The organism is Empedobacter falsenii (assembly GCF_019308355.1).
Lineage (GTDB): Bacteria > Bacteroidota > Bacteroidia > Flavobacteriales > Weeksellaceae > Empedobacter > Empedobacter falsenii_B.
Map to the genome: position 1 here is coordinate 1 of NZ_JAAGKM010000003.1, position 115,343 is coordinate 115,343.

Annotated in this window: 97 protein-coding genes, 1 tRNA gene and 1 pseudogene (1 of these 99 running past the window's edge); 43 read left to right on the forward strand and 56 right to left on the reverse strand. The window is 31.4% G+C overall.

The features are described from left to right. From G0Q09_RS02255 to folE, 7 genes are all read right to left on the reverse strand, one after another. On the reverse strand, positions 1-2,231 hold a 2,231-nt coding region (locus G0Q09_RS02255; RefSeq protein WP_219033823.1), incomplete at its 3' end, for a TonB-dependent receptor. Between the two features lie 6 nt (positions 2,232-2,237). Continuing rightward, on the reverse strand, positions 2,238-3,095 hold the full coding sequence (locus G0Q09_RS02260; RefSeq protein WP_185144215.1) for a GLPGLI family protein: 858 nt from the start codon (positions 3,093-3,095) through the stop codon (positions 2,238-2,240). A 51-nt stretch (positions 3,096-3,146) separates the two neighbouring features. Then, positions 3,147-3,356 carry a hypothetical protein gene (locus tag G0Q09_RS02265; protein ID WP_219033824.1) on the reverse strand — a complete coding sequence of 70 codons (210 nt, stop codon included), beginning with the start codon at positions 3,354-3,356 and terminating at the stop codon, positions 3,147-3,149. 79 nt (positions 3,357-3,435) lie between these two features. Then, positions 3,436-4,461 carry an alpha/beta hydrolase gene (locus G0Q09_RS02270; protein ID WP_219033825.1) on the reverse strand — a complete coding sequence of 342 codons (1,026 nt, stop codon included), beginning with the start codon at positions 4,459-4,461 and terminating at the stop codon, positions 3,436-3,438. Positions 4,462-4,572: 111 nt separating this feature from the next. Then, on the reverse strand, positions 4,573-6,501 hold the full coding sequence (locus G0Q09_RS02275; protein ID WP_219033826.1) for a putative porin: 1,929 nt from the start codon (positions 6,499-6,501) through the stop codon (positions 4,573-4,575). Between the two features lie 95 nt (positions 6,502-6,596). Continuing rightward, positions 6,597-8,069, reverse strand: coding sequence for a cysteine--tRNA ligase (gene cysS, locus G0Q09_RS02280; protein ID WP_219033827.1), 1,473 nt, complete (start codon positions 8,067-8,069; stop codon positions 6,597-6,599). 17 nt (positions 8,070-8,086) lie between these two features. Beyond that, positions 8,087-8,764, reverse strand: coding sequence for a GTP cyclohydrolase I FolE (gene folE / locus G0Q09_RS02285; RefSeq protein WP_219033828.1), 678 nt, complete (start codon positions 8,762-8,764; stop codon positions 8,087-8,089). Between the two features lie 138 nt (positions 8,765-8,902). Here folE and hutH point away from each other — a divergent pair, with 138 nt between their 5' ends. Both hutH and hutU read left to right on the forward strand, forming a co-directional pair. After that, complete coding sequence (hutH, locus tag G0Q09_RS02290) at positions 8,903-10,411, forward strand: histidine ammonia-lyase (RefSeq protein WP_219033829.1); 1,509 nt, start codon at positions 8,903-8,905, stop codon at positions 10,409-10,411. 318 nt (positions 10,412-10,729) lie between these two features. Continuing rightward, positions 10,730-12,709 (forward strand): urocanate hydratase, encoded by a 1,980-nt coding sequence (hutU, locus tag G0Q09_RS02295; protein ID WP_219033830.1) that lies wholly within the window; start codon positions 10,730-10,732, stop codon positions 12,707-12,709. A 50-nt stretch (positions 12,710-12,759) separates the two neighbouring features. Here hutU and G0Q09_RS02300 read toward each other — a convergent pair whose 3' ends face one another. Further along, positions 12,760-13,485, reverse strand: coding sequence for a hypothetical protein (locus tag G0Q09_RS02300; protein ID WP_219033831.1), 726 nt, complete (start codon positions 13,483-13,485; stop codon positions 12,760-12,762). Positions 13,486-13,727: 242 nt separating this feature from the next. Here G0Q09_RS02300 and G0Q09_RS02305 point away from each other — a divergent pair, with 242 nt between their 5' ends. Further along, positions 13,728-14,600, forward strand: a complete 873-nt coding sequence (locus tag G0Q09_RS02305) for a pirin family protein (RefSeq protein ID WP_219033832.1) — start codon at positions 13,728-13,730, stop codon at positions 14,598-14,600. A 24-nt stretch (positions 14,601-14,624) separates the two neighbouring features. Then, a complete protein-coding gene (locus tag G0Q09_RS02310; RefSeq protein WP_219033833.1) occupies positions 14,625-14,906 on the forward strand; it encodes a GNAT family N-acetyltransferase in 282 nt (93 codons plus the stop codon). Between the two features lie 53 nt (positions 14,907-14,959). Here G0Q09_RS02310 and ggt read toward each other — a convergent pair whose 3' ends face one another. The 6 genes from ggt to G0Q09_RS02340 form a co-directional block, all read right to left on the reverse strand. Further along, entirely contained in the window at positions 14,960-16,627 is a 1,668-nt protein-coding gene (gene ggt / locus G0Q09_RS02315; RefSeq protein ID WP_219033834.1) for a gamma-glutamyltransferase, read from the reverse strand. A gap of 76 nt (positions 16,628-16,703) precedes the next feature. Next, entirely contained in the window at positions 16,704-19,505 is a 2,802-nt protein-coding gene (locus G0Q09_RS02320) for a TonB-dependent receptor (RefSeq protein WP_125350495.1), read from the reverse strand. A gap of 239 nt (positions 19,506-19,744) precedes the next feature. Continuing rightward, positions 19,745-22,804: a translation initiation factor IF-2 gene (gene infB / locus G0Q09_RS02325; RefSeq protein WP_219033835.1), complete on the reverse strand. Its 3,060-nt coding sequence runs from the start codon at positions 22,802-22,804 to the stop codon at positions 19,745-19,747. Positions 22,805-22,867: 63 nt separating this feature from the next. Further along, positions 22,868-24,103: a transcription termination factor NusA gene (gene nusA / locus G0Q09_RS02330; RefSeq protein WP_219033836.1), complete on the reverse strand. Its 1,236-nt coding sequence runs from the start codon at positions 24,101-24,103 to the stop codon at positions 22,868-22,870. A gap of 15 nt (positions 24,104-24,118) precedes the next feature. Next, positions 24,119-24,580 (reverse strand): ribosome assembly cofactor RimP, encoded by a 462-nt coding sequence (gene rimP, locus G0Q09_RS02335; protein WP_219033837.1) that lies wholly within the window; start codon positions 24,578-24,580, stop codon positions 24,119-24,121. 110 nt (positions 24,581-24,690) lie between these two features. Then, a complete protein-coding gene (locus G0Q09_RS02340) occupies positions 24,691-25,176 on the reverse strand; it encodes a DUF456 domain-containing protein (protein WP_125350498.1) in 486 nt (161 codons plus the stop codon). Between the two features lie 65 nt (positions 25,177-25,241). Here G0Q09_RS02340 and G0Q09_RS02345 point away from each other — a divergent pair, with 65 nt between their 5' ends. Genes G0Q09_RS02345 through G0Q09_RS02355 form a run of 3 tightly spaced genes read left to right on the forward strand, consistent with a single transcriptional unit; the run spans position 25,242 to position 28,016 of the window. Beyond that, the gene (locus tag G0Q09_RS02345; RefSeq protein WP_219033838.1) at positions 25,242-26,501 is read left to right on the forward strand and encodes a mechanosensitive ion channel family protein; all 1,260 of its coding nucleotides are present in this window, start codon (positions 25,242-25,244) and stop codon (positions 26,499-26,501) included. A gap of 9 nt (positions 26,502-26,510) precedes the next feature. Next, on the forward strand, positions 26,511-27,236 hold the full coding sequence (locus G0Q09_RS02350) for a pyridoxine 5'-phosphate synthase (protein WP_219033839.1): 726 nt from the start codon (positions 26,511-26,513) through the stop codon (positions 27,234-27,236). Positions 27,237-27,239: 3 nt separating this feature from the next. Further along, positions 27,240-28,016 (forward strand): alpha/beta fold hydrolase, encoded by a 777-nt coding sequence (locus G0Q09_RS02355; RefSeq protein ID WP_219033840.1) that lies wholly within the window; start codon positions 27,240-27,242, stop codon positions 28,014-28,016. A gap of 82 nt (positions 28,017-28,098) precedes the next feature. On the opposite strand, the gene G0Q09_RS02360 is transcribed toward G0Q09_RS02355, so the two are convergent. Together G0Q09_RS02360 and G0Q09_RS02365 are read right to left on the reverse strand one after the other, a co-directional pair. Beyond that, the gene (locus G0Q09_RS02360; RefSeq protein WP_219033841.1) at positions 28,099-28,638 is read right to left on the reverse strand and encodes a GNAT family N-acetyltransferase; all 540 of its coding nucleotides are present in this window, start codon (positions 28,636-28,638) and stop codon (positions 28,099-28,101) included. Next, entirely contained in the window at positions 28,629-29,642 is a 1,014-nt protein-coding gene (locus G0Q09_RS02365) for an ABC transporter ATP-binding protein (protein ID WP_257468026.1), read from the reverse strand. The genes G0Q09_RS02360 and G0Q09_RS02365 overlap by 10 nt, the downstream gene beginning before the upstream one ends. 100 nt (positions 29,643-29,742) lie before the next feature. On the opposite strand from G0Q09_RS02365, the gene G0Q09_RS02370 reads away from it, so the two are divergent. The 4 genes from G0Q09_RS02370 (at position 29,743) to G0Q09_RS14935 (ending at position 31,707) form a co-directional block, all read left to right on the forward strand. Further along, positions 29,743-30,429 carry a YceI family protein gene (locus G0Q09_RS02370; RefSeq protein ID WP_038335041.1) on the forward strand — a complete coding sequence of 229 codons (687 nt, stop codon included), beginning with the start codon at positions 29,743-29,745 and terminating at the stop codon, positions 30,427-30,429. A gap of 161 nt (positions 30,430-30,590) precedes the next feature. After that, positions 30,591-31,091: a hypothetical protein gene (locus tag G0Q09_RS02375; protein WP_038335039.1), complete on the forward strand. Its 501-nt coding sequence runs from the start codon at positions 30,591-30,593 to the stop codon at positions 31,089-31,091. 56 nt (positions 31,092-31,147) lie between these two features. After that, the gene (locus G0Q09_RS14930) at positions 31,148-31,489 is read left to right on the forward strand and encodes a cytochrome b/b6 domain-containing protein (protein ID WP_257468027.1); all 342 of its coding nucleotides are present in this window, start codon (positions 31,148-31,150) and stop codon (positions 31,487-31,489) included. A 23-nt stretch (positions 31,490-31,512) separates the two neighbouring features. Beyond that, the gene (locus G0Q09_RS14935; RefSeq protein WP_257468028.1) at positions 31,513-31,707 is read left to right on the forward strand and encodes a cytochrome b/b6 domain-containing protein; all 195 of its coding nucleotides are present in this window, start codon (positions 31,513-31,515) and stop codon (positions 31,705-31,707) included. 36 nt (positions 31,708-31,743) lie between these two features. Here G0Q09_RS14935 and G0Q09_RS02385 read toward each other — a convergent pair whose 3' ends face one another. From G0Q09_RS02385 to gldB, 6 genes are all read right to left on the reverse strand, one after another. Further along, a complete protein-coding gene (locus G0Q09_RS02385) occupies positions 31,744-32,130 on the reverse strand; it encodes a DUF423 domain-containing protein (protein WP_219033842.1) in 387 nt (128 codons plus the stop codon). A gap of 17 nt (positions 32,131-32,147) precedes the next feature. Continuing rightward, positions 32,148-32,819: a tRNA (adenosine(37)-N6)-threonylcarbamoyltransferase complex dimerization subunit type 1 TsaB gene (gene tsaB / locus G0Q09_RS02390; RefSeq protein ID WP_125349897.1), complete on the reverse strand. Its 672-nt coding sequence runs from the start codon at positions 32,817-32,819 to the stop codon at positions 32,148-32,150. 69 nt (positions 32,820-32,888) lie between these two features. Further along, positions 32,889-33,458 (reverse strand): hypothetical protein, encoded by a 570-nt coding sequence (locus tag G0Q09_RS02395; RefSeq protein WP_219033843.1) that lies wholly within the window; start codon positions 33,456-33,458, stop codon positions 32,889-32,891. 16 nt (positions 33,459-33,474) lie between these two features. Beyond that, entirely contained in the window at positions 33,475-34,797 is a 1,323-nt protein-coding gene (locus G0Q09_RS02400) for a TolC family protein (RefSeq protein WP_219033844.1), read from the reverse strand. Positions 34,798-34,894: 97 nt separating this feature from the next. Further along, positions 34,895-35,221, reverse strand: a complete 327-nt coding sequence (gene gldC / locus G0Q09_RS02405; protein WP_038335027.1) for a gliding motility protein GldC — start codon at positions 35,219-35,221, stop codon at positions 34,895-34,897. Between the two features lie 17 nt (positions 35,222-35,238). Further along, positions 35,239-36,288 carry a gliding motility lipoprotein GldB gene (gene gldB / locus G0Q09_RS02410; RefSeq protein WP_219033845.1) on the reverse strand — a complete coding sequence of 350 codons (1,050 nt, stop codon included), beginning with the start codon at positions 36,286-36,288 and terminating at the stop codon, positions 35,239-35,241. Between the two features lie 100 nt (positions 36,289-36,388). On the opposite strand from gldB, the gene nadE reads away from it, so the two are divergent. Continuing rightward, entirely contained in the window at positions 36,389-37,183 is a 795-nt protein-coding gene (gene nadE, locus G0Q09_RS02415) for an NAD(+) synthase (RefSeq protein ID WP_219033846.1), read from the forward strand. 105 nt (positions 37,184-37,288) lie between these two features. Here nadE and G0Q09_RS02420 read toward each other — a convergent pair whose 3' ends face one another. The 12 genes from G0Q09_RS02420 to G0Q09_RS02480 form a co-directional block, all read right to left on the reverse strand. Then, positions 37,289-37,768, reverse strand: coding sequence for an immunity 26/phosphotriesterase HocA family protein (locus G0Q09_RS02420; RefSeq protein WP_219033847.1), 480 nt, complete (start codon positions 37,766-37,768; stop codon positions 37,289-37,291). 184 nt (positions 37,769-37,952) lie between these two features. Beyond that, positions 37,953-38,333, reverse strand: a complete 381-nt coding sequence (locus G0Q09_RS02425; RefSeq protein ID WP_219033848.1) for a VanZ family protein — start codon at positions 38,331-38,333, stop codon at positions 37,953-37,955. Next, positions 38,326-38,706: a glycine cleavage system protein GcvH gene (gene gcvH, locus G0Q09_RS02430; RefSeq protein WP_219033849.1), complete on the reverse strand. Its 381-nt coding sequence runs from the start codon at positions 38,704-38,706 to the stop codon at positions 38,326-38,328. The genes G0Q09_RS02425 and gcvH overlap by 8 nt, the downstream gene beginning before the upstream one ends. Before the next feature lie 20 nt (positions 38,707-38,726). Then, positions 38,727-45,920: a T9SS outer membrane translocon Sov/SprA gene (sov, locus tag G0Q09_RS02435; protein WP_219033850.1), complete on the reverse strand. Its 7,194-nt coding sequence runs from the start codon at positions 45,918-45,920 to the stop codon at positions 38,727-38,729. Beyond that, entirely contained in the window at positions 45,920-46,501 is a 582-nt protein-coding gene (ruvA, locus tag G0Q09_RS02440) for a Holliday junction branch migration protein RuvA (protein ID WP_219033851.1), read from the reverse strand. Before ruvA ends, sov begins: the two co-directional genes overlap by 1 nt. Before the next feature lie 532 nt (positions 46,502-47,033). Further along, positions 47,034-47,750, reverse strand: coding sequence for a sulfite exporter TauE/SafE family protein (locus tag G0Q09_RS02445; RefSeq protein WP_219033852.1), 717 nt, complete (start codon positions 47,748-47,750; stop codon positions 47,034-47,036). Then, positions 47,735-48,178 carry a FixH family protein gene (locus G0Q09_RS02450; protein ID WP_219033853.1) on the reverse strand — a complete coding sequence of 148 codons (444 nt, stop codon included), beginning with the start codon at positions 48,176-48,178 and terminating at the stop codon, positions 47,735-47,737. Before G0Q09_RS02450 ends, G0Q09_RS02445 begins: the two co-directional genes overlap by 16 nt. Before the next feature lie 4 nt (positions 48,179-48,182). Continuing rightward, complete coding sequence (gene ccoG / locus G0Q09_RS02455; RefSeq protein WP_219033854.1) at positions 48,183-49,664, reverse strand: cytochrome c oxidase accessory protein CcoG; 1,482 nt, start codon at positions 49,662-49,664, stop codon at positions 48,183-48,185. Positions 49,665-49,767: 103 nt separating this feature from the next. Further along, positions 49,768-50,715: a cbb3-type cytochrome c oxidase N-terminal domain-containing protein gene (locus tag G0Q09_RS02460; RefSeq protein WP_219033855.1), complete on the reverse strand. Its 948-nt coding sequence runs from the start codon at positions 50,713-50,715 to the stop codon at positions 49,768-49,770. 196 nt (positions 50,716-50,911) lie between these two features. After that, positions 50,912-53,179, reverse strand: coding sequence for a cytochrome-c oxidase, cbb3-type subunit II (ccoO, locus tag G0Q09_RS02470; RefSeq protein WP_219033856.1), 2,268 nt, complete (start codon positions 53,177-53,179; stop codon positions 50,912-50,914). After that, complete coding sequence (ccoS, locus tag G0Q09_RS02475; RefSeq protein WP_019974626.1) at positions 53,179-53,343, reverse strand: cbb3-type cytochrome oxidase assembly protein CcoS; 165 nt, start codon at positions 53,341-53,343, stop codon at positions 53,179-53,181. Before ccoS ends, ccoO begins: the two co-directional genes overlap by 1 nt. A gap of 79 nt (positions 53,344-53,422) precedes the next feature. Beyond that, a complete protein-coding gene (locus tag G0Q09_RS02480; RefSeq protein WP_219033857.1) occupies positions 53,423-55,819 on the reverse strand; it encodes a heavy metal translocating P-type ATPase in 2,397 nt (798 codons plus the stop codon). Positions 55,820-55,894: 75 nt separating this feature from the next. On the opposite strand from G0Q09_RS02480, the gene G0Q09_RS02485 reads away from it, so the two are divergent. Continuing rightward, the gene (locus G0Q09_RS02485) at positions 55,895-56,602 is read left to right on the forward strand and encodes a Crp/Fnr family transcriptional regulator (protein WP_219033858.1); all 708 of its coding nucleotides are present in this window, start codon (positions 55,895-55,897) and stop codon (positions 56,600-56,602) included. A 58-nt stretch (positions 56,603-56,660) separates the two neighbouring features. On the opposite strand, the gene G0Q09_RS02490 is transcribed toward G0Q09_RS02485, so the two are convergent. Beyond that, positions 56,661-57,368, reverse strand: coding sequence for a DNA alkylation repair protein (locus G0Q09_RS02490; RefSeq protein WP_219033859.1), 708 nt, complete (start codon positions 57,366-57,368; stop codon positions 56,661-56,663). A gap of 64 nt (positions 57,369-57,432) precedes the next feature. Then, positions 57,433-58,656: a GTPase HflX gene (gene hflX, locus G0Q09_RS02495; protein ID WP_219033860.1), complete on the reverse strand. Its 1,224-nt coding sequence runs from the start codon at positions 58,654-58,656 to the stop codon at positions 57,433-57,435. A 406-nt stretch (positions 58,657-59,062) separates the two neighbouring features. On the opposite strand from hflX, the gene hisG reads away from it, so the two are divergent. The 14 genes from hisG to G0Q09_RS02565 all read left to right on the forward strand — a co-directional run bounded on the left by hisG (position 59,063) and on the right by G0Q09_RS02565 (position 75,823). After that, on the forward strand, positions 59,063-59,920 hold the full coding sequence (gene hisG / locus G0Q09_RS02500) for an ATP phosphoribosyltransferase (RefSeq protein WP_125349882.1): 858 nt from the start codon (positions 59,063-59,065) through the stop codon (positions 59,918-59,920). A 71-nt stretch (positions 59,921-59,991) separates the two neighbouring features. Then, entirely contained in the window at positions 59,992-61,278 is a 1,287-nt protein-coding gene (gene hisD / locus G0Q09_RS02505) for a histidinol dehydrogenase (protein ID WP_219033861.1), read from the forward strand. A 14-nt stretch (positions 61,279-61,292) separates the two neighbouring features. Continuing rightward, positions 61,293-62,339: a histidinol-phosphate transaminase gene (hisC, locus tag G0Q09_RS02510; protein ID WP_219033862.1), complete on the forward strand. Its 1,047-nt coding sequence runs from the start codon at positions 61,293-61,295 to the stop codon at positions 62,337-62,339. Positions 62,340-62,423: 84 nt separating this feature from the next. Further along, positions 62,424-63,557, forward strand: a complete 1,134-nt coding sequence (hisB, locus tag G0Q09_RS02515; protein ID WP_038336499.1) for a bifunctional histidinol-phosphatase/imidazoleglycerol-phosphate dehydratase HisB — start codon at positions 62,424-62,426, stop codon at positions 63,555-63,557. A 61-nt stretch (positions 63,558-63,618) separates the two neighbouring features. Continuing rightward, a complete protein-coding gene (gene hisH / locus G0Q09_RS02520) occupies positions 63,619-64,197 on the forward strand; it encodes an imidazole glycerol phosphate synthase subunit HisH (RefSeq protein WP_125349878.1) in 579 nt (192 codons plus the stop codon). 19 nt (positions 64,198-64,216) lie between these two features. Further along, the gene (locus tag G0Q09_RS02525) at positions 64,217-67,336 is read left to right on the forward strand and encodes a S41 family peptidase (protein WP_219033863.1); all 3,120 of its coding nucleotides are present in this window, start codon (positions 64,217-64,219) and stop codon (positions 67,334-67,336) included. Positions 67,337-67,411: 75 nt separating this feature from the next. Beyond that, complete coding sequence (hisA, locus tag G0Q09_RS02530; RefSeq protein ID WP_219033864.1) at positions 67,412-68,125, forward strand: 1-(5-phosphoribosyl)-5-[(5-phosphoribosylamino)methylideneamino]imidazole-4-carboxamide isomerase; 714 nt, start codon at positions 67,412-67,414, stop codon at positions 68,123-68,125. 1 nt (position 68,126) lies between these two features. Then, a complete protein-coding gene (gene hisF / locus G0Q09_RS02535; RefSeq protein WP_219033865.1) occupies positions 68,127-68,879 on the forward strand; it encodes an imidazole glycerol phosphate synthase subunit HisF in 753 nt (250 codons plus the stop codon). Continuing rightward, the gene (gene hisIE, locus G0Q09_RS02540) at positions 68,876-69,487 is read left to right on the forward strand and encodes a bifunctional phosphoribosyl-AMP cyclohydrolase/phosphoribosyl-ATP diphosphatase HisIE (RefSeq protein WP_219033866.1); all 612 of its coding nucleotides are present in this window, start codon (positions 68,876-68,878) and stop codon (positions 69,485-69,487) included. Before hisF ends, hisIE begins: the two co-directional genes overlap by 4 nt. Positions 69,488-69,665: 178 nt before the next feature. Next, on the forward strand, positions 69,666-71,129 hold the full coding sequence (locus G0Q09_RS02545) for an ankyrin repeat domain-containing protein (RefSeq protein ID WP_125349872.1): 1,464 nt from the start codon (positions 69,666-69,668) through the stop codon (positions 71,127-71,129). A gap of 8 nt (positions 71,130-71,137) precedes the next feature. Then, on the forward strand, positions 71,138-71,629 hold the full coding sequence (locus tag G0Q09_RS02550; protein ID WP_125349871.1) for a DUF2271 domain-containing protein: 492 nt from the start codon (positions 71,138-71,140) through the stop codon (positions 71,627-71,629). A 1-nt stretch (position 71,630) separates the two neighbouring features. Further along, positions 71,631-73,820, forward strand: a complete 2,190-nt coding sequence (locus tag G0Q09_RS02555; protein ID WP_219033867.1) for a PepSY domain-containing protein — start codon at positions 71,631-71,633, stop codon at positions 73,818-73,820. A 128-nt stretch (positions 73,821-73,948) separates the two neighbouring features. After that, positions 73,949-74,953, forward strand: a complete 1,005-nt coding sequence (locus tag G0Q09_RS02560) for an FAD:protein FMN transferase (protein WP_219033868.1) — start codon at positions 73,949-73,951, stop codon at positions 74,951-74,953. Positions 74,954-75,313: 360 nt separating this feature from the next. Beyond that, positions 75,314-75,823 carry a class I SAM-dependent methyltransferase gene (locus G0Q09_RS02565; protein WP_312027047.1) on the forward strand — a complete coding sequence of 170 codons (510 nt, stop codon included), beginning with the start codon at positions 75,314-75,316 and terminating at the stop codon, positions 75,821-75,823. 125 nt (positions 75,824-75,948) lie between these two features. Here G0Q09_RS02565 and G0Q09_RS02570 read toward each other — a convergent pair whose 3' ends face one another. From G0Q09_RS02570 to G0Q09_RS02585, 4 genes are all read right to left on the reverse strand, one after another. After that, positions 75,949-77,523, reverse strand: coding sequence for a S41 family peptidase (locus tag G0Q09_RS02570; RefSeq protein ID WP_219033869.1), 1,575 nt, complete (start codon positions 77,521-77,523; stop codon positions 75,949-75,951). 33 nt (positions 77,524-77,556) lie between these two features. Then, positions 77,557-78,156: an HD domain-containing protein gene (locus G0Q09_RS02575; protein ID WP_219033870.1), complete on the reverse strand. Its 600-nt coding sequence runs from the start codon at positions 78,154-78,156 to the stop codon at positions 77,557-77,559. 85 nt (positions 78,157-78,241) lie between these two features. Next, a complete protein-coding gene (locus G0Q09_RS02580) occupies positions 78,242-80,341 on the reverse strand; it encodes a S8/S53 family peptidase (protein ID WP_219033871.1) in 2,100 nt (699 codons plus the stop codon). An 8-nt stretch (positions 80,342-80,349) separates the two neighbouring features. After that, complete coding sequence (locus G0Q09_RS02585) at positions 80,350-80,517, reverse strand: hypothetical protein (RefSeq protein ID WP_219033872.1); 168 nt, start codon at positions 80,515-80,517, stop codon at positions 80,350-80,352. A gap of 255 nt (positions 80,518-80,772) precedes the next feature. Between G0Q09_RS02585 and G0Q09_RS02590 the strand changes: the two genes are divergently transcribed. The 6 genes from G0Q09_RS02590 (at position 80,773) to G0Q09_RS02615 (ending at position 86,577) form a co-directional block, all read left to right on the forward strand. Beyond that, positions 80,773-81,285 carry a 30S ribosomal protein S16 gene (locus tag G0Q09_RS02590; RefSeq protein WP_219033873.1) on the forward strand — a complete coding sequence of 171 codons (513 nt, stop codon included), beginning with the start codon at positions 80,773-80,775 and terminating at the stop codon, positions 81,283-81,285. Positions 81,286-81,309: 24 nt separating this feature from the next. Beyond that, positions 81,310-81,834 (forward strand): ribosome maturation factor RimM, encoded by a 525-nt coding sequence (rimM, locus tag G0Q09_RS02595; protein WP_219033874.1) that lies wholly within the window; start codon positions 81,310-81,312, stop codon positions 81,832-81,834. 129 nt (positions 81,835-81,963) lie between these two features. Further along, a complete protein-coding gene (locus G0Q09_RS02600) occupies positions 81,964-83,646 on the forward strand; it encodes a glutamine--tRNA ligase/YqeY domain fusion protein (protein ID WP_038336464.1) in 1,683 nt (560 codons plus the stop codon). 91 nt (positions 83,647-83,737) lie between these two features. After that, positions 83,738-84,436, forward strand: a complete 699-nt coding sequence (gene radC / locus G0Q09_RS02605) for a RadC family protein (protein WP_219033875.1) — start codon at positions 83,738-83,740, stop codon at positions 84,434-84,436. A gap of 27 nt (positions 84,437-84,463) precedes the next feature. Continuing rightward, positions 84,464-85,693, forward strand: a complete 1,230-nt coding sequence (locus tag G0Q09_RS02610) for a polysaccharide deacetylase family protein (RefSeq protein WP_219033876.1) — start codon at positions 84,464-84,466, stop codon at positions 85,691-85,693. After that, a complete protein-coding gene (locus tag G0Q09_RS02615) occupies positions 85,690-86,577 on the forward strand; it encodes a hypothetical protein (protein ID WP_219033877.1) in 888 nt (295 codons plus the stop codon). Before G0Q09_RS02610 ends, G0Q09_RS02615 begins: the two co-directional genes overlap by 4 nt. On the opposite strand, the gene G0Q09_RS02620 is transcribed toward G0Q09_RS02615, so the two are convergent. Continuing rightward, positions 86,551-87,324 (reverse strand): class I SAM-dependent methyltransferase, encoded by a 774-nt coding sequence (locus G0Q09_RS02620; protein ID WP_125349540.1) that lies wholly within the window; start codon positions 87,322-87,324, stop codon positions 86,551-86,553. The genes G0Q09_RS02615 and G0Q09_RS02620 overlap by 27 nt on opposite strands. 28 nt (positions 87,325-87,352) lie before the next feature. Here G0Q09_RS02620 and G0Q09_RS02625 point away from each other — a divergent pair, with 28 nt between their 5' ends. After that, entirely contained in the window at positions 87,353-88,228 is an 876-nt protein-coding gene (locus G0Q09_RS02625) for a polysaccharide deacetylase family protein (RefSeq protein WP_219033878.1), read from the forward strand. A 10-nt stretch (positions 88,229-88,238) separates the two neighbouring features. After that, a complete protein-coding gene (locus G0Q09_RS02630) occupies positions 88,239-89,510 on the forward strand; it encodes a protein O-mannosyl-transferase family (RefSeq protein WP_219033879.1) in 1,272 nt (423 codons plus the stop codon). Between the two features lie 195 nt (positions 89,511-89,705). Here the strand turns inward: G0Q09_RS02630 and G0Q09_RS02635 are convergent, their stop codons facing one another. The 4 genes from G0Q09_RS02635 to G0Q09_RS02650 are packed head-to-tail and all read right to left on the reverse strand — an operon-like array spanning position 89,706 to position 94,975. Further along, positions 89,706-90,965 carry an oligosaccharide flippase family protein gene (locus G0Q09_RS02635; protein ID WP_219033880.1) on the reverse strand — a complete coding sequence of 420 codons (1,260 nt, stop codon included), beginning with the start codon at positions 90,963-90,965 and terminating at the stop codon, positions 89,706-89,708. Then, positions 90,965-92,590: an asparagine synthase-related protein gene (locus tag G0Q09_RS02640; RefSeq protein WP_219033881.1), complete on the reverse strand. Its 1,626-nt coding sequence runs from the start codon at positions 92,588-92,590 to the stop codon at positions 90,965-90,967. The genes G0Q09_RS02635 and G0Q09_RS02640 overlap by 1 nt, the downstream gene beginning before the upstream one ends. After that, a complete protein-coding gene (locus G0Q09_RS15165; protein ID WP_219033882.1) occupies positions 92,587-93,723 on the reverse strand; it encodes a glycosyltransferase family 4 protein in 1,137 nt (378 codons plus the stop codon). The genes G0Q09_RS02640 and G0Q09_RS15165 overlap by 4 nt, the downstream gene beginning before the upstream one ends. Then, the gene (locus tag G0Q09_RS02650; RefSeq protein ID WP_125350777.1) at positions 93,716-94,975 is read right to left on the reverse strand and encodes a lipopolysaccharide biosynthesis protein; all 1,260 of its coding nucleotides are present in this window, start codon (positions 94,973-94,975) and stop codon (positions 93,716-93,718) included. Before G0Q09_RS02650 ends, G0Q09_RS15165 begins: the two co-directional genes overlap by 8 nt. A gap of 51 nt (positions 94,976-95,026) precedes the next feature. On the opposite strand from G0Q09_RS02650, the gene G0Q09_RS02655 reads away from it, so the two are divergent. The 3 genes from G0Q09_RS02655 (at position 95,027) to G0Q09_RS02665 (ending at position 96,554) form a co-directional block, all read left to right on the forward strand. Further along, positions 95,027-95,722 carry a YjjG family noncanonical pyrimidine nucleotidase gene (locus G0Q09_RS02655; protein ID WP_125350778.1) on the forward strand — a complete coding sequence of 232 codons (696 nt, stop codon included), beginning with the start codon at positions 95,027-95,029 and terminating at the stop codon, positions 95,720-95,722. 76 nt (positions 95,723-95,798) lie between these two features. Beyond that, entirely contained in the window at positions 95,799-96,395 is a 597-nt protein-coding gene (locus tag G0Q09_RS02660; protein ID WP_219033883.1) for an LURP-one-related family protein, read from the forward strand. Positions 96,396-96,480: 85 nt separating this feature from the next. Further along, positions 96,481-96,554: transfer RNA gene (locus G0Q09_RS02665), tRNA-Arg, on the forward strand. 40 nt (positions 96,555-96,594) lie between these two features. On the opposite strand, the gene G0Q09_RS02670 is transcribed toward G0Q09_RS02665, so the two are convergent. The 4 genes from G0Q09_RS02670 to hisS form a co-directional block, all read right to left on the reverse strand. Further along, positions 96,595-97,038: a hypothetical protein gene (locus tag G0Q09_RS02670; RefSeq protein ID WP_257468033.1), complete on the reverse strand. Its 444-nt coding sequence runs from the start codon at positions 97,036-97,038 to the stop codon at positions 96,595-96,597. A gap of 1 nt (position 97,039) precedes the next feature. Further along, entirely contained in the window at positions 97,040-97,264 is a 225-nt protein-coding gene (locus G0Q09_RS02675) for a hypothetical protein (RefSeq protein ID WP_219033884.1), read from the reverse strand. A 78-nt stretch (positions 97,265-97,342) separates the two neighbouring features. Then, the gene (locus G0Q09_RS02680; RefSeq protein ID WP_219033885.1) at positions 97,343-98,263 is read right to left on the reverse strand and encodes a PfkB family carbohydrate kinase; all 921 of its coding nucleotides are present in this window, start codon (positions 98,261-98,263) and stop codon (positions 97,343-97,345) included. Positions 98,264-98,401: 138 nt separating this feature from the next. Continuing rightward, entirely contained in the window at positions 98,402-99,772 is a 1,371-nt protein-coding gene (gene hisS, locus G0Q09_RS02685; RefSeq protein ID WP_219033886.1) for a histidine--tRNA ligase, read from the reverse strand. Positions 99,773-100,077: 305 nt separating this feature from the next. Here hisS and recF point away from each other — a divergent pair, with 305 nt between their 5' ends. The 3 genes from recF to G0Q09_RS02700 are packed head-to-tail and all read left to right on the forward strand — an operon-like array spanning position 100,078 to position 102,410. Beyond that, on the forward strand, positions 100,078-101,157 hold the full coding sequence (gene recF, locus G0Q09_RS02690; protein ID WP_219033887.1) for a DNA replication/repair protein RecF: 1,080 nt from the start codon (positions 100,078-100,080) through the stop codon (positions 101,155-101,157). After that, positions 101,154-101,456 carry a DciA family protein gene (locus tag G0Q09_RS02695; RefSeq protein WP_125350784.1) on the forward strand — a complete coding sequence of 101 codons (303 nt, stop codon included), beginning with the start codon at positions 101,154-101,156 and terminating at the stop codon, positions 101,454-101,456. The genes recF and G0Q09_RS02695 overlap by 4 nt, the downstream gene beginning before the upstream one ends. Beyond that, positions 101,457-102,410 carry a YheT family hydrolase gene (locus G0Q09_RS02700; protein WP_219033888.1) on the forward strand — a complete coding sequence of 318 codons (954 nt, stop codon included), beginning with the start codon at positions 101,457-101,459 and terminating at the stop codon, positions 102,408-102,410. A gap of 33 nt (positions 102,411-102,443) precedes the next feature. Here G0Q09_RS02700 and G0Q09_RS02705 read toward each other — a convergent pair whose 3' ends face one another. From G0Q09_RS02705 to G0Q09_RS02730, 6 genes and pseudogenes are all read right to left on the reverse strand, one after another. After that, the gene (locus tag G0Q09_RS02705) at positions 102,444-103,115 is read right to left on the reverse strand and encodes a hypothetical protein (RefSeq protein ID WP_219033889.1); all 672 of its coding nucleotides are present in this window, start codon (positions 103,113-103,115) and stop codon (positions 102,444-102,446) included. Positions 103,116-103,203: 88 nt separating this feature from the next. Next, positions 103,204-104,700 (reverse strand): RagB/SusD family nutrient uptake outer membrane protein, encoded by a 1,497-nt coding sequence (locus tag G0Q09_RS02710; RefSeq protein ID WP_219033890.1) that lies wholly within the window; start codon positions 104,698-104,700, stop codon positions 103,204-103,206. 9 nt (positions 104,701-104,709) lie between these two features. Further along, the gene (locus G0Q09_RS02715) at positions 104,710-107,703 is read right to left on the reverse strand and encodes a SusC/RagA family TonB-linked outer membrane protein (protein ID WP_219033891.1); all 2,994 of its coding nucleotides are present in this window, start codon (positions 107,701-107,703) and stop codon (positions 104,710-104,712) included. 138 nt (positions 107,704-107,841) lie between these two features. Beyond that, positions 107,842-108,411 (reverse strand): annotated as a pseudogene (locus G0Q09_RS02720) (IS982 family transposase); the annotation flags it as partial. Positions 108,412-108,871: 460 nt separating this feature from the next. Then, on the reverse strand, positions 108,872-110,275 hold the full coding sequence (locus G0Q09_RS02725; RefSeq protein WP_219033892.1) for a DUF5689 domain-containing protein: 1,404 nt from the start codon (positions 110,273-110,275) through the stop codon (positions 108,872-108,874). Between the two features lie 26 nt (positions 110,276-110,301). Beyond that, positions 110,302-113,046, reverse strand: a complete 2,745-nt coding sequence (locus G0Q09_RS02730; protein WP_219033893.1) for a carboxypeptidase regulatory-like domain-containing protein — start codon at positions 113,044-113,046, stop codon at positions 110,302-110,304. A 91-nt stretch (positions 113,047-113,137) separates the two neighbouring features. On the opposite strand from G0Q09_RS02730, the gene G0Q09_RS02735 reads away from it, so the two are divergent. Then, positions 113,138-114,343, forward strand: coding sequence for an endonuclease/exonuclease/phosphatase family protein (locus tag G0Q09_RS02735; RefSeq protein ID WP_219033894.1), 1,206 nt, complete (start codon positions 113,138-113,140; stop codon positions 114,341-114,343). Positions 114,344-114,345: 2 nt separating this feature from the next. Then, positions 114,346-115,113: a tryptophan synthase subunit alpha gene (gene trpA, locus G0Q09_RS02740; RefSeq protein ID WP_219033895.1), complete on the forward strand. Its 768-nt coding sequence runs from the start codon at positions 114,346-114,348 to the stop codon at positions 115,111-115,113. A 74-nt stretch (positions 115,114-115,187) separates the two neighbouring features. Here the strand turns inward: trpA and tyrS are convergent, their stop codons facing one another. Further along, positions 115,188-115,343: the 3' portion of a tyrosine--tRNA ligase gene (tyrS, locus tag G0Q09_RS02745; protein WP_125350013.1), read on the reverse strand. Its footprint extends 1,140 nt past the window's final position; the window shows 156 of its 1,296 coding nt (coding positions 1,141-1,296); its start codon lies off the right edge, out of view; the stop codon is at positions 115,188-115,190.

The following is a 115,343-nucleotide window of genomic DNA, read 5'->3' on the forward strand; positions in this document are numbered from 1 at the left end:
GTAAATATATTTTGTCTATCAATTTTCTTATTATCATTAACAAACACTTGGAATGTGTTTTTATAATAAACTTGTAAATTTGACTTAAATCTTGATGTAAAATTAGTTTTTAGATTAAAATTAGTTGAATAAAGATTATTTAATTCATTATTAATTTTCTGAACATTTTCTGTATAATTAAGAATTCCATTCGCTTTAAAAGCTATGGGAATTTTATTAAAAATATAATCATAATTAATAAAAAGTAACAAATTATCTGTTTGTTCTGCCTTAAAAAACGCTTTGTAAATTAAATTATTTTGATAACGTATATCTTCAGCTATATCATTTTTATTTTGATCATAACTTACATTTACAAAAAATGTTCTTCCTTTACTTAGATTTAGTTTTAAATAATTTATCGACACACTGTTTGTTCTTTTTATAAATAGTTCGTCTATTGATGATTGGTCTAATATTGTTAAATAATCTACTCTTCTTTCGTAGGTATTTAGAAAATCTAAAGTTGGAATTCCGGCATCTAAATAGGAATACTTTAAGGTTAATTTTCCTCCTTTATTTAATGTATATGCAAGAGATACTACTGGAGAAATACTAAAATTTTGTTCTAATGATTTTTGATTAGAATTATAGTAATTAACAATTAAACTTGAAGATATTAAAAGATTTTTATTGTATAAATAACTAAACACACCTCCTATTACTGCATTAAACAATCTATTTTCTTCTTTATTTTTTTGATTTATTAAGGTTGATAAATTATAATTTTGTAATGATGTATTGGTATAATAATTATATGTAAATTTATTTTTTGAAGATTTTACTGAGTACCCGATTTTATAAAGATTAAATTTTGATTGGTTCGTATTAATTTCTTCTTGTTCTGTTATTAGATAATTTTTTGTTTGAGAATTAAAATCTAATGTCAATTCTCCCAATAAATTATCATTTAAAACATTAAACCAATTTAATTTCTGAATAAAATTTTGTTCTTTACTATTTTCAGAATATAAATTTTGATTAATATCAGAATCTATTGTGTTTTGAGTATAATCAAATTTTGAATCTAATACTACGTAATTATTTTTGTTAATTTTCCAATCCAAATTGAATACATTTTGAACAAAATAGGGTTTTTCATCAATTTGCTGAATTTCATTTAATTTGAAAATCCCATAATTTTTGTATGTATCTTGTCTTTTAATCGAAGTATTAAAATCAAATAAAGTATAATTTTTAATTAATAATTTGTCGTTAATTTTCTGATTATAATTTAGTGATGAAAAGAAGTTTTTACGATCATAAAAATTCCGTTGTTCTCTAAGAAAACTGGGAATATCCTTTTCATCTATTTTAGACACACCATTACCATTTCTTTTAATGGTTTGGTTCAACTCAAAATAATCTTCCATCGTCATAGCGACTTCTCCTATTGTATTGTAATGATTGATAAAAGCGATATTGCCTTTTTTATTGAAATTGAATAAGTTTATTCTATTATTTGTATTAAAATCATTACCTAACGCAAAAGAAGCGTTCCCAGATATTGTATTTTGATAATTTTCTTTTAGTTTAATATTTAATACTTTTTTTCCTCCAGAACTAAAGCTTTTTAATATATCATTAGGTTGGTAATTAGAAATCAAATCAATACCTTCTATCATTTCATCGGTAATATTCTTTGTTGCTAATTGATGTTTGTTTCCAAAAAATTCTGCACCATCAATCAAAATATTATCCATTTTTTTACCTTGATAATATACTACGCCATTTTCATCAATTTGCAATCCAGGCAACTTTTCTATTAAGTCGCCTAAAGTTCTTTCATTACCAGTTCTTATTGCTGCTAAATTATATTGTATAGTATCTTCTTTTACTTTACCAAAGCTTTTGTTGTTAATAATTACTTCTTCTAATTTAACAAGTTCTTCTGATAAAAATATTTCGATAGATTTACCTTCATTTAGTTCGATATTTTCTTGATATTGAGAATAATTAAGCACATTAACTTTTAGTGTATATACTCCTTTTTCTAAATTGATAAAATTAAAAAAACCTTGACTATTTGTTTTTTTAAAACCTTTAAACGTATCGTCTAAAAATAACTGAACCACTGCATTATGTAGTGGTTCGGAGTTATTATCTTTTACATAACCATTTATAGACAAATTTTGAGCAAATAGTAACGAACTGATGAAAAAAAAGAACTTAAAATAAACTATTTTTTTCATCTATTTTTATTCACTTTTAATAACGATTCTATTTGTTTTTACACCTGACGAATTTTCTATTTTTGATGAAATAGAAGACTGCTTCAGTTCTTCCATTTTCTTTGAATACTCTTGCGTCGTTAAGACATTAGAAAATGATGGAAGCTGTATTTCTTTTTCTGCTTTATTAATAGATTTTAAAGTAATGTATTTCTTATCTGTTTCTACTTCTACTATTAATCCTGGTAAACCATTAAAAATTTCAGGCCCATCTGTTATTGCTATCTCAGAAAGATACCATGCCGTAACTTGTCCTAATTTAGGGTCATCCAAAGTCGCTTTTTGGGCAGTATATCCTCCAACTGATTTTGTTTCATTGGTAATTTTCCATAAATTTTGCAAATCACTCTTTTGCATTACTGTAAGTTTTTCGCCTTTTATTTCAGTTGTTTTATAGATAGTTGATGTTTCCAAATTTTTATAAAATACATCACTTACAAATGAAATGGTCGTGTTTTTTACAATTCTTTTGTTTCCGTTCGTATTTTCTACTTGGTTATTGTTTTTATCATCTTCAGTTGCTAAAGTCTTATAAATAGATTCATTTCCATTTGTTTCCAAAACACTGTATCTTGGCTTAGACAGTCTATCTTTTATCATTTGCTGTGCATGCACTGGTAATTGTGCAACCTTGGCCTCATCTATTTTTACTGTTTCTACATATTCTATTGTATAAGAATTTTTGATAATCCCAATATTTTGTTTATCATTTTTCATTTTAATTTCATTAGTAGAAATACTATTTGAATTTAATTCATTTTCTGTTAAAGCTTTCTTATCTGAACATCCGTTCATTAACGTTAAAATAACTAATACTGTATACATTTTCATTGTTTTTTATTAAAGGCCCTTAAAACTATTAGTAGATTAAACTAATTAATCACAGTATATACCTGATTCAAAGTAGTATTCATATTCCCAACTACCATCAGAATAAAGAGTAAATGACTCTTCCTCATACTCATAGTAATAACAATCATCAATTAATGATGTAATTTCAGAATTATCATTTTTTAATTCTACCTCATTTGCCATTGCAAAAGTTCCAAAAAGTGCAAAAGCACTTGCTAATAAGATTTTTCTCATGCTTAAATTTTAAAATGTTAATAAATTAGTATTGATCAATATTCTAAAACTATAAATAAATAACCAAAAAAACAAATTATTATAGATTTAAGAATTTTTCTAACTCTTCTTTTGCTTGTAAACTTTCAGGAAAATTTTTCACATTTTGTTCAAAAAACTGTTTTGCTAAATCATTTTTCTTTTGTTTTACCAGATAATTTGCAACATTATTGATATACGTTTCTGTTGGTTGAAAAGAATAATTCAATTTTCTAGAAATCGTTTCAAAAGAATCCTTCACCAAATTTGGTTGATTCGGAATCTCTTTAATATTCACACGATAACCATCAAACTGCCAACGCAAATAATCAATCGAGCCAATCATCGGAACCGAACCATGTTCTTCGTCAATATATTGTTTGTAATGATAATTCAATGATTTATTCTTTGATGATTTCAAACGTTCGTCCACCTTTTTTATACTTTGATAATGGTCGCGTAAATGATCTGCATTTTGACTTTCACCAACTTGTGTTATCATCAAGAATCGATTCTCGAAAGAATGATTTTCTAAATTCTGATAAAGATTCAATAATTCTTTGTCATTAAACCAAATACTTGGATCATGCGCAACATATCCATTGAAAGTTTTGGGATGATTGTACAAGGTTTTCAACGCAAAATATCCGCCCAAAGAATGTCCAATTAACAAACGAAAATCATTCACACGATAATTTTTCTGCATAAAAGGGAACAATTCAGTTTGAATAAAATTGAGGAAATTAACATCGTTTACATGTGTAAAATCTTTTGTCCGATCACCATTTTTATTTGTAATTCCGACAATGATCGATTCGGGCATTTCTGGATAAAAACCAGATTGAAATTTAGAAACTACGCCTGTTAAAAACGTAAAATTAGATTCGGCATCTAACACATAAATCACAGGATAATTTACTTTTTCAAGTTTAGAATTATTATATGATTCGGGAAGATTCACCCAAATTTCTCGTTCAGTATTTAAGATTTTAGAATTTATTTTTTGGATTTCAGCAATTGATAATTTTTCTTGCGAAAAACCGATTTGAGAGAAAATCAAACAAAATAAAAGTAGGAATTTTTTCATGTATAAAATTTTTCTAAAAATAGTTATTTAGAATTATTCTACACAAATGATTTTAGACAGAAAAAACGACCTCATCATGAAATCGTTTTTCTATATAATATGTATTTTTTTTTAACTAAAAATATTCCATTTCAAGCCAAGTTGAAACTTGAAATCTCGGTACGGAACATTTGGCGCTGCAAAATAATCAGGTTGTTTTGTAAACGATGCATTGATATGCTCACCACGAATGTAAAAACGCATATTACGAACCTTGAAATTGATAAAAACATCCAAAATAGGATAACCTCCAATCTCTTGTATACTTGCTGGATCTTGCAATGCAAATTCGTTCAGAATCGGGATGTAACGCAGACCATTATATTTTGTAAAATATGTTGCATTAATACCAGCTTGCAGTTGAGCATTCTTGTTGAATAATTCTCCTTGCCAATACAATGTTTCACGAATCAAGAAATCTGGCAAAGGCATATACTCTTCGTTTTTCGTTACTTTTTGATATTGCGCTGTCGAAACTAAATTAATCTTTCCGAAACGTAAATGATTTTCACCTTTTATCTTGAAATAATTGATATTATCCGCCAATTGTTTATAAACCAACAATTCGTTTAAATATACTTTATTGTCAATATTATAAATTGAGGCTTCTAAGGTTGTATTAACTTTATCTAACTTTAACTTTGCAAAAATATTTTGAACATTTTCTGTTTCAAATTTATTAACGTAATTAAAATTATTAAAGAAACTTTGATTGTAAACTGCATTCAACGAAGGAAGTTTTGACTGAATAACCGCTCCAGCACTCAATGTATAACCTTCTATCGGCGTCACATCTAAAACCGCATCTACATTGTAAACACTTTTGTAATTATCAGATTGCAGATATTCAACATTTCCGTAAAGTTTCAATTTTTCATTCCAATCAAAATCCACTTTTCCAACAACTCCAAAAAGATTTTCCTCTATTTGCTTTGGAACTGCAACAATCGTCATGGCTTGATCAGCAAAAACGCGCAAATTCTGGAATTTAACACCAGCCTCTATCTTCACACGATCTGTCCACTGAAAACCAGCAGTTGTCGTATTGGATAAATCTGTAAAACTCTTTTTACTTCTATAATCCATTCCTGTAATAATCGGTGTAGAATATAAAGTTCCGTTTGGTGACGTATCCTCGTAGCGATATTTTTGTTTTTCATACGAAAATTTATTCTTCAATTCAATTGGATTATAAAAAGTCGAATCTTTTTCATTCATTTTTTTTAAGATTCCGTACGAAGCATTCAATTCAATTCGACGTGCATCAAATTCAGATTTTGCTGTCTGCGAATTCACGGGAATATTACGAACATTTGTCATTCTGCGATCATCTTGCAAAATAAAATCGTTGATATCTTCTATTCCACCGTTCTCATTATTTTTCAGATTTTGTGCTGCATAGTTCCACCACAATTTGAAACGTTCCGATTTTGTTTTATAATTTGATGAAAAAACAAAGGTATTATTCTGCGCTTTTTCATGACGATAACGACCTTCAGAAATTAATCCACGATAATGAAACGTATAATTGAATTGCTTGTTGAAATTATGCGAAAATGTTGAAGACAAAAAGTTACCTTCTTTAACACCATTCTCGTAAATAAACTCGGTATATGGCGTTTTGACATCATAATATTTGATATCATTTGCATAATAATAATTGTATTTTTTACCAGTTGGTAACATCGACGGATTGAATGGCGTATTTTGATACTCCAAATCCACCACTACACCACCAACATTCGGAAAAAATAATTTTCCGAACGCATCATTGCGAATAAAATTTTGATTATAATAGTTTTTGATACTTAATGTCGTATCCAAAACCTCTGGTTTTCTGCCATTTGTCCAAAACTTATAATCGTCTATTTTGGTTTTATAATATGTAACCGAATCATTTGTTGATGATCCTTTTAATGGTTTTAAAACTTTTATTGAATCCTCCTGAGCTTGCGCTACAACAGCTCCTAATAAAAATAAACCAATGATTGTTTTTTTCATCCTGTTGAATAAATCCTTACAAAAGTAATCTAAAATTGAGAGATACAAAAAAACCCACTTATTTCTAAGTGGGTTAAATATTTTATAAATCTTTCTTAAAAAGTGAAAGTTGTTCCGTCAGCGCCGTCTTTTAGTTGGATACCTAATGCACTTAATTCATCACGAATTTGATCTGATAATGCCCAATTTTTATCTACACGTGCCTGATTACGCATTTCGATTAGCATTTTTACAACACCATCTAATTTATCTGAACTTTCGTTTGCAGCTTCTGTATCCAAACCTAAAACATCATGAACAAAACCATTCATAATTGCTTTTAAACGTTCTAAATCTTCTGCTGTAATATTCTCGAAACTATCTTTGATTGAATTAATCATTTTCACTGCATCAAATAAATGTGCGATCAATATCGGCGTATTGAAATCATCATCCATTGCGGTATATAATTTCGTTTCTAATTCATCAATATTAACGGTAGATGTTTTCTTTGGCGTAATTGTTTCTAATGTTTTTAATGCTTCAACCAAACGATTATATCCCTTTTCGGAAGCTAACATTGCATCATTCGAAATATCTAAAACACTGCGATAATGCGCTTGTAAGAAACAAAAACGTACAACAGCTGGATGAAATGGTTTTTCGAAGAAATCATTTTCACCATTCACTAATTGCATAGGTAAAATGTAATTTCCAGTCGATTTACTCATACGCTGACCATTCATCGTCAACATATTCGCATGCATCCAATATTTTACTGGTTCGTGACCATTAGAACCTTTTGCTTGCGCAATTTCACATTCGTGGTGAGGGAATTTAAGATCCATTCCTCCTCCGTGAATATCAAAATAATCTCCAAGATATTTTGTGCTCATCACTGTACATTCTAAGTGCCAACCAGGGAAACCATCTCCCCAAGGAGAAGCCCAACGCATAATGTGAGCAGGCGAAGCGTTTTTCCAAAGTGCAAAATCCACTGGATTCTTTTTCTCTCCTTGCCCGTCTAAATCTCTTGTATTATTGATTAATTCTTCGATGTTACGGTTACTCAATTCACCATAATCAAGTCCTTTTTTGTTGTAAGCTTCCACATCAAAATAAACTGATCCGTTTACTTCATAAGCAAATCCTAAATCAATTAATTTTTCTGCTAAAGCAATTTGTTCTAAAATATGACCTGTCGCTGTAGGCTCGATTGTTGGAGGTAGTAAATTAAATTTTTCTAAAACTTTATGAAAATCAACTGTATACTTCTGTACGATTTCCATTGGTTCTAATTTCTCTAATTTAGATTGTTTTACAAAACGATCATTTTCTACATTTCCATCATCCGTTAAATGTCCAGCATCAGTAATATTACGAACGTAACGAACTTTGTAACCCAAAAATTTTAGGTAACGATAAATCATATCAAACGACATAAACGTACGTACATTTCCAAGATGCACATTACTGTAAACGGTAGGTCCACAAACATACATTCCAACATTATCTTGATTAATTGGTTCGAACGTTTCTTTCTGTCCCGTTAAGGAATTATGTAATTTTAATTGATTTTCTTTTACCATTTTATAGGATTTATAATTTAAACATTGAAAGGAGTTTTCATTCCGATGTACGAAATAAACTCTTTTCTTAATTGCTCACTTTCTTTAAAAGCTCCACCAAATTCAGCTGTTACAGTACTTGATTCGATATCTTTAATTCCGCGCGAATTTACACACAAATGTTTCGCATCAATAATACATGCAACATCATCAGTTCCCAAAGCTTCTTGCATTGCTTTCACAATTTGCATTGTCAAACGCTCTTGTACCTGCGGACGTTTTGCATAATATTCTACAATACGATTCATTTTAGACAAACCGATTACTTTCCCTTTCGAGATGTAACCAACATGTGCACGTCCAACGATTGGTAAAAAGTGATGCTCGCAAGTCGAATAAACCACGATATCCTTTTCAACCAACATTTGATTGTAGTTATATTTATTTTCGAAAGTTGACATTCCAGGCTTACGCTCTGGCAATAAACCACCAAAAATCTCTTTTACGAACATTTTCGCAACACGTTTTGGCGTTCCTTTCAAACTATCATCTGTTAAATCTAAGCCTAAAGTTTCCATGATGTTACGGAAATCCGCTTCTATCTTTTCCACTTTTTCTTCAGCAGACAACTCAAATGCATCAGCTCTCAAAGGCGTTTCTAAGTTTGCTGACATATGGTCGTCCCCCATTTCGTCATGAAGATGTTTATCACACATTACATAAAAATTTTAGCAAATTTATAAAAGATAGTGTTATAAAACCTTATCAAAACTCAATTATTCCAACTGAAATGATTTCTATTATTTATTGAACCGATGAAAAGATTATCTTTGAAGTATCACAAATTCGAAAAAATGATCAAGAAAACTTACGGCATCGATTTTCTTTCGTTCGAGGACTACAAAGGAATCAAAGAAGGAAACATCGAAATTGAACTTAATGAAGCAAGTAAACAACAAATCTTAAAATCTCAACAAAATGTTGCTAAAATAGTCGCTTCTGGGCAAACAGTGTATGGAATAAATACTGGTTTTGGTCCACTTTGCGATACTAAAATTTCGGAAGAAGAAACACGTCAACTTCAACACAATTTATTAATCAGTCATGCGGTTGGTGTTGGAAATCCAATCAAGAAAGAAATTTCTAAAACCATGTTAATTGCAAAAGCACATGCTTTATCAAAAGGATATTCTGGTGTGACTTTAGAAGTTGTGGAACGAATTTTATTAATGGTCGAAAAAGATATTATTCCTGTTGTTCCAGAAAAAGGATCTGTTGGAGCATCTGGAGATTTAGCGCCTTTATCACATTTATTTTTACCATTAATTGGTGAAGGAAAAGTTTGGGATGGCGATACAATTATTTCGACAAAAGAAGCATTAGCTAAACACAACTTACAACCTTTACATCTTTCTGCGAAAGAAGGTTTAGGATTAATCAACGGAACACAATTCATTTTATCTCATGCTTTAAATGGTTTAGAAAAATTTGAATATTTATTGAATTTAGCTGACGTTGCAGGCGCTTTATCATTAGAAGCTTACGAAGGTTCTCCTCGTCCATTCGAAGAAGAATTGCACCAAGTTCGTCCATTCAAAGGAACATTATTGGTTGCAGAACGCATGCGAAATTTATTGAAAGGCTCTGAAATTGCTTTCTCTCATGCAGAATGTGGTCGTGTACAAGATCCATATTCATTGCGTTGTATGCCTCAAGTTCATGGTGCATCACGAAATGCATTTTTTCATTTACAAGAATTAGCTGAAATCGAATTAAATTCTGTTACCGATAATCCAATCGTTGTTTCGGACGAAGAAGCCATTTCTGGCGGAAACTTCCACGGACAACCATTAGCTATGGTATTAGATTACGCTACAATTGCTGCATCTGAATTAGGAAATATTTCGGATCGTCGTCAATATTTATTAATCGAAGGAAAATATGGTTTACCAAAATTATTAACAGAAAGTTCTGGTTTAAATTCTGGTTTCATGATTCCTCAATATACATCTGCTGCGCTTTGTACAGAAAACAAAACATTGTGTTTCCCTGCATCGGCAGATAGTATTCCGACTTCTTTGGGACAAGAAGATCATGTTTCGATGGGAAGTATTTCTGGACGAAAATTCAACCAAGTTTTAGACAATGTAGAACGTATTTTAGCAATCGAATTAATGTACGCTTGTCAAGGTTTAGAATTTAGAAGACCACGTAAAACAAGTGCATTCTTAGAAGAAGTTTTCGCAAAAGTTCGTTCGGTATGTCCTAAATTAGAAGACGATCGTTTGATTGGAGATGACATCAACAATATTATTGATTTGTTGCAAACAGATGATTTCAAAAAATTAATATTAAGTTTTTAAATTATCCTTTTCATCCAGAATTTGTCGAAGGATAAACTATTAATAATATAGAAAACTACTATATATAGAAGACTCTTCGACAGGCTCAGAATGACAATTACAACAACGACAATCAAGTAAATATCATTCCAAATAAATGGAGGAATTTAAAAAAATATAATGTGTTCCTGAAACAAGTTCAGGATGACTCACAAAATTATCAAGCTGAATTCATTACAGCTTCACATAACTTTTAGAGATTCCTCGACAAGTTCAGAATAACAACAAAAAATCGTAAAACTTATAACGTTTCACGCAAAACATAAAAACACAAAAAAAATGACTTTTCAAGAACAAATAAAACAAGGTATTCCTTCTATTTTACCTCAAAAAAAAGAGAGAGATCCTAATATAAGTCACGCACCAAAGCGTAAAGAAATATTATCGGAAGACGAAAAAAAATTAGCACTAAAAAATGCATTGCGTTATTTCGAACCAAAAGATCATGCTGAATTAATTCCAGAATTTAAACAAGAATTAGAAGATTTCGGACGAATCTATATGTATCGTTTGATGCCTGATTATAAAATTTTCGCTCGACCAATTACAGATTACCCAGGAAATTCGGAACAAGCAAAAGCAATTCAGTTAATGATTCAAAATAACTTGGATCACGCAGTTGCACAACATCCAGAAGAATTGATTACCTATGGTGGAAATGGTGCAGTTTTCCAGAACTGGGCACAATATTTATTAACAATGAAATATTTGTCTGAAATGACAGACGAACAAACATTGGTGATGTATTCTGGTCATCCGATGGGATTATTTCCTTCGCACAAAAATGCTCCTCGCGTTGTGGTAACGAATGGAATGGTTATTCCGAATTATTCGAAACCAGATGATTGGGAAAAAATGAATGCGTTAGGTGTTTCTCAATATGGACAAATGACAGCAGGAAGTTACATGTATATTGGTCCGCAAGGGATTGTACATGGAACAACGATTACTGTTTTGAATGGTTGTCGCAAAATCGATAATAAAGGAACTGCTGGGAAATTATTTGTAACAGCTGGTTTAGGCGGAATGTCAGGTGCGCAACCAAAAGCGGGAAATATAGCAGGTGTTGTTTCTGTTACTGCCGAAGTGAATCCTGCTGCGACATACAAACGTCATGAACAAGGTTGGGTAGACGAAGTAATTACAGATTTAGATAAATTGGTTGCTCGTGTTCGCGAAGCCAAAGAAAATAAAGAAGTTGTTTCCATTGCTTATGATGGAAATGTAGTGGATGTTTGGGAAAAATTTGACCAAGAAAATCTGTATATCGACTTAGGTTCAGATCAAACCTCTTTGCATAATCCATGGGCTGGCGGTTATTATCCTGTTGGATTATCATTTGATGAAGCCAACGATATGATGGCAAACAATCCTGAATTATTCAAAGAAAAAGTTCAAGAATCGCTGCGTCGTCATGCAGATTCTGTAAATAAACACACAGCAAAAGGAACGTATTTCTTCGATTATGGAAATGCCTTTTTATTAGAAGCTTCTCGAGCTGGTGCAGATGTAATGGCAGAAAACGAAATTGATTTCAAATATCCATCTTATGTACAAGATATTATGGGACCAATGTGTTTCGATTTTGGATTTGGACCTTTCCGTTGGGTTTGTACTTCAGGAAAACCAGAAGATTTACAAACAACAGATGAAATTGCTTGTCAAGTTTTAGAAGAAATCATGCAACATTCTCCAAAGGAAATTCAGCAACAAATGCAAGATAATATCACATGGATAAAAGGTGCACAAGAAAACAAATTAGTTGTAGGTTCGCAAGCTCGTATTTTATATGCAGATGCAGAAGGACGAATTAAAATTGCGAAAGCGTTTAACGATGCAATTGCGAAAGGTGAAATCGGACCAGTTGTTTTAGGTCGTGATCATCATGATGTTTCTGGAACAGATTCTCCATTCCGCGAAACTTCTAATATTTACGATGGTTCAAAATTCACAGCAGATATGGCGATTCACAATGTTATTGGAGATAGTTTCCGTGGCGCAACTTGGGTTTCTATTCACAACGGTGGCGGCGTTGGTTGGGGAGAAGTTATTAACGGTGGATTCGGAATGTTATTAGATGGATCTTCCGATGCTGAAAATCGTTTAAAATCAATGTTACATTGGGATGTGAACAACGGAATTGCTCGTAGATCTTGGGCAAGAAACGAAGAAGCTATTTTTGCTATAAAACGTGCAATGGAAGATGAACCTTTGTTAAAGGTTACATTACCAAATATAGTGGATGAAGAATTATTGTAAATAATATATCAAATTAAAAAAGCATCTCAATTGAGATGCTTTTTTAATTATTATTTCTCTACTTCATTATTTTGACTCATCTGATTAATTTTATCAATTTTCTCTTGAAGTTCTTTTGGAGTAAGTACTTTTTTAGGAATTAATTTAATAAAATCTGTAGACTTTTTCTCTTGACTAATCTCTTTCAAAAAATATCTTTTTTCCATCTTTCCACCACCCTCTTCAACTTTTTTAAACTTCTTAAATAATTCTACTACAACAAAGTTTTTGAACTGAAAATAATAAGGGCTTACCGTAATTCCATTCATTTTTGCTAACCAGATTTCGTAGTAAAACTCATCATTTTCGAAGATAAATTTCTTAGCTTGTAAACCTAAAATTTCTTTCATTTCCTTTGTAGGTTTCAAACCTTCTATCTTAATAGAATCCACCACATACGTATCACCATATTCAGCAAACTCATATGATTTATTATGTTCAAAATCGTTTAGTAACCAATTTGGTTCTGGATAAATTCGAACCGCATCATTCTGAGAGTTCTTTACTTTCTCTATTAATTTGACAAAAGAATAATTTTTAGAAGCTAACACTTCAAACTCATAAGATTCATTAAACGCGTTTACTATTTCTGGCAAAAAGTCTTTTGGTGTATTTTTCTTCATTTCATCATTGAAAATTGTTTCTTGGTGGATATCATACAAAAAACGATACGTATTTTCTTGTCCAAATAAATAAAAACTAATTCCAAAAAGAATGATGAATAAATGTTTTCTCATATTACTATTAATTTCCAAACAATTATATAAATAATAAGTATTTAACTCTTATAACAAAATCACAACTATGTATTAAAGTTTTAAATATAAATTTAACATTCAATCAATAATAAAAATTTACAAAAACATTATTAATCTATGTTAATTAATACGTTACCAACTTCTTAACCTACATCAATATAATCAACTATTTAGCTTCGTAAATTTGTATAACAAAAATAAAAACATATAAAAAAATCATTATGAATACAAAAAAAATAGAAGCAGTAATTGCGCCAAGAGAGCCACATTTTGTAGGAGACGGTTTTAGAGTTCATAACTTCATTCCAAGTGGATATCATTTAGATATGAGAAGAATGGATCCATTTATTATGTTAGATTACAATTCTAAATTCAATTTTCCAGCAACAGACAAACCAAAAGGTGTTGGCGTGCATCCACACCGTGGTTTCGAAACGGTTACTATTGCTTATCAAGGTAGCGTTTCTCATCATGACAGTGCTGGTGGAGGTGGAACAATTCACCAAGGAGATGTACAATGGATGACCGCAGCTTCTGGTGTTTTACACAAAGAATATCATGCAGAAGAATTTTACAAACAAGGTGGAATTTTTCAAATGGTTCAATTATGGGTAAACCTTCCTGCAAAGGATAAAATGAGCACTCCAAAATATCAGGCGATAACACACAAAGAGATTCCAACTGTTGAAGTAGAAAATGGATTTGTAGAAGTTATTGCTGGTGAATATAAACAAACAAAAGGTGCTGCATCTACCTTTTCACCTGTTAATATGTTGAATGCAAAATTGAATGAAGGTGGAAAAGCGAATTTTAGTTTTCCTGCAAATTACAATACCGTTTTATTGGTTATTGAAGGTGAGGTGAAAGTGAATGAACAAGAAACTGTTCCAACAGATCATTTATTATTGTTTACTAACGAAGGAGAAGATTTTACAATCGAAGCAACTGAAAATAGCATTGTACTAATTTTGAGTGGAGAACCTCTAAATGAACCAATCGCATCATACGGACCGTTTGTAATGAATACACAAGATCAAATTCGTGAGGCATTTGACGATTACAATAACGGAAAATTTGGTACATTAGAAAATTAAATATTCAACTTAAAAATATATTCGATGGAAATTAAACAAATTGATGATAAGAAAAATGGTGCTTTTGTCGTTTTAGATGGCGATAAAAAAGCTGGAGAAATGGCTTACGTTTGGGCTGGTAATGATAAAATCATTATCGATCATACAGAAGTTGACGAAACTTATGGCGGACAAGGTTTAGGAAAAAAAGCTTTATTAGCATTGGTTGAATGGACAAGAAATAATAATATAAAAGTAATTCCTTTATGTCCTTTCGCAAAAGCGCAGTTTGATAAAAATCCAGAAATTAAAGACGTTTTATCATAAAGTTTTCTCTTAAAAATACAAAAGGAACTCGAATCGAGTTCCTTTTGTATTTCTTAATATCCCACTGCTTTGTCATCTCCTCTTGGATCTGCACCAGCTTGATATGTTCCGTTAGTGTTGACCAAAATTCCTTCCACACGCCCGTAAGGTTTACGTTCTTTCAATGTATAACCTTTTTGTTTTAACGATTCACGAACGTTTTCTGAAATTGCATTTGGCTCATAATCGATTTGGTCTGGCAACCATTGATGATGAAATCTTGGTGCTGCAACAGCTTCTTGCATCGTCATTCCGAAATCAACAACATTCAAGATGGCTTGAAAAACTGACGTTATAATTGTAGAGCCACCTGGCGTTCCCACAACCATAAACAATTTACCATCTTTCTCTAAAATAGAAGGCGTCATCGAACTTAACATTCTTTTCGAAGGTTCAATCGCATTAGCTTTTCCTCCAACTAAACCATATAAATTTGGTGTACCTGGTTTTACAGAAAAATCATCCATTTCATCATTCAACAAAAATCCTGCACCTTCTACTACAACCAAAGATCCATAGGAATTATTCAAAGTAGTCGTTACAGAAGCCGCATTTCCATCTTTGTCAACAATTACATAATGCGTTGTTTCCATTGACTCTTTACCAATTATTTCTCCCGCTTTAATTGCTGAACTTGGTGTTGCTTTATCAAACGAAAAATCTTTCATTCGATTTACATTATAACTTTTATCCAACAATTGTTTTTGCGGAACTTTTATAAAATCTGGATCACCTAAATGCTCTGCGCGATCAGCATAAACGCGACGCTCTGCTTCTACCATCACTTGAATTGTAGAATCTGCTTGAAATCCCCATTTGTTGATTGGATAATCTTCGATTGATTGAAATAACGAAACCAATGCAATTCCTCCACTTGAAGGCGGCGGCATCGAAATCACTTTAAGACCTTTATAATTTCCAGAAACTGGCGTTCTCCAAACCGATTGATATTCTTTTAAATCTTCGTGCGAAATAATTCCGTTTCCGCGTTTCATTTCTTTCACTATTAAATCAGCCGTTTTTCCTTCATAAAAACCAGCACGACCTTTTTGTTGAATTAATTTTAATGTATTTGCTAAATCTTTTTGAACCAACAAATCTCCTTCTTTCCAAGATGATTTAGACGTTAAAGCATTCGTTTTTGAATTATATTTTACAAAATCATTATGCTTATTTGTCAGTTCGCTCGCTTGTTGTTTTGTTATTTTAAATCCTTTTTGAGCTAAATTAATAGCTGGCTGAACTAATTCTTTCCAATTTAATTTCCCATATTTTTCATGCGCTTTCACCATTCCATCGACTGTTCCGGGTACTCCTGCAGCAAATTGTCCATACAAACTAAGATCAGTAATTGCATTTCCATTTTTGTCCCAATACATATCTTCACTCGCTTTCAAAGGTGCTTTTTCACGATAATCTAACGCATCGGTCTTTCCTTTTGAATCACGATAAACCAAAAATCCACCGCCACCAATATTTCCTGCATTTGGATAAACAACCGCCAACGCAAACTGAACTGCAATAGAAGCGTCAATCGCATTTCCACCTTTTTTTAGAATTTCAACTCCAACTTTTGAAGCTTCGGGATGAGCTGTTACAACAGCTCCATTTTTGTAAGATTCTTGCGCATTCAACTGAATAATCGCGAAGAATGAAACTATAATAAATGATATTTTTTTCATAAAATCGATTTAAACAAAAATACCAAACCTTCATCAATTACGACAAAGATTTGGTAAAACATATAAACTATTTAAATTATAAACTTAATGATAAACGAGCGAAAGCAAAGCGTCCTCCAGTTCCGAATTGTTGTCCAGTACGTGAATACACAAAATATCCTGCTCCTCTATTTCCTCCAATTTTCGTTTCATCAGGATAGATATCAAACAAATTATTTGCTCCTATTGTTAACGAAATATTTTTGTTGAAAGCATAACCAAAACTCAAATCTGTTACAACTTTTCCGCTAAATGTTTGCGAATCGGCCACCGTATTTGTCGCTGCATCAACTTCTCCAAAATACACGTTTCTTAAGTAAACATTCCATTTATCCAATGAATAATTCATGGATAAATTAATTTTTGTACGAGGTATAGCCGATTCTAAATAAATACGACTTGAACGATCAAAATAAGTAGACTCTTTTCCTTTCAATAAATCGGAAGCATGTACATCACCCACAACATTTGTCTTGCTAAAAGTCGCCGATAAATCTCCACGTAATTTTCCTGCTCCCAAACGATCTTGATACGTCAAAACAACATCTATTCCTTTCGTTTCGGTATCAATTGCATTTGCGAAGAAACGAGCTGAAGTTGCATTTGCTTGTTGCAATAATTCGTAAATCTCTTTATCTTGTGCTGATGCATTTGCTGCATTACTTCCTGTGAAAGATCCTGTGTAAATGATTCGGTCATCAATTCTAATGAAATATCCGTCAACACTCAATTTGAATTTTCCCCAATTTGCCGTAGCTCCAGCCGAAACTGATTTCGATTTTTCTTCGTTCAATTGTGGAATTCCTAATAATTTTGCAGCACGACTATCATTTGTAAAAGTTCCTGAATTAGAAATTGCTCCATCTAAGAATAAACTTGATGTTGCACTAAAATATAATTGATGTAAAGATGGCGCTCTAAATCCTGTACTTGCTGCGGCTCTCAACACATAGTTTCCTAATTTGTATCGAGTCGAAATTTTTCCATTTAATGTTGAACCAAAATCTGAATAATCTTCATAACGTAACGCAGCAGCCACTAAGAAATCTTTCGTAAAATTAAATTCAGTATCTAAATACGCCGCAACAGAATGACGATTTGCATTGACTTCATTCGCTGGTAAAAATCCTGGAAAAGCTTGCGCTCCACCTGCTAAAGCAGTACCATTTACAGCGAATAATGTATTGATATTTCCATTAAAATCTTGTACATAAATTGGCTTTCCATTTCCGTCTACACCAATTTGACGAACTTTACCATAATTCGCATAAGATGACTCTTCACCTCCTACAATTTGATAATTTTCATAACGAAATTCTGCACCAAAAGCGACATTAATTCCAGCTAAAACATCATCAAAAAAACGCGTAAAATCCAGGTTGGTTGTATTCTGCGTAAAACGATATCCACCAGCTTCAAAAGATGTTGGTGAAGATTCTTTCATCGATGCGTTAACTGTATTTTTTACTCCAAAATCGATGGTATTATTTCCGTATGTGTTCGAAAAATCAACTTTCCAACCGTTAATTTCACTACGAATTCCCGCTGCTAAAGAGCGATCGTAATTATTGGTTTGAATCAATGGTAAAAATCCATTTGGATAAATTGACGCAACAGTTTGATGCAACTGAGCAGGCTGACGACGAAAGGCTGCTGATTCTCCTAAACGATAATTTAATCCTCCAAATGCATAAATTTCGGTTTTATCTGAAACTGGGAAAAGTGAATTAATAAAAATCGCACCTCCTTCATTTTTTGATTGTCCAATACGCGAAACATAATCAGCACGCGTTTCTCCACGGCGGGCTAATTCCTCCTCTGTAATATCTTTTCCAGTTGGATTTGGATATAAATCTGGTCGATTATAATCTGAAAAAATTGTTCCTGTAAATTCTTTTTGACGATTGAATGGTTGACGCTTGTCGTAAGAACCTGCAACATTTACAAATCCTCCTTTTTCTCCAACTTTTACACCATAATTCACATTCGCTTGAAAAGTTTCGCCATCAAAATTATCTTCTGCATTTTTCGAAAGATTTCCTCCATACGAAATTGACGCGCGTAGTTTATCTGTCGAATCTTCCAAGACAATATTAATCACACCTGCAATCGCATCAGAACCATATTGAGCCGCGGCTCCATCTCGAAGAATTTCAATTCGTTTAATTGCAGAAGTTGGTATTGCATTCAAATCTGTACCGACAGAACCTTTACCAAACGAACCATTAATATTAACCAATGATGTTGTATGACGACGTTTTCCGTTAATCAAAACTAATACTTGATCTGGTCCTAAACCGCGCAAAGAAGCAGGATCTATATGATCTGTTCCATCAGAAATAACTTGCGTATTCGAACTAAAAGATGGTGCAACATAATTTAAGATTTGATTCAACGAAACTTGTCCTACATCTTTTGTAACCTCTTTAATATCTATCACATCAACTGGCGTTGAAGAATCTAATTGTGTACGTCCCACTGCGCGCGAACCAATTAAAACAACTTCGCTAAGATCAGTCTCCGAATTGATTGATTGTAAAAAGAAATCTAAAGAAACTTCATTTTCATCAAGCACATTAATTGTTTGCGTCGTTGTTGGCTCACCTATTTTTGAAACAATAATTTCATACTTCCCTGGTTCTAACGTTAGTTGATATAAACCATCTGCATCTGTTGTTGTCGTGATATTCGTTCCTTTTACATTAACCGTTGCTTGATCGATTGGTCCATTTACATCTTCAACCGTACCTGTAACTTTGGTTTGAGCAAATAAAAATGTTCCACCAAAAAGAGCAGTGAGAAAAAATATTTTTTTGAGTGAGTATAATTTCTTGTTCATATTTACAATTTTAAAGTCTAGCAAATTTATAGACTTTATAGAATATAAAACAAGTCGTTTTTAAATAAAATAAAAGAAAACTTTAAATTAATGTTAAACAAAAATTCTATTCTAAAAATAAAACTAATAATAGAATATAATTCTATATAATAAGTAGAGTATTGATTTTTATTAAATAAAATTTCATAAAAAAAGGAGCTCAAATTGAGCTCCTTTCTAAAATATTTGTTGAGAATTGATTATTTCAATTTCTTTTTAACCTCTACAGTTTCGTAAGCTTCGATAATGTCACCTACTTGAATGTCGTTGAAGTTTTTGATGTTAAGACCACATTCGTAACCTTTACTAACTTCTTTCACATCATCTTTGAAACGTTTCAATGAAGCTAATTCACCATCGTGAATCACAACTCCATCACGAATGATACGAATACTAGAGTTTCTATAAACTTTACCGTCTAAGACCATACATCCGGCAATAGTACCAACTTTCGTTACTTTGAATGTTTCACGAACCTCAATATTACCTGTTACTTGCTCTTTCAACTCTGGAGATAACATTCCTTCCATCGCTTCTTTGATCTCTTCGATCGCAGCATAGATAATTGAGTATGTTCTAATTTCAACTTCTTCTTTTTCTGCAATATCACGAGCAGATCCACCAGGACGAACATTAAATCCAATAATAATCGCATCTGAAGCAGAAGCTAATAATACGTCAGATTCTGTAATTTGTCCAACTCCTTTGTGTAAGATGTTAACAATAATTTCTTCTGTCGAAAGTTTTTGTAAAGAGTCTGTCAATGCTTCTACAGAACCATCCACGTCCCCTTTCAAGATAATATTCAACTCTTTGAAGTCTCCTAAAGCAATACGACGTCCAATCTCATCAAGTGTAATATGTTTTTGTGTACGAATAGTTTGCTCACGTTGTAATTGATCTCTACGAGTTGCAATTTGTTTCGCTTCGCGTTCATCTTCGTAAACTTTGAACTTATCACCTGCTGTTGGCGCACCCGCTAATCCTAATATCGTAACTGGTGTTGATGGTCCAGCAACTTTGATATTGTTACCACGCTCATCTAACATTGCACGAACTTTACCATGGTGAGATCCTGCTAATACATAATCTCCGATGTGTAATGTACCTGTTTGTACAATAATTGTCGAAACATATCCACGTCCTTTATCTAATGCAGCTTCTACAACTGTACCAGATGCTTTACGTTTTGGATTCGCTTTAAGGTCTAATACCTCAGCTTCTAATAATACTTTTTCTAATAAATCTTCTACTCCTAAACCAGATTTAGCCGAGATTTCTTGAGATTGGTAAGTACCACCCCAGTCTTCAACTAATAAGTTCATTTGAGCTAATTGCTCTTTTACTTTTTCTGGGTTAGCTGCTGGTTTATCAACCTTATTGATAGCGAATACCATTGGTACTCCAGCTGCTTGAGCGTGAGAAATTGCTTCACGTGTTTGTGGCATGATTTGGTCATCGGCCGCAATTACAATAATTGCAATATCCGTTACTTGAGCACCACGAGCACGCATCGCTGTAAAGGCCTCGTGACCTGGTGTATCTAAGAACGCTACACGCTTACCACTTGGCAATGTTACGTTATACGCACCAATGTGTTGTGTAATACCTCCAGACTCACCAGCAATTACGTTTGCTTTACGAATATAATCTAATAAAGATGTTTTACCATGGTCAACGTGTCCCATTACAGTTACAATTGGCGCACGAGTTACTAAATCTTCTTCGTTATCGATTTCTTCTTCTTCAGTTGAGATTTCTTCTTCAGCATTAGCAAATACTGCTTCGAATCCGAAATCATCTGCAACTAATTGAATTGTATCCGCTTCAAGACGTTGGTTCATGGTAACCATGATTCCCAATGACATACATGCAGAGATAACTTCTGTAACAGAAACATCCATTAACGAAGCTAATTCGTTAACCGTTACAAATTCTGTTACATGTAAAGTTTTGTCCATGTCTATTGCTTCTTGCTCTTGCTCAGCAAACTCACGACGTTCTTTACGTTTGTCTCTTCTGTGTTTAGCCCCTTTAGATCCTTTTCCTTTGTTAGTAAGTTTATCTAAAGTGTCTTTAATTTGTTTTTTAACATCTTCGTCAGAAAGTTCTACTTGAGGAACTCTTGGTCCACGGTTGTTTCCACCTCTAAAGTTTCCACCACCTTGACGATTTCCACCTTGACCTCCTGGGCGATTTCCTCCTTGTCCTTGACCTCCTTGACGGTTGTTATTATTTCCTCCTCCATGGTTGTTATTACCACCTTGGCGGTTATTATTATTTCCTCCGTGGTTGTTGTTACCACCTTGACGATTATTATTGTTTCCTCCGTTTTCTCCAGCTTTTGCTACATCTTCTGGTTTAACGTTTTTCTGGATACGTTTGCGCTTTTTCTTGTCAGCAGCGTTATTAGCACCTTTTTGATTCCCTTTTTTATCGTCAGTTTTTTTCTTATCAAATTTAGATAAGTCAATCTTTGCACCTGTAAAATTAGGTCCATCTAATTTTGTGTAGACAGTTTCAATTTTTTGAGGTTCAACTGCTGCTACTTCTTCAATTTCTTCTTTCTTCACTTCAGGCTTCGCTTCCGTTTTTATTTCAGGCTTTTTAACCTCTTCCACCTTTTTAGGTTCTTCTTTCTTCACCTCTTTTTTAACTTCCGCCTTCGGTGCTTCCGCCTTTTTAGGTTCTGCTTGCTCTTTTTTAGGAGCTGGAGAATCTTGCTTTTTAGGTTTACCTGTATTATTTATTTTATCAAGATCAATAACTTTTATCACTTTCGGTCCTTTCGGTTCCTCTTTTGATTCAGTTTTAGGTTCAGCTTTTGGTGCCTCCTCTTTCTTGATTTCTTCTTTCTTCACCTCTTCTTTTGCCGCAGGTTTTTCTACTTTGGCTTTAGGTTTCAAAGCATCTAAGTCTATTTTTCCAACAGTCTTTGGTCCTTCCAATTCAACTTTCGTCGTTTCAATGATTTCAGGTTTCTTTTCTACTGGTTTTTCAGTTGCAGCTTTTGCCTCTGCTTCTTTTTTCTCAGCGGCTTTGATATCTGAAATTTTGTTAATGACTACTTCACCGGAAGCTTGCTTTTGTTTAGCATCAGATCGGAACTCATTAACTAAAATATCGTAAGTTGGCACGTCGATTTTAGAGTTCGGATTTTTTTCTACTGTTGTACCCTTCCCTTCTAAAAAATCAACAGCTCTATCTATTGATATATTTAATTCTTTTAATACTTTACTTAATCTTATTGTTTCCGACATATGAAGCTAATCTCTTATTTTAATGTTTGCAAATGTATGAATTGTTTATGACTTGAGTATGAATTAATCTTCAAACTCTTCTTTTAACACACGGATTACGTCTAAGATCGTCTCTTCTTCTAGATCCGTACGTTTAATTAAATCATCAACATCTTGTTCTAAAATACTTTTGGCAGTATCTAACCCGATAGCACTAAATGCATCGATTACCCACGCATCGATTTCGTCTGAGAATTCTGATAATTCTACGTCTTCGTCTTGGGCTCCTTCTCTGAAAATATCAATTTCCATTCCAACTAATTTAGAAGCTAAACGAACATTGTAACCTCCTTTACCAATTGCTTTCGAAACTTCGTCTGCATTTACGTAAACTAAGGCTTTGTTTTCTTCTTCATTAATTTCGATATTCGAAATTTTAGCTGGGCTTAAAGCACGTTGAATAAACAAACTCATGTTATTTGTGTAGTTAATTACGTCGATATTCTCGTTACGTAATTCGCGTACAATTGAATGGATTCGAGATCCTTTCATTCCGACACAAGCTCCTACTGGATCGATACGATCATCATAAGATTCTACTGCAACTTTTGCTTTGTCTCCAGGGATACGAACTACATTTTTGATTGTAATTAATCCGTCTAAAATTTCTGGAATTTCTTGTTCAAATAATTTCTCTAAGAATTTTGGTGATGTTCTAGATAAAATAATTTGAGGTTTTGCTCCTCTCAATTTTACGTCATCTACAACAGCACGTAATGTATCTCCTTTTCTGAAAAAATCTGATGGTATTTGATTTTCTTTTGGTAAAATCATTTCGTTTTGTTCGTCATCCATTATAATCACTTGTTTGTGACGTACATAATGGATTTCTCCCGTAACTACTTCTCCGATTAAACCTTTAAATTTTTCGTATAAATTAGAATTATCATGCTCCATTACTTTAGACACCAATGTTTGGCGTAAAGTTAAAATTGCACGACGACCTAATGCTTCGATCGGAATTTTTTCCGATACTTCTTCACCTACTTCAAAATCTGGCTCAATTTTACGTGCTTCAGATAATTCGATATCTGTTGCGTCGTCTTCTGAGAAACCGTCTTCTACAACGATACGGTTGTGCCAAATCTCTAAGTCTCCTTTATCAGGATTTACAATAATATCAAAGTTATCATCTGTACCATATTTCTTTTTCAAAACACTTTTCAGGGTTTCTTCTAAGATTGCCATCAGCGTAATACGGTCGATGTTCTTATCGTCTTTAAAATCTCCAAAAGATTCAATTAATGCAAGATTGTCCATTAAACTTTAATTTTTTTAAAAGGTGACTTTTATAATCGCTTTCTTAATGTCAGCGTAATTTATTTTTTCTTCGTGTTCTACTGTAATTTTTCCTTTTCCTACAGGTTTTGGTTCGCGTGCTTCCCAAAAAATTGTAACACCTTCTTCATCGGCTTCTACAATTTCGCCTTCCATCACTTTGTCGCTTAATGTAGCTTCTAAAGTTCTTCCTACATTTTTGGCAAATTGACGTGGCATGGTTAGGTTACTTCCTACACCAGGAGAGGAAACCTCTAATGCAAAGTCACATTCTTCTCTATCAAGATTATGCTCTACATGTCGGCTTATTCTTACAATTTCTTCGACTGAAAGACCTTCGTCTCCATCTGCTAAAATTACAATTTTATCATCTGGAGTGATTTTCCAATCGATAAGAAACAATGACGGATTTTCCGCAATTGCTTCGTCTATCAGCTGTTTTACTTTACTTGAATCCATATACAACGAAAAAGAGAGCTATAACCAGCCCTCCTCCATTTATTCCTTTAAATTCTTTGCAAATATAGGTCATTTTTTTTTATTGACCTAATTTCAACCATTTAATCTGATTAATTCATCAATTGATATACAAATATTCCGATAAATATTAACGTTAAAATAATGTCGTAACCTGTTGTTAAAATAAATCCTACAAAAGATCCGAAAGCAGATTTTAATGCAACTTTTGGCGAAGCCGCAGTAAAAATTAATTCGCCTAATAATGCTCCCAGAAAAGGACCTACAATAAAACCAATTGGTGGAAAAAATAATCCGATGATTAATCCGATAATAGATCCCCAAATTCCGTATTTGGTTCCACCTAATTTTTTGGTCATGTAAGCTGGTAATAAATAATCTAAAAGCGCACCTAATAACACAAAAAGTCCTGCAATAATTATCGTTCCCCAATTGTAACTACAATCACCACTGAATTTGAAAACCAATAATCCGACCAATGCCAAAGGTGCTCCTGGTAAAACTGGCAAAACAGTTCCGACCAAACCAACAACCAATAAAATTCCACTAATAAGATTTAGTATACTATCGTTATCCATTATTTTAGTATTTTTAAAACTGTAACTTTGCACAAACAAATCTATTTAAACTCAATTAACAGCTTATGCAAGATAAATCTTTTTATGAAGAATTTTCTGATGGTGTAAAATTTTTTTTCAATCAATATTTCAAAATTGATTTGTCTGAAAATCTTTTTAATTTCTTAGAAATTGTCTCTTGGATAGCTATTCTTTTTGTGTTAGATTTTGTGCTAAGAGCTATTATTCTTCCGCTTCTAAAAAAACTGAAAAATTTCACCGAAAACGATTGGTTGAAGTTTTTGTACAAAAACAAAGTCTTTGTTTCAGCTATTCATCTCATTCCAATCAGTTTTGCATTAAGCATGAATGTTATTTTGTTCAAGAATGAAGGAAATATTTTTCATGTTGTTCAACGCATTACACAACTTATTTCATTAATCGTTTTTACGCAACTTATTTTCCGAGTTATCAATACAATTATTGATGTGTACAACGAAGAAAATAGTTATACAACAGTTGGAGTGCGAACTTTTGGGCAAATGTTGAAGTTTATTATCACATTTTTTGCGATTATTTCTGGAATAATGATTTTGTTTACGGTTGATAAAAACACAATTATTACCGTTCTCGGAGCTTTAACCGCAGCTGTTTTATTGATTTTTCGTGATGCAATTTTCGGATTTGTTTCTGGTTTGCAAATCTCCTATTCTAAAATTGTAAAAGTTGGCGATTGGATTACCGTTTCCAAAGGCGATATTGAAGGAATAGTAAAAGAAATTAACATCAATTTGGTGAAAATTGAGAAGTTTGATAAATCTATTGCAACGGTTCCTACTGTAGATTTGGTTTCATCTCAGGTAACCAATCATATGGCGATGTTGGCGACTGGAACACGTCAAATAAAACGTTCAGTTTCGTTTAATGTAAATTCGTTTCAGTTTTGTAACGAAGAAATGTTAAATCGTTTCGAAAATATTACTTTAATTCATCATTATATTCAACAAAAACGTCACGAAATCTCTATCTATAATCAAAACATTGAAAATTCTGATTTAGATATTAATGGTAAAAACTTAACCAATATTGGTGTTTTTAGAATTTATGTTGAACATTATTTAAAAAGTTTGAAAACAGTTTCGCAAAATGATCCAATTATCGTAAAACAATTACCTGTTTCTCCGCTTGGAATGCCCTTAGAAATTGGATGTTTTACAACTTCGGCAAGCAATTTGGAGTTTGAAAGAATTCAGTCTGATATTTTCGATCATTTGCTAACAGCTTGTCGTAAATTTGACTTAGAAATTATGCAAAGCATTTCGCTTTCTGATATAAAAAAATTATAATATAAAATCATGACTAAATTAAGTGTTAATATAAATAAAATTGCTACAATTCGTAATGCGCGTGGTGGAAATACGCCAAATCTTGTAGAAGCGGCAATCAAAATTCAGGAATTCGGAGGACAAGGAATTACGATTCATCCGCGTCCAGACGAACGTCATATTCGTTACCAAGATGTCTACGATTTGAAACCTGTTGTAACAACTGAATTTAATATTGAAGGAAAACCGATTGATAGTTTTATGGAATTGGTTTTAAACTCAAAACCAGAACAAGTTACCTTAGTTCCTGATGCAGAAGATGCGATTACATCAAATGCTGGTTGGGATACAATCAAACATTTTGATTATTTAACAGATGTGATTAAAACGTTTAAAAATGCTGGAATCAGAACTTCTATTTTCTTAGATCCAAATCCTACTTTAATTGAAAGTGCTGCGAAAACTGGTGCTGATCGAATCGAGTTGTACACAGAAGAATTTGCGACGCAATACGGTTTAGGAAATCTTGAAGCGATTAATCCTTATAAAGAAACAGCAAAATTAGCAATCGAAAATGGATTGGCTGTAAATGCTGGACACGATTTAAGTTTGGATAATATTGAATATTTTATTCGCGAAATTCCAACAATTGCAGAAGTTTCTATTGGACACGCGTTAATTTCTGAAGCTTTATATTTAGGTTTAGAAAATACGATACAAGCGTATTTACGTAAAATTGAATTAGCTAATTTGTAAAAAATGATAAAAATCTTACATAGCAAAATTGTCGGTTCTGGTGAAAAACATTTGTTGGTTTTTCATGGATTATTCGGGCAATTGGATAATTGGAGCACATTAGGAAAACATTTTGGCGAATATTTTACAACGCATTTGATTGATTTACGTAATCATGGACGTAGTTTTCATAGCGAAGATTCTTCTTTAGCAGCAATGACGCAAGATATTGTGAATTATATGGATGCAAATTCTATCGAAAAAGCACATTTGTTGGGACATTCGCTTGGCGGAAGAATTGTGATTGATTTTGCGATGATTCATCAAAATAGATTAGATCATTTGATTGTTGTGGATATGGCACCAAAAGCGTATCAACCTCATCATAATGCGATTTTCAAAGCGTTGAAATCTGTCAATTTTGATCAAGTTGAAACTCGAAAAGATGTAGAAACGACTTTAGAACAATATATTCCTGAAATTGGTGTGCGACAATTTTTATTGAAAAACGTTTACCACGCCGAGAATGGTAAATATGCTTTTCGATTCAATTTAGATATTTTGGATAAATTTTATCAAGAAATGATTGGTTCTGAATTGTTGAAAGGAGAATTTGATGGTCCAACTTTATTTTTGGGTGGTGCAAATTCAAATTACATTATGCCAGAAGATGGAATGATTATCAAAGAGCGTTTTCCAAATGCGAAAATCAAGAAAATTGCAAATGCAGGACATTGGTTACATGCTGAAAATCCGAAAGATTTTACAGCAGAGGTTTTGAACTTTTTGTTGAATAAATAATTAAAAAAAGCGAGGCTCAAAATTTGAACCTCGCTTTTTTTTATATCTGATTGTCATTCCGGTCTTGTCGAAGAATCTATTTTTAACTCAATTTATTTTCTCTCAACAACGACCAATAAATCATAGTTGAATCTCGACTCAATTCAGAGAAATTTAGTTTTGTCAAAAGTTTCGTTGAACCAATATTTTCTATCAAACAACAAGCGGTTACTTCTTCTAAAGTTTCTTTTGTAAATGCCCAATTTATCAATTCCGCAGCTGCTTCAACGGCAAAACCTTGTTTTCTTTCTGCTTCGATAATTCCATAACCAATATCACAACTTCTTCCAACAAAATTATAACCTTTAAAACCAATGTCACCAATTATTTCTCGTGTTGATTTCTTGATAATCATCCACGATTCGAAACCTGTTGGTGCGTCAACTTTAGACAAGTTTACAATAATTCGAGGCAATGTTTCTATTACATCTGCATCTGGCCAACCTTTTCCTCTAACTAAATTTAATTGTTCTAATTCGGTATAATTATTCTGTAATATATTTTCGCAAATGGAAATCGTGAACGGCATCAAAATTAATCGTTCGCTACACAATTCCGTTACTTGTAAACTTTCTAAATGCATAATTGATGAAATTTTATAACTTCAAAATGTATCAACTCATCTTTCATTAATTTTTGAGAAGAATAAATCAACAATTCAATGTTTTTGAATGTAAATCTTACCAAATAATCTCTTCCCTGAAATTTTGATGAAATTACTTTTCCTTCAAATTTTCCATTTTCAAAAATTGTAATTTCTTCTGGATAAATCACAATTTTAGACGAATCAATTCCTAAAGCTTGCGAATCATCCAACACATTTACATAACCAAAAAGTTTGGCCACATAAGCTGTCGCAGGAGAATTTCGCACATTCTCGACCTCATCAAACTGAATCATTTTTCCGTTTTGCAAAACTAAAATTTTATCCGAAGTATAAAAAGCATCATTCAAATCATGCGTTGTAAAAATCACTGTAATTTGATGCACCTTGCACCAATCCATAATTTTTTCTCGAATGGTTAATTTTAATGTTTGATCTAAATTAGAAAAAGGTTCATCCAACAACAAAATTTCGGGTTGTTGTGCCAAAGCTCGCGCAATAGACACACGCTGTCGTTGACCTCCACTCAGTTTATTTGGAAAAATATGTTTAAAGTCTAACATTTCAACCACCATTAACGCTTCGTCAATTTGTTGTTGCTTAAGTTCTAAATCAAAATTGCTTAAGAATTTTCCGACATTTTCACCAACAGTCACAAAATCTAACAAATCATAATCTTGCGCTACGTATTTCATCATTTTATGACCTGGAATCAAATTATAAGCAGGACCACGTAATTTCTTAGTATGATAGTAAATTTCTCCTTCTTTAAAATCTAGCAAACCATAAATCAATTTCAGTAAAGTTGATTTTCCACTTCCACTTTCTCCGATAATACTTATCACTTCGCCTTTGTTAACTGCAAAATTGATGTTATCGAGTACTTTTTCTTCGAAATCAGGATAATTATAACTGAGTTGTTTTACGTTTAGCACGATTGAATAATTTTTCTTATGTTTGGCTAAGGTATTAGATTTATTCAATATGAAATAATTGTTTAATTATTTCATTTATTGATATAAATCAATATCAACTATTAATTTATATTATAGTTTTGTAAAAGAAAAAATTAAAAAAAGCAATATGAAAAAATTATTCTTAGGATTGGCTGTTGTTTCTGCTGTTGCATTAACTTCTTGTGGAGGAAAAACTGAAACTAAAGCTGCAACTGAAGCTCAAGAAGGAGCAACATCAACTGAAGGAGCGGCAGAATATGCTGTTGATACAACTGCATCTGTTGTAAATTGGAAAGGTGGAAAAACTTTTGACGATATCAACAAACCAGAAGAAGGTCACTACGGAGTTGTAAAATTAAAAGAAGGTTCTGTAAAAGTACACGATGGAGTTTTAGAATCAGGGAAATTTGTTGCTGATTTTGCTTCTTTCGAATCTAAAGATTTAGATGCTGATGCAGAAAGCAAAGGAAAATTAGACGGACACTTAAAATCTGCTGATTTCTTAGACGTTGAAAAATTCCCAACTGCAACTTTCGAAATTACAGGAGTTAAAGCTTTAGAAGGTGGAGATTACAATTCAGAAATTTCTGGAAACTTAGATTTCCGCGGAGTTCCTAAAAATGTAACTTTCAAAGCTAATGTAACTGTTGATGCGAATGGTGTAACAATCAAATCTGAAGAATTCGGAATTAACCGTAAAGATTTCGGAATTGTTTTCACAGGTGGTGGAGGATCTATTGTAAAAGACGAAGTTTTATTACAAGTAGATTTATCAGCTAAACCAGCTGCTGCAACTGAAGAAGCTGCAAAATAATCGAATTGAATATTCATAAAATAATAGAAGCCATTTATCTTAGATAGATGGCTTTTTTGTTTTAGAGGTGAAAAAATATAATTTCTCTCATTTTTTTTGTGATAATTAATTGAACTTAATTATATTCGTACTCATAATTAATAACATACATTAACAAAACAATGAAAACAATTAAGTTCTTCCATCCGGATGAAACATTTAATTATAATATTGAAAAATCGTTATGCAAAGTCGTTTTTCAAGGAAATAAAAAATGTTTGTTGGTCGAAATACATTCGACTGATGACTTAGAACACGTAGAAGGCGATTCGTTACAAAACGATTTTCCTCAACTTTCTTTATTTATTGATGATTTTCCTTTGGATGTAGAATCTGTGGAGGAATTAAACGGTAAAAAAGTTTCTATTCCTTACGGTTTTGCCGAGGAAGAAGACGAAGAAGGTGAAACTGTGGAAGTATATTACACAACGTTGAATGTTTCGGAAGAAGATTACGAAACGGTAAACAACGAATTAACTTTTAGTGTGAATGACAAAGGAATTTTGACCTTGAATTGGAAAGGTGAAGTGCAAGATTTTGTAGAAGAATCTGAAAAAGATATTCCTTTCGAAATAGAATGTACATTTGAAGAATTCGAATTCACGGAAGACGATTTTGAATAAAAAAAATACAACAAAAACCTCTCAATTTAGAGAGGTTTTTTTAATCACTATAAATTATGAAAAAGTTTACTTTAACTCATCGATTATTACATTGGACAATCGGAATATCGATGATAATGCTTTTCTTAACTGGTTTTTTGAGAATGGAATGGATGAGCAAGAAAAATCTTTCTGCTTTAATTACCAATGAAGTTTCAAAAGAAGGTTTAAACATTTCTGACGCTACTTTAAAAACAATTGGAAGAAGTTCTTTAGAACCAATGTGGCAATGGCACGAAATATTTGCTTATATCGCTTTAGGTCTTTTTGCTGTCCGAATTGTTTATATGCTGGTAAAGGGAATCCGATTTCCTAATCCTTTGAAAGTCATTCAACATCCGAAAAGTTTCAGGGAATAATTTATATGATTTTCTATTTGTTAATGCTAATTAATATTGTGACAGGATTTTATTTAATGTGGGGAAATGGAACTTACAAAGACCCAATGGAAGAACTGCATAAAACTGCAATTTATTGGTTTCCTATCTTTTTTCTTATTCATCTCATTGGAGTTATTATCGATGAAGTCAATAAAAATTCTGGAATTGTTTCTAAAATGATAAATGGTAAAGATTAAAAATAGAAAAAGACACTTTATAAAGTGTCTTTTTTATTATATTTTTCCTTTCATAAAAATCCAAGCCAATAAACCCCAACCGATAATCATGAATAATCCTCCAAGTGGCGTAATTGGTCCTAAAAATTTAAGGTTTGCATTCCAATGTTCTGCGAATGACAATAAATAGATACTTACAGAAAAAACAAATGTTCCGGCAATTAAACACCAAGCAGCTGAGCGTTCTAATCCGTTATTAAATTGAAAATACATTCCAACAGCTAACAAAACAATTGCGTGATACATTTGGTAACGTACCCCTACTTCAAAACTTGCTAATTTTTCGGAAGGTAAAATTTTCTTGAACGCATGAGCTCCGAAAGCGCCTAATATAACCGCGGTCATTCCGTATAATGAAGCGATTGTTAACACAAGATTTTTCATAAATTATATCTTTTATTTTATTCAGATTTCTTTTTTCCAGTCACAAAATCCTTCAAATAATATGGCTCGAAATACGCAACATCTTCAAATGATTTTTGATTAAATTTTTCTTCCGCAACACGAATCATATCCTTTGCCGATGGAAAAGTTTGTATAAACGTAGCATCCAAATGTGCTAAAACTTCTTGACATTTTTCAGCTCCATCACCCACAAAAATAATTTTCTTTCCTTTCAATTCTTCAAAAGAAGTTTCGTCGATTACTTTCGCTTCAGTTTCTGTCAACTGATTTCCTTGCTTATCAAACAAAGCTGTATAGACTTCCATTCGTCTTGCATCAATCATTGGAATAATATAATCTATCTCTTGATTTAATTGTGATTCCGCCAAAATTTGCAACGAATTAATTGCCATAAGTGGAATATCAGATCCATATGCAAAACCTTTGGCAGACGAAACGCCAATACGCAAACCTGTGTAAGAACCTGGACCTTTTGATACACAAACCGCCTCGATATCTTTCCAATTTATTTGCGCTCCTTCCACACACCAATCCACAAACTGATTCAGTTTTTCGCCATGTGCATAATTTTCATCACTTTCTTCAACCAAACATAGTTGAACGCCATCTTTAGCAATCGAAACCGAACAATTTTTTGTTGAAGTTTCTAAATTTAAGATTGTTGCCATGCTGCAAAGATACATCACGAAAGTTAGATGATTTATGTTTGATAAGATGATTTTCTATCGGAAATGGAGTTAATCCTGATAATTTTCTACGAAATGATAAAAAGTATTATTTGATTTATCATATATAAGGATATTATAATGAGGATATTTCGCAATTTGATAATATTCTAATTCTCCTATATTATTAAATTCTGTAAAAAAATCAAGTTTATTATATATTTCAGGAAATTTACTCTTGATAAAATTTATTTTCTCTAAAATTGTAACTTCATTTGTTTTCATTAATTCATTATCCGAAATGTCAGCTTTATCTGTTTTCAAATCATTTAAAAATTTGAATAAATCATTTTTATCTGATTGATATTTAAAAAAGCATTGATAAAAACCTCCTAAAAAATCTATTTTAACCCCTTTTTGATTTTTAATTTCAAATATTAAACCTTTATCATAAACATCTCCTAATTTAATGGAATTAATAGCTGTAGTATTTTGAAATAGTTTGTCAATACCTTTTTTCCACACAACTTCAGTCGTAGTTGATGCTTTATTTTTTACTTTCTGAATAGTATTATCTTTAACCTCATCTATTTTTGAACACGATAAAAAACTGAATAAGAACAATAAAAATATATTTTTCATAAGCTTTATTTAACTTTTATTTCCCTTCCAACGTAATAGGAACGCCAGCATAGAAATCTAATACTTTTTGTTTGAAAATGTAGTTGTATTTCGCTTGCAACATTTGCGATTCTGCAACCATCATGTCATTACGCGAACGGTTAAAATCATATTGATTAATAACTCCAGCATTGTAAGATTTTTGCGCAAAATCGTATGAAATTTTCGCATATTTTACCGCTTCTTTCGATGATTCATATGACGCAAACGAACTATTTAATTCGAAATAAGCCGACTGAACGTTTTTCAACACATCTTGTTTCGATTGTAAAAGATCAACTTTTGCTAAATCCTCGTTGATTAATGCTTTCTGAATATTAATTTTATAGGAATATTGATTCCAAATTGGAATACTCACACCAACTCCAAAAACGCCTGTTACATTATGTCCTAATTGCTCTAATAATGCATCTTGACGTAATCTTTTATTGAAATATTGTAGATAATTCGTTCCGAAATTGAAACTTCCTGTCACTTTTGGAAATAATGAAGTTCGCGCGATTTGAGTTTCTTTCGCAGCAACATCAATTTGCAATTCGGCATGTTTTACAGAAGGCTGATTTTGATAAGCCGTTTCTACCACATCATCCAAATTATACAATTGAGACGTTACATTATCTGGAATTTTGACATCAGTTACAGCAAAATTTCGGTAATCATTTAATTGCAACAACATCGCTAAATTGAACAATGCACGCTCTATTTCGATTTGTGCATTTACCACTTCACGTGTATTTGTCGCGACTTCAGATTCAGATTGAGCAACAACAGATTGAGCTACTGAACCAGCTTTGAATTTCTTTTGATTTTGATCCAATAATTGTTTCGAAATAGTTAGATTTCCTACTGCAACTTGTTTCAATTCTTTGTTCAATAAAACCGCCAAATAATAATTTGCAACTTGTAACGAAATATCATTTATCGTCATCGCAGTTTGTACTTTCGACGCTTCTAATTCCAAAGCAGCTTTGTCTTTATTCAATTGAACAACTCCACCATTGTAAATATTGATGCTAGATTGTACGCCAAATGAATGCGCAAATTGATAATATCCCTTTTCTATTGTTGGATTATAAGTTCCGATTGTAAAGTTAGTATCTACATAACCCGAAACCGTTGGCAACCAAGCGTTATAGGTTAATTCTAAATTTTTATTAAAAATTTCTTGGTTGATGGTATTCTGTTGAACAGTCAAATTATTTTTCGAAGCATATTCAATACATTTTTCAATTGTCCATCCTTCTTGGGCAAACGAAGGAAGAGAAGTAATAAATAGTAAAGTAAAAAATAATTGTTTCATAGACTATTCTTGTCAGAAAATTAAAGATATAAAATAAGTCGAATTTCTAACCAAAATGTTACGAAATTCGACTTAAAGTTTTTATTTGGTTAAAATCTTAACCTTTAATTTTTGAAGCAATTGCGAATTCTTCTGCAAAAGCAGCGATTCTTTCTGCAACTTCTTTTTCCTCTGTTGCTCTTTCGTAAGAACTAGACATTGAAATTAAAATTTGGTGAAAGAAACGTTTCATATCATCTTGTGTCATTTCTTTTGTCCACAAATCGATACGCAAAGCCTCTTTTGCTTTATCATCCCAAACAGAAAGTAACATTGCTTTTGTTTCTTCGTGACTAATTCCACCGTCTGGTGCATTCCAAGTCATTTTTTCTGGTACGTGATTTTCGTCCAATTCAATCTCTACCGTAATATTTGTTGTTCTCATAACTTCTAATTATTAGTTTATTTCACAAAATGGTAAACTTTACCATCAATTGTTTTTGTTGTATAATTTGTTGAATTATTACTTTCTAAAGCTGGCTTATATTTAGAATCTTTGAAGATTTTTTGACCATCCATATCATCTAACAAAGCTTTCAATTCTACCTTCGGATTCTCTTTCATGTATTGGCGAATAATTTGCAAACCAATCCAAGCCGCAATTCTTCCTGGAGAATCTTGTTCTATTTCATTATTAAATTTTGAAAATGGACTAACTGCTAAAAAGCGTTTATCCAAAGAAGCATCTGAACTGAATACATAATTTTGCTCCACAAAAAAGTTCCAAATTTGACCTTCGTTCTCAATACACCACTGAATTTGTTCTGGCGTGTAACCAACTTTATATTCGTCTGGTGTATCTGTTAACAATGCATCTTGCAAAATCAATTTCTTCCCTTCATAAATCATTTTATCAATAAATAATTGATTTCTTGGGCTAAATGTTACCACATCATTCGCAATTGCATCAACAGCTTGAGAAGGCAAACGATTAAAATCTAAATTTGTGCGTAAATAACGTTCTACGCCAATGCTATCATATAATTTATTCTTTGACCCCAAATACGCATCCATCGCAATAAACATCAAGCCAGATTGCTGACTAAACATCACAGGATAATCTATATTTTGTAAACCTGATGAATAGGTATAAACCGTCGGAATTTTATATTCTGGAAAATAAAATTGGTAACGTTGAAACATCGGAGTTAACGATTCATTTAAGTTTTTAAAATCTCCAAAAACCTTTCGAGATTGTCCATAAATACTCAATTCTTCTTTATTACGACGTTGACTTTCCCATACATCATCCGCAGTTTTTGCATCAAAAAAGAAAGGATAATCTTTTCGTAAAGTCGCTAAAGGAATCGAATCGTTAAAAAAATCTTGGCTGATATCATGAATATTCAACTGAACATTTTGTTCTTTGACATCCACTTCCCACGATTTTTCTTTTTTGCACGCAGTAAATAAAATTAAACTCGCAAAAGCTAAGCCATATACAAATTTCATTGCTTGGTTATTTAGCTAACAAAAATAGTAAAATAATCTGTAGTATTTTCAACCCTAATTTTTTTCATAATCTGCTATCTTTGAAATAAATTATTAAACTATGCAAACTGAAAAAGTTGTAGAATATATTGTTTCTTGGTTGAAAGATTATTTGGAAACAGCGCACCAAAAAGGCTTTGTGATTGGAATTTCGGGCGGAATTGATTCGGCTGTAACCTCAACACTTTGTGCGATGACAGGCTCCCCTTTACTTAATTTGGAAATGCCAATTCATCAAGAAAAAAATCAAGCGGATAGAGCAAAACGTCATATTGAATGGTTAAAAAATAAGTTTTCGTCGCCAATCGACTCGATAGAAGTTGATTTAACCTCAACTTTTGACGCAATGGTTTCGGCTTTACCAGAAACAAAAACGACGGATAAAGTGAATTTAGCGTTGGCCAATACACGCTCTCGTTTGCGTATGACGACACTTTATTATTTTGCTGGTTTACATAATTATTTGGTTGCAGGAACAGGAAATAAAGTCGAAGATTTTGGCGTTGGTTTTTATACGAAATATGGTGATGGCGGTGTAGATCTTAGTCCAATTGCAGATTTAATGAAATCGGAAGTGTATGAAATTGCTGAGTTTTTAGGCATTAATACCGATATTCAAAAAGCAAAACCGACTGATGGTTTGTTTGGCGATGACCGTTCGGATGAAGATCAATTGGGTGCAAATTACGATGAATTGGAATGGGCGATGAAAGCGAAAGAAGCAGGAAAAACTGCAGATAAATTTGAAGGAAGAGAAAAGGAAGTTTTCGAAATTTACTCGAGATTAAATCGTATTAACCAACATAAAATGGTTCCGATTCCGATTTGTGATATTCCAGAAGAATTGATGAAGTAAGTAGCGGTAAGCAAAAATTATTTTTTATAGTTTAAAAGCAAGCGAAAGTTTGCTTTTTTTTTCAACTTTTTCTATAAAAAATGAACCTTTCATACATTTACAATCTTAAGGAAAAACTCTATTAAACAGTTCTCTATCATTCTCTAACCATACACAAGGAACATTATTATAGAAATCTCTTACTCTATCTTCAACATGGTTTTTATCCCAAACAGCTGCTCTTTCTAATCCTATGATTTCATTTTTTGTTATTGGAACTATCTCTCCTGTATTTGGATTATATAATTCAAAATTAGTTGGATTTAAAGCATCTTGAATAAAGTTCATTGGTAAAACCTCCAATTCTTTTCTTATATCTAATTTCCCTACTTTTGGCCATTCTCCTTTCGTAATAATTTGGTCAAAAACGGAAATTATAAATAATATTTTTTTATCTTTTAATAAGTTTAAATCTACTATTTTATCTACCGATTTATAATCAAAAAATACGTAACTCGATTTTCCTAAAATTTGAGCATATATATAGTACCTATTATCAATAGATATCTCTAGAATACTTCCTTTTGTTATTCTTTGGCTTTTCATATTAAATATTAATTACATAAAATTAATAAAAAATCTCAAAAAAAATAAATTTTGGTTCTGTCATTCTGAATGTAGCGCTAGCGGAATGAAGAATCTAAGATTCCTCCTGACGTCGGAATGACATTTTCTTAGTTTACATTTGAGAAATCAAAAAAATATACTAAAAACAAAAAACTCAGTAATACTACTGAGTTTTTTTATGTTGTAAATAATATGTTATTGCAATATATGCGAGGGCGATTCCGGATAAGTTTGCCATTAAATCAACAAAATCAAAACTACGATGAAGCGATGTTAAAATTCCTTGTAAAATTTCGATGAGGAAACTTACCAAAAACGGAATTATCATCAAGCGTAGGTTTGTTAATTTGTATGCGACAAATAACAAAATCGTCATCATCCCAAACATTCCACAATGTACTATTTTATCAAAATTATCAATCTTAAAAAAGATTCCTAATTCTTCGATTGTACTTAATTTAGAGAAATTTTCTTGTGGAAGTAGCGTCAGATAAAACACCAACGCTACATATGCAAAAAATATTATTTTCTTTGTCTTATGCACCGATTAATTCTCCGTAAGCAGCTGCATCTAATAAAGTATCTAATTGAGAAGCATCTTCAATTTTAACTTTGATAATCCACCCTTTTCCGTAAGGATCAGTATTGATTAATTCTGGCTCACCTTCTAATTCAGTGTTAAATTCTACAACTTCACCGCTAATTGGCATAAATAAATCAGAAACTGTTTTTACTGCTTCTACTGTTCCAAATACTTCTTCTTGACCTAAAGTTTCTCCTTCTGTTTCTACGTCAACATAAACAATATCTCCTAACTCTCCTTGTGCGAAAGCTGTAATACCGATTGTTGCAAAGTCTCCTTCTACAGAAATCCACTCGTGATCTTTACTGTACTTTAAATTGTTTGGAATGCTCATAATGTTTGTTTTATTGTTTTTTAATTTCCGAATGTAAAGGTAGCACTAAATCCGGCACGAATTTGAGAAATTGGAAAAGCTGTTGAAATTTTATATTTACTCATCATCTGATCCCAATAGAATCTCAAGTTCAAATTCTTACTTACGTTATAATCTGCCGTTAACTTAAACGTCATAATTCGCTGTCCACCTGTAATTTGCGAATCTCCATAAATACTTGTTGGTATGTTTGGATTTTGTGCGTCATCAAAATTATAAATTACTTTTCGAATTGTTGTTTGATTATCTCTTAATGAGAAATCTCCACGAATATTTAAATCACCTTTGATTGTTTTCTGATTTCCTTGGTAACGAATCTTCATTTTGAAATCTTTGAAAATATACCCAAATCCAATAATATATTCAGATCCATAATCTTCTGTATACGTATAATTTGTTGTACTTAATGATAATAAACGATCTCTGTTATATTGTGCACGTAATTGCATACTGTTACGGAATGTTAAATCCACTCCCAATAATGGTGAAAATGATTCGATCATCGTAACCGCTCCATATAAATTCTGTGTATAGAAGTTTCCGTTTTCATCTTTACCAGTCACTTGTCCACCACCCATAATTCCTGTATCTAACATAAAGTTTGGATTGGACTGAATACCAGTTGTTGTATATGTCGAATTATATGAACTCGAAACCTCAACATTATCAAAATATTTATTAATAATTGGAACAGATTTCAATCCTGTGTACGTTACGCGCCAATTCGGAACTGGAATAGAACGATTGTACCCTAACTTAGACGAACCTGCATCTTTTCCTTGGACTGCCGCTAAAAAGGCTGGTAAAAGTACATCAGAACTTCTTGCATTAAATCCTTCGTAATAACCAAGTCCATCTACATTTCCGCTACCTCTTTTTTGTGCTAAACGTCCAGAAATAGTTTTAGTATTTGTTAGAAATTGCTCAAAAATTGCATCTCCATCTTTGAAAGCTGTTTTGATATTTACGGTCGAAATATTAAGATTTGCTAATTCATCGATGTAAGGATTTTCGACTGCTAAATTGAATCCTGAATGATAAATACGACGATCTTTTGTACGTTTTGCATTCAAATCAATTCGTAAATCTGGAATTGGCTCAATCAAAGCAGTTCCATTAAAATCAGAACCTTTTGTTATTTGATACGCATCCGTCATCAATTCATCTCCTACAATCAATCCTCTTTCAACTAATTGTCGTTTGATATCGAATTGCGTTCCATAAACAAAACCTAAAGTTGGTCCATTTTTACCATCAACACCAAAGAAACCTGGCTCATACAATAATCCTGGAATTACAGCTCCATTTGTCTGATTATACGTAAAATTAGCACGCTTTAGTGATGATAAAACCATCCAACCATAATCTTTTGCTGTAAATTTATGTTTGAATTTATAAGCTGATTTCTTATTTGTACGACGTTTTTTAGCAAATAAATTTGTATAAACTGTATTCAACGAATCTATTTCTGCTCGACGTCCTTTTAAGATCGAATCGTAACGTTTGTATCCTTTAAATTCCGGATAAAATTTTGCAAAATCTAAATCTCCCATCAAGTTGATCGAATTCGAGTTTTGAGCTGTACCTCTACCTAAATTCGCAATTCGTGTTGATGTAGAACCATCAGGATTTGTAACTTCTGTCTCAAAATTTCTGTAAGCAGTAGAAGTTGCAATCCAGTTATAATTCGAAGTAAATCTAGCTTCAACATTCATCCAATTTAGATATGGGAAGAATTTTAAAGGTAATTTATAATTCACCTGAAATTGTTGATCATACTGAACTGGACGTCCAATTGTAAACATATTTTGCCAAATCATATCTTGATCTGCACGCTGGAAAGTTGTTCCATCATTCAACGTCATTGTCGAAGATGTTAAATCTAAACGCAACGATTTTGTCAAATCAAAACCTAAATTATATTGCCAATTGAACAAGAAATTGTTACTATATGTCGGACGCATTAAGCTCGAAGAACTTCCTCCTCCTAAATATTGACTGATATCTCGATATTGTCTTTCGCTATATGTACGCGCAATCTCTGTACGGAAAGAGAAACGTGTTGGCAAAGGATTCACATTAAATTCACGAATAAATTGTAAATATTTTCCTGATTCCTCTTTTGGTTGAACCGCACGCCATTTTTTGAAAGGCTCGTACGATTTTCCTCTAAATCCGTAATTATAATTAATCGACGCTCTTAATTGTTGGTTGATGTTATATTGCGTGTAAATATCACGGTAATAATTATCCGAATACATCATCGAAACTGAAAAGTTAGATGGATCATAGAAACGAACAGGGTTGTTGTTATTTGTTGATCTAACTTTTCGAATATTATTAAAAGCAAAACTTTTGAACTGCGTATAAGTACGAACAACTTTTTCTAATTCAGCTTTATTAGGCGCTTCATCAAAAATAATATCATTGTCTAATGGATTATATTTTGGATCGACAAAACTTTCCTGAATTGTAAAATTAAATGGAATTTCCATTCCCCATTTTTTAGGTAAAAACTTGTCTAGTTTTACTTCTGTATTTAAAGCATATTGTATTGTTTGATCTTGATTTCTAGATGAAGGTCCTTGATCTATCGCTCCAAAACCAACAGAACTTGTATTTCCTGAAACTTGAACATTTGCAAAATCACCTAAATTAAATTGAATATTTGCTGATCCTGCATAACCACCTTTATTATCAATTTCTCCTAAACGTAATTCATTAATCCATAACAATACTTCTTTATCTGATGCTCCTGATGTGTTACGAACTCCAATCATAATTGAAGAGACATTACCCAATGTTGGTCGACCTTTTACATAAACAGTCTTATTTGGATTATCTGTATCAAATGGATAATTGTAACGTTGTAATGTACTAAAATTATCTAAATCTCTTTTTTTCTTGGCATCTGTAAATAAATCTGTTGTTAAATTTATAAAGTTATCATCTGGCCAAACTGCACTTTCTGTAGTAGAACTTTGAGGTGTATATTTTAGAGGCATCTCATATTCGTAGTAGTTATCTGTATAATCGCTACCTAAACGAATAAATAATTTTGTCCCATTATCAATCGCATTTGACGCTCTATCTAATAAGTTTTGAGCAGATACAAACATTTGTAATTTTTTATATCTTCTTAAATCTAGATTTGTATTCTTAAAAATAGCTTTTGATGTACTACCAGGCTTAAATTTAGCTTTCATTGTCATAGAAGCTTCATTTTGTAATTGAAAACCTGTTGTTCCTTGTATTTGTTGACGATTAACTCCTGGAGGAATCATATACGCTGGTCTATCTGTAGAGTTACGTTCTACACTAACTTCTCCTATTTCTAAATCTCCAACATTTACATCATTTTCATAACCTTCTTGATTACTTATAATGTAAGGATAAATATTTTTTGGATAACGTCTCCATTCAGAACGAACTAAGTCAAATGTACCAAAACGTAAAGTTGTTTGTTCTTGAAATCCTCTCATTACAACACGCATAAAACGAACAGAATTAAGAACACTTTCTGCTTGAGAAATAGAAGTTGGATTATTTAATTCCTCAACACCATCTCCATCAATATCTAAATCATAGCTATCAACTGGTATTCTTATTTGATACCATTTTACTTTTTTAGTTGTCTTATCAGGAAATTCAGCATCAACTTCTTTTCTAGCAACAATAAAATTATTTTCTGTATCAGCTAAACTTTGTCTAGTTATCTTGAATGTATATTGATTATAATTTTCTGTTTGATCTAAATTAAAATCTCCATTTATATCTTCTGTATCAGGCACTAAAGAAGATGCATGTAAAGGATTGTCTGTTGAATTATTCCCTTGGGGGTTACGGAAGAATCTGTAACGACCTTGAACAGTATTTCCTATAGGAGCAGAATTATATCTATCATCTAAGTAAAATAAATAATTATCATTTGCAGGATCTAATTCTCCTGTAACAATGTTATTACTTGATATTCCATATTTTTGTGCTTCTTGCTGATCAGTTAATCCATTAAAACCTAAATCTTGTTCTTTTCTAGCTTGTCCATCGGTATCAAATGCATACAATATAGGATTTAATTGTGGTGTAACCCCCCAATTTGTTTCTACAGTACTTGCACCATTATTTGAGTGAGGTAAACCATTTTCGTACATCATTTCTCCATCTTTCAGAATATCTTCTGAAACATTTCCTAAATGAAGCAATAATTCTCCATCTCCTCCATCTCCATCAGCATAAGGATCCATCATCCAAAATTCAACGTATTCAACATTTGAATCTTTAAAATTAGATACAGTAATTGGACGCATCATTGCTCCCCAATTCTTTGTATCTGTAGCATTTGGATTTACATTATATGGACCTCTTTCGTCTGGATAAAATGTCATGTCTAATGTATTGATGTATGAATTTGTTCCAGCCATAACATCCATTTGATTAAAAATCTCTTTCAATTTTACTCGACGAGATTTATTTGTTGACATTTGTTGATCAGTTAACGGCTTACTTCCACTTAATCCATAAAAACGTGGATCAATATTATACCAAGAAAGCATCTTTCTACCATTATTAAATGATAAATCATCATTTTTATTTCCATTAGGGAAAAATGGGTGAAAGTTATTTAAAGAATAACCTGCAGGTTTTCCTGGCGTTGATCCAAATTTCCATGAAGTTACATCTAATAGACTAATACGTGATTGAGCTTCTTCAAAATCATCAATATAAGAATATCCATCTGTAACCTTATTTACACCAGGCATTAAATAAGCTGCTTCTGCCTGAACTGTAATATTTGACATTTGATCTGTCTTGATTCCTGGAATTTTATTTGTTAATCTAGTTAGCCATTCAGCCTCAGAATTATATTGAGTATTTAAACCAAAAATTGTATTATTCACAGGTTCTGATCCAAATTGAGTTTTTTGTGTAACTGGACGTTCTTGGTAATTAATTAATGTACCTCCTAACATAAATTTATCACTAAATTTATGTTCTACATTCAAACCTATAAAACGTTTTTTCTGCAAATTAAATGTAGATTGATTTTCTAAGCTTACATTGATAGCAGCACCAGAATTTTTTAATTGTTCATTTATAATTTTTACACGACCTAATTGATAATCTACTGTATAATCTACTCCTTCTGTTAATGTAGCTCCTCCTGAAGTCACTTTTACAGAACCTTGTGGAACATTGAAAGCTCCTAATGGAATTCCATCAGAAACTGTCCCTTTATATCTACCTTCTAATGTATATCTGTTTGCAAGTTTTTCTCCTGATAATGTATTTGGTAATTGCTTATAAATTTGTTCAAAAACATATTCTTGATTTTGACCTTTTAACTTATTATCTAAATATTTACCAAAAGGCTCTACAGATGTAAAAACAATATTTCCTCTTTCAGTATCTATTGTTAATCCTGATTGAAAATCAAATAATCCATCACCATAACTACCGTCAGGGTTTTGTTGTAATTGACCGTTTGAATTCAATCTATCCATATTTAAAACTTGTAATAAAGATTGTTCAGAAACTGCTGAATTTGGTAAATAATTTAATTTACCAGAAGATTGTTCTCCATTATCTTTAAAATTAATATTTAATAAAAAATCTTCACTAGAAAGACCATAAGCATTTAATGAATAAATATTTTTCATCATTAAATCCCATGAAGGAGAATTTACGTTAACAACAGAATTAGGTTTTACTAATTTTGTAATAAGAGGTAATGCTGTTTCATCAGACATTTGACCTACAGAATATAATTTTATAGGATCAGAACTTAGAGAATATTGAAAAGAAACAGCTAATAAATCATCTCCATCAACCAACGGAGTATTTAAAGATATATATCCTAATTTTGGATAAAATGTATATTCAGAAGCATCTAATTTTCTTACATTTTCATTTACGACAAAGTTTTCTCCATCTTGAAATTGCTCTCCATTATAAGAATATGAATTTAAGAAATTTCTTGCATCACTGATTGAATTAAAGTTTTGAGACTTTATAGAATTATAAAGAGGGTTGTTTACATTATTTGGAACACCATTACTTTCTGCAATATCTCTTAAAGCTATAATAGAACGCCTACTTTGCTGGTTACCACCTGTTTTGTCTATTTTCCATACTTCTATACGTTGTATATTTATATTACTATTTATAGCTGGATAATTAGATAGAGCTCTATCATAATTATTTCTAAAATATTGTCCTAAAAAAAAGTGTCTATTATACTCATATTTTTCAGCAGCAATCTTAAAATCAGTCATTGCTCCTCCACCTTGAACAACAATATTTTTAGATTCTGATCTCTGTTCAGAGAATACAGCAGTAACATTTGTTTTTCCAAATTTAAGATCAGTTCTAACTCCAAAAAGCGATTGAGCACCAGTAATTAAAGAAGTACTAAGGGGCATAGAAATATTTCCAACTTCTACATTTTGAAGAATATCATCTTCTCCTCCAAATGGATCCAATTTATTCCCCAAAGCCTTTCTCCACTGAAGTTTCATTTGATTTTCGAAGCCAAAACCAGCTTGCGTATCATAATTCACTTTCATCTGAAGATTTTCTCCGACTTTACCCAAAATACTCAATTGCATACGTTGATTAAGATCCATTGTAAGCGTTTGACGGTTTTGTGGCAACAACATTGGGTTATCTATCTTTTGCAAGAAAACACCCAATTCTAAATTTGCATAACCTTGCGGAATCAATGAGATTTCTGATCCACCAAAAATAGTTTCGAAAGCTTTCGATTTCACCTTAAAACTTGGTAAAATACTTCCTTCTTTTTTTCCTTCCTTATCTCCAAAACGTTCTTCACGATAAAATTGATCGTTGGTTTGAGATTTTGTACGGAAATAATTTTTCATGTCTTGATTCTGAACCAAAGTCAGGTATTCTTGACGTGTCAAATAGATAGGTTCGGAAACTAAACTTGTTCCAATTTGAGGATATAAAATATACTGACGCTTTATCGCATCATATTGTACATCGTATTTTATTTGATTATCTAAAAACAATCCACCTTTTTGATCTCGGATAGGAAACTTAAGCGTATCACTTTCCTGAGCCATAACATCGCTCATAGTTCCCATTGCAAAAAGGAAACACAAAGCTGCTATAGTAGAGCCTTTACGAATAGTTTTTGGTTCGTTATGAATCTTCATTAAATTTTCTTCAAGGTTTCTTTTACTAAGAATTCCACGTCTGCATCTGGCTGATCTTGTAGGATTTTGTCCATAATTTTCTCTGCAGATTTTTTAGGAATTCCTAAAACTTCTAAAGCAGATAACGCTTCATTCTTAGATTTATTTTTAACCGAAGTAGAATTAACATCTAATATTAAATTTTGATCCAATTTATCTTTCAAGTCAATGATAATTCTTTGCGCTGTTTTAGCTCCAATTCCTTTTACACTTTGCAATAATCTGGCATCTTCTTGAGCGATTGCAGTTGCAATTTCTTTGGAAGAAAGTGTCGAAATAATCATCATTCCAGAAGCTGGACCAACACCGTTAACACTAATTAATTTCTGAAAAATTTCTCGTTCTAGTTTTGTTGCAAATCCATAAAGTATATGCGCATCTTCGCGAACGATCAAATGTGTAAAAATTGTAACCAATTCTTCGTGTTCTAAAGTAGAATATGTATTTAGTGAAATATTGACCCAATATCCGACCCCATTGCAATCTATTACAGCATTTGTTGGATAAATCTCGATTAATTTACCTCTTAATTGTGTTATCATTTTGACGTTTATTTAGTTACACTACATATAGTGATAACGTCAAAAATACGATTTATTTTGTAAGGATGAAAGTATTGATTTTAATGAAAGCCTTGTCAAGATTTAAATCTTAACAAGGCTTCAATTGATTTGAATTAAATATTTTGAGAAATCAATTTTTAGTTTTTCATATTGTTGTTGGTTTGAAATATAACCGTCAGTACTAAACGGAGGAAATGTAAATACAGTTTTAAAATAATCATTTGAATACCCTTTATCACTCACTAATAGGATTATTAAACGTTACTCTCGTTTTAAGACTAGAACATCTTAATTTATCATCATAATTTTTATCAAATGAATAAGGTAATGGTTCAAAATAACCCTCATAATTTTTTTCACAAGGATATAATCCGTCAGATTCTAATGGACTTTGTTCAAATACTTTTCCAAAATGTTGAACTATAAATAATATTATTATTGAAATTAATAAGGATAAAATAATAATTTTTGAATTTTTCAAATTCAAAAATTCAATTAATTACAAATAAATTTACATACAATGCTCATCCATTCCATTTAGCTGAAGTGCTTCTTTGGCTGGTGAAATGAAAGGAATGTTTAATTCTAATCCGCGAAGGATAAATAATACACCCAAAATAAGTGTGATAATTGGTAAGATTTTTAAGATCGTTTGACGCTGTTTCACTGATAAAAAATTACCAAATAAAACGGTTGCAAACATCAAAGGCAAAGTTCCAAATCCGAAGAAGAACATAAACATCGCACTTTTGTAAACTGATCCTAAACCAATGGCAGCTGTAAGTGAAGCATAAACCATTCCGCAAGGTAAAAGGCCATTTAATAGACCAACTATATAAAGTGAGGAAGAATCTTTCTTGATTAAGAATTTACCAAGAGAGAGTTTTACTTTTACCATCAAGGCGTTAACAGGGCGAAGTTGCGTAGCACCATTTTCGTAGAATTTTGGAATCATGACCATAATAATCATCAAAACTCCAATCAAAATACTTAAGTAATTTTGTAATCCAACAAATGAAAATGATTCACCAATCAATCCTAAAATTGCGCCTAAAATTGTATAAGTGGTTACACGTCCTAATTGATACGTCAAATTACGAAGTGTAAATTTTAGTTTGTTTTGAGATTCTAATCCCAAAGATAAAGCAATAGGCCCGCACATCCCCACGCAATGCAGGGACGATGTAAGACCTATGGATAATGCTATGATAACTATTGTGAAATCCATCGAATGGACTTTTTAATCAAATAAGTTTGATTATTTTCTTTCCAGCTTAAAGTTAATTCGTATTCTCCGTCAATTAACTTAACAGAAGGTACTAAGAAATTTTTTCTGTCTGATAATTTGATTGCTGTTTTAACGTCTTTCGTTTCGTTATCATTTCGCATCAAATAAATATCCCCTTTAAAATCGGCAGCTGTATTAGCTGGAAATTGAAATAAAAATCCATTTGCTTGTACAAGAACTTCAGGTTTTTCAGCTAAAGCATTTGCACGTTTTTCAGCATTTATTTCATCCTGAAAATGAATTTCTTTTTCGTAATAATCCTCGGTTACCATTCCGCCTGTATCTCCTGCAAAATATAACAATGATAGAATGAATATCATAAAACATCCCAAAGCAATTGCTACATAATGTCCCCAATTTAACTTCATATGATTAATATTTGAATGGAGCTGAGAAGCTCGTTTCGTATTTATCGATTACTTTTCCTTTTTGATTAACTAAGCCAATCACTACTTTTTCTTTGTACGATTTGACTTCATTCATTGGAATTTTCAAGAAGAATTTTCCTTGAATGATTTGACCTTTTTCCATGTTCAATTTATTCTCACCTTCGTACATTTCTACTTTTGAGTTTTTGTGTGATAGCAATTGAACAGTTACAATTTGATCTGCATTCGTTTTGTTGTACAATGTATACTCGAATTGATTAACGTAGTATTTTCCTTCTACTTTATAATCTGTTCCAGGAACTTTAAGGTATTTAGATTCTACATCAGAACGAGAGAACAAGAATGCTGTCATTGCTCCAATTAATAATAATAAGGCAAATGTATAAGCTGCTAAACGTTTCGTGAATTTGAATTTTTCTCCACGTTTAATATCATCTTCAGAAGCATAACGAATCAATCCTGTTGGTAAACCAACTTTTTCCATTACTTCGTCACATGCATCAATACAAGCTGTACAGTTAACACATTCTAATTGGATACCGTTACGAATATCAATTCCAGTTGGACAAACAACTACACATTGACCACAATCTATACAATCTCCTTTTCCTTCTGCTTTACGGTCTTCGTTCTTTTTGAATTTTGCTCGACCAGCTGTTCCTTCACCACGTTTGAAATCATATGTTACATTGATTGTATGTGCATCAATTAATACGCCTTGGAAACGTCCGTAAGGACAAACCAATGTACATGCTTGTTCACGAAACCATGCAAAGATGAAATAGAAAGTAGCTGAGAAGAAAACTAATCCAACCAATGTTCCTACATTTTCTGCAGGACCTTCTTTTATTACATCATACAATGCATCAGCTCCAATAATATAAGCTAGGAATACATTTGCGATAATAAATGAAATGATTGCGAAGATGGTCCATTTCAGTAATTTTTTACGAATTTTTTCTTCGTCCCAATCTTGCTTATCTAATCTTATTTGTTTTGCTCTATCTCCTTCTATGGCGTATTCTATTTTTCGAAAAACCATTTCCAAGAAAATAGTTTGTGGACATACCCATCCACAAAATAAACGACCATAAGCCATGGTGAATAATACGATGAAAATAATTGTCGTGATCATTCCTAAAGCTAAAAGGAAGAAGTCTGATGTAAAAAATGGAAAACCAAATAAAATGAATTGACTGTGCAATACATCAAATTTGAACAATGGATTTCCATTAGGTAATTTAAAGAAAGGCGTTAAGATTAATATTGCTAACAATACATAACTTACATACGTCCTATAATTTGTAAACTTACCTTTTGGTTTTTTAGGGTAAACCCATTTACGCTCTCCTGTTCGCTCCATAGTTCCAATGGAAGTACGTACATCTTCGTTCATTTGGCTGTTTTCATCCAAATAATCGTCTAAATTAAATTCATCTTTTGGGTCAGAATTTTGAACACTCATTATAGTGAATTTTAAATATATACAAATTTACGACTAAAAAAGAAAAGAGAGCTTATAAATAAGCTCTCTTTCAATATGATATTTGTTGTAATTATTCAATCAATTACTTTTGTTTCCATGCTTCCATTAAGTCACCTTGAGGAGCAGCTGCACCTTCTGCAACTGTTTTCGTAGGTTCTTTTTGGTTGATGTAATATACGTAAGAAGCTACTTTCTCAATTGCTAATCCAGATAACTCTTTACGTTGTCCAAATGCACGCATTTGAGGATTGTGTGGAGATCCATTGTAAACAATGTGATAAATATTTTTGAATAAACTATCTTCTACATGATTCACCCAGTAATCATCAGTTAAGTTTGGTCCAATACCTCCTTTACCACCTTCCATGTGACATTGAGTACAGTTTTGTTCGAAGATCTTTTTACCTTGTTCTACAATTGCAGGATCATTAGATTTGTTTACAGCTCCTGTGATATCAATATCATTTGCAACTGCCCAAATACTATCTTGTGCATCTTTGTAAACCATTTCTTTTTCGTATTCTTTGTCCATGTGAGCAAAGTCTGTAAAGCTATAAGCCATTACATAAACCACCATAAACACAACACCAAAGTAGAATAATGATAACCACCATTGTGGTAAAGCATTGTCTAACTCTTTGATTCCGTCAAAACCGTGATCTAAGATAATAGATTCTTCTTCTTCGTCTGATTGTTTTTTACCAGCACTACTGAACAATCTTTTGAAGTAACCTATTTTACCATCTTCTAAATATTTAGCTTGTTCTTCTTCAGATAATCTTTTAAATTTCTCTGCTTCAACAACTTTATTTAAAGCATTGATAATTAAAAGCATCACGATTGCAACTGCTAATACTGCCCAGAAAATTCCTTGCGCAAACACATGTTTCAAGTGCTCCAATAAATTGTGCATCATTCCTTGAAAACCTGGTTCTGGCACCACATCTACTGGCGTCACCATTGTAAACGCTAAGATTACTGCTAATAGCGTTAATGGGATAAATATATAAGCTGGGGTACGTTGTCTCATTTTGTATTATTTTTTTCGTTCTCTTCTGGTTCTAAATCTAAAGCTGCTGACTCGTTGTCTTTGTAATAACCTTTCGGTTTTTTCATTACTTTTACAAATATCGTTACAAAGACTGCTATGAATCCAATAAGGATCAATGTCTGCAAGAAAGATGCATACTCATACTGAGAAAGGAATTCTTTATAATATTTTAACATTAGTTACTTGCTGTCTCTACTTGTTCAGCTTTTATATCTGTTCCTAAACGTTGTAAATATGCGATTAATGCTGTAATCTCACGATCTCTTAACGGAACAAACTCTTTACCTTGTTGTTTAGCTTCTGCTTCTTTCTTAGCGTATAACTCTTTCAAGTCAGATGCATCTTTAAAGATAGTTTGCTCAATTGCTAAAGCTTGTTTGTTCATAGAAACTTGCATACTGTCAAAATCTTCTTGTTGATAAGGAACTCCTAATGCAACCATAGATTTCATTTTATCACGCGTTAACTCACGGTCTAATTTATTTTCAATTAACCATGGGTAACGTGGCATGATAGAACCATCTGATGTAGAACGTGGATTCCACATATGTTTGTAATGCCAAGCGTCTGGGTTTTTACCTCCTTCGCGGTGTAAGTCTGGACCAGTTCTTTTAGAACCCCATAAGAATGGGTGATCGTAAACAAATTCTCCTGCTTTTGAGTATTCACCATAACGTTTTACTTCATCACGGAATGGACGAACCATTTGCGTGTGACAAGCATTACATCCTTCTCTAATATATAAATCACGTCCTTCTAACTCTAATGGAGTGTAAGGTTTGATACTTGCAATTGTAGGTACGTTAGATTTTACTACGATTGTAGGAACAATCTCTACTAATCCACCTACTGCTAAAGTTAATACAGCTCCGATTGTTAACACGATTGGTGTTCTTTCGATCCAAGAGTGTACGCCTTCTCCTTGTGTACGCGCTGCTGTTTTTGGAGCCAATGCAGGAGCTTCTGCTTCTTCATTTGCAACAAAGTGTCCAGATTTTACAGTTTTCCAAACATTGATAATCATTAAGATTGCTCCTATTAAGTATAATGTTCCACCAAATGCACGCAATGGATATAACCATTGTTTAAGAATTGTAACTGTTTGTAAGAAGTTACCATATTCTAATGTTCCATCTGCTGCGAATTGTTTCCACATTAAACCTTGTGTCCATCCTGCAACATACATAGGAATTACCCAGAATAAGATACCGAAAGTACCTATCCAGAAGTGCGCATTAGCCATCTTAACAGAAGCTAATTTTGTATTGAATAATTTTGGTGCTAAATAATAGATCATACCAAAAGCGATAAATCCATTCCATCCTAAAGTACCTACGTGTACGTGAGCAGGAACCCAGTCTGTAAAGTGACCAATTTTATTTAATGTTTTTGTTGCTAACATTGGACCTTCAAAAGTAGCCATACCATAACAAGTTAAGGCAACTACGAAGAATTTCAAAATAGGATTTTCTCGTACTTTATCCCATGCACCACGTAATGTTAATAAACCATTTAACATACCTCCCCAAGATGGAGCGATTAACATGATAGAGAAACCTGTTCCTAAAGCTTGTGCCCAACCTGGTAATGCGGTATAAAGCAAGTGGTGAGGACCAGCCCAAATATAAATAAAGATTAATGACCAGAAGTGGATAATAGATAATTTGTATGAGAATACAGGTCTATTAGCTGCTTTTGGTACAAAGTAATACATTAATCCTAAGATAGGTGTCGTTAAGAAGAATGCTACCGCATTGTGTCCGTACCACCATTGTACTAACGCATCTTGAACTCCAGAATACAATGAATATGATTTCGGAGCCGTTAAGCTAAATGTTACAGGGATTTCTAAATTGTTAAACACGTGTAACATTGTAATTGCAGCCCAAGTTCCGATAAAGAACCAAATTGCTACATACAAATGACGAACACGACGTTTAGCAATCGTTAAGAACATTTGTGCTCCAAACAATACCCAAACTAAAGCGATTAAAATATCAATTGGCCATTCGTGCTCAGCATACTCTTTAGAAGTGTTGTATCCTAAGATAAATGTTACAAATGATAATACAATAAATAATTGCCATCCCCAGAAAACGATCCAGCTTAAAACATCGCTGTACATTCTGGTTTTCAACAACCTTTGCATTGAATAATAAGCTCCGGTAAAGAACGAGTTTCCAACAAACGCGAACACCGCAAATGTTGTGTGAATCATTCTTAATCTACCAAAACCAAGTGTCCCTTGTGAATTGATTAAGCCTTGGATGTTCCCTCCGATTGTACCATCATCCGATCCGAAGATGTATTCTGGTAACGTTGGAAAAAACAACAAAGTTGCAACCAATACTCCAAAGAAAAATGCCATAACTGCCCAAAACAATGTGGCATAAAGGAAATACTTTACGATCTTATTGTCGTAACTAAAAGTCTGCATTTGCATTATGAGTCGATTTTATCTTGTGTTTTTTTATCATCTTTTAACATTCTCACTGCTGGGGATTCATCCTCATCAAATTGTCCTTTCTTATACCCTAAAAAGAATAAAAGAAGGAAAATTGCCCCCAAAGAGACACTAACTAATATCATTAATAATAATATCCCCATAGCTCCACAAAATTACAAAGCCCTAAGTTCTTATCACAATGATTTTGGTCAGAGCAGTATGTATAACTCTAATTTAAAATCAATCTAAATTCCATTTTGTTAATTTATCTGCAATTCGGGTACTTGTCGTTGCAAAAATTAACACTGAAATAGAACTTATTGGCATCAATATAGCCGCTACAACTGGCTGTAAATAACCAGAAACAGCAAAACTAAGTCCAACAATATTATACAAGAAACTGATGAAAAAAGCAATTTTTACAAATTTCATCGTGGTCTTCGATAAGTTCAAGAAATTTGGAATTGCCGAAAAACTTTTTCCATCCAAAATTCCATCACACGAAGGCGAAAAACTGTTAATATCCTCAGAAATAGAAATCCCTACTGTACTTTGTTTCAAAGCTCCAGCGTCATTCAATCCATCTCCAAGCATCATCACCTTCTTCCCTTCTTGTTCCAATTGTTTGATATATTCTAACTTATCAGTTGGCGATTGATTAAAAATCAATTTTGCATTGGCTGGAAAAATAGTTTCTAAATATTCTTTTTCAGAATCATTATCCCCAGACAAAACGTGTAACTGATATGTATCCAATTCTTTCAATAAACGATCTAAACCTTTTCGATATCGATTGGTATACACAAATTTACCAAAAACTTCTCCATCAATCGCTATAAAAACTTGAGATTGATTTAATCTATTTTCATTAAAAATTGCATTCGTGAAACTTCTCGAACCAACTTTTACTTGATGTCCATCTACATCAGCTTGCTGACCTTTTCCTACAATTTCTTCGTAATTAGAAATTGGCAAATGATCATCAACCGTCAACTTCTTATATAATGTACGGCTTAAAGGGTGATTAGAGTTTCTAATCAATGCTTTCACCAATTGCTTTTGATACTCAGAAAGTTCTTTCCCCTCGTATTGCACTTGCGCTTCATCACTTTCCGTAATTGTACCCGTTTTATCAAAAACTACGTCTGTAATTTTCTCCATTCTTTCGACTGTTGATGTATTTTTTACATAAAATTTCTTATTCCCGAAAATACGCATCATGTGTCCCAAAATAAACGGAGACGATAAACCTAACGCACAAGGACAAGCGATAATTAAGATTGATGTAACAACTTCTAATATTTTTGAAGAATCGTGAAAATACCAATAAACAGCAGAAATTGCTGTAATAATAAGGATGATTAATGTGAAATAATGACTGATTTTATTCGTCAAAGCATTCAACTCAGATTCTTCTTTCTGGAAAGCATCATTGTTCCATAATTGGGTTAAATAACTTTGATTAACATCCGAAATAATTTCCAGCTCAATTGCATTACCAGATTGTTTTCCACCAGCAAATATTTTATCTCCAGCTTTTTTATGAATCAAGCGAGATTCTCCCGTTACAAACGAGTTATCAATCATCGCTTCACCTTTCATCAAAATGGCATCGGCTGGAATAATTTCTTCATTTCTAATTAAAATTCGATCACCTTTTTTCAAATCAGCCAACAAAATTGGTTGTTCATAACCATTTTCTAATTTCGCAACTGCAATTGGATAAAACGATTTGTAATCTCGATCAAATGCCAACGCTTGCATTGTTTGTTGCTGAAACCATTTCCCTGTCAACATCAAAAATAAAAGCATCGCTAATGTATCAAAGTAACCTGGCGAAATATCGAAAATGATATCATAAGTCGATTTAAACATAATCACGATAATTCCTAACGCAATTGGCACATCGATATTGATATATTTATTTTTCAGACCTTGCCAAGCCGAAACAAAATAATCGGTAGATGAATAAAAGAAAACAGGCAACGACAATGCAAACATCGTCCAACGAAAATATCCTTTGTTTTGATCTAACCATTGTTCTTTTACGTCTCCAAAAACTTCGACATATTCTGGAAATGATAAAAGCATAATATTCCCAAAACAGAATCCTGCAATAACCAATTTGCTCACTAAAGAACGATCGACTTTGCTTTTTTTCTTTTTGTCTAATGTTTTTAGATTAATCGAAGGTTTATAGCCTAAATTTGTAATAAATCTTGCCAAATCACCTAATTTCAAATCCGCATCACGATACGTAATCTGAACAGTTTTTTGCGTAAAATTGACATTAGAAGATATAATATTTGGATTAATCGTATCCAAACTTTCTAACAACCAAACACACGAAGTACAATGCATTACAGGCACGTAAAAGGAGACAACTGTAACGCCGTCATCTGAAAAATCTACAACTTTATCAAAGATTTCTTTTGTGTTTAAGAAATCAAATTGATGATTACTTTTTCCATCAGGACGCAAACCTGCATTACGATTAAGGTCGTAATAATCTTTTAAATTATTTACGTTTAAAATCTCGTAAACCGTTTTACAACCCTGACAACAAAAATCCTTTTCATCGAACTGAATAAACTCTTCTTCAATTCGTTGACCACAGTGAAAACAATTCTCTTCCATACTATTTTACAAAATTACTTTCCTTTTATCAGAATTAACGTTAACTTTGTATGAATTAAGTCATAACAACAAGATATGTCAGAGTTTAATGAGAATGTAGTATCGATTAAAGCGATGTTTGATAACCAAGAGTCTTTCGGGGTTTTTAGTAAGGAAGAATTATTGGAGTTTGAGCAAGAGAAGAAAATCATCAACCTAAAAAAAGGAGACGAAATTATCCAGGAAGGTCACACACCAAAAGGTATATATTGCGTCATGAAAGGAACTGCTAAGTTGTTCAAAATTGGTTTTAATGGAAAAGAGCAAATTCTACGTTTTATCAACGAAGGTGACATTATCGGTTATCGCTCAATTTTAAGTCAAGAAGTTTTTGGTGCATCTGCAACTGCAATGACCCCTGTTGAAATATATTATATTCCAGAAAAATTCTTCTTAAAATTATTAGAAGTTAATCCAAAATTAGCTTTCAATATTTTACAAAGAATTGCTAAAGATTTGGGAGAATATGCAAGAACAATCACTTATTTAGCACAAAAAACAGTTCGCGAACGTTTGGCTGAAGTTTTAATTTTATTAGAAGGAAAATTAGGAACAGACAAAGACGGATTTATCAACATTTCGTTGACACGCGAAGAAATGGCAAATTTGATTGGAACAGCGACAGAATCTGCAATTCGTTTGATTTCTGAATTCAAAACTGATGAATTAATCGAAGTTGAAGGAAGAAAAATAAAAGTTTTAGATCATCAAAAGTTGACGAAATTAGGTCATGTTATTTTGTAAGAATTTATTCTTTATATAAAATAAAAAGTCGCTCTGTGAGCGACTTTTTTTATGCAAACTATTTCAATTTCATATAATAATCTTTGAGAATTGGATCAATTTTTTCGAGCGCATATCTCAACGTCGTTCTTGGCATTTGTAATGTATATTCATCTAAAAACTCAATCAACTTTTCTTCGTCCATTTTTCCCATTTCACGCAACATCCAACCATTTGCTTTGTGCATTAAATCGTGTGAATGATTAAGATTTTTCAACACAATTTCTGGAACAATTGAAAATGATTTTTGTTTGATAAAATACATCGTTGATACAATTGCAATTCGTTTTTCCCACAAATCCTCAGAATTCGCTAATTCAAAAAGCAATTCCTCTCGCTTTTGATGAAAACAATAATGTCCCAAAATTTTATAACAACTTGTGTCAACCAAATCCCAATTGTTGATTTGAGAAGTTTGAGCAAGATAAAAATCGATGATATCTTTTCTTACAAGTTCATCTTTTGATTTTTCGTACTTCAAGACCAATATCAATAAAGCTGTTAATCTATATTCGTGAATATTGGAATTCAATAAATTTTTGATGTCATTTAATGAAACTTGTTGATAAAATTCTTTCGCAATCAAACGTTGATTCGGAACAGAAATCCCAAGAAAAATATCTCCTTCACCATATTCTCCTTTTCCAGTTTTGAAAAAACGCATCATAATCTTCGCTTTATCATCGTCCGCTAAATCTTGTAAAGTTGATTTTAATTGCTCTATCATATTTTATCAATTAAGATGTTGAAGTTAACAAAAAAAGAGTCCAAAAACTGAACTCTTTCTATCTTTATTCTTCCGAATCATTTTCTTCCTCATCGTAATATTGAAAAAGGAAATTATTATAAGGAAAACGTTTCATGTGAATTTCTTTCACTTCTTCATAAACCGTTTTTCGCAAATCTTCTAAATTATCTTTTTCCGTTGCCGAAATAAACAATGTCGGATAATCTGTTTTCGCCATCCACGTACGTTTCCAATCTTCTAACGAATAATTTTCAAATTTCTTTTCAGACAAATCATCTTCATCTTGTTTGACATAAGAAAAATTATCAATTTTATTAAAAACCATAATCGTTGGTTTCTCTTTCGATTCAATTTCAGCTAAAATTTGATTCACAGAATTCACATGATCCTCAAAACTCGCATGCGAAATATCCACAACATGGACCAACAAATCCGCTTCACGAACCTCATCTAATGTAGATTTGAACGATTCTACCAATTGTGTTGGCAACTTGCGAATAAACCCAACCGTATCCGTTAATAAGAAAGGTAAATTACCAATTACCACTTTTCGAACCGTTGTATCTAATGTTGCAAATAATTTATTTTCGGCAAAAACTTTGGACTTCGATAAGACATTCATCAACGTTGATTTCCCAACATTTGTGTACCCAACCAACGCAACGCGTACCAATGCTCCTCGATTTTTACGTTGAGTCGCCATTTGCTTATCGATTCCTTTCAATTTCTCTTTCAATAACGTAATTCGATCACGAATAATACGTCTATCCGTTTCAATTTCCGTTTCACCAGGACCACGCATACCAATTCCTCCACGTTGACGCTCTAAGTGTGTCCACATTCGTGTTAATCGTGGTAATAAATATTGGTATTGAGCCAATTCTACCTGCGTACGTGCATATGAAGTTTGCGCTCGTTGAGCAAAAATATCTAAAATCAATTGTGTACGGTCGATGATTTTTTTGTTGACAACTTTCTCAATATTTTTCAACTGAGAAGGCGTTAATTCATCATCAAAAATAACTGTATCAATATCATATTCTTCGACAAAAGCTGTGATTTCATCTAATTTCCCGCTTCCTACAAAGAATTTAGAATCAGGTTTATCCATCCTTTGCGTAAAACGTTCTCCAACTGTAGCTCCAGCTGTATAAGCTAAGAACTCCAATTCGTCCATATATTCCGTCAGTTTTTCTTCGGATTGTTCACGTGTAATCAACCCAACTAAAACTACTTTTTCGTATTGTGCTTCTTGTTTTTCTAACATATATTACTGCAAAAATAAAAGAAAGTTTTGGATGTAACCGAACTTTCTATAAAATATTGAGAATTAATCAAATCAATAAAACTCAATAAATATTTGAGTTCTTTTGGATAAAAATAGAAAAAAATAAGGTTTTCATAATTAATAACAAGTTTATTTACTAATTTTCAAAAAATCTATTGTCAATTAAAATTTCCTTTCTACATTTGTTCCGACAAAAAAGTAAAAATGTACACAAATCAATTACATCATCATCACCATCATACTTGCACTCAAGCGAGCAGATAGTGGTATGTAATGATTTTATCACAATATCTAAATCCCGTTTGAGTAAATCGAACGGGATTTTTTGTTACTTCAAGATTTAATCATCGATTTACTCAAACTTAAAAAATATAAAACATTAAAAATGAGTAAATTAAAAATAGCCATTCAGAAAAGTGGTCGATTAAGTGAAAAATCACTCGAATTATTGAAAGATTGCGGAATTAAAATTTCTACAAGTAATCGAAAATTAAGAACCGAATCTCCAAATTTCCCTATCGAAGTTTTATTCTTACGAGACGACGATATTTCACAATATGTAGAACAAGGCGTTGCTGACATCGGTATTTTAGGAGAAAATGAAGTTTGGGAAAAAGATAAAAATGTCACTCAAATTCGTCAATTAGGATTCGCAGGTTGTAAACTTTGTTTAGCTATTCCGAAAGATGAAGCTTATACAGATTTAAGTTATTTTCAAGACAAAAAAATTGCCACTTCTTATCCACGTATTTTACAAAAATTTTTCCAAGAAAAAGGTATCAACGTTAAGATTGAAGAAATTGGTGGAAGCGTAGAAATTGCTCCAAGTATCGGTTTGGCAAATGCTATTTTTGACATCGTTTCTACAGGTTCAACATTATTAACAAATGGTTTGAAACAAGTGGAAACAGTGGTTGAATCACAAGCAGTTTTAATTTCTAACAAAAATCTCGACAATGAAAAACAAGCAATTGTAGATCGTCTTTTATTTAGAATTGAAGCGGTAAAACAATCTTCTGAGAACAAATATATTTTATTAAACGCGCCCAACGAAAAGTTAGAAGAAATCATTGCTTTGTTACCCGGAATGAAATCTCCAACAGTTTTACCACTTGCCGAAAAAGGTTGGTCATCAATCCACACTGTAATTAAAGAAGATACTTTTTGGGACATCATCGAGCAATTGAAAGCTTTGGGTGCGGAAGGAATTTTAGTACTAGAAATTGAAAAAATGATTTTATAATTTTTGATTGACGATTTACAATTTACGATTGAATCGTAATTCGTAATTCTAAAATCGTAATTCGTAACAAAATGCAAACATATATCAAACCTCAACTTTCAGATTGGTCTACGTTAACAGCTCGACCAACGAAAGAAGCACAAGATTTACAAGAAATAGTTTTAGATATTTTTGGAAAAATTCAAACCGAGAAAGATCAAGCTTTAATTGATTTTACAGAAAAATTTGATCAAGTTAAGCTAACTTCTTTAGAAGTTTCTACTCAAGAAATTGAAGAAGCAAAAACTTTAATTTCTGAAGAATTAAAAGGAGCAATTCAATTAGCAGCTTCTAATATTGAGAAGTTTCACACTGAACAACGTGAAGAAGTAAAAGTTATTGAAACCACAAAAGGAGTAAATTGTTGGAGAGAATCTCGCGGTATCGAAAATGTTGGAATTTATATTCCAGGTGGAACAGCTCCGTTATTTTCTACAACTTTAATGTTAGGAATTCCTGCCAAATTAGCTGGTTGCCAAAATATTATTTTATGTACACCTCCAAATAAAGAAGGAAAAATTCACCCTGCAATTTTATATACTGCGAACTTAATCGGAATTGAAAAAATCTACAAAGTTGGCGGAATTCAAGCGATTGGAACGTTAACTTTTGGAACAGAAACGATTCAAAAAGTGGATAAAATTTTCGGTCCAGGAAACCAATATGTAACTGCAGCAAAACAAGTTGCTCAAAACTTTGGTGTAGCCATCGACATGCCTGCTGGTCCAAGCGAAGTTTTAGTGATTGCAGATGAAACTTCGGTTCCTAAATATGTGGCTGCCGATTTATTATCACAAGCCGAACACGGAATCGATTCACAAGTGATTTTATTAACAACAAACGAACAAATATTAAATGAAACGATTGAAGAAATCAATGCTCAATTAGAAGTTCTGCCAAGAAAAGAATTAGCGACTAAAGCGTTAGAAAATTCAAAAGGAATTGTTTTAAATTCTATCGAAGAATGTGTAACTTTTTCAAATATTTATGCACCTGAACATTTAATTTTCGCTTGCGAAATGGCTGAAAATTATATCGATAAAATTATTAATGTAGGTTCAGTTTTCTTAGGAAATTATTCGTGTGAATCGGCTGGTGATTATGCTTCAGGAACCAATCACACTTTGCCAACTAATGGTTATGCAAAAAATTATTCAGGAGTTTCGTTTGATAGTTTTATCAAGAAAATCACGTTTCAGAAATTATCAGCAGAAGGAATTCAAAACATTGGTCCAGCAATCGAATTAATGGCTGAAGCCGAAGAGTTATTTGCGCACAAAAATGCAGTAACCTTAAGACTAAATGATCTAAAATCGTAAATCAAAAATCGTACATGAATTCATTCAACATAAATAACATCATTCGTCCTAACGTAAAAACGCTGAAAGCTTATTCATCAGCTCGTGACGAATTTCAAGAAATAAATAACGATTTCGTTTTCTTGGATGCGAACGAAAATCCTTTCAATAATGGATTGAATCGTTATCCTGATCCTTTACAACGTAATGTAAAATCGATTTTAAGTGAAATCAAAAACTTTCCTGCAAATCAGATTCTATTAGGAAATGGAAGTGACGAAGTGTTAGATTTAATTTTCCGAGCATTTTGCGAACCGAATCAAGATAATGTTATTGCGATTTCACCTTCCTATGGAATGTATGGTGTTTTAGCGAATTTAAATGCTATTGAATACCGAAAATCGTTATTAAACAAAGAAGATTTTCAACCAAACATCGAAGATATTTTCTCAAAAGTAGATGAAAATACAAAAATGATTTTTTTATGCTCTCCTAATAATCCAACAGGAGAAATCATCAAAAGAGAAACTATTTTAGAAATTGTGAATCGTTTCAATGGCTTAATAATTATCGACGAAGCTTATATCGATTTCGCCACAGAACAGTCTTGGATAGAAGAAATCAAAAATTATCCAAACGTAATTGTTACCCAAACTTTGTCGAAAGCGGTTGGTTTAGCAGGAATTCGTTTAGGAATTTTGTATGCTTCACAAGAAATTGTGGATGTTTTAAATAAAATAAAACCACCTTATAACATCAATCAATTAACACAATTAAAAGCGATTGAAATTTTAAGCGATTACGATAAAGTGATAGCTATTACAAATACGATTATTCAACAAAAAGAAGTTCTAGAAAATGCTTTAACTGATATCTCATTTGTAGAAAAAATCTATCCAAGCGATTCGAATTTCATTTTGATTAAAGTTGATAATGCAAACGAACGTTACAATCAATTGGTCGAAAAAGGAATTGTAATTCGTAACAGAAACAACGACGATTTATGCGAAAATTGTTTACGTATTACAGTTGGAACGGAAGTTGAAAATCAGAAATTAATACAAACACTTAAAATAATATAATTTGTCATTTCGAATGAAACGACAGTGAAATGAGAAATCTCTGAGATTCCTCCTAACATCGGAATGACATCAAAAACAACTAAAATGAAAAAAATACTATTCATAGATCGTGATGGAACAATGATTTTAGAGCCAGCTGACTACCAAGTTGACAGCTTTTCCAAATTAGAATTCTATCCAGAAGCCTTTACTTATTTAGGTAAAATTGCAAAAGAATTGGACTACGAATTAGTTATGGTGACCAACCAAGATGGTTTAGGAACGCCTTCTAATCCTGAGGAATTATTTTGGCCAATACAAAATTTCGTAGTGAAAGCATTCGAAAATGAAGGCGTGAAATTCGAGGATATTTACATTGATAAAACTTTTGCTCATGAAAATGCGCCAACGCGTAAACCTGGAACGGCTTTATTAACAGAGTATATCAATAACCCTGAATATGATTTAACAAATTCGTTTGTAATCGGTGATCGAATAACGGATGTTAAATTAGCTCAAAATCTTGGTGGAAAAGGAATTTTTATCGCGAATGATGAAGCTTTAGGCGCAGACGAAATCAATGATAACAAAGGATTAAATGATGCGATTGCTTTAAAAACAACTTCATGGAAAGAGATTTACGAGTTCTTAAAACTTCAAAATCGCACTGCTTCAATTGTTCGTAATACGAATGAAACAAAGATTAAAATTGATTTAAATCTTGACGGAACAGGAAAATCGGATATTTCGACAGGAATTCACTTTTTCGATCATATGTTAGATCAAATCGCTCGTCATGGACAAATGGATTTAGTGATAAAAGTGGATGGAGATCTAGAAGTGGACGAACACCACACGATTGAAGATACAGCAATTGCTTTAGGTGAAGTTTTCGCGCAAGCACTAGGAAATAAATTAGGTATCGAACGTTACGGATTTACTTTACCGATGGACGATTGCTTAGCACAAGCAGCAATTGATTTTGGTGGAAGAAACTGGTTGGTTTGGGAAGCTGAATTTAACCGCGAAATGATTGGTCAAATGCCAACTGAGATGTTTTATCACTTTTTCAAATCATTTACAGACGGAGCAAAAGCTAACTTAAATATCAAAGCAGAAGGAACAAACGAACATCACAAAATAGAAGCGATTTTCAAAGCGTTTGCAAAAACCATTAAAGTAGCTGTAAAACGCGATCCTGAAAAAATGATTTTACCCTCAACAAAAGGACTTTTATAATTGACGAATGAAGATTTAAGATTAATATCAATCGTAAATCAAAAGTCGTAAATCAAAGAATATGGTAGCAATAGTAAAATACAATGCAGGAAATGTAAAATCGGTATATAATGCAGTAACTCGTTTGGGGTTCGAAGCTATAATTACAGACGATTTTGAAACTTTGCAAAATGCTGACAAAGTAATTTTTCCAGGAGTTGGAGAAGCAAGTTCCGCAATGACTTATTTAAAAGTAAAAGGATTAGATAAAGTCATTAAAAACTTAAAACAACCAACCTTAGGCATTTGCTTGGGACAACAATTAATGTGCGCTTATTCGGAAGAAGGAAATACCGATTGTTTAGGAATTTTCCCTATTCAAGTCAAGTTATTTCCATCAACCGAAATCGTTCCTCACATGGGCTGGAATACGATTTACGACTTAAAAACACCTTTGTTTAATGACGTTCAAGAGAACTCCGACATTTATTATGTACATAGTTTTTATTGCGAAAATTCAGAATATACGATCGCGAAAACAGACTATATTTTAGAATATTCAGCAGCTTTACATAAAGATAATTTTTACGCAACTCAATTTCACCCAGAGAAATCTGCAGGAATAGGAGAACAAATACTAAAAAACTTTCTAAGTTTATAGTAATTATAAATTCACACACATGAAAAAAATAGTTTTTACTATACTTAGTGCTTTTGCAATTTCGCAGGTTTCTGCTCAAGAAAAAGTGTACTTCACTTCTACTCCTTCTTTAAGTCCTGATGCTAAAACGGTTTATTTTAGTTACGATGGCGACATCTGGTCAACCGATATAAATGGCGGGAATGCTGCAAGAATAACAGCTTTAGAAGGAGAAGAAATCAATCCTCGTGTTTCACCAGACGGAAAATGGCTGGCATTCAGCTCTAATCAATATGGAAATTACGATATTTATATAATGCCTATAAATGGTGGACAAATTAAGCAATTGACTTTTCATCAAGCCAAAGATGAAGTCGAGAGTTGGAGTTGGGACAGTAAATCGATCTATTTTACATCAAATCAAAATAATGGATTTGGAAGTTTTAAAATTGATTTAGATGGAAAAACACCAGAAGCGCTTTTTACAAATTATTTTAATACAACAAATGGTTTAGTAGAAACTCCTCAAGGTGAATATATTTTCACTAACTCGTCTGAAAGTGCAAGTCAAGTTACAAGAAAAAGATACAAAGGAGAAAATAATCCAGATTTATTAGGATATAATCCAACCACAAAAAGTTATAAACAATATACCGATTATAACGGAAAAGATTTTAATCCTACGGTTGATAAAAATGGAATTATTTATTTTATTTCGGACGAAAATAATGGCGAATACAACTTATATCAATTAGCAAATGGTAAAAAAGAAGCGTTAACAAAATTTGAAACTTCAATTAAGAAACCTTTTGTTTCGGCTGATGGTTCAAAAGTTGTTTTCGAAAAAGATTATCAATTATTTGTTTACGATGTAAAAACTAAAACGTCGAAACCTCTTACAATTAATGTTAATTCGAATAAATCTTTAGAAAAAGAGCAAAATTTTGAAGTTGATAATAACATCGATTATTTTGACATTTCTCCTGATGGAAAGAAAATGGCCTTTGTAAGCAGAGGAATTATTTTTGTTTCGGATAATGAAGGAAAGTTTGTCAATCAAATTTCTGATGGAAAAGAGCGTGTTTTAGAAGTAAAATGGTTAAAAGACAACAAAAATTTAATCTTCAACCAAACATATAAAGGTTACCAAAATTGGTTTAAAATTTCGGCTGACGGAAAAGGAAAAGTTGAACAATTAACTTCTGATTTAAGAAATAATCGAGACATTACATTCAACAATGATTTATCTCAAGCTGTTTATTTAAGCGGACGCGATGAAGTAAGATTATTAGATTTGAAATCACTTAAATCATCAACAATTGTTAAAGATGAAATTTGGGCTTTCCAAAATTCGAAACCATCTTTTTCTCCAAATGATGAATATGTGTTATTCTCTGCAAAACGTAATTTCGAGTTAGATATTTTTATTCACAACATCAAGAAAAATACAACGGTTAATTTAACAAATACTGGTGTTTCAGAAGCTGACCCTACTTGGTCACCAGACGGAAAATACATTTATTTTTCAAGCGACAGAAAAAACCCTTCCTATCCTTTGGGAATGCAAGAATCGAGTATTTATCGTGCTTCTTTAGATTGGTTTGATCAAGCTTATAAATCAGAAAAATTTGATAATTTATTTGTCGAAGAAAAAAAGGTTGAGAAGAAAGAGAAAAAAGAAGAAAAGAACGATTTTAAAGCATTAACTATTAATCCAGAAGGATTCTTAGAAAGAATTGAATTGGTAACAGACCGTTTTGGATATCAGACAAATCCTTTTGTTTTTGCGGATGATAAAAAGCAATTTTTATTCTATAATACTAACCAAGAAAATGGTAAATTTCAGTTATACAGAAAAACGACCGCTGATTTTGAAGAAGATAAAACAGACAAAATATTCAACAAAGGCGCTGATTTTATCTTGAAAAATGAAAAAAATCTTTACGCTTTAATCGATAATTCTGTTTACAAATTTGGTATTAATTCTACAAATCCTGAAAAAGTTAGTATTAAATATAATTTCAATAAAAACTTGGCTTCAGAATTCAATCAAATGTACGAAGAAGCTTGGGCTGGAGTAGAAGAAAATTTCTATGATGAGAATTTTCATGGAATTGATTGGAAAGCGAAAAAAGAACAATACGCAACGTTTTTACCTTATGTAAACAATCGAAATGATTTAAGAATTTTGCTAAATGATATGCTAGGTGAATTAAATTCTTCGCATTTAGGTTTTTCATCTTTCGGAAAAGAAGAAAGTCGAAGATTGAATTATTTCACAAACGAAACGGGAATTATTTTCAAGAAAAATCAACCTTTTACAGTTGAAAAAATCTTACGAAAATCTCCTGCTTTCCTTAAAAATGTTGATATTCAAGAAGGTGATATTTTAGTAAGTGTGAATGGACAAAAAATCGATCAAAACCAAAATCGTGAAACTTATTTTACAACGCCTAAAAAATTAGAAGAATTAACTCTTGAATTTGATCGAAAAGGAAAAACAATTTCTACGAAGATTCATCCTATTTCAAATAATGAATTGAAATCGCTTTTATATGATGAATGGATTTATGAAAATCGTCAGCGTGTAAAAAAATTAAGCAACGATAGAATTGCTTATTCGTACATGAAAAATATGTCTACTTCTGAATTGGATGTGTTTTTATTGGACATGGTAGAGCAAGAGAATAGAAAAGATGGTGTCATTTTAGATTTACGTTTCAATACAGGTGGAAATGTACATGATAAAGTTTTGAACTTTTTATCGCAAAGACCTTATTTGAAATGGAAATATCGTGAAGGACAATTAACTGTTCAACCAAATTTTGCTCCTTCAGGAAAACCAATTGTTTTATTAATTAACGAATACTCATTGAGCGATGCAGAAATGACAGCTGCAGGATTCAAAGCCTTGAAATTAGGAAAAATCATCGGGCAAGAAACGTATCGTTGGATCATTTTCACTTCTGGAAAAGGATTAGTTGATGGCTCATTTTATCGTTTACCAAGTTGGGGAACTTATACTTTGGACGGACAAAATTTAGAAAAAACTGGAGTTAAACCTGACATTTATATTAAAAATACGTTCTTAGATCGATTAGAAAATAAAGACCCACAATTGGAACGTGCAATCCAAGAGGTCATGAAAGAATTAAAATAATTTACGAAGGTTAATTTACGAATTACGATTGTTTCTTAATCGTAATTCCAAAATAGTAAATCTAACATAACAGTTATGAGAATCATCCCAGCTATAGATATTATCGACGGAAAATGCGTTCGATTGTCACAAGGCGATTATGATACAAAAAAAATATACAACGAAAATCCGTTGGAAGTTGCAAAAGAATTCGAGGATTACGGTATCGAATATTTGCACTTGGTAGATTTAGATGGAGCTAAATCAAAAGAAATCATTAATTATAAAACGTTAGAATTAATTGCTTCTAAAACCAATTTAAAAGTTGATTTTGGAGGTGGAATTAAGGCAGATCAAGATATTAGAATTGCTTTTGAATGTGGCGCAAACCAAATTACTGGAGGAAGTATTGCGGTTCAAAATCCAACATTATTTCAAGAATGGATTTCACAGTATGGAAGCGATAAAATCATTTTAGGCGCGGATGCTAAAGATCGAAAAATAGCAACACATGGTTGGTTAGAAACGTCAGAATTAGATGTGATAGATTTTATTCAAGAATATAAAACCAAAGGTATTGATTATGTGATTTGTACAGACATCGCGAAAGACGGAATGTTAGAAGGAGCTTCAAACGAATTATATGCAGAAATTTTAGCTACTTCGGAGGTCAAATTAATTGCTTCTGGTGGCGTTTCTTCAATCGATGATCTAATCAAAATAAAAGAATTAGGTTGTGAAGGAGCAATTCTTGGAAAAGCGATTTACGAAGGGAGAATTCAGTTGAAAGACTTAAAACAATTGTACTAATATGCTGAAGAAAAGAATCATACCATGTCTCGACATCAAAGATGGACGAACGGTAAAAGGTGTTAATTTCGTGGGCTTACGCGATGCGGGAGATCCAGTGGAATTAGCAAAAAAATATGTAGAAGAAGGTGCTGATGAATTAGTCTTTTTGGATATCACAGCGACTTTAGAAAAACGTAAAACCTTAGCTGAAATGGTTGAAAAAATTGCTTCAGCTATTAATATTCCGTTTACAGTTGGTGGCGGAATTAATTCTGTGGAAGATGCTTCGGCGGTCATCAAAGCTGGTGCAGATAAAGTTTCCGTTAATTCTTCGGCTGTCAAAAATCCTCAATTAATTGCAGATTTAGCAGCTCGATTTGGATCGCAATGTGTAGTCGTTGCAGTAGATACTCGCGATGTAAATGGAACACAAAAAGTTTTCGTAAGCGGTGGAAAAATTGAAACCGAATGGGAAACGTTAGATTGGGTCAAAAAAGTAGAAGAATTAGGCGCTGGCGAGATTCTGTTAACGTCTATGGATGGCGATGGAACAAAAGCTGGTTTCAAAATTGATATTACAAAAGCGGTTGCTGATGCTGTAAATCTTCCAGTAATTGCTTCTGGTGGAGCAGGAAAAATGGAGCATTTTACAGAAGTTTTTACCCAAACAAATGCAAGTGGTGGATTGGCTGCAAGTATTTTTCACTTTGGTGAAATTCCAATTCCAACACTTAAAAGTTATTTAAAAGAACAAAATATTCCGATACGATGAACATCGATTTCAATAAAAGTAACGACGGATTAGTTCCCGTTATTATTCAAAATTATCTTAACAACAAGGTTCTGATGTTAGGTTACATGAACGAAGAAGCTTTTAACAAAACCCAAGAAATTAGAAAAGTGACCTTTTATTCTCGTTCAAAAAATAGATTATGGACAAAAGGTGAAGAATCAGGCAACTTTTTGGAAGTAAAATCTATCGCAGTTGATTGCGACAACGATACAGTTTTAATCAAAGCAAAACCTTTTGGACCAACTTGTCATACGGGTTCTACGACTTGTTTTAAAGAAGAAACAAATCATGGATTTGTATATGAATTGGAACAAACCATTAACGATAGAATTGATTTAGACAATGATCCAGATTCGTATACCAATAAATTATTCAAAAGAGGAATCAATAAAGTTGCACAAAAAGTAGGTGAAGAAGCAGTTGAATTGGTGATTGAATCCAAAGACAACAACGATGATTTATTTATTAATGAAGCGGCGGATTTGTTGTATCACTATTTAATTTTATTGAAAGCCAAAGGTTTCAAATTGGAAGATGTTGAAAACGTTTTGAAATCGAGAGAAAATGGTCCAAGACGAGCTGAATAAAGTAGTTTAGAAATATAAAAGATTGCAGATTAGCAATCTTTTTTGTTTTCAAAAAACTGATGTTTAGCAGAATTAGCCAAATTTATTTGATTTAATTAGAATTAATATAAATAAAAATAATACTTTTGAAATCAAATTAAAATTAGTCTAAATAATTATTACAATATATTCTATTCATATGAAAAAATTATTCATTTCTGCTGCTATCCTTGTCGCTTCATTTATTCAAGCTCAGACGAACACGTTGATGGACGCTGGTTTTTGGAAAAATAATCCAACAATAGAAACTGTAAAAACTGAAATTTCGAAAGGAAATAGTCCTTCTTTTCAAAATGGTGGTTTCTTTGATCCAGTTGTAATAGCGATTAACAACAAAGCAGATTTTAATGTGACTAAATTTTTAATTGAACAAGAAGGAAATTCTGTTGATAAAAAAACGCATCACTCAAGAATTTATCTTCAATGGGCAGCTGCTGCGGGGAATTTAGAATTAGTAAATTATTTATTAGCCAAAGGTTCTGATGTTCATTACAAAGATAGCCATGGTTACGATGTGATTACATATGCAGCAAGTGCTGGAAATCAGAATATCGCAGTTTACGATGCGTTGATTAAAGCTGGTGCCAATCCAAAAGTTAAAGGAGAAGATGGTTCAAACTTAATCATGCAAGCGATTGCGAATGATGATGATTTAAAAGTTACAGAATATTTTATTTCAAAAGGTTTATCATTAAGTGATAAAGACGCTAATGGACGTACTGTAGCAGATTATGCTGCAAAATTAGGAAACTTATCAATCATAGATAAATTAATCGCGAAAGGAATTAAACCTACTGATCAAGCTTTATTTTTTGCCACACAAGGTTCGAGAACAAAAGAAAATGGCGTAGAAGTTTTCCAAGAATTAATTACAAAATATAAATTAAATCCGAAAGCGTTAAATCCAGACGGACAAACATTATTACACGCTTTGTCTCGCAGGGGAAACTCAGAAACAATCAACTTTATCTTATCAAAAGGTGTTGATGCTAAAATTGCTGATAAAGAAGGAAACACTGCATTAATGGTTGCTGCTGGAGGAAAAAATACAGATTTAATCAATACATTTTTATCAAAAGCAAACAATGTAAATGCGGTTAATAAAAATGGTGAGTCAGCTTTAACAAAAGCTGTTGCTTCTGGAACATCTCAAATCGTTTCTTTATTGTTAGAAAAAGGCGCTAAAGCTGATATTGTAGATAAAGATGGAAATAATTTGGCTTATTATTGGTTCAATTCTTTCAAACCAAATGATGAATCATTCGCAGAAAAACAAGCTTTATTAACAAATGCAAAAGTTGATTTTAAAGCTACTCAAAGCAAAGGTGCAACTTTGTTACACATCGCTGTTGATAAAGGAAATGTAAATTTGGTGAAAAAAGCGATTGAATTAGGTGTGAATCTTAATACACAAGATGAAGACGGAAATACAGCGTTACACAAAGCAGCTTTGATTGCGAAAGATGATGCAATCTTAAAAACTTTGGTTGCTGCTGGAGCGAAAAAAGATATTAAAACAGAATTTGACGAAACAGCTTATGATTTGGCTGGAGAAAACGAATTCTTAAAGAAAAATAATGTGTCTATTGACTTTTTAAAATAATAAAGGAGATGAAATTTAACTTAATCAAAAAATTAGTTGGATTAGTTGTAATCTTAATGGCAACTGCCACTTTTGCACAAACAACAAAATACAAAACAATGATTCAGATGAATAATTACACGGGAAAAGAAGCCTATGTAGTGATTTCATTAATCAATCCAAAAGGACAATACGAAAAAACTTTAGGTGTTTTGGGAACAGATAACGAGTGGTATAACACGTTAAAAGAATGGCACAAATTTAATAGTAAGAAAAAAGAAAAATTAAACGGAATTACAGGTGCTTCAGTTGCTGGAGGAGCGAGAGCGACACGTGTCATCGAGTTTGATACTGCAAAATTGAATAAAGGATACAAATTACGTTTTGAATCTGCTGTAGAAACTCAAAAATACGTCGCAAAAGATGCTGAAGTTGCATTAAATTCTTCGGATTTAGACAACAAAGCAGGTATCAAAGGTTCAGTTTATATTAAAGCCGTACGTTTTATAAAAGTTCAATAAAATGACATTATCTATTTGGAGATATGCGCATTTGAGTCTTGCAATTTTATCTTCAGCATTTTTAGTTATTCTATCTATCACAGGAGTAATTTTGGCTGTTGATGCAATAAACGAAAAATCGCCCGCATACAAAGTAGAAAATTTCGATAACATAACACTCGCGCAAGTTTTACCAACTTTGCGCGAGCATTATTTTGAAATAATAGAAGTAAAAGTTGATCACAATGATTTTGTGACAATTGATGCGATGGACGAAGATGGAAATTCGATCAAATCTTACATTGATCCTACAACAGGAAAAAAGATTGGTGAGATTGTTCCAAAAAGTGATTTCATCAATTGGGTCACAGCCTTGCACCGTTCATTATTTCTAAAAGAAACAGGACGAGCAATTGTTGGTGTCGTATCTTTTTTATTGATGTTAATTTCAATAAGTGGATTAATCTTAATCGTAAAACGTCAACAAGGAATTCTAAATTTCTTTACAAAAGTTAACAAAGACTCCTTTTCACAATATTTTCATGTTGTAACTGGACGTTGGTTATTAATTCCTGTTTTAATCATTGCATTAACAGGAACATTGATTTTCTTAGCGCGATTAGAACCTTTAGTTGGTCAACCAAAAGAAATTGAGCATCAAGCTAAAGAAAATTTACAACCAAAAGATTTAAAAGACATTGAATTTTTCAAAAACACGAAATTAAGTAGTGTTGAAAAGATTGAATTTCCTTTTATTCCAGATGATGAAGCAGAACCATTTATCGTTCATTTAAGAAAAAAATCGGTTTCGGTTAATCAAGTAAATGGAGCGATTATTTCAGAATCGTTGAATCCTTATTCAGCAATTGTAGAAAAATTCAATATCGATTTACATACAGGTCGCACCAATGTTATTTGGGCAGCGATTTTAGGAATTGCTTCGCTTAACATTTTATTCTTTATTTGGTCAGGATTTGTAATTACGTTCAAACGTACAAAAACGAAAATTGGCAAAAATAAATATAAAGCCAACGAAGCTGAAATTATCCTTTTAGTTGGTTCAGAAAATGGTGCAACTGTTGGATTTGCTTCAAAAATTCAAGAGCAATTTTTAGCAAACGGAAAAAAATCATTCATTGCTCAGATGAATCAATATGAAATTTATCCAAAAGCAAAACAACTCATCATTTTTACCTCAACTTATGGAATTGGTGATGCGCCTGCGAATGCTAAGAAATTTGAACAATTAATCACACAATTTCCACAAAACCAATCCATCGAATTTTCTGTTGTAGGATTTGGATCAAGAGCATATTCAGATTATTGTGGCTATGCAGTTAAAGTTGACAAATGGTTGAATGATCAAAAATGGGCTACTCAATTATTGGATTTGAAAACAGTAAATGATAAATCGCCGGAAGAATTCACAAATTGGGTCATTGCATACAAAGAAACGACAGATATTCCGTTAGCAACAACGCCTGCGATGTATGTTGGAAAAGCACTAGAACTGAAAAATGTTAAGGTTATTTCTACCACTAAAATCACACAAGAAGATGCTACATTTAAAGTTATTTTAGATGTAAAAGAGAAATTCAAATCTGGAGATTTATTAGCAATTTATCCCGAAAGTGATCACAAAGAACGCTTATATTCGGTTGGAAAAGTAGATAATAAATTACAGTTAATTGTAAAATTGCATGAGTTTGGATTAGGTTCTCAATATTTATATAATTTGGTTCAAAATTCTACGATTAAAGCTCGAATTGTAAAAAATAAAGCCTTTAGATTTCCAAAAGCTTCAAAAGTTGTGATGATTGCAAACGGAACAGGAATTGCACCTTTTCTTGGGATGATTGATGAGAATTCAAAAAATATTGAAACGCATTTATACTGTGGTTTCAGACATGATAATGAAACAACAAAATCTTATCAAGAATTTGCTACGAAACAAATTTTTACGAATCATTTGAGTCAATTTCACATTGCATTTTCTCGTGAAGAAAATAAACAGTATGTGATGGATTTAGTCAATCGTGATGCTAAATTCTTTGCTGAAACATTACAAAATGGTGGAATTCTTATGATTTGTGGTGCTCTCACAATGCAACATGATGTAGAGAAAGTTTTGGAACAAATCTGTCAAGAACATTTGAATAAATCATTCGAAGAATTCAAAACAAATGGGCAATTTTTGACGGATTGTTACTAGAAAAATAATTTTGATGCAATCCTAAAACAAGTTCAGAATAACCTAATACCTGTCATACCGAGCTTGTCGAGGTATCTTTAAGCTTTATACTTTTCGATAAACTCAGAATAACAAATGAATAAACCAAAATGAAATTCATTCTAAAAAATATATTCACTTTTATACTATTGTATGTTCTAACTCCGATGAATGCTCAAACGGTTGGAGTTAGAGATACAATTTTAATGGGAAGTAAATTCAAAATTACATTGGTTGATTCCGATTCTATTTCCGTTGAAAAAAACATCAATAAAGCAATTGATGAAATGATTAGAATTGAGAATTTGATTTCTGACTGGAAACCAACTTCGCAAGTTTCTCTTGTCAATCAAAATGCAGGAATAAAGGCGATAAAAGTAGATCGAGAAGTTTTTGACTTAACAAAGCGTGCGATTTATTTTTCGCAACTAACCGATGGTGCTTTTGACATTAGCTTTGCGGCAATGGACAAAATATGGAAATTTGATGGTTCAATGGAAAAGATTCCAACTCAGGAAGAGATTTCAAAAGCCATCGAAAAAATCGGTTATCAAAACATTATTTTAGATGAAGAAAATTCAACAATATTCTTAAAAAAAGCTGGAATGAAAATCGGTTTTGGTTCAACAGGAAAAGGTTATGCAGCACAAAAAGCACGAACTTTCATGCAAGACTTAGGAATACAAGCGGGTATAATTGATGCTTCTGGTGATATGACAACTTGGGGAAATCAACCAAATGGAGAACCTTGGAAAATTGGAATTACAAATCCATTTAATCGACATAAAATGTTGGATATTCTCTCAATGAAAAATGCTGCTGTTACGACTTCTGGTGATTACGAAAAATTTATTTTGATTGATGAAGTTCGCTATTCACACATTATTAATCCCAAAACTGGTTATCCTTCAACAGGATTAACAGGGGTTACAGTTATTGGGACGGATGCTGAAATGTGTAATGGTTTTAGCACTTCTATCATGGTTTTAGGAAAAGAAAAAGGATTGAATTTTATCAATCAACAAAAAGATTACGCTGCTCTTTTGATTACAGATAAAGGAAAAATTATTCGTTCAAAAAACTACAAGAAGATTAAACGAAAACTTGAGAAATAACACTTAAAAATGGTGATTTAGATATGCAGTTTCAACGTAAAAATGCTCCTTACAAAGAAGTTTCTGAATCAATTTTATTTATCCAAAACAGCACTTTCGCAATATCAATAATTTAGCTTAAATTATTTAAGTGTATAATAACCATTATATTTAGTAAAAGGTGTTTTTTATAGAAAAAATAGACTCAGTTCTGTAATTTTTGTTATGCTTCATTTTAAATAAAAAGTCGAAATTGCACCTAAACAAAATACAAAAGCTATGAACGACAATAAAAAATCTCATTGGGAACATATATATGAAGTAAAAACTCCAGAAGAAGTGAGTTGAACACAAGAAAAACCAGAAACTTCTTTAAATTTTATTCATTCTTTTGGAGCTGATAAAACAGCTAAAATTATTGATATTGGTGGTGGAGATAGTAAGTTGGTCGATTTTTTATTGGAAGAAGGATATGAAAATATTTCTGTTTTGGATATTTCTGCAAATGCGTTGGAAAGAGCAAAAAAGCGTTTAGGAAATAATGCAGAAAAAGTAACTTGGATTGTTGCTGATATCACCGAATTTGAACCTACAGAACAATACGATATTTGGCACGATAGAGCAGTTTTTCATTTTTTAATAGAAGAAAATGACATCAAAAAGTACCAAAATTTGGTCTCGAAAGCTGTAAAAGGAAAAATGGTTATTGGAACTTTTTCGACAAATGGACCATTAAAATGTAGTGGTTTGGAAATAAAACAAAATGATGAAACGTCGTTAACCTCAACTTTTGAAGCTAATTTTGAGAAAATAGAATGTTTTACAATTGATCATAAAACGCCATTTGATACGATTCAGAACTTTATTTTTTGTAGTTTCAACAAAAAATAAAATGCGTTAGGGATAGTAGTGGAAATCCTTTTTTGTAGACGCGGTGTCTACAAAAAAGATTGTAACGAATAGCCCGCTCAAACGCTAAAAATATAAAAATCATCTCCTTAATTCAGGAGATGATTTTATATTTTTAAAGCTTTATTGTATTCGATATTTCCTTTTTTAATATCATTTAAAATCCATTTCAGTTCAGCATCCGTACGCTTAATTTTATCTTGCAAATTAGGTTGAATAACTTGGTTTGGATAAACACCATGCGCCTGTTCATCTCGCTTTTCAATAGGAGAAAGATAAACTGTACCAACCGAAATTTTGAGTTTGGAATTGGGCAACGTAAATTTTGGCATCAACCCAGCAACCGTTCCATTAAAATCTCCTCCCGTTTCTTCACCTACAAAAAATGCTCGATTTTTTAGTTGAAGATTAGCCGAAATCAACGCCGAAGCAGAGTAAGAACCACCATTTATAATGACATACAAATTGTGGTGATACACGAGCTCTTTATCTATTTTGACATGCGAAAAAGGCATGTGCAATTCGTATTCATTTTTAGCATTTTTTGACGTCGAAAAATAAGTATAACCCGATCCCAACCAAAGCAACGGATAGGAATAAACGGGAAAAAGATTGTACAACGACTTGCCAAAAGAGGTTTTGTTCGCGACGATTTTTTCACCTAAAAATGCCTTGGAATCATCGACCAAATAAGCGTATAAATAGTGCGAATCTTTTAGGTAACCACCACCATTGTTGCGAAGATCAAGAACTAAATTTTGAACTTTATGATTCTTGATATCCGTAAAAACCTCTTTATATAGTTCACGTATTTTTCCTTTCCTGAAATCAGTTACTTTTAACACCGCAATCGTACTGTCGTTCGTAGGAAAAGTCAAATCTTTGGAATAGGTTTTGGAACTTTTAGAATAGCCGTATTTCTTTTGTTTTATCCTAACTTTTCGCTCAACTTCTTTCTGCTCTTTTGTAATTTTTGGTAGTTCTGAAATCTTATCATTTTTAGGTTTTGGATAGGTACGAAATGTTTTTTTTCGGATGATTGAATTCCCCATTTTAAAAGTTAATTCAACCGAATCTTTAATTCCATTTTCTAAAGTAAAATAATTGAGAAAAGTTCGGTTAAAGACATTATCCGAAAAAGTTTGATTTTCACCATCTCCATAAATACTTTTTTTATATTTATCGTATAAATACTTTGTAGAAACACTATCTATATAAAGCAAAACTGAACCTTGATTAATCGGATTGATTTTACTGTAATCTGCCACTAAAAAAACTGAATCATTTTGCCAAAAAAAACTATAATCACTAAAAGCAGATTTAGATTCTTTGTATTTTTTTTCCTTACTCTTTTCTATTCGTTTATATATCGGATAAATATCTGTATGACCATGTTCTAAACTTTCGAAAATCGGAAAAAACTTGACATAAAAATCATTTGGTTTCAATGGTTTATCAATTGACTTTTTAAGACTATCAAATTTATAATCAATTTGTTCTTGAGAAGTATATAAATCTAATTTTGGATGATATCTTTTTAGTTTTTTATAAACAAAATCTACATCTTTTTTCAATTTATTCGCAGGAATCTCTTTATCAATATGTGCATTATATTTCTCGACAGAAGCACAACTGCATATCAATAAAAGTGACAAATAAATTAGAGTAAATTTTAGTTGCATTAAGGATAATTAAATGAATAATAAGTTACAATATTATTTCACTTCTTGATAAAATTCTTCGATAAAATTTTCCATATACTGATGACGTTTTAAAGCAATTTCTTTTGCTGTTTTGGTATTCATCAACTCTTTTAATTTAAATAATTTATCATAAAAATGTTGCACGCTAGAAGCGTCTTTCGAATTATCGTACGGATTATATAAAATACTACCTACACTTCCGCCATATGCAAAACAACGCGCAATACCAACCGCTCCAATTGCATCTAAACGATCAGCATCTTGCACAATTTCAGCCTCGATAGTTGTTGGTTTATTTCCTTTACTAAATGAAACTTGCGAGACTATTTCCAATACTTTCTGAATTGATTCTTCCTCTACATGAATTGATTCTAAAAATTTTCTAATTAATTCCTCCGATTTATCAACTCCATTATGCAATTTATAATCACCGATATCATGTGTCCAAGCTGCTAATTCAACCAAAAAAGAATCTGCATTTTCAGTTTCTAAAATCTTCTTCGCATTTGTCACCACACGTTCTATGTGAAAATAATCGTGTCCTGTTCCTTCATCTAAAAAAGTTTTTTTGATATAAGCTTGTGTCTGAATAAGTATTTCTTGTTTGTTCATTTTTTAATAATCTATTTCACGCTAAAATAAAAAACTTCAATAACAATGTTATTGAAGTTTTAAGTTAATAGAAAAAAATACTGTTCTATTGTTTTACGATTTTTTTAGAAACCGATTGTTTATCTGTTTTGATATTAATAATATAAACACCTGTCGGTAAATTTGAAATATTAATTTGCTTCTTATCCGAAGACGAAACTTTTTTTCCAGTCATATCAAAAATATCTACAACTATCATTTTTTCATTCGTCTGTACATTTACAATATCTTTTGTAACTGTTGGATAAACTGAAATAGAATTTAATTTATCTAGTTCACTTGTGTCCAAATTTGCTGGATTACCACCTGTAATGAGTAATGTATATTTTTGATCTGAAGCTACTTTGTTCTCATTAACTAAAGTTCCTTTATTCGAAACAACTATTTTATACTTTCTTCCAACAACTGGAGATTTTATTGAAATTTGTTCAACATTATCTACTAAATTATCTCCTTTTATTGCTGCTCCAGTAGGATTTGATAAATCTAATTTCCAAGGCATAAACACTTCATTAGTTTGAGTATCAATAACTCTTAGATCAAAATCATTTACAATCTTTGAAGTTTTATCATTTATTGCTCCATCATTAGTAGTAGCAGGAGTACCAGCAGGATCAATCCAGGTTAGTGTTACCTTTAATTCATTATCAGTATTAGATGTTGCTATAATTTCTTTATTGTAATCTACACCAGATTTTTTATCATTTCTTTCTAATATACTTCCTGTTTTATTATGTATATCTACTAAAGTTTCTGCAGCTTTTTTAGCATCTAACATACCCCAACCAAACCAATTATCAGGACCTTCGAAATCACCAGCTTCCATTGTAGTATGTAATAATAAAGCTTTTATTTCGTCTGCATAAAAATAATACTGATTATCTCCACTTAATAATCTTTTTAATTGCGTTATCGCTCCTATCGCACCTGTCACTTTTGGTGCAGAATATGAAGTCCCACTACCCATTGTAAATCTTGTTACAGAAGTTGAATCAGTCGCAATAGCTGTCGGTGCAATTACATTTGTTCCTACTGCAACTAAATCTGGTTTTATAGCTCCATCTTTTCTTGGCCCAACACTACTATAACTAGATCTTATTATTTCATTTTTAGATGTGATTCTGTTATTTGAAGTATTTGGTACATTTACAGCTCCTACTACAATAATATTTTTAGCTAAAGATCCTGTACCTATGCAATATGCTCCTGATTTACAATTTATATCGGGCATAATATCTTTTCCATCAAAAGCTTGATATGCTCCATTTCCCCATCTATATTTAGGAATAGTATCATTCGCGGCTGGTCCATCTCCATAATAATTACCCGCTGATTTAATTATTGTAAATTTAGGGTCCGCATAAACTATTTTATCATAATTTTCATCATTAGTTAAATAAGTTCCGAAAAAAGTATCACTTGATTTCGTAAATATCGTTGTATTAACTGGATAATACCAACCTTTTCCCAAACTACCATTAGCATCATATGACCATCCATAATTAACTCCATAAGAATGGTTCGATATATAATAATTATAATTTAATATTTTACTAAAAATATTTCCATTCGTTGTAGTAGAAAAACCTGCTGATTTTATCTTTGCATTTGGTAATACTCCTTTTGCAGCTTGATTAAAAGTAACTTTAGAACCATCTGTATAAGTAAATGTAACATTATAATAACCTCCTGCAGCAATAAAACCAGCTACTGACGTTGCATGTGTAGACATTGCAAGAACTTTATTCTCTAGATCAGAAACCCTTGTAAGTCCTGTAGAAGATTTATCTCCAAACTCTTTATGAGGAGCAAAGGTTGCGCCTCCATCAAAGATAGCAATATCCATATTGTCACCATTTAACGCGAACCCTCCTACTTGACCACTTTGTAAATAATCAATATTAGAAGCATTGTTTGCTCTATAATCATCCGTTTGATAAAACACTGCAGAATAATCTGTAATTTCAGCTAAGTTTGAGATGTTAAATGAATGATTAGAATGACTCTTACTTAATCTTTGTTTAAACTTATTTGTCTTAACTTCATTTTGTTCTTTAAAAAAAGTAGATAATTCTTTTTTAGATTGCGCATACGTATTAATATATGCTAAAGACAGTAATCCTGTAAAAAGTAGTTTTATATTCATATTTGTTGTTATTTTTTCTTATTAGTCGTTTCATTATATATTGGTGTTGTATCAAAGATGTCTGTAACAGTTGATTTATTTTTAGTTGAATCTCCTTTTATATTTAGACTATCATATTTTTTTTCCAATTTCTTTTGTTGTTCATCAAAATATTTTGACAACTCTTTCTTAGACATATTTAATGTATCTTTAGTTACCAAATTTGAAGACTTACTAACCTCTCTGTTCTTACATTGTGAAAAAAAAACGATCACAACCAAGATGGCTAGACTTTTAATAAATAGATTCATACTCATATCAATTATAAAAATATCTTACTAAGATAATAAAAGTCATCAATATACAAAACAATGTGTTTTTAATAAAAATATTGTATATTTGCACCTCAAATTTGTAAAACGGGACGAGTTCCCCAAATAATTAGTTATACTATGGCTACAAGAATTAGATTACAAAGACATGGTCGTAAAGGAAAACCATTCTTTCACATCGTAGTTGCTGACTCAAGAGCAAAACGTGATGGTCGTTTCATCGAAAAATTAGGTACTTACAACCCAATTACTAACCCTGCAACTGTAGAATTAAATGTTGATTCTGCTGTAAAATGGTTACAAACTGGTGCTGAGCCAACTAATACTGCTAAAGCTTTATTATCTTACAAAGGTGCTTTTATGAAAAAACACTTATTAGGTGGTGTTGCTAAAGGTGCGTTTTCTCAAGAAGAAGCTGACAAACGTTTCGACGCTTGGTTAGAAGCTAAAGGTGAAAAAGTTCAAGCTAAAAAAGACGGTTTAACTTCAGGTGCTGCTGCATTAGAAGCTGAAAAAGCTGTTAATGAAGCTCGTGTAAAAGCTGCTCAGGAAGCTGAAGCTGCTGCACAAGTTGAAGAAACTCCTGCTGAAGAAGCAGAAGGTACAACTGAAGAAGTTGCTACAGAAGAATAATTTTTAAGTTCAGAGACGTTCCAAATGACAAAAAATGATTGCTATTATTTAGGTAAAATTACAAAGAGACATGGTTTCAAAGGTAATTTAATCATTCACTTGGATACAGACGAACCAGAATTATACGATACTTTGGAAGCAGTGTTCATCGAGCAAGATGGTACACTGGTTCCATTTTTTTTCGAAACTTCTCAACCTTATCAAGGCACAAAATTATTAGTAAAGTTTGAAGATGTTGAAGACGAAGATGTCGACAAATTAATCAATCGCGAACTTTATTTACCTCTAAAATCATTACCAGAACTTTCTGGAACAGATTTTTATTACCACGAAATTGTTGGTTTCACAATTTACGATCAAACAAATACAGAAGTTGGGACAATAAAATCTGTTAACGATTCTGCAGCGCAAGCTTATTTCGAAGTAGATGCGAATGGAAAAGAAATCTTAATTCCGATGATTGACGAATGGATTCTTGAAGTTAATCGAGAAGAAAAAGCAATGCTTATCCAAGTTCCTAACGGATTATTAGAGATTTATCTGGGGTAATTTATCCATTATAAATAAATTATTTACTTCTATTTTTTGATTGAATTTTTCTATTTGTAAAATCCGAAATTTTCGACATTATATTTATTGTCAATTTCGTACCTTTGCAAACTCAATCGTAATTAAAAAATGGAAGAAGAAAAAAAATCATTGAATTTTATTGAGCAAATCATCGAAGATGATTTAGCCAACGGGATGCCGAAAGAAAATTTACGTTTTCGTTTCCCACCAGAACCAAATGGTTATTTGCATATCGGGCATGCAAAAGCAATCTGCTTAAACTTCGGTTTAGGACAGCGTTACAATGCGCCTGTAAACTTACGTTTTGATGACACTAATCCTGACAAAGAAGAGCAAGAATTCGTAGATTCTATCCGCGAAGATGTGAAATGGTTAGGTTTCGAGTGGGCTGAAGAACGCTATGCTTCTGATTATTTCCAGCAGCTTTACGATTGGGCTGTTCAATTAATTAAAGAAGGAAAAGCGTACATCGACGACCAGTCTTCAGAAGTGATTAATGAACAACGTAAAACACCTTTTGAACCAGGAATTGAATCACCTTTCAGAAATCGTTCTGTTGAAGAAAATTTAGATCTTTTCGAACGAATGAAAGCGGGAGAATTTGAAGAAGGAACACATGTTTTACGTGCAAAAATAGATATGACTTCTCCTAATATGAACATGCGCGACCCTGTTATGTATCGTATTTTGAAACGTCCTCATCACCGTACTGGAGACACTTGGAAAATGTACCCAATGTACGATTGGACGCATGGAGAATCTGATTATATCGAAGGAATTTCACACTCATTATGTTCATTAGAATTCAAAAATCATCGCGATTTATACGAATGGTACGCGAACAATGTGGAACTACCAAATCAACCTCAAAAACCAAAACAACGCGAATTTGCTCGTGGTAATGTTTCGTACATGATTACAAGTAAACGTAAGTTGATGAAATTGGTTCAAGAAGGAGTTGTAACAGGTTGGGACGATCCACGTATGCCTACAATTTCAGGTTTGCGTCGTCGCGGTTATACGCCAGAATCGATTAAAAATTTCTGGAATACAGCTGGTGTTGCAAAACGTGATAATGTATTGGATATTTCGTTATTAGAATTTTCTGTTCGTGATCATTTAAACAAAATTGCTCCTCGTGTTTTTGCTGTTATAGATCCAGTGAAAGTTATCATCGAAAATTATCCAGAAGGACAAGTAGAGGAATTAGAAATTGAGAATAATCCAGAAGACGAAACAGCTGGAACTCGTATCGTTCCTTTTACAAGAGAAATCTACATCGAGCGTGAAGATTTTATGGAAGAAGCGCCTAAAAAATTCTTCCGTTTATCATTAGGAAATGAAGTTCGTTTGAAAGGTGCTTATTTCATTAAAGCAGAGAGAGTAGAAAAAGATGCTGAAGGGAATATCACAACAATCTATGCAACTTACGATCCTGAAACGAAATCAGGAAGTGGAACTGAAGCTTCTAAACGTAAAGTAAAAGGTACATTGCATTGGGTTTCTGCAACAGAGAATATTCCAATCGAAGTGCGTGAATATGATCGTTTATTTACAGTTGAATCTCCAGATGCAGAGAAAGATGTTGACTTTTTACAATTTGTCAATCCAAATTCTTTAACTGTAAAAGAAGGTTTTGCTGAGCCTGCTTTGAAAGAAGCCAAAGTGGAGGATAAATTCCAGTTTCAACGTATTGGATATTTTGCTTTAGATCGTGATTCTTCTACAGAAAAGTTAATTTTCAATAGAACTGTTACGCTTAAAGATACTTGGGCAAAAGTCAATAAATAAAAAATCTATTTTATTAAATATCAAGCTCGAACAAATTTGTTCGAGCTTTTTTTATTATATTGTAAAATACAAAATCAATCCCTTAATATAAATGGATTACTTAGAGAATAAAAATTCGATAAAAAACTGGAATGAAGATGATCGTCCTCGCGAAAAATTAGCTTTAAAAGGGCGTTCGTCGCTTTCTGATGCGGAATTGTTAGCGATTATCATGGGAAGTGGAAATCGTGAAGAATCTGCCGTGGAGTTAGCAAAACGAATCTTAAATTCTGCAAACAATAATTGGAATGAATTAGCAAAATATTCAATTGTAGATTTATGCAAATTCAAAGGAGTTGGAGAAGCAAAAGCAATTTCGATAATCACAGCAATGGAAATTGGAAGAAGACGAAATTCGCAAGAGATTTTAGAACGCGACAAAATTACTTCAAGCAAAGACGCAGCCATAATTTTACAACAACAAATTGGTGATTTACCAAACGAAGAATTTTGGGTAATGTTTCTCAATCAAGGAAATCGAATCATTAAAACTGAGCAAATTTCACGAGGTGGAATTAATCAAACCGCTGTCGATATTCGAGTAATTTTTAAACGTGCCTTAGAGTTAATGGCAACTGGAATGATACTTTCTCACAATCATCCTTCTGGAAATCTTACTCCAAGTCAGTCTGATATACACATTACTCGAAAAATAAAAGAAGGTGCCACTCTTTTAGATATTCAAGTTTTAGATCACATTATTGTTTCTCAAAAAGATTTTTATTCATTTGCGGATGATGGTCTAATTTGATATCTTTAAGCTTTATTGAAAACTATTTTGAGTCAAAAAATCATCATATTTACAGAAAAAATAACGAATCGAATTGAATATATTTTCGATTTTATTTTTCATAATTTTTCTGGAATTGACTACAAAACGACTACAGATTTTGATGAGTTTTCACAATCAATTTTACCAAAAATCAACTTTTCAAATCAATTTTTAGAAAATGAAATCAATTATAAAGTTGATGATATTTTATTGGAAACTACCATTCAAGAAAATGTTGATTATTCAATTTTAAACGAATTTGGGAAATGTTTTTATTGGCTTTCTCGTTATGAAGAATACATTGCAAAACCAGAAAAATTTGATAAACACAATCGTTTTTTAGGTTCGGATTTAGATTATTCGAAACCAATTGTAGATGAAATTTGTATTGAAATTCAAAAAAAGATAAAGTCTAAATTTCCTGAAATTTATTTTAAACAGAGAGTTTTCAAACAGATTAATACTCATGACGTAGATTATGCATGGAAATATCTTCATCATTCTCCTAAAATAAAATTTGGTTCACTTTCAAAGAAAATTTTAAAAGGTGATTTCAAAGAATTTCAGAATCAAATCAAAATTTTAAATCAGCAAAAAAAAGATCCTTACGATACATTTGATTATTTGAAAGTTTTAGCTGAAAAACATCAAATCGAAACAGTTTTCTTTTGGTTATTGGGCGATTATTCTACTTTCGATAAAAATCATCATTGGAAAAATAATGCTCAAAAAAATTTAATAAATAACATTTCAACTTGGGCAAAAATTGGAATTCACCCTTCTTATCAATCTAATTTTGATGAAAATAAATTAACAATTGAAATTAATCGATTAGAAAAAATTAGCAATCAACCGATAAAAAAATCACGTCAACATTTCATTAAATTGAATTTCCCTTACGCTTATCAACAATTGTTAATAAATGAAATTTTGGAAGATTACACCATGGGATTCCCACATCAATTAGGCTTTAGAGCTGGAACATCTACTCCATTCAAATGGTTTGACTTATCAAGAAATCAACAAACATTGTTAAAAATATATCCTTTTGTCGCAATGGATGTTACATTGAAAAATTATTTAAAATTAACACCGCAACAAGCTTTAGAGGAAATAAAACGATTGAAACAAACAATTAAAGCCACAAACGGAACGTTTATAACATTATTCCACCAATCAAACTTGAACGAAGATTGGACTGAATGGCGAAAAGTTTACGAAAGTATTTTTAAATGATAAAAAGAGTTTCTCGAAAAAAATTAGATGTTAATAAATATACCGAATGTCTCAACAAATCGGTGAATTACCGCATTTATGCCGAAGTTTTTTATTTGGATGCTTTAGTTGAAAACAATTGGGATTGTTATGTTTTGAACGATTATGAAGCCATAATGCCTTTGCCATATACAAAAAAAATTGGTATAAAATTTATTACACAACCAATTTATTGTCAACAATTAGGAGTTTTTCATCAAGAAAATTTCTCAAAAGAAACTTTTCAACTTTTTGAGAAAAAACTACATCGAAATTTAGTGAGAGCTTATGCTTTTAATGAGGAAAATACAGAGATGTTTGAACCGAAGGGACAGAAAAAGGTTAATTATATTTTAGATTTGAATCAAGATTATGAAATTTTATTTTCAAATTACAGTAGAAATAGAAAAAATGAAATTCGTAAAGTAGAAAAATCCAATTATAACATTGAAAAAGTTACTCAATTAAATCGATTTTTCAAAATAAATTCATCTTATGAATATTTGATCGCAAATAATTTAATAAACTACTCGCAAGAAAAAATTCAAAGTTTATTTAATCAAAAAATTATTAATATTTATGAAATTTTTGATCAAGAAGAAAATTTAATTGGTTGTCAACTAATCATGATTTCTAAAAATCGAGTTTATAATTTTGCTTTTGCAAGAAATAAGAATTCAAAAAGTAATTTTGGATCAGCTTACATAATAGATTACATTATCAAAAACTTTTCTAATTCAGAATTAACACTTGATTTCGAAGGTTCTATGATTCCTTCTATAGCTAAATTTATGCAAGGTTTTGGTGCTATAAAAAATCATTATACAAACTATTCTAATTTAGACTTTTTGACAAAGAAAAATTAATTCACGATAGCCATTTCCAACAGAAAGTTTCTTTGCTAAATTATGATCAATTTTATTTCGATAATCTATTTTTTCGACAATTATATTTTCACGTTTTAATCTTTCTTGAAAGTCCTGTCCATGCAATCTCAATAAATCTTTTTCGCCATAATTTTTTAATCGTTCTTCTTCTGTCTTAAATTCAGCATTTTCAAACGTATTATTTATTGGATGAATAGGAGTTTGAATCAAAGCTTTTCCTCCTTTTTTTAGAACGCGAAACAATTCATCAATTGCCTTTTTTTCGTTTGGAATATGCCCTAAAACATGACAACAAATTATATAATCAAATGTGTTATCAGGATAATTTATTGAAGTAATATCCATTTCTTCATCAGCAAGATTAATGTTAATATCAGCATTGATATAACGTAAATTATCGGTCTGTTTAAAAATATTTTTCAATGCGTCTTCTGGAGCAATATGCAATAATTTATTCGGTTTAACCAATAAATCTGTTTCATTTTTTATAAACTCTAACAAAACTCTTGTCCTTTCTAATGAACCACAATTTGGACATTCAGCATTTTCTCGGTTATCTATACCGTTTGATTTATCCAAAAACTTAGAAAAAGATTGTTCGCAACAATTACAATAAAAATTATTTCCTTTCAGAAATAATCCATTCAATTTCTTTAAATTTTTTCTATTATTAATTCTTATCTTTTCGGAAAATATTTTTTTATAAAATGTTTTAATTGCATTCATTACTTACAAACGTTAAGACTGCTATTTTATGATATTAAATTTATTCAAAAAAAATATATTTCCTTTTTACCATACAGTTTCAGATAAAAGATTAATTCATATCGATCAATTATATCCATTAAAATCTATTGATCAATTTCAACGTGAATTAGATTTTTTTCAGAAAAATTATGTCAATATTTCTATGATTGAATTAATTGATTTATACGAAAAAAATGGTTCTATTCCTCAAGAAAATTACTTTCATCTTAGTTTTGATGATGGTTTGAAACAATGTTACTCTATAATTGCTCCAATATTAAAAGAACGAAATTTAGATGCAACTTTTTTTATCAATCCAAATTTTATTGACAATCAAGAAGTTTTTTATCGGTATAAAGTTGCTTTCATTTTAGAAAACATTACAGACAATAACCTTAAAAAAGAACTTTTAAATTATTCTATTCATGATCTTAAAAAAATTAATTCATTAATTTTAAAACAAGAAATAAAACTAAATGATGTTGAAATTTATTTGAATGAAAATGAAATTAAAGCATTAATTCATCAAGGCTTTACAATTGGCGCACATTCAATGAATCATCCTTATTATCGCGATATTTCTTTTGAACAACAACTTATAGAGACAAATGAAAGTTTAGATTTTATCCAACAAAAGTTTAATTTGGATTATCGAGTTTTTTCTTTTCCTTTTACAGATGATGGAGTTTCTATAAACTTTTTTAATACTATAAAATCCGATTTTACATTTGGTACGGCAGGAATAAAAAACGATGAGATTTCAACAAATATTCAGCGACTTCCGATGGATAATTGTATTTCTGATCCCACAATTTTTATCCAAAAAAATCGTTATAAATTCTATATTCAAAAGTTACTACAAAAACATATTGTATCTCATTAACACAAAAAGAGTGAAAAAATTTTACCATTTATTTCTTACATTATTTTTCTTAATCATTTATCGTTTAGGAAGTTTTAGTAAAATAACTTTTGGTGATGCTGCTGGAAAAATATTGGATATAGAACGAAATCAATTTACGTATGAAACATATTCATTAACTCATTTTTTGTATTTCAATTTCAATATTCTAATTCACAAATTATTTCCTTTTATAAATACCATTGAGATTGGACGTTGGGTAAATATTATTTCTGCTGTAATTGTTTTGAATATTTTATTTTCAATTCTTAAACTCTTAAATAAAAAGCTTTGGATTTCTCTTTTAGGTACAGTTGCGTTTGGATTTAGCTTTACTTTTTGGAAAAATACCGAAAATATAGAAGTTTACACTTTTTGTTTAATTTGGATTTCACTTTACGTTTTATTTGCTATAAAATTTGTTCAAAATAAACAATCTAAAACTCTTTTATTTACAGGAATAATACTTGGAATTAGCTTATTTTCTCATATACAAGGAATTCTATTAATTCCTTCTTATTTTTATTTATGTTTTTTGGCCTATAAAAGCAATGAAAAGAAATCTCATATTTTATGTTATTGTATTCTACCTTTTCTATTTTTAGCATTGCTTTATATTTATCCAATTATTAATAACGAATCTCTGAAAAATGTTTTATCATCTTCGGAAAAATCATGGGTTTCTGACTCATTGAAGAAAGATTTAGTAAGCTATTCAAAAGATTTAATGAAAGCATTAGGTTATATTATTTATAATTTTTGGTTTCTTAATTTTGCCTTATTCTTTATTCCAATTAGAAATTTTATCAAAGACAAATCATTACTTTTTTTAATTATTTTCGGCTTACCTGTTTTCTGTTTTTCTACTATTTATGCTGTTAGCGACAATTATGTCTTTTTCTTAAATTTTAATTTAGCTTATTTGATTATTTTAAGTGTTGGTTTAAACAATTTTATTATAAAATTCCCGAAGTACACATCATTAATTTCCATCCTTATTTTCTCAATACCGCTTTATTATTATTCTGCTAAACAACTTGCTATGCAAACAACAAAAGGGAAGGAATTTCATCAACAAAAAGCATACAAAGATGGATTAAATTATTACTTGCTTCCATGGATGAATAACAATAAAGGTATCCTGGAAGTTATTTTAAATAATGAAAAAACAAATGAAGATATTGAATGGATGAAAGAAACAGGTCAAAAATTAATTGATCTAAAATCCAAAACAATGACAGAAGAAGAAATAAAAAAGTTGTAATAAATATATGCTAAATAGGCATATCTAATGATTGATATGTTTTGCGAAATGCACAATACTTCCTCTTTTCAAATCCCTATTTCAAAGTATGCATTCTTCAAATTCTTTTACATCCATTTTTCAAATAATAATAAATCTGCAATCAAAGAAACTTATTTTAAAAGTAAACGAGCTCCTTTAACTAATTTCTCTATTTTATTCATTTTTTTCTAGTTTGTGTAAGTATTGATTGAAAATGTAAGCCGAATAAAATCCCATTGATATAAATGTAATGGCTAACGCAATCGCCGCACCTAAATTCCCTAAAGATTGTGTTAAGACAAAACCTAAAACGACCATTATTATAATAGAAAAAAGGGCCACTCGGAAATTCTTATTGGCCAAACCAACAGCTGACAATAAATTACCATACAAATTTCTGAAGCACATATTAAACGCAACTGCAGTTAAAATAACGAAAAAAATCCAACCATTTTCATTGTATTCTGCCCCAAAAACAAAAGGTAAAATCCAATCTTTTATAACAAAACCTATTATCAAAATCAGTATACTAATTGGAACAAATAGTTTATAATAATTTCGGATATAAAACTTTAAATAATCAATATTTCTTGAATTTGATACTATTTTCGGATAATCTGTTTGCATGAAAATCAAGGGAATAAACATCAAATTCATCGGTAAAATAATGGCAACTTTATAGTTTGCAACAGCCTTTTCATTTAATAATAATCCAATCAAAACAATATCAATCATGAAAAGCAATTCTGATAAAAAATAGGTCAATGATGAGTTGATCGAATATTTCCAAAATTCTTTTTTATTGAAATCATTTAGTCTAAAAGAAATGGAAGAAAGTATTTCTCTTTTATAAAATAAAATAGCCATCCAAGGTGTAATAGATAAACCAAATAAATAGCCATAAATTCCAAAATAATAAGTCAATGTAAGAGCCAACAACAATCCAACAAGATTAATCAATATTGAAATTCGAGCAAATTTATCATTCGAATTTTGAATGCGATAATAATTTAGCACAAAGGTGTACAAATAGTAACCTAACATTCGAATACTAAAAAAAAATACCACAATCCAAATATTAAAATATTTAAATTCGTAAAAGCAACCCGTTATAAAAAATGCAACAATTAATAAAAAATGTCTTTTTAAACCTTGTTTGAAGATATAATTTGAAAGCTGAGTTTTATTTTTTTCATCTTTTTCTAATGCTCCATAACGTAGTAAACCTTGTACAGCCCCAAAACCATTTAAGGTTATAAAAACGCCAAAAAGAGAAGCGATAATTGTAATTAAGCCATAATCTTCTGACGAAATCATTCGAACAACAAAAATGGTATTTAGCAAGCCAACCACTTTCTCAATTAAAATGGATAGAAATACAAAAAAACCTTTGTTTTGAAAAAAATCTTTTAGGAATAATACTAGATTACGCATTAAAAATAATGTTTTATGATAGATAAAACGGTTAAAACAGTTGATTTCTCATTAAAATCGCCCGTCTTATAAAGTGAAATAAGATCATTTTTTAACATTTCTGATGTTACCAACGAAATAGTATTTTCAAAATAATCGTCCATCCTTTGTTGGTATTTCTTTTCTTGCTTATAATAATAATCATAAGCTGTCATCTTTCCAAAATTTTGCTTTTTGAAAATTCGATTTACCAATAAATTAAATGAACGTTTTACAATTTTATCTCCTAAAACAGTATTCCTTTTCGATGTTGGTTTCAAAAGTGTTCTTTCCCAAATATATTTCGTTGCATCTGGATGAAATTGATTGATCCACTCTATATATAACTCCTGATTATATTTCCATTCTTCAGGCAAACTATGCACAAATTTTATAAAATCTGAATTCATAAAAGGCGAAGTCTGATACGAAAATTCTTCCGCCATATAAGAACCTAAAACCGCTCTATTATATCCAACATTTCGAGTTAAAAAATGTTCTTCATTATCATATTGAGAAATAATTTGATTGAATTCATTTTCTATTTGATGAAACAATCGATTATTAACCACGATTTTTTCTTTTGTTGGAGGAGTTTTCATTCTTTTTCTATTAAACATTCCCAAAACACCATCACCTAATTGTCCACTGTGAATTAATCCAAATCGATTTCGATTAATCGATTTATAAGCAAAGTTTGTATGTAAAGCTCCAGAATAAACAATAAACCCATTAGAAATATTGAATATTTCGTCTATTTCGGTAATATAATCTCCACCATTTAATTCTACAAAATGAAAAGGAATATTATAATCTTTTGCGATTTGTCTTGCAATAATTTCGTCCCAATATCCTTTCTGAGAAAAACAAAATGCTTCGTCAATTGTATACTTATTTTTTAAAGCTACCAATAACGTCATTCTCGAATCTAGGCCTCCACTTAATAAAGCAAAACTTTCTTTCTTCAGATCCTTATCTTTTTCAAATTCCAAACAAACCGCTTGATTAAATAATCGGTCAATTTCTTCTAATGCTTCCTTTTTTGAGCCTCTGAACTTTGAGTAAAATGAATAATAAGATGAAATATCTGATGCTAAATTATTTAAATCAATCGTTAAAATCTGTGCTTCATTCAATTTTTTCACCTCCTTTACCGGCGTATAATCTTCTAATGTATTTCCGCAAACCAATAAAGAATACATCGAAAATTCATCCAAAGAATATGTCAATTGAGTCCTTTTAAGTTTATCAACTAAACGTATTAAACTTGTGTCAATGACTATATTTTCTTGATGTTTATAATAGAATAATTTTCGTGTTCCTGTAAAGTTCGTGAATGTATATAGTTTATTAATATTTTTATCATAAATAAACCCTACAATTTCACCTTCTAATTCTTTGACAAAATCATTTCCAAATGAATTGTAAAGTGAATGAAATGAAAACGAATTATTCTTAGAATCAAATTGTTTCGAATTTAAAATAACACCTTCTATAACAATTAATACGTTTTGATAATCAACAATATAATTATCAAAATCATCGGCTTTTACAAAAATATTATAATCTACTTTTGATTCATTTATATGAAATTGAAATCCTTTCATTGTAAAACTTTTACATAAACTTCATCAAATTGTTGAGCAATTTCTTCCTTAGAAAAATTATTCAAAACATAATTATTTAATTCCTTTGGCGTTGCAAATTCATAACCTTCTATCACCTCAACCATTGCTTTATAAAGTGCTGATTCATCATTTTTATTCACAATAAATCCAAAATTATTTGGCATAAATTCTTTAATTCCACCAACATCACTTGCGATAACAGGAATTCCCGAAGCAAAAGCTTCTATTTGTACACAAGGTTGATTTTCATAATTACTAAAAAGTACAAAACAATTCACATTTTTCATCTTTTGATTCACTTCAAAATGTTGTAATCGCCCAAAAGATTTTACAAAAGCAGACAAATTATTTTCTTCAACAAAATTATTAATCAAAGTTAAATCTCCATTTCCTCCAATCTGAAATTCAAAATTATAGCCATTATCAACTAACTTTTTAACAACATTCAACATTCCTAAAATATTTTTATGTTCATTTTCTAAATGCGAAAGATGTAAAAAAGTTATTCTTTTTATTTTACAATCTTCTTTTACCGAAAACAATTCTACATCCACAACATTTGGAATAATTTTTACAATTGTTATAGGATAAATTTTAAGTATTTTCTGTGCTAAATCATTTGAAACAGGCGTTAAAACATCTACCTTTCTAAGTATTTTTTTAATTAAAAACTTCTTGTAAAATGGAAATGAAATAAAACGTTCTGGAGAAAATCCTGTCCAATGCTCTGTTAAAACTATTGGTTTTTTGTATTTATTTTTCAAAAATAAAGCAACTAAACCTGCCGGATAAACAACATTGAGATGAATTATATCAAAATTATTAATCAAAGAAACTCCTTTCAGAAAAGCTATAAATTGTTTGATTAAATTAAACGGGCGAAAAAAAGATGGTTTAAAATAAACAATTATTTCTCTTACATTTTGGTTGATAGAATCATCTATTTCAAAATTAGATTTTAAATTTTCATCTTTTACTGCATGAACAAGCGTCACATTATTTAAAGTAGAGATAGAACGTAAATGGCGCTGAATAAAATCTCCATTATCTAAAAAAATTCTACTCGGATACCAAGATGCTAAAGCTAAAATATTTTTTCTCGAATTATTCACCTAACTTTTTATAACGTTTCAGTTCTTTCATTACAAAGTAAAGTTGAACCAAATAGCCCATTCCTGCAAAGAAAGAATATAGAGATAACGTCAAAAGTATGTTTTTATTTAGTCCGCCAATCACACAAGTAATCAATGTGACGAAAACCAAATAAATATTGAAGTATAGTGCGTAATGATTTTTCTTGATAACCACGACTATTTGCTGAATAGGATTCATTGCAGAACGACACAAAATCCAAAATGAAAGTATCCACGTCATAATATGCAGGCCTCGCCATTCTGGTCCAAGCATCCACTCGAGAATAAAAATTCCGATACAATTCATCAACAAAAGAAAAACAGCAATTGCTCCAACGTTGTACAGTACCACTTTTTTCGATAAATCATATAATTGATGCGAACGATGATCAATCATTGCAGCAGATTTCTGAAAGAAAACTTTCGACATCGAATTGGAAAGTAATGTCAAAGGAACAACCAAAATTTTAGCTGAATTTCCCACAAAAGCTACATCTTCTTTCATAAAATAAATCGCAATCATAATTGGTAACAAATTGTTCGCAATTGCATTCAACGATTCTGAGGGTAATGTATATTTTAGGATTTCTTTGTTCTTAGAAATTGTTCGTTTAGCCAACCCAAAATCAATCGAAGAAAATCGTCCTTTTGTAATTGAAAAATAGTATGCACAAGACAAAATAGTTCCGAAAATTGTTCCATAAATCAATCCTGTTTCTTTGTAGCCTATCCAATAAAAAATGAACTGGAAAAAGACCGAAAACAGTGCATTAATCACAAATCCAGTTGAAATACTTTTGAATAATTTATACTTCGTAAACAATGTATTTTGAACATTATTCCAAGCTGTAAATAATCCTGCAACACAACTTAAGAAAACAATAAATAAGGAGGTTTTGAATGTGAAAATTTTTTCTAAAATAGCATAACCCAAAAAGAATAAAATCGTTACAATACTACTCACTAATAATAGGGTTGTAAACAAATTTCGAATCGCTTTTGATGATTTCGAAATCACGAAAATATTCTCTAAACGAAACGTTGTCAAAATAGAAAGAATGGCCACAAAACTTAAAAAAGCATTGTAAGTTCCCGACGCTTCTGGACCATAAATTCGAGCCAAAATAATTCCGCCAATAAACATAATCACTTGCGCAATTGTGTTACCTGCCAACAAAGACAAAACACCTTTGGCATTCTTCGTTTTAAATTTTTCTAACTTCGCTTTCAATTGATATTTTCTTCATCAGCAAATCTACATAAAATCCTTAGCTTTGCATTTATGAACACAATAAAACACGTTTTTTTCGATCTTGATAACACACTTTGGGATTTCAGAAAAAATGCAAAACTCGCGCTAGATGAGCTTTACAAAAAGTATGATGTAGAAAATAGATATGGTTTTACATTCGAGGAATTTCATCCATTTTATCACGATAGCAACGAAGGTCTTTGGGCTTTGATTCGTGACAAAAAAATTACAAAAGAAGAATTACGTGCTCGTCGTTTCAAAGAAGCTTTTGATAATCTTGGGATTGATAATGATGCTCTAGCAAAGATTTTTGAAGAAGAATACATGGAAACGATTACCAATTACAATGAAGTGGTGGATGGAGCAATGGAATTGTTGGATTATTTGAAACCAAAATATCAATTACACATTATCACAAATGGATTTATCGAAGTTTCGAAACGTAAAATTGAAACATCAGAATTAAATGGTTATTTTGATACGGTAACTTATGCAGACGAAATCAAAATCTTGAAACCTGATCCTCGTATTTTTTCTTTGGCAATGGAAAAATCTGGTGCTAAAAAAGATGAATCAATTTACATTGGTGACGATTGGATTGCGGACGCTGTTGGCGCAAAAGCTTTCGGAATGTCGGCGATTTTCTTTGATCGATTAGATGATAATTTTTCGATGGATGATGTTCCAACGATTACACATTTAGATGAAGTAAGAAATTATTTATAAACTTAAGGTTCAGAAATTCTGAACCTTTTTTTATGTCCGAAAAAAATCTATTTTTGATAAAAATTACTCAACACTTATGAATTTAAGCAACCTAAAATTTCCGCTTGATATAAAGTTTCATATTGCAACTTTTTCGAATGATTTTTCTGTAACAGACGCTAATAATCAACCTGTATTTTATGTACGCGAAAAAATTCTTTCGTGGCGAGATGTGATTAAAATCTACCGTGATTCATCGAAAAAAGAAGAACTTTTTCAACTTCGTTCGAATAAAATCATCGACTTTCAACAAACTTTTACCATTACAGATGCGAACGGAAATGTTATTGGTAAAGCAAAGCGAAAAACTTTCAAATCCTTTTGGAAAGCGACTTTTCATATTTACGACGCAAATGATAATCATTTATTTACAATCAACGAACGTAGTGGTTTTACACGCATGATGGACGGAATGGTTGGTGAAATTCCCGTTGTAGGATTTTTCTCCGGTTATATTTTCAATCCAAAATATGTTTTAACTGATTTACAAGGAAGAGAAATGATGGAAGTATCAAAAGAACCTTCATTCTTTGGACGAAAATTTAAACTAAATCAATATCAATCATCCGAAAATGATACACTTTTTGTTTTGAGTTTTATGATGATGCTCATAAGCGATAGAGATCGAGGATAATTTTATTTAAAAAAATATTTGCAGATTCAAAAATAGTCTTTATATTTGCAGTCCAAAATAAGAACAATAGTTTCTTATCCGGAATGGCCGAGTGGCGCAACTGAATAGCGCACTTGATTACGGCTCAAGAGGTTACAGGTTTGAATCCTGTCTCGGTCACAAAAGCAAAAGCTCATCAAAATTTGATGAGCTTTTTATTTTAATACACTTCTGTTTCTTGCGGAATTTCTTCTACTTTTTGAGATTTTTTTGTCATAAAAAATATACAATTCCCAAACCACGTAAACCAAAAAATATAAAATCCGAAATGGAACGTCTTTTTCAATAAACGATGTGAGGTTTCAGTAAAATCGTAATAGCAATAAATTAATCCAATAATTCCCATAAAAAGGAAAATGAGAGGCAATAACAAACGTTTAAAACGTTTCGTTGTTTTCTCATTCCAAATGGATAATACAATAAAAATAACAGCTTGTATAGCGAATAATAACAAGGCTGTTTTCCACCACGATTTCAGGATCGTATATTCGTTGTAAATAATTGTGATTCCTATTTTACCGATGAATGACATTTTCGAAATCATTATTCCAGAAAGTAAAGAGGAAAATGCCAATATGAGAAGATGTATAATTTTGTTTTTCATTTTAATTAAAATATAAGAAAGCAACACCAAATATTAATCCAATTAGAATTAACAAACCTACTACTGCATTATAAAATTTATGCCAACCTGATTCATTTTGAGAAAATTCCTCAAAATTTAACTTTGGATTAAATAGTTTTAAAATAATATATCGAACTCGTATTCCAAAAATTTCTATTATAAGTTCACTAATCGCAATAAAAATTATTTCAAGAATAATCTGCATATAAATAATTTACAATCTAATATAAAACAAAAAAGCCTTGCAAATGCAAGGCTTTAAATATTTTGATGAATAATTCTCTTATAAATTAATTGAGAAATCCATTAATTTTTTGAATTCTTTCAAACGTTCAGCTAAACCATCACGTGTTAAATCTCCTAATGATTCAGTACCGAATTTTTCACATGTTACAGATGCTAATGCAGATCCGTAAACAATTGCACGTTTCATGTTATCGAAAGAAAAATCGTTTGTTTTTGCTAAGTATCCGGAGAAACCTCCTGCAAATGTATCTCCTGCTCCTGTTGGATCGAAAACATCTTCTAATGGTAAAGCTGGTGCAAAGAAAACATGTTCTTCTTGGAATAATAAAGCTCCATGTTCACCTTTTTTGATGATAACTGTTTTTGGTCCGAATGTCATGATTTTTTTAGCAGCTTTCACTAAACTATATTCACCTGACATTTGACGCGCTTCTTCGTCATTAATAGAAATTACATCAACATCTTTGATCACATCCATCAACTCGTTCCAAGCACAATCCATCCAAAAGTTCATTGTATCTAAAACAACCAAACCTGGACGCTTTTCTAATTGTGTCAACACTCCTTTTTGTACCAATGGATGTAAGTTTCCTAACATCAAAACGTCTGGAGATTTGCGATCTTGAGGAACAACTGGATTGAAAGTTTCTAAAACATTCAATTCTGTTGCTAACGTATCACGTGTGTTCAAATCGTTGTGGTATTTACCTTCCCAAAAGAATGTTTTTCCTTCTTTTACGATTTCTAAACCATCTAAATTAATTCCTTTTGAAATTAATAAATCGATGTATTCTTGTGGAAAATCTCCACCAACAACTGAAACGATTGCTGTATCCACGCCCAATAAAGAAGACGCCATACCGATATATGTAGCGGCACCACCTAAGATTTTATCTGTTTTCCCAAAAGGAGATTCTAATTTATCAAAGGCAACTGTACCAACTGTTAATAAACTCATTTTATATTCTTGATTAAATAGTTTGCAAATATATTGAATAGATTTGAATTAAGGCATAATGCCTATTTATTATTTTGTATCTAAACCTTATTTAACTTGTTATATATTAAACAAATACAATTAGATTCTTTCCAAAATCTATAACGCATTAGCCAAATCAGCAAAAGCAACTTCAGTTTGTTCTCCCGAAATCATATCTTTTACAGTCGCTTTTTGCTCTGCAATTTCTTTCTCACCCAAAAGAATTACTTTCTTAATTCCTTTTTTATCAGCATATCCCATTTGTTTTTTCATTTTTGCATCATCAGGATAAACCTCTGTATTAATTCCACTTTGACGTAATTGTTTTACCAATTTCATTGCCTCAGCAGCTTCTTTCGTTCCGAAATTAATGAACAATGCTTGGATATTTGTTGAATCTTCTAAAGCTGGGAATAAATTATTTTCTTCTAAAACTAAATATGTACGATCTAATCCAAAAGAAATTCCTACTCCAGAAATATCTTTCAATCCAAAAATTCCTGTCAAATCATCGTAGCGACCTCCTCCACCAATAGATGAAGAGAATTCTCCGATTTTCGCTTTCACTTCGAAAATAGCTCCTGTATAATAATCTAAACCTCTAGCTAATGTTAAGTTTAATACTAATTCAGCAGATTGTAAACCAATAGTTGTTGTATTTTCAAAAACAAATTCTAATTCTTCAATTCCTTTTAATCCAGTTTCCGAAGATTTTAAAATTTCTTTTAATTGAGCAAATTGTGTTTCATAATCTCCATTCATTGAGAATAAAGGTGATAAAATTTCAATCGCAGAATCAGAAATTCCTTTTCCACGCATTTCTTCTTTTACCGCTTCTTCACCAATTTTATCCAACTTATCTAAAGCCACTGTAAAATCAATCAATTGAGCCGAAATATCTGCTACTTCTGCTAAACCTGATAAAATTTTACGATTGTTGATATGAATTTCAACTGGCGTTTTTAATTCTGTAAAAACTGAATCATATAATTGTACAAAATCAACTTCTTGTAACAACGAATCCGAACCTACAACATCCGCATCACATTGAAAAAACTCACGAAAACGACCTTTTTGAGGACGATCGGCACGCCAAACTGGTTGAATTTGATAACGCTTAAATGGGAAAGTAATCTCATTTTGATGCTGTACAACATAACGTGCGAAAGGCACAGTTAAATCGTAACGTAATGCTTTTTCAGAAATTTGCGAAATTACTTTTTGACTATTTTTATCTGTCAACAATTGCTCATCAACTTTTGCTAAATAATCTCCAGAATTCAAAATCTTGAAAATTAAACGGTCTCCTTCTTCTCCATATTTACCCGTTAAAGTTGATAAATTTTCGAATGATGGAGTTTCGATTGGAGAAAATCCGAATAACACGAACTGTTTTTTGATCGTGTTGATAATATATTGACGACGATTCACTTCTAAAGGCGAGAAATCTCTTGTCCCTTTTGGAATCGATGGTTTTTGAATTGCCATTTTTCTATATCTTTCTTTTAAAGATGCAAAAATACATCATTTTGATTTTTAACTCGACATTTTGTTTCAAAATCATTGTTTTAGAAAGAATTTAATTAAAATTCATAAAGTCAACCTGAACTCGTTTCAGGTTCACATCACGTTATTAAAAAATAAATTATGCTGCAGAAAGATTCTGAAACAAGCTCTGAATGATAATTCTATACAAAATTAAAAAGAGGATGAGAAGCTGAAATAAATTCAGCTTGACAATCACTACACAAATCAATCTTATAAATCTTAATTAATATCGTAATTTTGCTTTTATGTATTTAAAAGAACTTAAAGCACGACAATTCAAGAATTTTGATGAAAATAATTTCGAATTTTCACCAAAGATTAATGCTTTTGTAGGTCAAAATGGAAAAGGAAAAACCAATATTTTGGATGCAATCCATTACTTGGCTTTAAGCAAATCATATTTAAATCATTCAGATGCGATGAACATCCAATTTGATTGTGATTATTTTACATTAGAAGGAACTTTTGATAAGATTGAAAAAGAAGATATTATTTTTTGTTTAGTTCGATCTGGGCAAGCAAAACAATTAAAAAGAAATTCGAAATCGTACGATCGTATTTCTGATCATATAGGGCAATACCCTTTGGTTATGATTTCGCCTTACGACAGTGATCTAATCAAAGAAGGAAGTGAAGTTAGACGTAAGTTTTTAGACAATATTATTTCGCAATCGAATAAACAATATTTAGCTGATTTGATGCGATACAACAAGGTTTTAGTTCAACGAAATGCGTTGCTAAAATATTTTGCTGCAAATAATACATTTGATTCAACTTCTTTGGAAATTTATGATGAAGAATTGATTCATTTAGGAAAGAAAATACATGAAGTACGAAAAGAATTTATTCAAACTTTTTTGGAAGCTTTCCTAAAATATTACAATGAAATTTCAGAAGGTCGAGAAAAAGTTAACATCGAATATGTTTCACAATTAAATGACGCACCTTTTGAAACGGTTCTGAAAGAGGCTTTGTACAAAGATCGTTCGACACAATATTCAACAGCTGGAATACATAAAGATGATTTATTGTTTACAATTACCAATTATCCAATCAAGAAATTTGGTTCGCAAGGTCAACAAAAATCGTATTTAATTGCCTTGAAATTGGCCCAATTAGAAGTTATCAAATCTTCATTAAACATCACTCCTTTATTATTATTGGACGATATTTTTGATAAATTGGACGAACATCGTGTAACACAATTGATTAAATTAGTAAACGAGGAACGATTCGGTCAAATTTTTATCACCGATACACATCCCGAAAGAACAGAGCAAATCATTAAACAAATTAATTCTGAAAGTAAAGTTTTCCGTTTATGAAAAAGTACGAAAAAAGAAGTAATCAGCAAACGCTTGGTCAAGCTTTGGAGCATTTCATTAAACAAAGTGGAAAGGAAGAATTGATTTGGGAAGTGAAAGCAGAAGAGGCTTGGCAAACGGTGATGGGAAAGTTTTTCGAGAAATATACTGATCGTGTTGAAGTAAGACAACGAGTTTTATATGTTAAAATTAATTCTCCTGCAATGCGACAAGAATTATTGATGGGAAAATCAAAGATTTTAACTAATATAAATGAAGAAATTAAAAAGGATTTTTTAGTTGACGTAAAAATATTTTAAATGCCTTACATTGAACATTCGAGTTATCCGAAACCTAATTTCATCAATCGAAATGCTCATCTTTCTACCATTATTCCGGCGAAATTTAAGAAATATCCTGTTCCAAATTACACTAGAGAAAAAATGGAAACTGATGATGGTGATTTTCTGAATTTAGATTGGCGATTTCAAAATAATAAAGACAAATTAGTTATACTTTTTCACGGATTAGAAGGCGATTCGAAACGAACATATCTTAATTCGTGTTCAGATTATTTTTATAACAAAGGATTTAATATTTTGGCTTGGAATCACAGAACTTGTGGAGGTGAAATGAATAAAACTTGTCGTTTGTATCATCATGGATCGATTGATGATGTACATCGCGTGGTTGAAAAAGCAATAGCAGAAAATTACCAAGAAATTTATTTGATTGGTTATTCGATGGGTGGTGCTTTGGTTTTGAATTATCTTGGAAATTATGAAGTTTTGAACAAAATAAAATCTGCTGTTGTATTTTCTGCTCCAATTTCTTTGAAATCTTGTGCCGATACATTGAAAATATTTCCGAATACAATTTATTTTAAAAATTTCAAACGCACTTTAGTTCCAAAATTTAAAATAAAAGCAAAACAATTTCCAGGAGTTCTGAATGAAAAAATGATTGATAAGATCAAAACATTTGATGAAATTGATGATTATTTTACTGCACCAATGCATGGTTATAGCAGCAAAGAAGATTACTATCACAAAGCTTCGCCTGCAACTGTTTTAGATCATATCAAAACACCATGTTTGATTGTCAACGCTGCAAATGATCCTTTTTTAGGGAAAGATTGTTATCCTATCGAACGTTTTAAAAATCATACATTTTGCACTTTCGAAATGCCAAAATATGGTGGACATTGTGGTTTTCCATTAGAAAACAATAAACATTCTTGGGCCGAAATTAGAGCTTGGGAGTTTATAAAATAAAAAAACCTCGAAGTAAACTTCGAGGTTTTGATATTATTTATTTATAAACTTTGTTAATTTTATTAAATCAGATTCGTTTGTAGAATTAATTTTTTCTTTATTTATATATGCTTTTATCTTATCATCTTTAAAAAAATTAATAAATTCTTTTTTCTTGTTAGGAATTAAAATAATATCATTCTTAAAATTCATAAAATAAATTGGCTTATCAGATGTATATTCTTTCGTTAATGTTCCGACATCCATTATATCTTCTTTTTGTAAAATTTCTTTTAAAATTACTTTTTCCTTTTTATAAAGGTTAATATTTTTTCCTTCTGAAAGTATTTGTAAAAAACCAGATTCTAAATTACCATCTTCTAATTTATAATGCTCTATATAAATAAATTTTTTATTACTATTTATAAAAGTAATAATCATATTCTGCAGCTTATCTAAGTCATAAGAAACATTCTCGTTTAGATACTCCATTTCATCAGAGTAGTGATTATAACGCAATAACTTTACATTAGAATTAGCACCTTCTATAGTAAATGGTGAAAGTCCATCCTTTAAATAAGGATTACCTTTTATTGACAAATCAATTTTAGATAATTGAATTCTATGGCTACCTTGAGAAACACCTACTGTCAATGGGTCGAGATTAACTTGACCGTTTACATAGCATATAAAAAATAAAAAAATAATACTATATTTAATTTTCATAATTCAAATTATATTTAATTGAATTTACAAATATTATGTCAATAAAAAAAAGACTATCTTAAAAAGATAGTCTTTTTTATTACTTAAATTAATATCCTGACGTTTGTGTCATATTAGGATTTCTATTTATTGTACCTTGATCAATAGGCAATTGCCATTTATGACTAGTAGGTGTTAAAGTTTGTCCAACAGGAACGCTTCCACTTCCATCAGCATAAAAACCATTTCCTGATCTTTGAATACCATTTTTATATTGCGCAGGTACATTTACATTTTGCAATCTTTTTAATGTAAACCATCTATCACCAGTTTCAAAAGCTAGTTCCTTACGTCTTTCCAGAATAATTGCATCAAATATAGCTACTCCTGTTTCCCCTCCTGCATAAGAAGAATATCTATTGTTTCTTAATTTATTTAATGTTACTAAAGCTCCTCCTTGATCACCAGATAAATATTGTGCTTCAGCTAAATCTAAGATAGTCTCTTCAACTCTCAAATAACGTCCATTATTTACTCCTGGAATATTTGTAGCTTTATTTCCTGAAATATATTTATTAACAGCAATTGTAGACTTTCCGTTTGCATTAGCTGGACTAAATAATTTAACACTAGCCGACATTCTTTCAGGCTCTGTAGTTGGATTAAATAACGCATAAAATCTTTTATCTACAGAATATTCCATATTAATATTAGCATCGCTTATTCCTTGACTATAGCTTACTCCAATTGCAGGATCATTTGTTAAAACAAAAGGAATTTCAAATAATACTCCATTACTATTTACACCTTTCCACATATTTAACAATTGGTCTTTAGCAACAGGATTAACCTTATTTACAACAGGTTGTGCATACTCAATTACTTTAGTATAATTCCCTAAATATAAATAAGTTCTAGCTAACAACGCTTGTACAGTATTACTATTAATTCTATCAGTACCAGCAATTGCGTTTAAATTACTCAAAGCTTCAGTAAAATCTTTAAGTATTTTATCATATACTACTTTAACATTCTCTTCTCTACCTGGAGATTCAAAAGGTATATATTTATCTACATATGGTATCCCTTGAGAACTTAAAGCATCTGCACTTTGAGTTGGTATTTTAGCATAAGTTCTTGCAACCTCTAAATGTACCAATGCTCTTAAAGCTAAAGCTTCACCCTTTATTTGACGTTTAAAATCTCCTTCTGGTAGATTATCTATTTTAGATAAAATTAAATTAGCTCGCATAATAATATTATACGATGAATTATATTTTGAAGTTGGAGTCATATTTCCATCATACTCCCATTGAGTAGATGCTAATCTATTTGCCTGACGACCATTAGTATTAAATATTACATCATCTGCTAATATATCTCCTAAAACATTTATATCTGAAGATCCGTTAGACGCTGCATAATACCCAGATTGTTTAAAACCTTGGTAAACTCCTAATATAGCTCTTGTAAAATCAGTCGGAGTTTGATAAAAGTTATCTACAGCTATACCTGTAGGAGAATCTTGCATAATATCATCATCACTACAACTATTAAATGATAACAATAACGACAAAGCTAAAAATGTTATTTTAATTTTTTTCATCTTTTTTTTTTAGAAATTAACATTTAAACCTAATGAATAAGTTCTTGTATTTGGATATGAAAATAATGAATATGCGTTTGCAATAAATCCTGCATCACCAGGAACAGCATATCTACTACTTGCAGTACCAGCAATAGGATTACCATGGAATTTAGTCCATAAAGCCAAGTTTTGTATTTGAGTAAAAATTCTAACTCCTTTTAAACCAGTACCTTTTAATAATTCGTCAAACGTATATCCAAGAGATAAACTTCTAAAGTTTAAATAATCAGATTTCTCTAAGAATTGAGTCGAATATCTAAATCCAGCTGACGTTGGACGTTGAAATTCTGTTTGATCACCTGGATTTCTCCAATAATCATTTGCTTGAACAGCTTTATTATTAGTTGTTGTAGGACTAGTTAATATTTGATAGGTGTTATTATAAGTATAACCTCCAGCACTAAAAACAAAATCTGCATTTAAATCAAATCCATAAAACTTAGCATTCAATCCAAAACCTCCTGTTAAAGTAGGCATAGGAGATTTACCTGTCGCTATTGCATCTCCTGCATTATAAGTTTCAGTAATATTCCCATCTAAATCATAGTATTGCGCATTACCATTATCTCTATTAATACCTGCAAATTTCACCATATAAAATTGATACGGAGATCCTCCTTTTATATGTTTCATATCTTCAACAGTTCCAGAAACTATTAATTCGTCTAAACCATTTAAGTCATTTATTTTATACTTCATTTTTGTTAAAGTACCATATATACTTAAACCATACTCTTTCTTATTAATAATGTCATAATTTAATTCAACCTCTACCCCACTAGAAACTAACTCTCCAGCATTAATAGTTGTTGTAAATGAACCTGTTTCTATTGGTAACTCTTTAGTAAATAAGAAATCTGTACGTGTATCTTTGAAATACGAAACGTTACCTGTTAATGATCTATTAAGCAAAGCAAAGTCTAATCCTACATTTAATTTCTTATTAATTTCCCATGTAGTATTAGGATTTGCAATATTTAAAGATGGAGCAGCAATCCCTTGATTATTATATGTTCCAGTCATAGACATTAAAGTCAAATTAGAATATCTTGCTAAACCTGAATCATCTCCTACTTCACCATAAGATGCTTTCAACATCAAACTATTAACAAATTTATTAGATCTTAAAAAGTCTTCTTTTGCTATATCCCAAGCAACAGACGCTCCCCAAAAAGTTCCATATTTATTATCTAATCCAGCTAAAGAAGTTCCATCTCTTCTTACATAACCATCAACAAAATATTTTCTTGCGTAGTCATAATTAATTGACCCTAAATACCCAAAACGAGTCACAGCCCATCTTGCAGTATTTGAAGACTGTAATTTAGTTGTAGCTAAACTTTGTACATCTTGATAATCATTTGGAAATCCTTGAGAACTTAAAGTCATAGAATAACTAGATTGATTAATATACTCTGAAGCTATAGTTGCTCTAATATTATGTTTATTAAATGACTTTATATAACTAACCTCATTTCTCCAGTTATAATCAAGTCTATCAAGACTCTGATCACTTTTCGATCCACCAGAACCTAAAATAGCCATTAAATTAGCAGATGGCGCTATAAAATTCTCATATTGAAGTCTTCTATATGTTGCTCCAAATGTTGTTCTAGCAAATAAATTTTTAGCTAATTCATATTCAAAAAATGCTGACCCATATAATCTGAACGTTCTAGTTTGATTTTTAGTATAATACATCTCATCTAATGCATTATAACCCATAGCGTTTACAGATTGATTGAATGTAGGATCTCCATTAGCTTTATATATAACATTACCATTGTTATCTAATTTATAAACACTAGCATATGGTCTATTTTGTAAAACACTATAAAAAGCATTTTGACCATTATTAATATCTCTAGGTTCATCTAATGTCTGATAAGATCCATTTACATTAATACCATATTTAGCTTTATCTGATAATTTAGACGAAATATTAAGTGTTCCAGTAATTCTATCTAAACCTTTGTAATAGTTAACAGCACCTGAATTTTTATCATAACCAATTGAAAAAGATTGAGAATCTCCATCAATATTACTAGCCATATTAAAATAATGAGATGTTATTAAACCGTTCTTAAAGAATGAATCATTCCAATCTGTATCAATCTTAGCTAACTGATCCATTTGAGCTTGTGTTCTAGCCACTCCACCTGCTACTCCTTTGATTGAGGATAAACCATTTTGATAATCTAATAATTGTCTTGAGTTCATTACATCCATATCATTTTGTTTCATCATCTCAGTAAAACCAATTCTTGATGAATATGAAAATGATTTAGAATTTTTCTTAGCTCCTTTAGTTTTGATTATAATAACTCCATTTGCACCTCTAGCACCATAAATAGCTAATTGTGAAGCATCCTTCAAAACAGTAACATCCTGAATATCTTGTGGATTTATAGTATTCATATCTGTAACTGACATATAAGTACCATCAACTACAAATAATGGAGACTTATTACCTCCACCTAATCCCATAGCTCCACGGATTGTTACATTAGAAGTAGCTCCAGGCGCTCCATTCTGAGCTTGAGAAGTTAATCCCGAAACTTTACCACCTAACATTTGATCAACAGATAATGAAGGATTAAAGTTTTCTAAACTTTTACCAGATACAACTGTTTCTCCTGATTTAGAAGGAGAATCAAAAATACTTGTAATAACAACCTCTTCTAAAGCTGTTTCATCTGAATATTTTAAAGCTCCTAAATTTGTAGAAGTTACTTTAAATTCTTTTCCATTGATAATAATTGTATCACCAACTTTAGCATCGATGTTAAAATTTCCGTTCTCGTCAGTATATGCAACTTTATCAGTCCCTTTTACAGTTACCTCTACGTCTGACTCTGGAAAATTGTTAGCATCGTTAACTACACCCGTTACTTGAGCAAAAGCCACTGTTCCTAATCCTAGGAAAGCTAATAAGCCCAAAGATGTTAATCTTCTCCTCATAGTTTTAATATTTTATAACATTTTAGACAAAACTCTAACTTTTTTTTAAGATTTCCAAAAAGTTAAGTATTTTTTTTTATTATCAACATCTTTAAAGAAATAACTTTACATTATTATATTCAGTACCCGTTGTGCATTTTAAATAATTTGAGTTTTTTGATTATTAATATTTCGATTTAAGTGTATTTTAATAATGTACTGATTCAATGTTAGTGCAGTAATTTTAGCTAGAATTCTGGTTTTAAACCCCTCAAAAGTCTTTGCATAATTGCGTCTAATCATAAACTGATCACATAGTTGAGAAAATAAAGTTTCAATTCTTTTTCGATACTTTTTAAATGGATAAAACTGAGGTTTGTAATCTTTTTGATTGGATCTTTTCGGTGTTTCTAATCGAATATGAACTTCATTAAATAAGTCAATTTGAATTGTTTGTGACAAATAACCTTTATCCCCAAGTAGCACTCAATCTGATAGTTGAGATTTTATATCTTTCAAAAAATGAATATCATGAACAGATGCGGGACTGATATCAATACTCTGGAAAACAACATTTAAAGAACAAATAGCATGAAGTTTATAGCCATAAAAAGTCATTTGCTGAGAAGCACAAAAACCTCTATTTGGTGCACTGTACTGATGTTCTTTGCAAAATTTAGAGTGATTAATTCTTGCTATTTTACACACCTCCAATGGTATACTATCAAGTTAAATTAATTTACTTATTTTCAATTTAATGAACAACTTTATTATTTTCAATCAAAATGCACAACGGGTGTCTTATATCTTTTCTTACTACGGAAGTTTTGTTAGGATATCCAATTCTCTTCATAGTCTTATTTTTATAAAATAGGGTAACAAATCTGAACACTATTTTCTATAGAAAAAACGAATGATACATAATTAACATTTTATCCAAATAAGACATACATTGCTTTATTTTTATCAATTATCCATTATTAAATGATTAATAAATCTTTTTTTTATTTTTTTTTATAAAATTAAAATCGATACTCATTAACAGATAATTTTTATTTGAATTTTATACATTTCAGAATGTGAAATCACGTTAAAAAATGAAGAATATTTAGGAATTTATTAACCTAATAAAAACAAAAAAAGGCAACCAATTGGTTGCCTTAGATATTATAGTATTGAAACTGATTAATTAGTCAATTTTGATATTATCGATAACTAAATCATATGCCGATTTTGATCCTACTTTTAATGCAAAAACATCTTTACCTGATGTTTTCATTAAATCAACTCCTGTTAGATCAAGTGTAACTAAAACCCATTCTCCTTTCGTGTCAATAGTTCCTGTATAACTATTTGTACCATTATTACTACTATTTAAAGCAGCTTTTGTTAAAGTTACAGAAGAAGATAAATCTCCTACGTTGTACACATCATAACCTCCTGCAGCTCTATAAACATTTAAAGACAATGATTTTGCAGATGTACCTTTCACATAGAATGTAATTTTTTTAGAAGTTGAAGCTGGAGTTAACGTATTAATCGCTGTAAAGACGTAATCATTAGCATCTGGAGTTCCTTTTATTTGTAATCCATTACTATTATCTCTTCCTAATCCAACTCCACTTGTAGCATAACCTTTTAATCCGAATGATGTATTAATAGAAGCTAAAAAGTCTGCCCAAACATTAAAATCAGAACCTTTGAACAATAAATTTGCTGCTTCGGAATTATTGCCTCCACCTGGATTTTGGCCTCCACCTACATCAAAACGAGGTTGATCGAATTTTACATCTTTTGTATCACGGATAAATAATTGGTAAGTTGAATTGTAAATACTAACAACTACAGTAATCTCTCCACTACCTTTAGGTAATTCTTCATTGTACCATTTAGCATATCCAGAATTACGTAAGGCAACTGTTTTACCTGTTTTATCTACTAATACACGATTAACAGTTGTAGCTTCCACTCCATAAGTTTTATCTGTATCTGGAGATTGAAACTGAATATTTTTTATTGTTACCAATGTATTCAAATTCCCAGCATTTAAAGCTTCCGACAAACTATTAAATACTTTTGGAGTAATTGTTTTTACAGGGTCACATGTTTTGATCATATATTTCTTCATATTTATAGAAGGTATACGACCAACTGCATATTGTGGGTCAACAGATCCTATTTTCATAATTCCTCTATCTTTCGCTACAACTAAACCTTTCAATCTAATTTGGATTCTCGCTCCTAAAGGATAGCTTGTATATAGATTAGATCCATCAATTTCAATCTGGATTCCTGTTGTTGGGTTTTCTACTTTATCTTGTAATGAAATTGTTTTATAAAAATTTCCTGTTTCGTCACTTGAAATTACATAAGCATCCATTACAAGATCTTCTGCTACTGCTCCATTTGAGTCAAGTTTTAATTGTCCTGAAGTTACTTTAGTTGTTAAATCAGCTATTGTAATATTTGCTGTTAATTTATCAGCACAATCGATTGGCGGAGTTGAATAATCATCATCTTGTACACAAGATTGAGTTATAAATAAGCCTAAGCTCAAAAGACTTGCTATTGTTAATTTTGATATTGTATTCATTTTAAATTGTATTCGTTGTTAATAAATTAAAATCTGAAATAAATGTTCGCGAAATAAGTTGTTCCCATTCCATAAAACATCTTTGGACCAAATAAAGTTCTATAATTTGTATCGATCGCTTTCTCGTAGTTACCAATTCTTAATTGCTCAAAACCTCCAGTAACGTAGTTTTTATTATTCAACACGTTATTAATAGTTCCTGAAATACCTGCAGAATATTTCCCTATACGAAATGTTTTTCCCATGTTAATATTTAACATGATTTCGTTACTTAACTTTTCTTGTTTTAAAATCTTTTTTAAATCTTCATTGTTTACGTCTAATAATTCTCCTCCTTCAGCCTCACTTTTTGTAAAAAAGTTTACAGTTCTTCTATATGCGGCTGGATCAATATAATTGTTAGCTAATAAGTTTCCTGAAGCTCCAATCCACCAGAATTTAGGATCACGGTACTCTGCACTTAAAGAGAAACCAGATTGTGGTCCGCTTCCTACTTTATAATTATGAAGATAAGCAGTTCCGAAGTTTTGGTAAGGAACTCCAATGTTTCCAGGTTTCACATAATCATCAGAATATAAATTATAGTTTGGATTATCTTTATATAAATATTGACCGATAGAAGCTACAGCTGAAAGAGTTAAAACAGGTAAAACCTGAGCTTCAATTGCTAATTCTGTTCCTAAATATTCTTTTCCAACACCTGTCATTACTTCTGTAACGAACACTTGATCATTTGCTCCGTCGATATAACCAAAAGCTTTTTCAATTTCGTCTTTTGTTCTTGTATAAAATGCCGTAGCACGCGCTTTAATACGTGGAGCTCTTAAAATATATGATAAATCACTTGAGAATATTTTTGCACTTTTTACTCCATCAACAGTTACATTCGTTACACGAGCATTTGGAAAAATCTCATCAGAAGTTGGTGCTTCTGTTTGGTACATAACATTTGCCTGAATAAAATTACGACCATCTAATTTTACTAAGAAATTAGATTTCACTCCAAAATCTAAGAAATCGTAAGTTTTACTTTTTCCATAAGAATTAGTCTGATAAGATTCGTGCATCCATTTACCATCACGATAAAATTTCGTCAAAGCAGCTTTCATTCCAATTGTTACATCTAAAAATTTTCCTTTTATTTTAGATTGAGCGAATAAATCTGCATAATCACGATTAATTTCATAATTATACCCTTGACGCTGCCCTTTTGTTGGCTGATAGTCAGGGTCTAAAATGTTAAATCTAGCATGAGTAAAGTTATCTTTATTCTCAACATATTGTCCACCTAATAAATCTTGTATTTCACGATATAATTGAGATTTCGTATTTTGATAAGAAGCTGCAATTGTCAAATCTATATTAGGCGCTAACTCTGTCTGAAAATTCGTATAAGCAGTTGCTGTTTTATCTTCGTTAACATCTGCAGTCAACCAATAAACAGATCTCCCAGCATTGTTAATATTAGCTTCATATAAACTTGTCCAATCTATTTGAGAAATTTGGCCACTTCTCCATAATTCAGTTTGATTGTTTATAGCACTTTGACTTGCTCCACTATATGCAAAATAAGATGGTAAATTACGATAGTAAACTGGAGAAGGATTATTTCCTGCAAACCAATCTAAACGAGAACTACTTTCTTTACCAAATTGATAAGAAACTGTTGTTGTTAATTTTGATTTATTGTTAATATTCCAATGATGCGTCAACATATTAATAGGCTCGAATGTTTTCTTTACACGCTCATTACGTTTTTCACCATCTTGCCATCCCCAATAAGAATTGTAATAAATCCCCATCATATCCACAACTTCTTGTGTATTAGGTGAACCTGTAGAACGACGAGTTGGCGCACCAAAACTTGTAAAGTTTAAAGTATGTTTTTCATTAAACTTTTTCTCAACTCCTAAGTAGTAAGCGTATGCATCATAAAAAGTACCTTCTATAATACCTTCTTCTGCCCAACGTCTACTTCCAGAAACCATAAACGCCCAACCATTATCCATCAATCCCGTATTATATGTAGCCATTACACGGTTTCTGTATGAACGATTTGTACTAGAATAAGCCAAACTTACTCCCTTACGCATTGTTGAAGGACGAGTATCAAAATTTGTAACTCCACCTAAATCACCAAAAGCATAATTAGAAGGTTCAATTCCGTATGTTAACTCATCTGGACGACGAGTTACATCATTCAAACCTCCCCAGTTATTAAAAGTTGCACGACCATTATCCATTTTGTTCATACGAACTCCATTAAATAATACGTCATTATATTTGTTATCTAAACCTCTTGGTTTAAACCAATACGAACCTAATTCGTACGCAGAAACGCGAGCAAAAACATCGCGAGAAGATTGTAAAAGTCCTGAATTTGAAGCTGTCGAACTTTCATCATCAGATAATTCATCATCTGTTAATGTAATAATTCCAACTTCTGCTGTATTTGGATTAAATGTTAATTTAATATCACCTAAGTCAAGCTCTTTTTGTCCTGCTACAGTGATTTCTTTTTCATATGGGTCGTAGCCCACGCCATAAACTTGTAATTTGTATGTTCCATCCGGAATATCTACAAACTGAAAATAACCTATACGATCGGTGATAGCAGCATCGCTTACTGCTCCTCCGTCCAAACGTACAGTGAGGTTATAAACCTCTTCACCTGTAGCAGCATTTTTTGCTACCCCAGTAACCTTTGTTTGCGCCTGCGCCATAGCGACAGTTGCAGCAAAGACTGAAAGACTTAACAATAATTTGTTCATTCAAACGAATTTTTATTTATAAATTAGCTCTCTATTTCCTTCATCAGAAAAAATAGGACAACAAATTTAGTAAATTCATAATTAATAACATATGTTTAAAATTAATAAATCTTTAACTTTATTAATAATTTTTAATTTATTCTTAACGTTAAATGTTAAAGCTCAAAGCAAATATTCAAGTGCAACTGTAGCGTTTTACAATGTCGAGAATCTTTTTGACACCATAAAATCAGTTGGATATGTAAATGGAACTTTACCTTTTAATGACAAAAATTATCACATTCAGATTGCAGAATCTGACATATCGAAGTACGAAACAGAAGAATTCAAACAAAGTTATACGTACGAAAATATAAAAGGAAAGAAAATTATCCGTCCATTAATTCTTCAAGAAGAATTTTTACCAAACGGAAATAAAAGATGGAATACAGAAAAATATTTCCAAAAAGTCAATAATATTTCAAAAGTTATTAGCGAATTAGGCGCAGATGTTACAGGCTCTGCTCCAGTAATCGTAGGTATTTGTGAGATCGAGACAAGAGAAACTTTAGAAGATTTAGCAAAAAGCTCTGCTTTGAAAAAATACGATTATGGTGTTGTTCATTTCAATTCGTTTGATGCTCGTGGAGTTGATACAGGTTTATTGTATCAAAAATCTCGTTTCAAGGTAATTGATGCAAGACCTCATCCAATTTTCAATTATGATGCTAAAGGTAAACGCAAATATACGCGTGATATTCTACAAGTTACAGGTTTATTAGACGGTGAAGAAATCACTTTTTTAGTGAATCACTGGCCTTCTCGTAGTGGTGGAGAAAAAGTTTCGATGCCAGCTCGTATGGAAGCAGCAAAGGTGATGAAAGGAATTTTTGATGAGTTAAAATCTAAAAATCCAAATGCAAAAGTAATTGCAATGGGTGATTTTAATGATGATCCTATTTCTCCAAGTATTAAAAACACATTTGATCCGGCCGGAGAAATTGCTAAAGTTTCGGATAACGGATATTACGATCCTATGTTACCTTTATATAAAAAAGGTGTTGGTACTTTAGCTTATCGTGATGCTTGGAATCTATTTGATCAGTTTATCTCAACTTCATCATTGGTTACAAAAAATAAAGATTATTCAACGTATAAAATCTTCAAAACTGAAATTTACAACAAAGATTATTTAAAAGCGACAGAAGGTGCATATAAAGGCTTCCCTAACCGTATGTGGAGCGGCGATACTTATCGTGCAAACGGTTATTCTGACCACTTTCCAGTCTATACAATCTTATTAAAACAAGCAAAATAAAAATGAACAAGTTAGAGCAATTATTTAGTAAAAAAAATAAAAACCTCATTACAATATACACAACAGCTGGGTATCCGAATTTATCGGATACCCCTGTTATTTTAAAAGAATTAGATCTAAATAATGTTGACATTATCGAAGTCGGTATTCCATATTCTGATCCTTTAGCTGATGGTCCAACAATACAAGCTACAAGTGAAAAAGCGTTAGCAAATGGAATGACATTGGACATTTTGTTTGAGCAATTAAAATCGGTTCATAATCAAATATCTTCGCCAATTGTTTTGATGGGTTATTACAATCAAGTAATGACATTCGGATTAGAAAAATTCTTACAAAACTGTCAAGAAAGTGGAGTTTCAGGCTTGATTTTACCTGATATGCCGTACGAAATTTACTTGACGCAACACAAAGAATTATTTGAGAAATACGATCAAAAAGTTACATTTTTAATTACACCTTTAACAACAGAAAAACGCATTAAAGAGATTAATGATGCAACTTCTGGATTTGTTTATATCGTTTCGAGTTCAGCTACAACTGGTGCAACAGAATCTAATTATAATGAAGATTTTTTGTCAAATGTTAAAAATCTAGGCTTAACAAAACCACATCAAATTGGATTTGGGATTTCGACAAAGGCTGATGTAGAAAAAGCTTGGAATTACGCAAATGGAGCAATTATAGGAAGTGCTTTTTTACGCGTTTTAGAAAATTCAACCGGAAATCTTTCAGAAGCCATAAAAAATTATCTTTCAGAATTGAGATAAAAAAATAGTTTTCAAAACAAAAAGCAAGCTTAATTCAGCTTGCTTTCTATTTTGGAAATGTTTTATCTAAAAAATTATTCAACAATTAAGATGAAATAATTCTTTTTACCTTTTTGTAATAAAACATATTTATCAGCAATTAAATTTTCTGTTGTTAATACAAATTCTTCCGCTACTTTTTCTTTGTTTACAGAAATTGCGTTTGCTTTTAATTCACGACGCGCTTCTGA

What these genes read in the sequence shown, in the direction of transcription:
- G0Q09_RS02360 (WP_219033841.1), bottom strand. Translation starts at nt 28,638, where the DNA reads ATGCATTTAGAAAGTTTACAAGTAACGGAATTGTGTAGCGAACGATTA.
- G0Q09_RS02450 (WP_219033853.1), bottom strand. Translation starts at nt 48,178, where the DNA reads ATGAAGTTAAATTGGGGACATTATGTAGCAATTGCTTTGGGATGTTTT.
- ccoG (WP_219033854.1), bottom strand. Translation starts at nt 49,664, where the DNA reads ATGAGTGTTCAAAATTCTGACCCAAAAGATGAATTTAATTTAGACGAT.
- infB (WP_219033835.1), bottom strand. Translation starts at nt 22,804, where the DNA reads ATGTCGGAAACAATAAGATTAAGTAAAGTATTAAAAGAATTAAATATA.
- G0Q09_RS02395 (WP_219033843.1), bottom strand. Translation starts at nt 33,458, where the DNA reads ATGAAAAATATATTTTTATTGTTCTTATTCAGTTTTTTATCGTGTTCA.
- G0Q09_RS02640 (WP_219033881.1), bottom strand. Translation starts at nt 92,590, where the DNA reads ATGAAAGGATTTCAATTTCATATAAATGAATCAAAAGTAGATTATAAT.
- G0Q09_RS02695 (WP_125350784.1), top strand. Translation starts at nt 101,154, where the DNA reads ATGAAAAAGTACGAAAAAAGAAGTAATCAGCAAACGCTTGGTCAAGCT.
- G0Q09_RS02340 (WP_125350498.1), bottom strand. Translation starts at nt 25,176, where the DNA reads ATGGATAACGATAGTATACTAAATCTTATTAGTGGAATTTTATTGGTT.
- G0Q09_RS02700 (WP_219033888.1), top strand. Translation starts at nt 101,457, where the DNA reads ATGCCTTACATTGAACATTCGAGTTATCCGAAACCTAATTTCATCAAT.
- G0Q09_RS02570 (WP_219033869.1), bottom strand. Translation starts at nt 77,523, where the DNA reads ATGCAACTAAAATTTACTCTAATTTATTTGTCACTTTTATTGATATGC.
- G0Q09_RS02580 (WP_219033871.1), bottom strand. Translation starts at nt 80,341, where the DNA reads ATGAATATAAAACTACTTTTTACAGGATTACTGTCTTTAGCATATATT.
- trpA (WP_219033895.1), top strand. Translation starts at nt 114,346, where the DNA reads ATGAACAAGTTAGAGCAATTATTTAGTAAAAAAAATAAAAACCTCATT.
- ruvA (WP_219033851.1), bottom strand. Translation starts at nt 46,501, where the DNA reads ATGATAACACAATTAAGAGGTAAATTAATCGAGATTTATCCAACAAAT.
- G0Q09_RS02310 (WP_219033833.1), top strand. Translation starts at nt 14,625, where the DNA reads ATGGAAATTAAACAAATTGATGATAAGAAAAATGGTGCTTTTGTCGTT.
- hutU (WP_219033830.1), top strand. Translation starts at nt 10,730, where the DNA reads ATGACTTTTCAAGAACAAATAAAACAAGGTATTCCTTCTATTTTACCT.
- G0Q09_RS02320 (WP_125350495.1), bottom strand. Translation starts at nt 19,505, where the DNA reads ATGAACAAGAAATTATACTCACTCAAAAAAATATTTTTTCTCACTGCT.
- G0Q09_RS02420 (WP_219033847.1), bottom strand. Translation starts at nt 37,768, where the DNA reads ATGAAAAGCCAAAGAATAACAAAAGGAAGTATTCTAGAGATATCTATT.
- hisD (WP_219033861.1), top strand. Translation starts at nt 59,992, where the DNA reads ATGCAAACATATATCAAACCTCAACTTTCAGATTGGTCTACGTTAACA.
- ccoS (WP_019974626.1), bottom strand. Translation starts at nt 53,343, where the DNA reads ATGGGGATATTATTATTAATGATATTAGTTAGTGTCTCTTTGGGGGCA.
- nusA (WP_219033836.1), bottom strand. Translation starts at nt 24,103, where the DNA reads ATGGACAATCTTGCATTAATTGAATCTTTTGGAGATTTTAAAGACGAT.
- hisA (WP_219033864.1), top strand. Translation starts at nt 67,412, where the DNA reads ATGAGAATCATCCCAGCTATAGATATTATCGACGGAAAATGCGTTCGA.
- G0Q09_RS02725 (WP_219033892.1), bottom strand. Translation starts at nt 110,275, where the DNA reads ATGAATACAATATCAAAATTAACAATAGCAAGTCTTTTGAGCTTAGGC.
- G0Q09_RS02600 (WP_038336464.1), top strand. Translation starts at nt 81,964, where the DNA reads ATGGAAGAAGAAAAAAAATCATTGAATTTTATTGAGCAAATCATCGAA.
- G0Q09_RS02355 (WP_219033840.1), top strand. Translation starts at nt 27,240, where the DNA reads ATGATAAAAATCTTACATAGCAAAATTGTCGGTTCTGGTGAAAAACAT.
- G0Q09_RS02400 (WP_219033844.1), bottom strand. Translation starts at nt 34,797, where the DNA reads ATGAAACAATTATTTTTTACTTTACTATTTATTACTTCTCTTCCTTCG.
- G0Q09_RS02655 (WP_125350778.1), top strand. Translation starts at nt 95,027, where the DNA reads ATGAACACAATAAAACACGTTTTTTTCGATCTTGATAACACACTTTGG.
- folE (WP_219033828.1), bottom strand. Translation starts at nt 8,764, where the DNA reads ATGTGTGATAAACATCTTCATGACGAAATGGGGGACGACCATATGTCA.
- G0Q09_RS02585 (WP_219033872.1), bottom strand. Translation starts at nt 80,517, where the DNA reads ATGTCTAAGAAAGAGTTGTCAAAATATTTTGATGAACAACAAAAGAAA.
- G0Q09_RS02270 (WP_219033825.1), bottom strand. Translation starts at nt 4,461, where the DNA reads ATGAAAAAATTCCTACTTTTATTTTGTTTGATTTTCTCTCAAATCGGT.
- G0Q09_RS02265 (WP_219033824.1), bottom strand. Translation starts at nt 3,356, where the DNA reads ATGAGAAAAATCTTATTAGCAAGTGCTTTTGCACTTTTTGGAACTTTT.
- ccoO (WP_219033856.1), bottom strand. Translation starts at nt 53,179, where the DNA reads ATGCAAATGCAGACTTTTAGTTACGACAATAAGATCGTAAAGTATTTC.
- G0Q09_RS02300 (WP_219033831.1), bottom strand. Translation starts at nt 13,485, where the DNA reads ATGAGAAAACATTTATTCATCATTCTTTTTGGAATTAGTTTTTATTTA.
- hisS (WP_219033886.1), bottom strand. Translation starts at nt 99,772, where the DNA reads ATGGCAATTCAAAAACCATCGATTCCAAAAGGGACAAGAGATTTCTCG.
- G0Q09_RS02735 (WP_219033894.1), top strand. Translation starts at nt 113,138, where the DNA reads ATGTTTAAAATTAATAAATCTTTAACTTTATTAATAATTTTTAATTTA.
- G0Q09_RS02490 (WP_219033859.1), bottom strand. Translation starts at nt 57,368, where the DNA reads ATGATAGAGCAATTAAAATCAACTTTACAAGATTTAGCGGACGATGAT.
- G0Q09_RS02550 (WP_125349871.1), top strand. Translation starts at nt 71,138, where the DNA reads ATGAAATTTAACTTAATCAAAAAATTAGTTGGATTAGTTGTAATCTTA.
- G0Q09_RS02485 (WP_219033858.1), top strand. Translation starts at nt 55,895, where the DNA reads ATGTCAGAGTTTAATGAGAATGTAGTATCGATTAAAGCGATGTTTGAT.
- G0Q09_RS02560 (WP_219033868.1), top strand. Translation starts at nt 73,949, where the DNA reads ATGAAATTCATTCTAAAAAATATATTCACTTTTATACTATTGTATGTT.
- G0Q09_RS02545 (WP_125349872.1), top strand. Translation starts at nt 69,666, where the DNA reads ATGAAAAAATTATTCATTTCTGCTGCTATCCTTGTCGCTTCATTTATT.
- G0Q09_RS02370 (WP_038335041.1), top strand. Translation starts at nt 29,743, where the DNA reads ATGAAAAAATTATTCTTAGGATTGGCTGTTGTTTCTGCTGTTGCATTA.
- G0Q09_RS02715 (WP_219033891.1), bottom strand. Translation starts at nt 107,703, where the DNA reads ATGAGGAGAAGATTAACATCTTTGGGCTTATTAGCTTTCCTAGGATTA.
- rimP (WP_219033837.1), bottom strand. Translation starts at nt 24,580, where the DNA reads ATGGATTCAAGTAAAGTAAAACAGCTGATAGACGAAGCAATTGCGGAA.
- G0Q09_RS02525 (WP_219033863.1), top strand. Translation starts at nt 64,217, where the DNA reads ATGAAAAAAATAGTTTTTACTATACTTAGTGCTTTTGCAATTTCGCAG.
- gcvH (WP_219033849.1), bottom strand. Translation starts at nt 38,706, where the DNA reads ATGAGCATTCCAAACAATTTAAAGTACAGTAAAGATCACGAGTGGATT.
- nadE (WP_219033846.1), top strand. Translation starts at nt 36,389, where the DNA reads ATGCAAACTGAAAAAGTTGTAGAATATATTGTTTCTTGGTTGAAAGAT.
- G0Q09_RS02590 (WP_219033873.1), top strand. Translation starts at nt 80,773, where the DNA reads ATGGCTACAAGAATTAGATTACAAAGACATGGTCGTAAAGGAAAACCA.
- hisB (WP_038336499.1), top strand. Translation starts at nt 62,424, where the DNA reads ATGAAAAAAATACTATTCATAGATCGTGATGGAACAATGATTTTAGAG.
- hisH (WP_125349878.1), top strand. Translation starts at nt 63,619, where the DNA reads ATGGTAGCAATAGTAAAATACAATGCAGGAAATGTAAAATCGGTATAT.
- hutH (WP_219033829.1), top strand. Translation starts at nt 8,903, where the DNA reads ATGATCAAGAAAACTTACGGCATCGATTTTCTTTCGTTCGAGGACTAC.
- G0Q09_RS02710 (WP_219033890.1), bottom strand. Translation starts at nt 104,700, where the DNA reads ATGAAAAAAATTAAAATAACATTTTTAGCTTTGTCGTTATTGTTATCA.
- ggt (WP_219033834.1), bottom strand. Translation starts at nt 16,627, where the DNA reads ATGAAAAAAATATCATTTATTATAGTTTCATTCTTCGCGATTATTCAG.
- G0Q09_RS02615 (WP_219033877.1), top strand. Translation starts at nt 85,690, where the DNA reads ATGATAAAAAGAGTTTCTCGAAAAAAATTAGATGTTAATAAATATACC.
- tsaB (WP_125349897.1), bottom strand. Translation starts at nt 32,819, where the DNA reads ATGGCAACAATCTTAAATTTAGAAACTTCAACAAAAAATTGTTCGGTT.
- G0Q09_RS02385 (WP_219033842.1), bottom strand. Translation starts at nt 32,130, where the DNA reads ATGAAAAATCTTGTGTTAACAATCGCTTCATTATACGGAATGACCGCG.
- G0Q09_RS02375 (WP_038335039.1), top strand. Translation starts at nt 30,591, where the DNA reads ATGAAAACAATTAAGTTCTTCCATCCGGATGAAACATTTAATTATAAT.
- G0Q09_RS02350 (WP_219033839.1), top strand. Translation starts at nt 26,511, where the DNA reads ATGACTAAATTAAGTGTTAATATAAATAAAATTGCTACAATTCGTAAT.
- sov (WP_219033850.1), bottom strand. Translation starts at nt 45,920, where the DNA reads ATGAAGATTCATAACGAACCAAAAACTATTCGTAAAGGCTCTACTATA.
- G0Q09_RS02575 (WP_219033870.1), bottom strand. Translation starts at nt 78,156, where the DNA reads ATGAACAAACAAGAAATACTTATTCAGACACAAGCTTATATCAAAAAA.
- G0Q09_RS14930 (WP_257468027.1), top strand. Translation starts at nt 31,148, where the DNA reads ATGAAAAAGTTTACTTTAACTCATCGATTATTACATTGGACAATCGGA.
- gldC (WP_038335027.1), bottom strand. Translation starts at nt 35,221, where the DNA reads ATGAGAACAACAAATATTACGGTAGAGATTGAATTGGACGAAAATCAC.
- hisG (WP_125349882.1), top strand. Translation starts at nt 59,063, where the DNA reads ATGAGTAAATTAAAAATAGCCATTCAGAAAAGTGGTCGATTAAGTGAA.
- G0Q09_RS02555 (WP_219033867.1), top strand. Translation starts at nt 71,631, where the DNA reads ATGACATTATCTATTTGGAGATATGCGCATTTGAGTCTTGCAATTTTA.
- G0Q09_RS02275 (WP_219033826.1), bottom strand. Translation starts at nt 6,501, where the DNA reads ATGAAAAAAACAATCATTGGTTTATTTTTATTAGGAGCTGTTGTAGCG.
- G0Q09_RS02445 (WP_219033852.1), bottom strand. Translation starts at nt 47,750, where the DNA reads ATGGATTTCACAATAGTTATCATAGCATTATCCATAGGTCTTACATCG.
- G0Q09_RS02305 (WP_219033832.1), top strand. Translation starts at nt 13,728, where the DNA reads ATGAATACAAAAAAAATAGAAGCAGTAATTGCGCCAAGAGAGCCACAT.
- G0Q09_RS02625 (WP_219033878.1), top strand. Translation starts at nt 87,353, where the DNA reads ATGATATTAAATTTATTCAAAAAAAATATATTTCCTTTTTACCATACA.
- G0Q09_RS02670 (WP_257468033.1), bottom strand. Translation starts at nt 97,038, where the DNA reads ATGAAAAACAAAATTATACATCTTCTCATATTGGCATTTTCCTCTTTA.
- G0Q09_RS14935 (WP_257468028.1), top strand. Translation starts at nt 31,513, where the DNA reads ATGCTAATTAATATTGTGACAGGATTTTATTTAATGTGGGGAAATGGA.
- G0Q09_RS02730 (WP_219033893.1), bottom strand. Translation starts at nt 113,046, where the DNA reads ATGAACAAATTATTGTTAAGTCTTTCAGTCTTTGCTGCAACTGTCGCT.
- recF (WP_219033887.1), top strand. Translation starts at nt 100,078, where the DNA reads ATGTATTTAAAAGAACTTAAAGCACGACAATTCAAGAATTTTGATGAA.
- G0Q09_RS02635 (WP_219033880.1), bottom strand. Translation starts at nt 90,965, where the DNA reads ATGCGTAATCTAGTATTATTCCTAAAAGATTTTTTTCAAAACAAAGGT.
- gldB (WP_219033845.1), bottom strand. Translation starts at nt 36,288, where the DNA reads ATGAAATTTGTATATGGCTTAGCTTTTGCGAGTTTAATTTTATTTACT.
- G0Q09_RS02660 (WP_219033883.1), top strand. Translation starts at nt 95,799, where the DNA reads ATGAATTTAAGCAACCTAAAATTTCCGCTTGATATAAAGTTTCATATT.
- radC (WP_219033875.1), top strand. Translation starts at nt 83,738, where the DNA reads ATGGATTACTTAGAGAATAAAAATTCGATAAAAAACTGGAATGAAGAT.
- G0Q09_RS02680 (WP_219033885.1), bottom strand. Translation starts at nt 98,263, where the DNA reads ATGAGTTTATTAACAGTTGGTACAGTTGCCTTTGATAAATTAGAATCT.
- G0Q09_RS02260 (WP_185144215.1), bottom strand. Translation starts at nt 3,095, where the DNA reads ATGTATACAGTATTAGTTATTTTAACGTTAATGAACGGATGTTCAGAT.
- rimM (WP_219033874.1), top strand. Translation starts at nt 81,310, where the DNA reads ATGACAAAAAATGATTGCTATTATTTAGGTAAAATTACAAAGAGACAT.
- hisC (WP_219033862.1), top strand. Translation starts at nt 61,293, where the DNA reads ATGAATTCATTCAACATAAATAACATCATTCGTCCTAACGTAAAAACG.
- G0Q09_RS02620 (WP_125349540.1), bottom strand. Translation starts at nt 87,324, where the DNA reads ATGAATGCAATTAAAACATTTTATAAAAAAATATTTTCCGAAAAGATA.
- cysS (WP_219033827.1), bottom strand. Translation starts at nt 8,069, where the DNA reads ATGGTAAAAGAAAATCAATTAAAATTACATAATTCCTTAACGGGACAG.
- G0Q09_RS02480 (WP_219033857.1), bottom strand. Translation starts at nt 55,819, where the DNA reads ATGGAAGAGAATTGTTTTCACTGTGGTCAACGAATTGAAGAAGAGTTT.
- hflX (WP_219033860.1), bottom strand. Translation starts at nt 58,656, where the DNA reads ATGTTAGAAAAACAAGAAGCACAATACGAAAAAGTAGTTTTAGTTGGG.
- hisIE (WP_219033866.1), top strand. Translation starts at nt 68,876, where the DNA reads ATGAACATCGATTTCAATAAAAGTAACGACGGATTAGTTCCCGTTATT.
- G0Q09_RS02675 (WP_219033884.1), bottom strand. Translation starts at nt 97,264, where the DNA reads ATGCAGATTATTCTTGAAATAATTTTTATTGCGATTAGTGAACTTATA.
- G0Q09_RS02460 (WP_219033855.1), bottom strand. Translation starts at nt 50,715, where the DNA reads ATGAGACAACGTACCCCAGCTTATATATTTATCCCATTAACGCTATTA.
- G0Q09_RS02345 (WP_219033838.1), top strand. Translation starts at nt 25,242, where the DNA reads ATGCAAGATAAATCTTTTTATGAAGAATTTTCTGATGGTGTAAAATTT.
- G0Q09_RS02705 (WP_219033889.1), bottom strand. Translation starts at nt 103,115, where the DNA reads ATGAAAATTAAATATAGTATTATTTTTTTATTTTTTATATGCTATGTA.
- hisF (WP_219033865.1), top strand. Translation starts at nt 68,127, where the DNA reads ATGCTGAAGAAAAGAATCATACCATGTCTCGACATCAAAGATGGACGA.